96 protein-coding genes, 13 tRNA genes, 9 rRNA genes and 2 riboswitches (2 of these 120 running past the window's edge) are annotated in these 115,343 nt (G+C 45.8%); of the genes, 84 read left to right on the top strand and 34 right to left on the bottom strand.

Annotated features, from left to right (window positions below):
* The 14 genes from VA249_RS14390 to thiH form a co-directional block, all read left to right on the top strand.
* Nucleotides 1-1,548 (top strand): 16S ribosomal RNA (locus tag VA249_RS14390); it begins 7 nt to the left of the window's first position.
* 90 nt (nucleotides 1,549-1,638) lie between these two features.
* Nucleotides 1,639-1,714 (top strand) — tRNA-Glu (locus VA249_RS14385).
* Between the two features lie 2 nt (nucleotides 1,715-1,716).
* A tRNA-Lys gene (locus VA249_RS14380) sits at nucleotides 1,717-1,792 on the top strand.
* 67 nt (nucleotides 1,793-1,859) lie between these two features.
* Nucleotides 1,860-1,935: transfer RNA gene (locus tag VA249_RS14375), tRNA-Val, on the top strand.
* A 369-nt stretch (nucleotides 1,936-2,304) separates the two neighbouring features.
* Nucleotides 2,305-5,197: ribosomal RNA gene (locus VA249_RS14370) — 23S ribosomal RNA — on the top strand.
* Between the two features lie 131 nt (nucleotides 5,198-5,328).
* A 5S ribosomal RNA gene (rrf, locus tag VA249_RS14365) occupies nucleotides 5,329-5,445 on the top strand.
* Together the 16S, 23S and 5S rRNA genes with 4 tRNA genes alongside form the textbook arrangement of a ribosomal RNA operon.
* 65 nt (nucleotides 5,446-5,510) lie before the next feature.
* Nucleotides 5,511-5,587: transfer RNA gene (locus VA249_RS14360), tRNA-Asp, on the top strand.
* Between the two features lie 432 nt (nucleotides 5,588-6,019).
* On the top strand, nucleotides 6,020-6,403 hold the full coding sequence (crcB, locus tag VA249_RS14355; protein WP_221068369.1) for a fluoride efflux transporter CrcB: 384 nt from the start codon (nucleotides 6,020-6,022) through the stop codon (nucleotides 6,401-6,403).
* 52 nt (nucleotides 6,404-6,455) lie between these two features.
* A riboswitch (TPP riboswitch) is annotated at nucleotides 6,456-6,554 on the top strand.
* A gap of 165 nt (nucleotides 6,555-6,719) precedes the next feature.
* Complete coding sequence (thiC, locus tag VA249_RS14350; protein WP_221068368.1) at nucleotides 6,720-8,660, top strand: phosphomethylpyrimidine synthase ThiC; 1,941 nt, start codon at nucleotides 6,720-6,722, stop codon at nucleotides 8,658-8,660.
* Nucleotides 8,660-10,075, top strand: a complete 1,416-nt coding sequence (locus VA249_RS14345; protein WP_221068367.1) for a thiamine phosphate synthase — start codon at nucleotides 8,660-8,662, stop codon at nucleotides 10,073-10,075. Before thiC ends, VA249_RS14345 begins: the two co-directional genes overlap by 1 nt.
* Nucleotides 10,062-10,829 carry a HesA/MoeB/ThiF family protein gene (locus tag VA249_RS14340; RefSeq protein WP_221068366.1) on the top strand — a complete coding sequence of 256 codons (768 nt, stop codon included), beginning with the start codon at nucleotides 10,062-10,064 and terminating at the stop codon, nucleotides 10,827-10,829. Before VA249_RS14345 ends, VA249_RS14340 begins: the two co-directional genes overlap by 14 nt.
* A gap of 54 nt (nucleotides 10,830-10,883) precedes the next feature.
* Nucleotides 10,884-11,141 (top strand): sulfur carrier protein ThiS, encoded by a 258-nt coding sequence (gene thiS / locus VA249_RS14335; RefSeq protein WP_221068365.1) that lies wholly within the window; start codon nucleotides 10,884-10,886, stop codon nucleotides 11,139-11,141.
* A gap of 5 nt (nucleotides 11,142-11,146) precedes the next feature.
* Nucleotides 11,147-11,914 carry a thiazole synthase gene (locus VA249_RS14330; RefSeq protein WP_009703039.1) on the top strand — a complete coding sequence of 256 codons (768 nt, stop codon included), beginning with the start codon at nucleotides 11,147-11,149 and terminating at the stop codon, nucleotides 11,912-11,914.
* 34 nt (nucleotides 11,915-11,948) lie between these two features.
* The gene (gene thiH, locus VA249_RS14325) at nucleotides 11,949-13,076 is read left to right on the top strand and encodes a 2-iminoacetate synthase ThiH (RefSeq protein WP_221068364.1); all 1,128 of its coding nucleotides are present in this window, start codon (nucleotides 11,949-11,951) and stop codon (nucleotides 13,074-13,076) included.
* Between the two features lie 126 nt (nucleotides 13,077-13,202).
* Here the strand turns inward: thiH and VA249_RS14320 are convergent, their stop codons facing one another.
* Together VA249_RS14320 and VA249_RS14315 are read right to left on the bottom strand one after the other, a co-directional pair.
* A complete protein-coding gene (locus tag VA249_RS14320; RefSeq protein WP_221068363.1) occupies nucleotides 13,203-14,993 on the bottom strand; it encodes an aminopeptidase P family protein in 1,791 nt (596 codons plus the stop codon).
* A 203-nt stretch (nucleotides 14,994-15,196) separates the two neighbouring features.
* Nucleotides 15,197-16,138: a LysR substrate-binding domain-containing protein gene (locus tag VA249_RS14315; protein WP_128809828.1), complete on the bottom strand. Its 942-nt coding sequence runs from the start codon at nucleotides 16,136-16,138 to the stop codon at nucleotides 15,197-15,199.
* A gap of 106 nt (nucleotides 16,139-16,244) precedes the next feature.
* Between VA249_RS14315 and VA249_RS14310 the strand changes: the two genes are divergently transcribed.
* Nucleotides 16,245-17,438 (top strand): multidrug effflux MFS transporter, encoded by a 1,194-nt coding sequence (locus VA249_RS14310; RefSeq protein ID WP_221068362.1) that lies wholly within the window; start codon nucleotides 16,245-16,247, stop codon nucleotides 17,436-17,438.
* Nucleotides 17,439-17,529: 91 nt separating this feature from the next.
* A complete protein-coding gene (gene tsrA / locus VA249_RS14305) occupies nucleotides 17,530-17,811 on the top strand; it encodes an H-NS-like global regulator TsrA (RefSeq protein WP_069218570.1) in 282 nt (93 codons plus the stop codon).
* Nucleotides 17,812-17,842: 31 nt separating this feature from the next.
* On the opposite strand, the gene VA249_RS14300 is transcribed toward tsrA, so the two are convergent.
* From VA249_RS14300 to VA249_RS14285, 4 genes are all read right to left on the bottom strand, one after another.
* Nucleotides 17,843-18,298: a DoxX family protein gene (locus VA249_RS14300; RefSeq protein WP_221068361.1), complete on the bottom strand. Its 456-nt coding sequence runs from the start codon at nucleotides 18,296-18,298 to the stop codon at nucleotides 17,843-17,845.
* 10 nt (nucleotides 18,299-18,308) lie between these two features.
* On the bottom strand, nucleotides 18,309-19,067 hold the full coding sequence (locus VA249_RS14295) for an HvfC/BufC N-terminal domain-containing protein (RefSeq protein ID WP_221068360.1): 759 nt from the start codon (nucleotides 19,065-19,067) through the stop codon (nucleotides 18,309-18,311).
* On the bottom strand, nucleotides 19,064-19,936 hold the full coding sequence (gene bufB, locus VA249_RS14290; RefSeq protein ID WP_221068359.1) for an MNIO family bufferin maturase: 873 nt from the start codon (nucleotides 19,934-19,936) through the stop codon (nucleotides 19,064-19,066). The genes VA249_RS14295 and bufB overlap by 4 nt, the downstream gene beginning before the upstream one ends.
* A gap of 85 nt (nucleotides 19,937-20,021) precedes the next feature.
* Nucleotides 20,022-20,282 (bottom strand): BufA1 family periplasmic bufferin-type metallophore, encoded by a 261-nt coding sequence (locus VA249_RS14285; RefSeq protein WP_211915719.1) that lies wholly within the window; start codon nucleotides 20,280-20,282, stop codon nucleotides 20,022-20,024.
* A gap of 283 nt (nucleotides 20,283-20,565) precedes the next feature.
* Between VA249_RS14285 and uvrD the strand changes: the two genes are divergently transcribed.
* On the top strand, nucleotides 20,566-22,740 hold the full coding sequence (uvrD, locus tag VA249_RS14280; protein WP_221068358.1) for a DNA helicase II: 2,175 nt from the start codon (nucleotides 20,566-20,568) through the stop codon (nucleotides 22,738-22,740).
* Nucleotides 22,741-23,518: 778 nt separating this feature from the next.
* Here the strand turns inward: uvrD and ggt are convergent.
* From ggt to rarD, 4 genes are all read right to left on the bottom strand, one after another.
* Complete coding sequence (ggt, locus tag VA249_RS14275) at nucleotides 23,519-25,285, bottom strand: gamma-glutamyltransferase (protein ID WP_221068357.1); 1,767 nt, start codon at nucleotides 25,283-25,285, stop codon at nucleotides 23,519-23,521.
* Between the two features lie 109 nt (nucleotides 25,286-25,394).
* Entirely contained in the window at nucleotides 25,395-26,063 is a 669-nt protein-coding gene (locus tag VA249_RS14270; RefSeq protein ID WP_221068356.1) for a LysE family translocator, read from the bottom strand.
* 91 nt (nucleotides 26,064-26,154) lie between these two features.
* Nucleotides 26,155-26,952, bottom strand: coding sequence for an AraC family transcriptional regulator (locus VA249_RS14265; protein WP_221069965.1), 798 nt, complete (start codon nucleotides 26,950-26,952; stop codon nucleotides 26,155-26,157).
* A gap of 71 nt (nucleotides 26,953-27,023) precedes the next feature.
* Nucleotides 27,024-27,938, bottom strand: coding sequence for an EamA family transporter RarD (gene rarD, locus VA249_RS14260; protein ID WP_221068355.1), 915 nt, complete (start codon nucleotides 27,936-27,938; stop codon nucleotides 27,024-27,026).
* 177 nt (nucleotides 27,939-28,115) lie between these two features.
* Here rarD and recQ point away from each other — a divergent pair, with 177 nt between their 5' ends.
* From recQ to VA249_RS14245, 3 genes are all read left to right on the top strand, one after another.
* Nucleotides 28,116-29,951, top strand: a complete 1,836-nt coding sequence (recQ, locus tag VA249_RS14255; protein WP_221068354.1) for an ATP-dependent DNA helicase RecQ — start codon at nucleotides 28,116-28,118, stop codon at nucleotides 29,949-29,951.
* A gap of 9 nt (nucleotides 29,952-29,960) precedes the next feature.
* The gene (locus VA249_RS14250) at nucleotides 29,961-30,266 is read left to right on the top strand and encodes a DUF3630 family protein (RefSeq protein WP_221068353.1); all 306 of its coding nucleotides are present in this window, start codon (nucleotides 29,961-29,963) and stop codon (nucleotides 30,264-30,266) included.
* Nucleotides 30,267-30,517: 251 nt separating this feature from the next.
* Nucleotides 30,518-31,192, top strand: a complete 675-nt coding sequence (locus VA249_RS14245; RefSeq protein ID WP_128809840.1) for a 7-cyano-7-deazaguanine/7-aminomethyl-7-deazaguanine transporter — start codon at nucleotides 30,518-30,520, stop codon at nucleotides 31,190-31,192.
* Between the two features lie 220 nt (nucleotides 31,193-31,412).
* Here VA249_RS14245 and gppA read toward each other — a convergent pair whose 3' ends face one another.
* Both gppA and rhlB read right to left on the bottom strand, forming a co-directional pair.
* Complete coding sequence (gene gppA / locus VA249_RS14240; RefSeq protein ID WP_221068352.1) at nucleotides 31,413-32,906, bottom strand: guanosine-5'-triphosphate,3'-diphosphate diphosphatase; 1,494 nt, start codon at nucleotides 32,904-32,906, stop codon at nucleotides 31,413-31,415.
* A gap of 19 nt (nucleotides 32,907-32,925) precedes the next feature.
* Nucleotides 32,926-34,239 (bottom strand): ATP-dependent RNA helicase RhlB, encoded by a 1,314-nt coding sequence (rhlB, locus tag VA249_RS14235; RefSeq protein WP_128809842.1) that lies wholly within the window; start codon nucleotides 34,237-34,239, stop codon nucleotides 32,926-32,928.
* A gap of 111 nt (nucleotides 34,240-34,350) precedes the next feature.
* On the opposite strand from rhlB, the gene trxA reads away from it, so the two are divergent.
* The 12 genes from trxA to VA249_RS14175 all read left to right on the top strand — a co-directional run bounded on the left by trxA (nucleotide 34,351) and on the right by VA249_RS14175 (nucleotide 46,115).
* Nucleotides 34,351-34,677: a thioredoxin TrxA gene (trxA, locus tag VA249_RS14230; RefSeq protein ID WP_004745500.1), complete on the top strand. Its 327-nt coding sequence runs from the start codon at nucleotides 34,351-34,353 to the stop codon at nucleotides 34,675-34,677.
* 196 nt (nucleotides 34,678-34,873) lie between these two features.
* Nucleotides 34,874-36,133 (top strand): transcription termination factor Rho, encoded by a 1,260-nt coding sequence (gene rho / locus VA249_RS14225; protein WP_038868581.1) that lies wholly within the window; start codon nucleotides 34,874-34,876, stop codon nucleotides 36,131-36,133.
* A gap of 108 nt (nucleotides 36,134-36,241) precedes the next feature.
* Nucleotides 36,242-37,234 carry a hypothetical protein gene (locus tag VA249_RS14220; protein ID WP_221068351.1) on the top strand — a complete coding sequence of 331 codons (993 nt, stop codon included), beginning with the start codon at nucleotides 36,242-36,244 and terminating at the stop codon, nucleotides 37,232-37,234.
* Nucleotides 37,235-37,325: 91 nt separating this feature from the next.
* A complete protein-coding gene (ubiD, locus tag VA249_RS14215; protein WP_221068350.1) occupies nucleotides 37,326-39,179 on the top strand; it encodes a 4-hydroxy-3-polyprenylbenzoate decarboxylase in 1,854 nt (617 codons plus the stop codon).
* Nucleotides 39,176-39,445, top strand: coding sequence for a 2Fe-2S iron-sulfur cluster-binding protein (locus VA249_RS14210; RefSeq protein WP_221068349.1), 270 nt, complete (start codon nucleotides 39,176-39,178; stop codon nucleotides 39,443-39,445). Before ubiD ends, VA249_RS14210 begins: the two co-directional genes overlap by 4 nt.
* 14 nt (nucleotides 39,446-39,459) lie before the next feature.
* Nucleotides 39,460-40,173 carry an NAD(P)H-flavin reductase gene (gene fre, locus VA249_RS14205; protein WP_221068348.1) on the top strand — a complete coding sequence of 238 codons (714 nt, stop codon included), beginning with the start codon at nucleotides 39,460-39,462 and terminating at the stop codon, nucleotides 40,171-40,173.
* 538 nt (nucleotides 40,174-40,711) lie between these two features.
* A 16S ribosomal RNA gene (locus VA249_RS14200) occupies nucleotides 40,712-42,266 on the top strand.
* 67 nt (nucleotides 42,267-42,333) lie between these two features.
* Nucleotides 42,334-42,410 (top strand) — tRNA-Ile (locus tag VA249_RS14195).
* A gap of 40 nt (nucleotides 42,411-42,450) precedes the next feature.
* Nucleotides 42,451-42,526 (top strand) — tRNA-Ala (locus VA249_RS14190).
* Between the two features lie 306 nt (nucleotides 42,527-42,832).
* Nucleotides 42,833-45,725, top strand: a 23S ribosomal RNA gene (locus VA249_RS14185).
* 92 nt (nucleotides 45,726-45,817) lie between these two features.
* A 5S ribosomal RNA gene (rrf, locus tag VA249_RS14180) occupies nucleotides 45,818-45,934 on the top strand.
* A 90-nt stretch (nucleotides 45,935-46,024) separates the two neighbouring features.
* Nucleotides 46,025-46,115: transfer RNA gene (locus VA249_RS14175), tRNA-Ser, on the top strand.
* Between the two features lie 640 nt (nucleotides 46,116-46,755).
* Here VA249_RS14175 and VA249_RS14170 read toward each other — a convergent pair.
* The 4 genes from VA249_RS14170 to hemC are packed head-to-tail and all read right to left on the bottom strand — an operon-like array spanning nucleotide 46,756 to nucleotide 50,835.
* Nucleotides 46,756-47,937 (bottom strand): heme biosynthesis protein HemY, encoded by a 1,182-nt coding sequence (locus VA249_RS14170; RefSeq protein WP_128809846.1) that lies wholly within the window; start codon nucleotides 47,935-47,937, stop codon nucleotides 46,756-46,758.
* A complete protein-coding gene (locus VA249_RS14165) occupies nucleotides 47,937-49,148 on the bottom strand; it encodes a uroporphyrinogen-III C-methyltransferase (protein WP_221068347.1) in 1,212 nt (403 codons plus the stop codon). Before VA249_RS14165 ends, VA249_RS14170 begins: the two co-directional genes overlap by 1 nt.
* A gap of 17 nt (nucleotides 49,149-49,165) precedes the next feature.
* Entirely contained in the window at nucleotides 49,166-49,894 is a 729-nt protein-coding gene (locus VA249_RS14160) for a uroporphyrinogen-III synthase (RefSeq protein ID WP_221068346.1), read from the bottom strand.
* Nucleotides 49,895-49,896: 2 nt separating this feature from the next.
* Nucleotides 49,897-50,835, bottom strand: coding sequence for a hydroxymethylbilane synthase (gene hemC / locus VA249_RS14155; protein ID WP_221068345.1), 939 nt, complete (start codon nucleotides 50,833-50,835; stop codon nucleotides 49,897-49,899).
* Between the two features lie 346 nt (nucleotides 50,836-51,181).
* On the opposite strand from hemC, the gene VA249_RS14150 reads away from it, so the two are divergent.
* Nucleotides 51,182-53,710, top strand: coding sequence for a class I adenylate cyclase (locus VA249_RS14150; protein ID WP_221068344.1), 2,529 nt, complete (start codon nucleotides 51,182-51,184; stop codon nucleotides 53,708-53,710).
* Nucleotides 53,711-53,784: 74 nt separating this feature from the next.
* Here VA249_RS14150 and cyaY read toward each other — a convergent pair whose 3' ends face one another.
* A complete protein-coding gene (gene cyaY / locus VA249_RS14145; protein ID WP_211915738.1) occupies nucleotides 53,785-54,099 on the bottom strand; it encodes an iron donor protein CyaY in 315 nt (104 codons plus the stop codon).
* A 74-nt stretch (nucleotides 54,100-54,173) separates the two neighbouring features.
* Between cyaY and lptM the strand changes: the two genes are divergently transcribed.
* From lptM to yigB, 6 genes are all read left to right on the top strand, one after another.
* Nucleotides 54,174-54,290: an LPS translocon maturation chaperone LptM gene (gene lptM, locus VA249_RS24340; RefSeq protein ID WP_005452030.1), complete on the top strand. Its 117-nt coding sequence runs from the start codon at nucleotides 54,174-54,176 to the stop codon at nucleotides 54,288-54,290.
* Nucleotides 54,291-54,351: 61 nt separating this feature from the next.
* Entirely contained in the window at nucleotides 54,352-55,605 is a 1,254-nt protein-coding gene (gene lysA / locus VA249_RS14135; RefSeq protein ID WP_221068343.1) for a diaminopimelate decarboxylase, read from the top strand.
* 10 nt (nucleotides 55,606-55,615) lie between these two features.
* Complete coding sequence (dapF, locus tag VA249_RS14130; protein ID WP_128809852.1) at nucleotides 55,616-56,446, top strand: diaminopimelate epimerase; 831 nt, start codon at nucleotides 55,616-55,618, stop codon at nucleotides 56,444-56,446.
* 20 nt (nucleotides 56,447-56,466) lie between these two features.
* Nucleotides 56,467-57,171 (top strand): DUF484 family protein, encoded by a 705-nt coding sequence (locus VA249_RS14125; protein ID WP_420864277.1) that lies wholly within the window; start codon nucleotides 56,467-56,469, stop codon nucleotides 57,169-57,171.
* On the top strand, nucleotides 57,137-58,069 hold the full coding sequence (gene xerC / locus VA249_RS14120; protein ID WP_211915742.1) for a tyrosine recombinase XerC: 933 nt from the start codon (nucleotides 57,137-57,139) through the stop codon (nucleotides 58,067-58,069). Before VA249_RS14125 ends, xerC begins: the two co-directional genes overlap by 35 nt.
* A gap of 8 nt (nucleotides 58,070-58,077) precedes the next feature.
* The gene (yigB, locus tag VA249_RS14115) at nucleotides 58,078-58,800 is read left to right on the top strand and encodes a 5-amino-6-(5-phospho-D-ribitylamino)uracil phosphatase YigB (protein WP_221068341.1); all 723 of its coding nucleotides are present in this window, start codon (nucleotides 58,078-58,080) and stop codon (nucleotides 58,798-58,800) included.
* A 62-nt stretch (nucleotides 58,801-58,862) separates the two neighbouring features.
* Here yigB and VA249_RS14110 read toward each other — a convergent pair whose 3' ends face one another.
* Both VA249_RS14110 and VA249_RS14105 read right to left on the bottom strand, forming a co-directional pair.
* Nucleotides 58,863-59,462, bottom strand: a complete 600-nt coding sequence (locus VA249_RS14110) for a tRNA-uridine aminocarboxypropyltransferase (RefSeq protein WP_221069963.1) — start codon at nucleotides 59,460-59,462, stop codon at nucleotides 58,863-58,865.
* On the bottom strand, nucleotides 59,462-61,012 hold the full coding sequence (locus VA249_RS14105; protein WP_221068340.1) for a COG3650 family protein: 1,551 nt from the start codon (nucleotides 61,010-61,012) through the stop codon (nucleotides 59,462-59,464). Before VA249_RS14105 ends, VA249_RS14110 begins: the two co-directional genes overlap by 1 nt.
* Nucleotides 61,013-61,051: 39 nt before the next feature.
* Here VA249_RS14105 and VA249_RS14100 point away from each other — a divergent pair, with 39 nt between their 5' ends.
* Complete coding sequence (locus VA249_RS14100) at nucleotides 61,052-61,519, top strand: EVE domain-containing protein (protein ID WP_221068339.1); 468 nt, start codon at nucleotides 61,052-61,054, stop codon at nucleotides 61,517-61,519.
* Between the two features lie 73 nt (nucleotides 61,520-61,592).
* On the opposite strand, the gene VA249_RS14095 is transcribed toward VA249_RS14100, so the two are convergent.
* Both VA249_RS14095 and VA249_RS14090 read right to left on the bottom strand, forming a co-directional pair.
* Nucleotides 61,593-62,417, bottom strand: a complete 825-nt coding sequence (locus VA249_RS14095) for a Cof-type HAD-IIB family hydrolase (protein ID WP_221068338.1) — start codon at nucleotides 62,415-62,417, stop codon at nucleotides 61,593-61,595.
* Between the two features lie 161 nt (nucleotides 62,418-62,578).
* Nucleotides 62,579-63,577 carry an alpha/beta fold hydrolase gene (locus VA249_RS14090; protein ID WP_221068337.1) on the bottom strand — a complete coding sequence of 333 codons (999 nt, stop codon included), beginning with the start codon at nucleotides 63,575-63,577 and terminating at the stop codon, nucleotides 62,579-62,581.
* Between the two features lie 65 nt (nucleotides 63,578-63,642).
* Here VA249_RS14090 and rhtB point away from each other — a divergent pair, with 65 nt between their 5' ends.
* The 5 genes from rhtB to arsJ all read left to right on the top strand — a co-directional run bounded on the left by rhtB (nucleotide 63,643) and on the right by arsJ (nucleotide 67,894).
* Nucleotides 63,643-64,257 (top strand): homoserine/homoserine lactone efflux protein, encoded by a 615-nt coding sequence (gene rhtB, locus VA249_RS14085; RefSeq protein ID WP_211915748.1) that lies wholly within the window; start codon nucleotides 63,643-63,645, stop codon nucleotides 64,255-64,257.
* A gap of 274 nt (nucleotides 64,258-64,531) precedes the next feature.
* Nucleotides 64,532-64,867, top strand: a complete 336-nt coding sequence (locus VA249_RS14080; protein ID WP_221068336.1) for a metalloregulator ArsR/SmtB family transcription factor — start codon at nucleotides 64,532-64,534, stop codon at nucleotides 64,865-64,867.
* A gap of 43 nt (nucleotides 64,868-64,910) precedes the next feature.
* Nucleotides 64,911-65,912, top strand: a complete 1,002-nt coding sequence (locus tag VA249_RS14075; protein WP_221068335.1) for an ArsJ-associated glyceraldehyde-3-phosphate dehydrogenase — start codon at nucleotides 64,911-64,913, stop codon at nucleotides 65,910-65,912.
* Nucleotides 65,913-65,923: 11 nt separating this feature from the next.
* Nucleotides 65,924-66,418: a cyclin-dependent kinase inhibitor 3 family protein gene (locus VA249_RS14070; RefSeq protein ID WP_221068334.1), complete on the top strand. Its 495-nt coding sequence runs from the start codon at nucleotides 65,924-65,926 to the stop codon at nucleotides 66,416-66,418.
* A gap of 258 nt (nucleotides 66,419-66,676) precedes the next feature.
* Nucleotides 66,677-67,894, top strand: a complete 1,218-nt coding sequence (gene arsJ, locus VA249_RS14065) for an organoarsenical effux MFS transporter ArsJ (RefSeq protein WP_221068333.1) — start codon at nucleotides 66,677-66,679, stop codon at nucleotides 67,892-67,894.
* An 89-nt stretch (nucleotides 67,895-67,983) separates the two neighbouring features.
* On the opposite strand, the gene VA249_RS14060 is transcribed toward arsJ, so the two are convergent.
* Entirely contained in the window at nucleotides 67,984-68,364 is a 381-nt protein-coding gene (locus tag VA249_RS14060) for a cystatin domain-containing protein (RefSeq protein WP_221068332.1), read from the bottom strand.
* 249 nt (nucleotides 68,365-68,613) lie between these two features.
* On the opposite strand from VA249_RS14060, the gene VA249_RS14055 reads away from it, so the two are divergent.
* Complete coding sequence (locus VA249_RS14055; RefSeq protein WP_221068331.1) at nucleotides 68,614-69,627, top strand: acyltransferase; 1,014 nt, start codon at nucleotides 68,614-68,616, stop codon at nucleotides 69,625-69,627.
* A 1-nt stretch (nucleotide 69,628) separates the two neighbouring features.
* On the opposite strand, the gene VA249_RS14050 is transcribed toward VA249_RS14055, so the two are convergent.
* Complete coding sequence (locus tag VA249_RS14050; protein ID WP_128809866.1) at nucleotides 69,629-69,958, bottom strand: DUF2500 domain-containing protein; 330 nt, start codon at nucleotides 69,956-69,958, stop codon at nucleotides 69,629-69,631.
* Between the two features lie 241 nt (nucleotides 69,959-70,199).
* Here VA249_RS14050 and VA249_RS14045 point away from each other — a divergent pair, with 241 nt between their 5' ends.
* From VA249_RS14045 to VA249_RS14035, 3 genes are all read left to right on the top strand, one after another.
* A complete protein-coding gene (locus VA249_RS14045) occupies nucleotides 70,200-70,565 on the top strand; it encodes a DUF4145 domain-containing protein (RefSeq protein WP_128809867.1) in 366 nt (121 codons plus the stop codon).
* Between the two features lie 1,025 nt (nucleotides 70,566-71,590).
* The gene (locus VA249_RS14040) at nucleotides 71,591-72,211 is read left to right on the top strand and encodes a lysoplasmalogenase family protein (RefSeq protein WP_221068330.1); all 621 of its coding nucleotides are present in this window, start codon (nucleotides 71,591-71,593) and stop codon (nucleotides 72,209-72,211) included.
* A 69-nt stretch (nucleotides 72,212-72,280) separates the two neighbouring features.
* Entirely contained in the window at nucleotides 72,281-72,502 is a 222-nt protein-coding gene (locus VA249_RS14035; protein ID WP_221069960.1) for a YecH family metal-binding protein, read from the top strand.
* A 148-nt stretch (nucleotides 72,503-72,650) separates the two neighbouring features.
* Here VA249_RS14035 and VA249_RS14030 read toward each other — a convergent pair whose 3' ends face one another.
* Together VA249_RS14030 and rsmD are read right to left on the bottom strand one after the other, a co-directional pair.
* Nucleotides 72,651-72,917, bottom strand: a complete 267-nt coding sequence (locus tag VA249_RS14030) for a DUF1145 domain-containing protein (protein WP_099080949.1) — start codon at nucleotides 72,915-72,917, stop codon at nucleotides 72,651-72,653.
* Between the two features lie 25 nt (nucleotides 72,918-72,942).
* Complete coding sequence (rsmD, locus tag VA249_RS14025) at nucleotides 72,943-73,542, bottom strand: 16S rRNA (guanine(966)-N(2))-methyltransferase RsmD (protein ID WP_221068329.1); 600 nt, start codon at nucleotides 73,540-73,542, stop codon at nucleotides 72,943-72,945.
* Between the two features lie 224 nt (nucleotides 73,543-73,766).
* Between rsmD and ftsY the strand changes: the two genes are divergently transcribed.
* The 6 genes from ftsY to glpG all read left to right on the top strand — a co-directional run bounded on the left by ftsY (nucleotide 73,767) and on the right by glpG (nucleotide 79,248).
* On the top strand, nucleotides 73,767-74,987 hold the full coding sequence (gene ftsY / locus VA249_RS14020; protein ID WP_221068327.1) for a signal recognition particle-docking protein FtsY: 1,221 nt from the start codon (nucleotides 73,767-73,769) through the stop codon (nucleotides 74,985-74,987).
* Nucleotides 74,988-75,009: 22 nt separating this feature from the next.
* Nucleotides 75,010-75,684, top strand: coding sequence for a cell division ATP-binding protein FtsE (gene ftsE, locus VA249_RS14015; RefSeq protein ID WP_005535654.1), 675 nt, complete (start codon nucleotides 75,010-75,012; stop codon nucleotides 75,682-75,684).
* Entirely contained in the window at nucleotides 75,674-76,642 is a 969-nt protein-coding gene (gene ftsX / locus VA249_RS14010; protein WP_128809872.1) for a permease-like cell division protein FtsX, read from the top strand. The genes ftsE and ftsX overlap by 11 nt, the downstream gene beginning before the upstream one ends.
* A gap of 175 nt (nucleotides 76,643-76,817) precedes the next feature.
* Entirely contained in the window at nucleotides 76,818-77,675 is an 858-nt protein-coding gene (gene rpoH, locus VA249_RS14005) for an RNA polymerase sigma factor RpoH (protein ID WP_128809873.1), read from the top strand.
* Nucleotides 77,676-78,085: 410 nt separating this feature from the next.
* The gene (gene glpE / locus VA249_RS14000; RefSeq protein WP_128809874.1) at nucleotides 78,086-78,406 is read left to right on the top strand and encodes a thiosulfate sulfurtransferase GlpE; all 321 of its coding nucleotides are present in this window, start codon (nucleotides 78,086-78,088) and stop codon (nucleotides 78,404-78,406) included.
* Nucleotides 78,406-79,248, top strand: coding sequence for a rhomboid family intramembrane serine protease GlpG (gene glpG, locus VA249_RS13995; protein ID WP_221068326.1), 843 nt, complete (start codon nucleotides 78,406-78,408; stop codon nucleotides 79,246-79,248). Before glpE ends, glpG begins: the two co-directional genes overlap by 1 nt.
* A 73-nt stretch (nucleotides 79,249-79,321) precedes the next feature.
* On the opposite strand, the gene VA249_RS13990 is transcribed toward glpG, so the two are convergent.
* A complete protein-coding gene (locus VA249_RS13990; RefSeq protein ID WP_128809876.1) occupies nucleotides 79,322-79,732 on the bottom strand; it encodes a flagellar basal body-associated protein FliL in 411 nt (136 codons plus the stop codon).
* A gap of 153 nt (nucleotides 79,733-79,885) precedes the next feature.
* On the opposite strand from VA249_RS13990, the gene VA249_RS13985 reads away from it, so the two are divergent.
* Nucleotides 79,886-80,425, top strand: coding sequence for a chorismate lyase (locus VA249_RS13985; protein WP_221068325.1), 540 nt, complete (start codon nucleotides 79,886-79,888; stop codon nucleotides 80,423-80,425).
* The gene (ubiA, locus tag VA249_RS13980) at nucleotides 80,426-81,280 is read left to right on the top strand and encodes a 4-hydroxybenzoate octaprenyltransferase (RefSeq protein ID WP_211915760.1); all 855 of its coding nucleotides are present in this window, start codon (nucleotides 80,426-80,428) and stop codon (nucleotides 81,278-81,280) included.
* A 130-nt stretch (nucleotides 81,281-81,410) separates the two neighbouring features.
* Here the strand turns inward: ubiA and VA249_RS13975 are convergent, their stop codons facing one another.
* Nucleotides 81,411-82,847 carry an IS1182 family transposase gene (locus VA249_RS13975; RefSeq protein WP_221067583.1) on the bottom strand — a complete coding sequence of 479 codons (1,437 nt, stop codon included), beginning with the start codon at nucleotides 82,845-82,847 and terminating at the stop codon, nucleotides 81,411-81,413.
* A gap of 135 nt (nucleotides 82,848-82,982) precedes the next feature.
* Nucleotides 82,983-85,409 (bottom strand): glycerol-3-phosphate 1-O-acyltransferase PlsB, encoded by a 2,427-nt coding sequence (plsB, locus tag VA249_RS13970; protein WP_221068324.1) that lies wholly within the window; start codon nucleotides 85,407-85,409, stop codon nucleotides 82,983-82,985.
* 368 nt (nucleotides 85,410-85,777) lie between these two features.
* Here plsB and lexA point away from each other — a divergent pair, with 368 nt between their 5' ends.
* The 3 genes from lexA (at nucleotide 85,778) to dinF (ending at nucleotide 88,799) form a co-directional block, all read left to right on the top strand.
* Nucleotides 85,778-86,398, top strand: a complete 621-nt coding sequence (gene lexA, locus VA249_RS13965) for a transcriptional repressor LexA (RefSeq protein WP_128809880.1) — start codon at nucleotides 85,778-85,780, stop codon at nucleotides 86,396-86,398.
* Between the two features lie 207 nt (nucleotides 86,399-86,605).
* Nucleotides 86,606-87,400: a class I SAM-dependent methyltransferase gene (locus VA249_RS13960; RefSeq protein WP_221068323.1), complete on the top strand. Its 795-nt coding sequence runs from the start codon at nucleotides 86,606-86,608 to the stop codon at nucleotides 87,398-87,400.
* Between the two features lie 55 nt (nucleotides 87,401-87,455).
* Nucleotides 87,456-88,799, top strand: a complete 1,344-nt coding sequence (dinF, locus tag VA249_RS13955) for an MATE family efflux transporter DinF (protein ID WP_221068322.1) — start codon at nucleotides 87,456-87,458, stop codon at nucleotides 88,797-88,799.
* Nucleotides 88,800-88,867: 68 nt separating this feature from the next.
* On the opposite strand, the gene sthA is transcribed toward dinF, so the two are convergent.
* Nucleotides 88,868-90,268 carry a Si-specific NAD(P)(+) transhydrogenase gene (gene sthA, locus VA249_RS13950; protein ID WP_038884855.1) on the bottom strand — a complete coding sequence of 467 codons (1,401 nt, stop codon included), beginning with the start codon at nucleotides 90,266-90,268 and terminating at the stop codon, nucleotides 88,868-88,870.
* A gap of 290 nt (nucleotides 90,269-90,558) precedes the next feature.
* On the opposite strand from sthA, the gene fabR reads away from it, so the two are divergent.
* Nucleotides 90,559-91,200, top strand: coding sequence for an HTH-type transcriptional repressor FabR (gene fabR, locus VA249_RS13945; protein ID WP_005430912.1), 642 nt, complete (start codon nucleotides 90,559-90,561; stop codon nucleotides 91,198-91,200).
* Nucleotides 91,200-91,565, top strand: a complete 366-nt coding sequence (locus VA249_RS13940; protein WP_128809884.1) for a YijD family membrane protein — start codon at nucleotides 91,200-91,202, stop codon at nucleotides 91,563-91,565. Before fabR ends, VA249_RS13940 begins: the two co-directional genes overlap by 1 nt.
* 65 nt (nucleotides 91,566-91,630) lie before the next feature.
* Here the strand turns inward: VA249_RS13940 and trmA are convergent, their stop codons facing one another.
* Entirely contained in the window at nucleotides 91,631-92,740 is a 1,110-nt protein-coding gene (trmA, locus tag VA249_RS13935) for a tRNA (uridine(54)-C5)-methyltransferase TrmA (RefSeq protein ID WP_221068321.1), read from the bottom strand.
* Between the two features lie 183 nt (nucleotides 92,741-92,923).
* Nucleotides 92,924-93,124: riboswitch (cobalamin riboswitch) on the top strand.
* 55 nt (nucleotides 93,125-93,179) lie between these two features.
* On the opposite strand from trmA, the gene VA249_RS13930 reads away from it, so the two are divergent.
* The 3 genes from VA249_RS13930 to murI all read left to right on the top strand — a co-directional run bounded on the left by VA249_RS13930 (nucleotide 93,180) and on the right by murI (nucleotide 96,668).
* Complete coding sequence (locus tag VA249_RS13930) at nucleotides 93,180-95,054, top strand: TonB-dependent receptor domain-containing protein (protein ID WP_221068320.1); 1,875 nt, start codon at nucleotides 93,180-93,182, stop codon at nucleotides 95,052-95,054.
* An 83-nt stretch (nucleotides 95,055-95,137) separates the two neighbouring features.
* Nucleotides 95,138-95,821, top strand: a complete 684-nt coding sequence (locus VA249_RS13925; RefSeq protein WP_221068317.1) for an adenine nucleotide alpha hydrolase — start codon at nucleotides 95,138-95,140, stop codon at nucleotides 95,819-95,821.
* A 40-nt stretch (nucleotides 95,822-95,861) separates the two neighbouring features.
* The gene (murI, locus tag VA249_RS13920; protein ID WP_221068316.1) at nucleotides 95,862-96,668 is read left to right on the top strand and encodes a glutamate racemase; all 807 of its coding nucleotides are present in this window, start codon (nucleotides 95,862-95,864) and stop codon (nucleotides 96,666-96,668) included.
* Here murI and VA249_RS13915 read toward each other — a convergent pair.
* On the bottom strand, nucleotides 96,631-97,086 hold the full coding sequence (locus VA249_RS13915) for an RNA recognition motif domain-containing protein (protein ID WP_221068314.1): 456 nt from the start codon (nucleotides 97,084-97,086) through the stop codon (nucleotides 96,631-96,633). The two genes, murI and VA249_RS13915, sit on opposite strands and share 38 nt — an antisense overlap.
* A gap of 552 nt (nucleotides 97,087-97,638) precedes the next feature.
* Between VA249_RS13915 and VA249_RS13910 the strand changes: the two genes are divergently transcribed.
* The 5 genes from VA249_RS13910 to VA249_RS13890 all read left to right on the top strand — a co-directional run bounded on the left by VA249_RS13910 (nucleotide 97,639) and on the right by VA249_RS13890 (nucleotide 102,936).
* Nucleotides 97,639-99,191 (top strand): 16S ribosomal RNA (locus VA249_RS13910).
* A gap of 363 nt (nucleotides 99,192-99,554) precedes the next feature.
* Nucleotides 99,555-102,447, top strand: a 23S ribosomal RNA gene (locus VA249_RS13905).
* A gap of 92 nt (nucleotides 102,448-102,539) precedes the next feature.
* Nucleotides 102,540-102,656 (top strand): 5S ribosomal RNA (gene rrf / locus VA249_RS13900).
* Nucleotides 102,657-102,721: 65 nt separating this feature from the next.
* Nucleotides 102,722-102,798: transfer RNA gene (locus tag VA249_RS13895), tRNA-Asp, on the top strand.
* 61 nt (nucleotides 102,799-102,859) lie between these two features.
* Nucleotides 102,860-102,936 (top strand) — tRNA-Trp (locus tag VA249_RS13890).
* Between the two features lie 250 nt (nucleotides 102,937-103,186).
* On the opposite strand, the gene pssA is transcribed toward VA249_RS13890, so the two are convergent.
* Together pssA and VA249_RS13880 are read right to left on the bottom strand one after the other, a co-directional pair.
* The gene (gene pssA / locus VA249_RS13885; RefSeq protein WP_221068313.1) at nucleotides 103,187-104,527 is read right to left on the bottom strand and encodes a CDP-diacylglycerol--serine O-phosphatidyltransferase; all 1,341 of its coding nucleotides are present in this window, start codon (nucleotides 104,525-104,527) and stop codon (nucleotides 103,187-103,189) included.
* 71 nt (nucleotides 104,528-104,598) lie between these two features.
* Nucleotides 104,599-105,030, bottom strand: a complete 432-nt coding sequence (locus VA249_RS13880) for a GNAT family N-acetyltransferase (RefSeq protein ID WP_221069958.1) — start codon at nucleotides 105,028-105,030, stop codon at nucleotides 104,599-104,601.
* A 101-nt stretch (nucleotides 105,031-105,131) separates the two neighbouring features.
* On the opposite strand from VA249_RS13880, the gene murB reads away from it, so the two are divergent.
* Together murB and birA are read left to right on the top strand one after the other, a co-directional pair.
* Nucleotides 105,132-106,175, top strand: coding sequence for a UDP-N-acetylmuramate dehydrogenase (murB, locus tag VA249_RS13875; RefSeq protein ID WP_221068312.1), 1,044 nt, complete (start codon nucleotides 105,132-105,134; stop codon nucleotides 106,173-106,175).
* A complete protein-coding gene (birA, locus tag VA249_RS13870) occupies nucleotides 106,172-107,137 on the top strand; it encodes a bifunctional biotin--[acetyl-CoA-carboxylase] ligase/biotin operon repressor BirA (RefSeq protein WP_221068310.1) in 966 nt (321 codons plus the stop codon). The genes murB and birA overlap by 4 nt, the downstream gene beginning before the upstream one ends.
* Before the next feature lie 26 nt (nucleotides 107,138-107,163).
* Here birA and coaA read toward each other — a convergent pair whose 3' ends face one another.
* The gene (gene coaA / locus VA249_RS13865; RefSeq protein WP_211915772.1) at nucleotides 107,164-108,087 is read right to left on the bottom strand and encodes a type I pantothenate kinase; all 924 of its coding nucleotides are present in this window, start codon (nucleotides 108,085-108,087) and stop codon (nucleotides 107,164-107,166) included.
* A gap of 206 nt (nucleotides 108,088-108,293) precedes the next feature.
* Between coaA and VA249_RS13860 the strand changes: the two genes are divergently transcribed.
* The 12 genes from VA249_RS13860 to rpoB all read left to right on the top strand — a co-directional run.
* Nucleotides 108,294-108,369: transfer RNA gene (locus VA249_RS13860), tRNA-Thr, on the top strand.
* A 47-nt stretch (nucleotides 108,370-108,416) separates the two neighbouring features.
* A tRNA-Tyr gene (locus VA249_RS13855) sits at nucleotides 108,417-108,501 on the top strand.
* Between the two features lie 35 nt (nucleotides 108,502-108,536).
* Nucleotides 108,537-108,611: transfer RNA gene (locus VA249_RS13850), tRNA-Gly, on the top strand.
* Nucleotides 108,612-108,624: 13 nt separating this feature from the next.
* A tRNA-Thr gene (locus VA249_RS13845) sits at nucleotides 108,625-108,700 on the top strand.
* Between the two features lie 101 nt (nucleotides 108,701-108,801).
* A complete protein-coding gene (tuf, locus tag VA249_RS13840; RefSeq protein ID WP_221068231.1) occupies nucleotides 108,802-109,986 on the top strand; it encodes an elongation factor Tu in 1,185 nt (394 codons plus the stop codon).
* Between the two features lie 267 nt (nucleotides 109,987-110,253).
* On the top strand, nucleotides 110,254-110,634 hold the full coding sequence (gene secE, locus VA249_RS13835; protein ID WP_005440549.1) for a preprotein translocase subunit SecE: 381 nt from the start codon (nucleotides 110,254-110,256) through the stop codon (nucleotides 110,632-110,634).
* A 13-nt stretch (nucleotides 110,635-110,647) separates the two neighbouring features.
* The gene (gene nusG / locus VA249_RS13830; protein ID WP_128809893.1) at nucleotides 110,648-111,196 is read left to right on the top strand and encodes a transcription termination/antitermination protein NusG; all 549 of its coding nucleotides are present in this window, start codon (nucleotides 110,648-110,650) and stop codon (nucleotides 111,194-111,196) included.
* A 143-nt stretch (nucleotides 111,197-111,339) separates the two neighbouring features.
* Nucleotides 111,340-111,768 carry a 50S ribosomal protein L11 gene (gene rplK, locus VA249_RS13825; protein WP_128809894.1) on the top strand — a complete coding sequence of 143 codons (429 nt, stop codon included), beginning with the start codon at nucleotides 111,340-111,342 and terminating at the stop codon, nucleotides 111,766-111,768.
* Between the two features lie 4 nt (nucleotides 111,769-111,772).
* On the top strand, nucleotides 111,773-112,474 hold the full coding sequence (rplA, locus tag VA249_RS13820) for a 50S ribosomal protein L1 (protein ID WP_128809895.1): 702 nt from the start codon (nucleotides 111,773-111,775) through the stop codon (nucleotides 112,472-112,474).
* A gap of 293 nt (nucleotides 112,475-112,767) precedes the next feature.
* Entirely contained in the window at nucleotides 112,768-113,262 is a 495-nt protein-coding gene (gene rplJ / locus VA249_RS13815; protein WP_128809896.1) for a 50S ribosomal protein L10, read from the top strand.
* Between the two features lie 57 nt (nucleotides 113,263-113,319).
* On the top strand, nucleotides 113,320-113,688 hold the full coding sequence (gene rplL, locus VA249_RS13810; RefSeq protein WP_128809897.1) for a 50S ribosomal protein L7/L12: 369 nt from the start codon (nucleotides 113,320-113,322) through the stop codon (nucleotides 113,686-113,688).
* Nucleotides 113,689-113,938: 250 nt separating this feature from the next.
* Nucleotides 113,939-115,343 carry the 5' portion of a DNA-directed RNA polymerase subunit beta gene (rpoB, locus tag VA249_RS13805; RefSeq protein ID WP_221068309.1) on the top strand. It continues 2,624 nt past the right edge of the window, so the window shows 1,405 of its 4,029 coding nt (coding positions 1-1,405); it begins with the start codon at nucleotides 113,939-113,941; its stop codon lies beyond the right edge, outside the window.

The raw sequence follows: 115,343 nt of genomic DNA, 5'->3' as shown, positions 1-115,343 counted from the left end.
AGAGTTTGATCATGGCTCAGATTGAACGCTGGCGGCAGGCCTAACACATGCAAGTCGAGCGGCAGCGACAACATTGAATCTTCGGAGGATTTGTTGGGCGGCGAGCGGCGGACGGGTGAGTAATGCCTAGGAAATTGCCCTGATGTGGGGGATAACCATTGGAAACGATGGCTAATACCGCATGATGCCTACGGGCCAAAGAGGGGGACCTTCGGGCCTCTCGCGTCAGGATATGCCTAGGTGGGATTAGCTAGTTGGTGAGGTAAGGGCTCACCAAGGCGACGATCCCTAGCTGGTCTGAGAGGATGATCAGCCACACTGGAACTGAGACACGGTCCAGACTCCTACGGGAGGCAGCAGTGGGGAATATTGCACAATGGGCGCAAGCCTGATGCAGCCATGCCGCGTGTGTGAAGAAGGCCTTCGGGTTGTAAAGCACTTTCAGTAGGGAGGAAGGTTCATGCGTTAATAGCGTATGGATTTGACGTTACCTACAGAAGAAGCACCGGCTAACTCCGTGCCAGCAGCCGCGGTAATACGGAGGGTGCGAGCGTTAATCGGAATTACTGGGCGTAAAGCGCATGCAGGTGGTTTGCTAAGTCAGATGTGAAAGCCCGGGGCTCAACCTCGGAATTGCATTTGAAACTGGCAGACTAGAGTACTGTAGAGGGGGGTAGAATTTCAGGTGTAGCGGTGAAATGCGTAGAGATCTGAAGGAATACCGGTGGCGAAGGCGGCCCCCTGGACAGATACTGACACTCAGATGCGAAAGCGTGGGGAGCAAACAGGATTAGATACCCTGGTAGTCCACGCCGTAAACGATGTCTACTTGGAGGTTGTGGCCTTGAGCCGTGGCTTTCGGAGCTAACGCGTTAAGTAGACCGCCTGGGGAGTACGGTCGCAAGATTAAAACTCAAATGAATTGACGGGGGCCCGCACAAGCGGTGGAGCATGTGGTTTAATTCGATGCAACGCGAAGAACCTTACCTACTCTTGACATCCAGAGAAGCCAGCAGAGATGCAGGTGTGCCTTCGGGAACTCTGAGACAGGTGCTGCATGGCTGTCGTCAGCTCGTGTTGTGAAATGTTGGGTTAAGTCCCGCAACGAGCGCAACCCTTATCCTTGTTTGCCAGCGAGTAATGTCGGGAACTCCAGGGAGACTGCCGGTGATAAACCGGAGGAAGGTGGGGACGACGTCAAGTCATCATGGCCCTTACGAGTAGGGCTACACACGTGCTACAATGGCGCATACAGAGGGCAGCCAACTTGCGAAAGTGAGCGAATCCCAAAAAGTGCGTCGTAGTCCGGATTGGAGTCTGCAACTCGACTCCATGAAGTCGGAATCGCTAGTAATCGTGGATCAGAATGCCACGGTGAATACGTTCCCGGGCCTTGTACACACCGCCCGTCACACCATGGGAGTGGGCTGCAAAAGAAGTAGGTAGTTTAACCTTTCGGGGAGGACGCTTACCACTTTGTGGTTCATGACTGGGGTGAAGTCGTAACAAGGTAGCGCTAGGGGAACCTGGCGCTGGATCACCTCCTTATACGATGATTACTCACGATGAGTGTCCACACAGATTGATACGGTTTATAAAGTAAAAGAGACGAAGATATCCCAATATCTTCAATCCAGTGTCCCGTTCGTCTAGAGGCCTAGGACACCGCCCTTTCACGGCGGTAACAGGGGTTCGACTCCCCTACGGGATACCATTGGGTCGTTAGCTCAGTTGGTAGAGCAGTTGACTTTTAATCAATTGGTCGCAGGTTCGAATCCTGCACGACCCACCATTCTTCTCCACGAAGCATGGCTCTTTATTTTCACTTTTAGAAAGTGAAGGCAAAGGGAAACTTATGTGGGCGATTAGCTCAGTTGGGAGAGCACCTGCCTTACAAGCAGGGGGTCACTGGTTCGAGCCCGGTATCGCCCACCATTCTCTAAGTATTTTTGGATAGGAAAGTCCAAACCACTTCAGTAAAACGGATGTGGTTGGAATTATCGACTCTGAAAGTCTTTAGAAAATGTACTTCCTTGTGAAGAAACATAGCTCTTTAACAATTTGGAAAGCTGACAAAACAAATCTTGTCTTAAATAGATAAGCGTTTGTTTGTAAAGTTCTCAAAGTATTCATTTCGATGAATACACAAAAACACATTCAAGTGTTCTTGGGTTTTGCGAAAGCAAAACATATTTGAGTCCGGCAAAATCGATAGCTATCTCGCTCATTTAAATAATGAGATAGCAACTTTGGTTGTTTAAACAACAAACTCAAGATTTCTTCTGAAACTCTTTGGGGTTGTATGGTTAAGTGACTAAGCGTACACGGTGGATGCCTTGGCAGTCAGAGGCGATGAAAGACGTAGTAACTTGCGATAAGCCCAGATTAGGTAGTAACAACCATTTGAGTCTGGGATTTCTGAATGGGGAAACCCACTAGCACAAGCTAGTATCATTAACTGAATTCATAGGTTAATGAGGCGAACCGGGGGAACTGAAACATCTAAGTACCCCGAGGAAAAGAAATCAACCGAGATTCCGAAAGTAGCGGCGAGCGAAATTGGACTAGCCCTTAAGCTTTATATGCGTTAGACGAACGGTCTGGAAAGTCCGGCGATACAGGGTGATAGCCCCGTAGTCGACAACGCACATTCAGTGAAATCGAGTAGGGCGGGACACGTGATATCCTGTCTGAATATGGGGGGACCATCCTCCAAGGCTAAATACTACTGACTGACCGATAGTGAACCAGTACCGTGAGGGAAAGGCGAAAAGAACCCCTGTGAGGGGAGTGAAATAGAACCTGAAACCGTGTACGTACAAGCAGTAGGAGCAGGCATTACGTCCTGTGACTGCGTACCTTTTGTATAATGGGTCAGCGACTTATATTCAGTGGCAAGGTTAACCATCTAGGGGAGCCGTAGGGAAACCGAGTCTTAACTGGGCGTTCAGTCTCTGGATATAGACCCGAAACCAGGTGATCTAGCCATGGGCAGGTTGAAGATTGAGTAACATCAATTGGAGGACCGAACCGACTAATGTTGAAAAATTAGCGGATGACTTGTGGCTAGGGGTGAAAGGCCAATCAAACCTGGAGATAGCTGGTTCTCCCCGAAAGCTATTTAGGTAGCGCCTCGGACGAATACTACTGGGGGTAGAGCACTGTTAAGGCTAGGGGGTCATCCCGACTTACCAACCCTTTGCAAACTCCGAATACCAGTAAGTACTATCCGGGAGACACACGGCGGGTGCTAACGTCCGTCGTGGAGAGGGAAACAACCCAGACCGCCAGCTAAGGTCCCAAATTATTACTAAGTGGGAAACGATGTGGGAAGGCTCAGACAGCCAGGATGTTGGCTTAGAAGCAGCCATCATTTAAAGAAAGCGTAATAGCTCACTGGTCGAGTCGGCCTGCGCGGAAGATGTAACGGGGCTAAGTAATAAACCGAAGCTGCGGCAATGAAGTTTACTTCATTGGGTAGGGGAGCGTTCTGTAAGCCGTTGAAGGTGTGTTGTAAAGCATGCTGGAGGTATCAGAAGTGCGAATGCTGACATGAGTAACGATAAAGGGGGTGAAAAACCTCCTCGCCGGAAGACCAAGGGTTCCTGTCCAACGTTAATCGGGGCAGGGTAAGTCGACCCCTAAGGCGAGGCCGAAAGGCGTAGTCGATGGGAAACGGGTTAATATTCCCGTACTTCTTACAATTGCGATGGGGGGACGGAGAAGGCTAGGTGGGCCTGGCGACGGTTGTCCAGGTTCAAGTGCGTAGGCTTAAGAGTTAGGTAAATCCGGCTCTTTCTAAGGCTGAGACACGACGTCGAGCTACTACGGTAGTGAAGTCATTGATGCCATGCTTCCAGGAAAAGCCTCTAAGCTTCAGATTGTAAGGAATCGTACCCCAAACCGACACAGGTGGTCGGGTAGAGAATACCAAGGCGCTTGAGAGAACTCGGGTGAAGGAACTAGGCAAAATGGTACCGTAACTTCGGGAGAAGGTACGCTCTTGATGGTGAAGTCCCTTGCGGATGGAGCTGACGAGAGTCGCAGATACCAGGTGGCTGCAACTGTTTATTAAAAACACAGCACTGTGCAAAATCGTAAGATGACGTATACGGTGTGACGCCTGCCCGGTGCCGGAAGGTTAATTGATGGGGTTAGACTTCGGTCGAAGCTCTTGATCGAAGCCCCGGTAAACGGCGGCCGTAACTATAACGGTCCTAAGGTAGCGAAATTCCTTGTCGGGTAAGTTCCGACCTGCACGAATGGCGTAATGATGGCCACGCTGTCTCCACCCGAGACTCAGTGAAATTGAAATCGCTGTGAAGATGCAGTGTACCCGCGGCTAGACGGAAAGACCCCGTGAACCTTTACTACAGCTTGGCACTGAACATTGACCCTACATGTGTAGGATAGGTGGGAGGCTTTGAAGCAGGTACGCTAGTATCTGTGGAGCCGTCCTTGAAATACCACCCTTGTAGTGTTGATGTTCTAACGTCGACCCCTTATCGGGGTTGCGGACAGTGCCTGGTGGGTAGTTTGACTGGGGCGGTCTCCTCCCAAAGAGTAACGGAGGAGCACGAAGGTGGGCTAATCACGGTTGGACATCGTGAGGTTAGTGCAATGGCATAAGCCCGCTTGACTGCGAGAATGACAATTCGAGCAGGTGCGAAAGCAGGTCATAGTGATCCGGTGGTTCTGAATGGAAGGGCCATCGCTCAACGGATAAAAGGTACTCCGGGGATAACAGGCTGATACCGCCCAAGAGTTCATATCGACGGCGGTGTTTGGCACCTCGATGTCGGCTCATCACATCCTGGGGCTGAAGTCGGTCCCAAGGGTATGGCTGTTCGCCATTTAAAGTGGTACGCGAGCTGGGTTTAGAACGTCGTGAGACAGTTCGGTCCCTATCTGCCGTGGGCGTTGGAGAATTGAAAGGGGCTGCTCCTAGTACGAGAGGACCGGAGTGGACGAACCTCTGGTGTTCGGGTTGTGTCGCCAGACGCATTGCCCGGTAGCTAAGTTCGGAATCGATAACCGCTGAAAGCATCTAAGCGGGAAGCGAGCCTTGAGATGAGTTCTCCCTGATACTTTAAGTATCCTAAAGGGTTGTCGGAGACTACGACGTTGATAGGTCAGGTGTGTAAGTGCTGTGAGGCATTGAGCTAACTGATACTAATTGCCCGTGAGGCTTAACCATACAACACCCAAAGGGTTTTGATGGACTCAAAGCAAGAACAAGACTTGATTGTGTAGAGAACACAAAAACAGCTTTCCAAACTTTTTGTTTTCCCTTTTTTCGAAAAAGCGAAAGTAAAAAGACAGAATTTGCTTGGCGACCATAGCATTTTGGACCCACCTGATTTCCATTCCGAACTCAGAAGTGAAACGAAATAGCGCCGATGGTAGTGTGGGGTTTCCCCATGTGAGAGTAGGACATCGCCAGGCTTTAATTTTAAGGTAAACGCGTTGAACGGCGATTACCGGATAGAGAGAAATCTCCGTCACCGTGTGGAGCGGTAGTTCAGTTGGTTAGAATACCGGCCTGTCACGCCGGGGGTCGCGGGTTCGAGTCCCGTCCGCTCCGCCATTTATTCAGACGAAGCCCTAGCAGAAATGCTGGGGCTTTTTCGTATATGCATAAACTTGGTCTTCGACCAACGAGTCCCGCTTGAACGCAAGCCCGGCCGCCCCGCCATTTATTCAGACAAAGCCCTAGTAGCAATGCTAGGGTTTTGTCGTATATTCTATATTTCTCTAGTACTCCTAAAAATAAGTAATCATAGTGCTAACAGAAATCAGTAGCTTAAAATTTTCTCTTCTGTTAGCCTCATATGAGCTTGTGTTCACTTTTCTCGTTAACACATTTGTTGAAACGGTGTTTATTTGCCCTACGTGACACCTGTAACTTTTAAAATATACCCAAATTCCGAGTGAGGGCGTTTGCTAAATTCTAAGATTTCATCGTCACTATAGCCTCAGATTTGATTACAATGTCGCCATTAACTTTTCTGGGGGAACTATGGGACAACTATCCATTTTGGGGTTTATTGCATTAGGTGGCGCATTTGGTGCATGTTCTCGTTACTTAATTTCTGAACTTTGTGTGATGCTACTTGGTCGTGGCTTTCCGTACGGTACCCTCACTGTGAACGTGGTTGGTTCATTTATTATGGGGCTGCTGATTGCGGCGTTTGAAAGTGAGATACTTGCAACTGATCCTTGGCGCCAAATCATTGGATTAGGCTTTCTTGGTGCACTAACAACATTCTCCACGTTCTCGATGGATAATGTTCTTTTGATGCAACAAGGCGCTTTCTTCAAAATGGGTCTGAACGTTTTATTGAATGTTGTACTAAGCATCTCAGCTGCATGGATTGGCTTTCAGTTATTGATGCGTAGTTAGTCAAATTTTGAACAACTCGGCTTGGTTTAACCAAGCCGTTTTTATATACTGATTTCACTTGTCGGAGTGCCATAAGGCTGAGACCGTTAATTCGGGATCCGTTGAACCTGATCAGATTAGAATCTGCGAAGGGAACAAGAGAAGATATCTACACCAGAGTTCTATCTGGTCGACCTATCAAATAGTCGAATGTTGTTATAGACGAAGAGCATCCGCTCAACTTGTCCTCAATTCGATTCCTCTTGTCGCATCTATCCGCCAAGCATTTTTATCCCAATACTTTTTATCTAAGCATAACAAAGCAAGGAAAAATGCTATGTCGAGTCGCAAGCAAGCGAGACTGGAAGCAAAACAGTTCATTGATACACTCTCGGTACAACCGTACCCAAATTCAAGAAAAGTCTACGTAGAGGGTTCACGTCCTGATATTCGTGTGCCAATGCGTGAAATATCACTCGCTGATAGCCTTATTGGGGGCACAAAAGAAGCGCCTATTTTCGAGCCTAATGAGCCAGTACGCGTTTACGATACCTCGGGTGTATACACAGATCAAAATCACACCATAGACATTTACAATGGCTTACCTAAGCTGAGAGAAGAGTGGATTGAAGAGCGTGCCGATACTGAGCTACTTGATGAAGTAAGCTCGGTATACACCAAAGAGCGCCTAGAAGATGAAACGCTAGACGATCTTCGTTACGGAAATTTACCACGTATTCGACGTGCCAAAGATGGGCAGTGCGTGACTCAATTGCACTATGCTCGCCAAGGTATAATCACCCCAGAAATGGAATACATCGCCCTACGTGAAAATATGGGGCGTGCTCAATACCGCGATGAAGTGCTGAATCAACAACATCCGGGTCAAAGCTTCGGAGCGAATCTTCCAAAAGACATTACCGCCGAGTTTGTGCGTAAAGAAGTCGCCGAAGGTCGCGCTATTATCCCTTCTAATATCAACCACCCAGAATCCGAACCAATGATCATTGGACGTAACTTTTTGGTCAAAGTGAACGCCAACATTGGTAACTCATCGGTCACTTCTTCGATTGAAGAAGAAGTAGAGAAGTTAGTATGGGCAACGCGCTGGGGTGGAGATACCGTTATGGATCTCTCTACTGGACGTAATATTCACGAAACTCGCGAGTGGATTCTACGTAACAGTCCGGTTCCGATAGGTACCGTACCAATGTATCAAGCGCTTGAGAAAGTGAATGGTGTTGCTGAAAACCTTAACTGGGAAGTGATGCGTGATACCCTGATCGAGCAAGCAGAGCAGGGCGTTGACTACTTCACTATCCATGCCGGTTTACTACTTCGTTATGTGCCAATGACTGCAAAACGCGTTACTGGCATTGTCTCTCGTGGTGGTTCTATCATCGCGAAATGGTGTTTAGCGCATCACCAAGAAAGCTTCTTATATACTCACTTCCGAGAGATCTGTGAAATCTGTGCTAAGTATGATGTGGCACTTTCTCTCGGTGATGGTCTGCGTCCTGGCTCGGTTGCCGATGCTAACGACGAAGCGCAATTTGCAGAGCTTCGTACTCTTGGAGAATTGACCAAGATAGCGTGGGAATACGACGTACAGGTGATTATCGAAGGTCCTGGTCATGTTCCAATGCATATGATCAAAGAGAACATGGAAGAGCAGCTAGAGCACTGCCATGAAGCTCCTTTCTACACCCTTGGTCCATTGACGACAGACGTCGCTCCTGGTTACGACCATATTACTTCAGGCATCGGCGCTGCCATGATTGGTTGGTATGGCTGTGCGATGCTTTGCTACGTAACTCCTAAAGAGCATCTTGGTTTACCAAACAAAGAAGACGTGAAAGTAGGCATGATCACGTACAAGCTTGCTGCGCACGCCGCGGATTTGGCTAAGGGACACCCTGGCGCTCAAGTTCGTGATAACGCACTTTCTAAAGCTCGCTTCGAGTTCCGTTGGGAAGACCAGTTTAACTTGTCACTCGACCCAGATACCGCACGCGCTTTCCATGATGAAACCTTGCCTCAAGAGTCTGGAAAAGTTGCTCACTTCTGCTCGATGTGCGGACCAAAGTTCTGCTCCATGAAGATTTCGCAAGAGGTACGAGAGTACGCGAAAGACACTGAGCAAGTTGCTGCGGACCAAGCTATATCGATCAAAATGCTGGATGATCCTCTTGAGGGGATGCGTCAGAAATCGCAAGAGTTTAGAGATACAGGTTCTGAGCTATACCACCCAGCAGCACATGCCGAGGTAAGTGACTAATGAGCAAAATCCTTATTCCGTCATCATTGATTGAACTGACAGGTTTAGTTCAGCAATGTTTGCTGTTGGCGAAAGAACAGGGTTTTAGCATCGAAGACATTGAGTTGGGTGTGAGCCCAACTCAATCTATTCAGCTTGTTCGCGACCAACAGACCACACGCATAACGGCAGATCTTATTGATGGTTATGACTCTGATCATGAGAGTTCATTTGTGCTCTATTACCGCTCTGCTTTATCGGTAGATGCGTGTGCTAAGCAACCGTCGAAAGCGATTTATATTGGCATTGCTGATACGCAGGTATCCGATGAAAAGGAGAAAGTGCTTCAGCTTGATATCTGGCGTCACCCAATTAACAACGAAGTGAGAGCGCTTTCCGTTAAGTCCAAATTCAACGCAATGTTCGATCCCGAACATCACCTTGCTTGGACAGTAACGCTGACAGTACTCGATTTTCCTATCGAAGATGCGTTAACACTTGCTCGAGGAATGCTAACTCAACAAGCGAATGTTTCACGTGAAACACTGTTGAATGACAACCTTGACGAGGGAAGATCTACTCAGTGGGCTGACCAATTCTATGATTTCCCCACGCCTGTACTGGAGGATAACCGACTAGGTATTCAAGTTGGTTGGTCTGCACAATGCGAGAGCGTTAGCTTTCCAACTCTAACTAAGCAAAGTCTAGGGCTCTATCCAGTCGTTGATGATGTTGCGTGGATTGAGCGTCTACTGCCACTAGGCATCAACACTATTCAACTGCGAATCAAGAACCCACAACAAGCCGATTTAGAACAACAGATCATTCGAGCAATTGAGCTAGGTCGTCAGTATCAAGCACAAGTGTTCATCAATGACTATTGGCAGTTGGCAATCAAGCATGCTGCTTATGGCATTCACCTAGGACAAGAAGACATAGAAGAATCGAATTTGGCTCAGTTAACTAAAGCCGGCATTCGTCTTGGTCTTTCTACGCATGGTTATTATGAACTACTGCGCATCGTACAAATTCATCCTAGCTACATCGCGCTAGGGCATATTTTCCCAACCACCACAAAACAGATGCCATCGAAACCACAAGGTTTGGTGCGCTTGGAACTGTATCAAAAGCTGATTGATAGCATTCCTTACGGAAACACAGAGTTGGCTTTCCTTCCTGCAAAAGACAAAGCAGGTAGTGACTATGTGCTTGGCTTTCCGACGGTCGCGATTGGTGGCATTGACCAATCTAATGCAGACGAAGTTTGGCAAACAGGTGTTTCTAGCTTAGCAGTAGTGCGTGCTATTACGTTGGCAGAATCACCTCAGTCCGTCATCGAGTTTTTCGCACAACTGATGAAGGAAAGACAGCTAACGTTTACTGAACAGAATAATGAATTGGTGCATAACAAGAGAGGCGAGCATGCTCACGGATAAGCAGTTTCTTCGCTATCAACGTCAAGTCGCTCTGCCTGAAATTGCCGAAATTGGGCAAGAGCGTTTGAGCAAATCGCATGTTCTGATCATCGGTTGTGGTGGATTGGGGAGCGCAGCGAGTTTGTACTTGGCATCAGCGGGCGTTGGTAAATTGGTTGTGGTTGATGATGATGAAGTTGATAGCAGTAACCTACAACGCCAGATCATTTATCGTGAACAAGACCTCCAAGTTGCGAAAACAGAAGCAACTGCAAAGCAACTGACTGACCTTAATTCTATGGTTCAAATTCGTGCTCTCAATAAGCGATTGGACAAAGCACAGCTGCAGCTTGAGGTGATGCTGGCGGATGTGGTGTTGGACTGCACCGATAACATGCCAACGCGCCAGCTCATTAACCAAGTTTGTTTCGAACAAAATACGCCGCTCATCTCGGCGGCAGCAATTGGTTGGCAAGGGCAATTCGCTGTCTTTGATTACCAAACACCAAGTGAACAAGAAGCGCAGAGTAAAGCCTGTTACCGCTGTTTGTATCCGTTCGACGAATTACCACAAACTCAAAAGTGCAGTGACAGCGGTGTCGTCGGTCCGGTGGTGGGCACACTTGGCAACTACCAAGCGATAGCGGCAATTCAAAGGCTATCGACAGGAATGTTTCACGTGAAACCATTTCAATTGCATCTATTTGATGGGCTCCGAATGCAGTGGCAAACCATGAAAATACAAAAAGATAAGCAATGCCAAGTTTGCGCTTAGTGATAGGTCGCATACATTTTTACCTAATATCGAAGAATATGAGAGTCGCAAGCAATGACATCATCGTTACAACAATCAACTACACCAGAGTTTGCTGCTGATACAGGTGTGATAACCATTGCTATTAACGAGCAATCACACCAAGTTGCAACTGGTTCGAATCTACAGCAAATCATCAGTCAATTTGAACTTCCTGAAATGAGCTGTGTTTTTGCAATCAACAATAATGTTGTGCCTCGCAGTGAGTGGGCGAGCACAGTTCTTTCACAAGGAGATAGCATCTCTTTGTTTCAAGCGATCGCAGGGGGTTAAAGTCGATGCTTAAAATTGGTGATAAACAATTCGAATCTAGACTGTTCACAGGAACAGGGAAGTTTGCCAACAGCCGATTAATGGCAGAAGCGATTCAAGTATCGGGTTCTCAACTTGCGACTATGGCGTTGAAGCGTGTGGATGTGAACGACCAACAAGACGATATTTTGCTGCCGTTAGTACAAGCGGGAGTGAACTTATTGCCGAACACCTCAGGTGCAAAGAATGCTAAAGATGCTGTGTTTGCTGCACAACTGGCGCGAGAAGCGTTGGGTACTAACTGGCTAAAACTGGAAATTCATCCAGACCCGAAGTACTTGATGCCCGATCCTATTGAGACACTAGCAGCCGCTGAGCAACTGGTTCGTGAAGGCTTCATTGTGCTTCCTTATTGTCATGCTGACCCAGTTCTGTGTAAACGATTGGAAGAAGTAGGCTGTGCTGCGGTCATGCCATTAGGTGCTCCGATCGGTTCTAACAAAGGGATAGTTTCCCACGATTTTCTAGAGATCATTATCGACCAAGCTAATGTTCCTGTTGTTGTCGATGCGGGTATCGGTGCTCCTTCACATGCCGCGCGTGCGATGGAAATGGGCGCGGATGCCGTTCTCGTTAATACCGCGATTGCGGCTTCGAGCGATCCCGTTGCGATGGCGAGGGCATTTAAGTTGGCGGTAGAGTCGGGGCGTATGGCTTATGAAGCCGGACTTGCAGGTAAGGTTTCTCATGCGGTTGCGTCGAGTCCACTGACGTCATTCCTAGATGAGCTTTAGTCCTAGATTGGTTTAGCTAATAAGCGAGGAAAACATGAGCTTCGTTGAACAATTTAAGCAGCTTAATTGGGATGACATTTCGATGTCGATCTATGCGAAAACGGCACAAGATGTTGAGCGAGCATTGAATAAACCCAAGCGTGATTTGGAAGACTTTAAAGCGCTAATTTCACCAGCGGCTGAAGCGTACTTAGAACAAATGGCGCAGCTGTCATACTCGGCAACTCGTAAGCGTTTTGGTAATACCATGTCGCTTTATATTCCATTGTACCTTTCTAACTTGTGCGCCAATGCTTGTACTTATTGTGGCTTCTCAATGGAGAATAGAATCAAGCGTCGTACCTTGAATAGGGACGAAGTGGCTGCAGAAGTCGAAGCAATTAAACGCATGAAGTTTGATAGCGTATTGCTGGTGACTGGCGAACACGAAACCAAAGTCGGCATGAAATACTTTCGCGAAATGGTGCCGATGATTAAGCAACGCTTTAACTATTTAGCGATGGAAGTTCAGCCGCTAGATCAAGATGAATACGCAGAGCTCAAGACATTGGGTTTGGATGCGGTGATGGTCTATCAAGAAACGTATCATCCTTCGACTTACGCCGAGCACCATTTGCGGGGCAATAAGATGGATTTCGAATACCGATTGGATACACCCGATCGCCTTGCAAAAGCGGGCATCGATAAGATCGGTATTGGCGCTTTGATAGGATTGGAAGAGTGGCGTACAGATTGCTTTTATGTGGCAGCGCACTTGGACTATCTTGAGCGCACGTATTGGCAGACTCGTTACTCAATTTCCTTCCCGCGTTTGCGTCCTTGTGAGGGGGCCAGTTCTTTAAACGGAAAGCAGCCAAAATCAGTCATGACGGATAAGCAGCTTGTTCAGCTGATTTGCGCTTATCGTTTGTTGAATCCAGAAGTGGAGTTGTCATTATCGACTCGTGAATCACCGAAGTTCAGAGACAATGCATTACCGTTAGGTATCACCAGTATGTCTGCTGCATCGAAAACTCAGCCGGGTGGTTATGCGATAGATGATGTTGAACTCGAGCAGTTTGAGATCAGTGATGAGCGAAGTGCTGGTTCTGTGGAAGAGATGATTCGAGCCAAAGGTTTTGACCCTGTATGGCGAGATTGGCACTCAGCGTATTCCGGTTAAGTAATAAATAAAGCCACTAGTCATCGTTATGTTTCACGTGAAACATAAGTAAAAAAGAGGGTTGATGCAAAACATCAACCCTCTACTTTTTCTAGCTTCTAGCTTCTAGCTTCTAGCTTCTAGCTTCTAGCTGTGTGCTACTGGTAGCGTTGCTTGACGAAGCCACTCTTTCACATCACCTTCAACTAGCGGGCTGATCTCATCCCATACCTTCTGATGGTAGTCATTCAGCCAAGCAAGCTCTGGACGAGTTAGCATATCAACGTTGATGTTGCGCTTGTCGATTGGGCAGCGTGTTAGCGACTCAAATGACAGAACAGGGAAGTCACCGTTAGTTGGAGTTTCAACAACAAGCTCTAGGTTCTCGATACGGATACCAAACGCATCTGCACGGTAGTAACCCGGCTCGTTGGATAGCACCATACCTTCTGTTAGAGGCACGTCGATTTGCTTCTTAGAAATGCTCGCCGGACCTTCATGAACACTTAGGAAGTGACCAACACCGTGACCAGTACCGTGATCGTAATCGTAGCCTTCCGCCCATAGGTGTTGACGAGCTAGCGTATCGATTTGGTAACCACGTGTGCCTTTCGGGAAACGTGCACGAGCAACACCGATGTGACCTTTTAGTGCGAGAGTGAATTGTTTAATCATCTCTTGTGAAGGCTGACCGATCGCAATTGTACGCGTGATGTCTGTTGTGCCATCTAGGTACTGACCGCCTGAATCCACTAGGTAAAGCGTGTTCAGTTCTAGCTTGCCAGGTTCAGGTTGGTTCTCGTGGTTGTAGTGACACATCGCCGCGTTGCCACCTGCTGCCGAAATAGTATCGAAGCTAAGATCCATCAGTGTTGGGTCTTCGCTACGGAACGCTTCCAGTTTGTCAGCCAATGTTGCTTCATTATGCAGGTTACCCGCAACAACTTCTGCATCTAACCAAGATAGGAACTTGCTCATCGCCACGCCATCGCGGATATGACATGCTTTCATCCCTGCGATTTCAACCGCGTTCTTCGCCGCTTTTGGCATTAGGCATGGGTCGGCTTTACTCACCACTGATGCGCCAGCATTTTGTAGAACCAACTTAAACCATGCGTTACTTGTCGCAGGGTCAACCAGTACATTCTTGCCAGTTAGAGTTTCTAGTCGTGCTTGTAACGCTTCTGGGTGATGAACTGTTACGCCAGAACCCACGTGAGCGTCAAACTCAGCAGGTTGGCGAGCTGGATCTAGGAAGTATTCCACGCTTGAGTCTGAATGCAGAATCGCGTGAGAAAGCAGAACTGGTAGACGTGATACATCTAGACCACGAACGTTAAGCAGCCAACAGATAGAGTCAAGTGCTGTGATCACTGCGCTGTCTGCGCCGGCTTTTTTCACGAGCTCTGCGATTTCTTGGCGCTTACTTTCACTTGATTGACCAACCGCTTCTGTTGCCATGAGGCGAACATCAGAAACCACAGGAGCTGGTCGATCATGCCATAGCTCATCAATTGGGTTGCTGTCGAGTATCTTAAGCTCAAGTGCACCAGCCAGTTTCGCTTGTGCCATGTCCAGCCAAGCAGAGTTGTGCATGCGAGGGTCGATGGCCACAGATGCGCCATTTGTAAGATGGTCTTTAATCCAATCTAGTGCAGGCTCTTCAATCAGGTGGCGGTATTCGAATAGATCAGCAGGAACCTGCTTAGTGACTTGTACTGTGTAGCGACCATCAACAAAGATAGCGGCTTTGTCTTTGGTGATTACTGCAGCGCCAGCAGAACCGGTAAAACCAGTTAGCCAATGTAAACGCTCGTTGTGCGCTGGTACGTATTCGCCCAAGTACTCGTCTTCATGTGGGACAAGTAGGGCGTCAATATTATGTTGTGCTAGCCATTCGCGAATTGCATTCACGCGGCTTTGGGTATCGTTGTGCATCTGTGTTATTCCTTCAAATTACCGCTCCTTCATGCTCAGGTGTGGGAGCTGTTTCCATCTGCTTCATGCAGTTTACGAATCTATTGAGGTTCGCAATCACGTCAATAGAGTCGGAGTACAACAGGCCATAGATGAGCCAAAAAGGACTATCGACTGTTAAGCTACCCATTTTACCGTAAGAGCGCAAATCGGGTTCGGGATTTTTATCTAAGATGATCGGTTTTTTGTGTGATCATGGTGCGCAGCCAAGTTAAAGCTGGGTCATTTTCTCTGTCTCGATGCCAAAACAAAGTGTATGCCATTGGTGGGAATTCGAGTGGTAGTGGCAGTAGTGCCATGTCATGTTGCTTGGCTGCTAGCTTCACAAAGTGGCTTGGCGCGGTAAACACAAAATCGGTGTAAGAGCACAAACTCGCGGCGCTGTTAAAGTCCGGTACAGTCACTGCGATATCACGCTCTCGACCAATGTCGGCCAAGCGGTAATCAAGCAACCAACGGTCATTGCCATCACAACGTACCTGGACATGACGCAGGGCTAGATAAGCTTCCAAATTCCAATTACCACGCAAAGCCGGGTGGTCTTTACGAACGATGCACATTTGGTGGTCGCGATAGATTTCTTGCTCACAAATGTCATCAGGTGGCAGCATCGTCAACTTAGCATCGTTGATGTCGATATCTCGACCTGTCATGCCCAAATCGATTTCACCGCGCTGAATCATCTTGAACGTTTGTTCCGACCAAGAGTGGGTGCTTATGGTCACGCCTGGCGCTTGTTGGAATATTGCCGGTAAGAAATGGGGCAGAATTAATGGATACACACTCTCTACTGCTGCGATTTGAAAACGGTACTCACTGCTCTGCGGAGAGAACTCTTCAGGTTGAGTTAGCACCTCAAGTTGGTTTATCAACAGATCCAGTTTCGGCTTAAGGAACAATGCACGCGGTGTAGGCGTCAATCCATGCGAGTTTCGTGTGAACAAAGGGTCATCAAACTGGGTGCGTAACTTGGCCAAAGATTTACTCACCGCAGACTGACTCAAGCACAGCCGGTGCGCAGCTCGAGTGACATTCAGCTCTTCCATCAAGACCTTAAAACAGACCAACAAATTGAGGTCTAAACGCACTAATTTTTCGACGTTCACTGTGATTTTCCTCATGGGAATAATGGTCATGAGTATACATCATTTCCATTCATATCATCAGATGATTAAGCTTTGCACAAAGTTCTTGTTCAATTTGGAGTGTTTTGTGTCTAGCCATATTACAAATAGCAAAAAACAGATGGCGCTGTTGACCATGTTAGTTCTGTTCAGTCCACTTGCGATTGATATCTATCTACCTGCTTTGCCTCTTATTGCATCCACCTTTCAGGTAGAAAATTCATTGGCACAAGACACCATCACTTGGTTCCTATTTGCTATGGGGGTTGGTCAGCTATTCGCTGGTCCCTTGGCAGATAAACTCGGTCGTCGAACTGTTGCATTGGGAGGTATCACCATCTACGCATTGAGCGCTGTATTGGCGTGGAGTGCTCAAAATATTGAGTGGATGTTGACGGCTCGTTTGCTACAAGGCTTAGGTGCATGTGCAACATCTGTAGCAGCCTTTGCAACAGTTCGCGATATATTCGGTCCGGAAAAAAGTGGCAAAATGATCAGTTACCTTAACGGGGCGATCTGCTTTATCCCTGCATTGGCGCCTATTTTAGGCAGTTGGCTAACCCAGCAATTTGATTGGCGTGCAAACTTCAGTTTTATGGCGGGCTTCGCTGTTGTTGCTGGGAGCATGATATTCTTTGGTATGAAAGAGACCAACCCTGCAACTGAGAAGCAGGCGGTGTTCAAATTGAGTCGCTATTGGGCGGTATTGAGCACACCATCATTCATCTTCCACGCATCACTGTGCTTGATGGCGATGGCGGTCATTCTTGCTTACGTAACGTCTGCACCTGTGGTGTTGATGACAGGCATGGGACTATCGATGAATGAATTCACCTTTTGGTTTGGTCTGAATGCGGCATTCAACATTGCGGCTTGTATGCTTGCGCCTAAGTTCATGGATCGCTGGGGCACTCATAATTCACTCGTTGTTGGTATTGTCTTACTGGCCATCTCCGGGGTAGTGATGATGGTAATGAAAGGCAGTAACACGGCACTGTCATTTATGTTGCCTATCTTCATTTCATCAGTAGGATTTGCATGGATTCTTGGCGCGGCGGCGGGTAAAGCGCTAGAGCCATTTGGGGATAAAGCGGGGACGGCTGCAGCATTATTAGGTTTATTCCAAATGAGTGGCGCAGGTTTATTGGTAGGCACGCTTCAGCGTTTATCACTTGATCCACAAACCTTGATTGCGATTCATATGTGGGTATTACTTCCAGCATTGGTGATTCTATTCACTAAAGCAGGCAAGAACTGGCACACAAAATTAGTGAATGCGTAAAACTCGGTAATTTAGTATTTTCCAATGTACCTAACGCGTGTATATTTGTCGTTCAAACTTTTCTCGACACCATAACGGAACTCAAAAAGTAATGTCGTTAACCACGTATGAAATGGCTCGTATCTTAGAGCAAATGGAAGAGTCACCAGAAAAGGTGATGTTTGGTAAGTTGCTTAACGAACTAGGCAACCAAAGCTCTGAGCGTATTCGTAGCGCGGCAAAACAAGTTCCAGTGCCAGTACTGCGCGATATCGTGTACCAATTTCAGCAAGTGATTGAGTCGCGTAAAGGCGAGCAAGTTGAGCAGATGGCAAAAGACCTCGCTAAGCAAGGTATCTCCGCAGAAGAGCTACTGGCTTACTTAAACAAATAATAAAAAATCCCCGCATGATGCGGGGATTTTTTTAGTTGGTAATTTTCTTCTTCAGTATGTGGTCGAGAGATAAAGGCCCGGGTCCCCACACAATCACAATAAGTATCATCAACCCCCAAAGTTGGTGGTCATAGAAGCCTTTCTCCCACAGTAGTGGGTAAGAGACCACGGCGATGATGTTGAACACAAACAGAATCGCAGCCATCGGCCGAGTAATCAATCCCAGTGCCAAGAATACCGGGAGAACCAATTCTGCAGCTGTACCTAAGTAAGCCGCCAACTCCCATGGCAGTATTGGCACTTGGTATTCCAGCTCAAATAAATACAGTGTGCTATCCCAAGACGAGATTTTGATTAGCCCTGAATTGAAGAACACCCATGCAACCCACAAGCGACAAAAGAGAAGCAGTACAGGGACAAGGCCAGCTTGTAAGGTACTGATTAAGTCGTCGTACCGATTGACTAAGTTTTTAAGCGTATCCGTCATAGAGTGCTCCTTAGATTGATTTCAACGTAAAGCCGTCAACGAGATCGAGTGCCATGATGCCATTGAGATGAGCGAGTAAAACTTCAGGTATTTCGCTCAAACTCTGTTTCTGCTCTAAACATTGCAGCAGTTGGAACACATCGGCATCGAGTGCGTGACACAAGGCTTCTCCATTGGCTTGAATCGAGATGACACCTTGCTGTAATTGGTTGATATTAAGTTGTTCGAATTGGCCAGTTTGAATCGCGCTGAACAAATCAAATACTGCGTAGCTGGAGTCAAAGCTTCGGCAGCCTTGTTTAAGGTGCAAAACCAAAGCGGGTTGTTGCTCCTCACTCACTTCGCCAAGTAACGCAAGCGGTTTTAATTGTGCCGCATTGGATTGTTCATACTGTGCTTGACGAGCGAGGTCGATATGCCATTCGAAGCGTGCGACTTCAGGGCTGTAAGGTGCTTGTGCGATCACCTGGCTAAACTGCATGATGGTGTCTTGAAAGCCTTCGCCATAATGCACTACATTTCCTTCTTCTAATGGATATGTGAGAACATGCTGGCGAGCCATCTGTTCAAAGCATTCTTCACCAAACAGCGCTTCAACCATCGGGTAGGTCGCGGATAACACCTCACTTAAGCTGACGATAAAGTTATTGCGGTAAATCTGCACGCGTTCATCAGCGGTAAACTCATCACTCACTATATCGCAGTCTTCGCCGAGTGCCTGATAGTGCAGAGCTTTAGCAAACTGGCTTTGTAAGGTGGCTAGATTCATGAAGCCTTCCTTGGTTCGCTTTGTTCACTTGGGAGTGTGCCTTGCAACAGCAGTTGCGATGCTTTCTCTGCTTCTCCAAGTAAGATTTCTGGCTCAGGGATATCTAAATCCCATTCAATCAGCGTATGGCGCGGACCGTGTTTTTTTGTCCACTGCGCGAATAGCTGCCAAACTTCATCGCTAACCGGACGGCTATGGGTATCAATCCATATCTCACCTTTATCGAGTTGCTTGATGGTAAAGCCTGCCAAGTGAAGCTCATCCACTTTGTCGGCAGGAATCGCATCTAGGTATGTGCCGCAATCAAAACCGTGGTTGAAAGCTGAAACATGAACATTGTTTAAGTCGAGCAGTAAGCGACAGTCAGTGCGCTTTTGAACTTCGGTAAGAAATTCCCATTCACTGATGGTCGAATGTTGAAACTTCACATAACTAGATGGATTCTCAATTAAGATTTCACGCTGCAAATAGTCCTGCACTTCGTCCAAGTTTCGAGTGAACACTTTCAATGCTTCTTCTGTGTAGGGCAGTGGGAGTAGGTCGTTAAAGTAGTGACCGCCGTTTTCGCTCCAACTTAAATGGTCAGAAACAAGAATCGGGTCGATTGAGTCAATCAGCGCTTTAAGTTGAGCAAGGTGCTTTTGATTCACACGTTCCACCGAACCTAGTGACAGACCAATGCCGTGACAGCTAATTTGATACTGCTCGCGCAGCGCTTGTAATTGATGGCGCTCTGCAGCGTTGGGTTGAAAATAGTTTTCACTGTGGATTTCTAACCAAGATAGCTCCGGTTTATTTTGGCTAAAGTAATCGAGGTGAGGGGTTCTTAATCCAACGCCAACAAGGTCGTGGAAGGTGTGGTGTTTCACGTGAAACTCCTTTTTCAAATCGTGCGAGAAGAGCGGGATGCGTAGGTTGAGTGACTACGCATCCTCAAAACTTACATAAGGAGAATTAAGAAGAAGTGGTGCTACCGCCAGTCAGTTTGTCGCATAGACCTTTTGGTACTACAACAAATGCGTCTTTTTGATTGTCTTCTTTCGATGTACCAGCACATGAACTACTTTTCGTTGCGCAGTCATTTTTACCTGCCTTTGCGACGCCGTAGCATTTTTCTTTGTCGGCCGCGACGGCTGGAGTTGCGGTGAGCATTGTTCCTCCAAGTGCTAAAAGGCCGGTAACAGCAGCAGTAACAGCAAGATTCGACTTTTTCATAATACGTTCCTCTGAGTGATTTCCTTTACTTAGATTGGCAAGCTGATTCAGTGTTTGTTGTATGACCACTGTTCATCAACGTGCTTAACTTAAAAGATAGGAAATTGGCATGAAAACTTTCAGGCAAATTCAATTTTTGAATGATTTATGGCTGTGTTATTTCAACAAGTGATTGATGTGTGGTTTAAAAATACATCAAATTTTTTATGAAATTTTGTCTCATCTGTAATGATTGTTTAGGTTATAATCTGTTTTTATGTATAAATAACCAGTAGCGCTCATCATGATGGATCCATCTTTATTACTCGACGGTTTGAACGATAAACAACGTGAAGCCGTTGCTGCACCTCTAGAAAATTTGCTTATCCTTGCTGGTGCAGGGAGTGGTAAGACTCGCGTTCTTGTTCATCGAATTGCTTGGTTGATGTCGGTAGAGCAAGCATCGCCGTTCTCAATCATGTCGGTAACCTTTACCAATAAGGCTGCGGCAGAGATGCGTGGTCGTATTGAAGAGTTAATGATGGGCAGTACAGGTGGCATGTGGAATGGTACATTTCATGGTATTTGCCACCGTATTTTGCGAGCACACTATCTTGATGCAAAGCTACCTGAAGATTTTCAAATCATTGACAGCGACGATCAGTTGCGTTTATTGAAGCGTTTAATTAAAGCGCAAAACTTAGATGAGAAACAATGGCCTGCACGCCAAGTATCATGGTGGATTAACGGCAAGAAAGACGAGGGTCTACGTCCGTCGCACATTGACGCTTACCATGATCCAGTCACAAAAACTTATCTACAGTTGTACACCGCTTACCAAGAAGCGTGTGATCGTGCTGGTCTGGTCGACTTTGCGGAAATCTTGCTGCGCGCGCATGAGCTACTGCGTGATAACAAGTTTGTCCGTGAGCACTACCAAGCACGTTTTAAACACATTTTGGTGGATGAGTTCCAAGATACCAACAATATCCAATATGCTTGGCTACGTATGATGGCGGGTCCAGAATGTCACGTAATGATTGTTGGTGATGATGACCAGTCTATTTATGGTTGGCGGGGCGCTAAAATTGAGAACATCGAGAAATTTACCCTCGAATTCCCAAGTGTAAACACCATCCGTTTGGAGCAAAATTATCGCTCAACCAAAACGATTCTTGAAGCCTCCAATGCTTTGATTGCGAACAATACTGAGCGTATGGGTAAAGAGCTATGGACGGATGGCGTTGTTGGTGAACCTATTTCGGTTTACAGCGCATACAACGAATTAGACGAAGCTCGTTTTGCGGTAAATAAAATCAAAGAGTGGCAGGAGAAAGGTGGTGTCTTAAATGATGCTGCGATGCTTTACCGTAACAACGCTCAGTCGCGTGTTTTGGAAGAAGCCTTAATCCAAGCAGGTCTGCCTTATCGTATTTACGGCGGCATGCGATTCTTCGAACGTCAGGAAATCAAAGATGCATTGAGTTACATGCGGTTAATCGCTAACCGTAATGATGATGCGGCATTTGAGCGTGTGGTAAATACGCCAACGCGTGGTCTAGGTGATAAGACCCTAGAAACCATCCGCTTTGCGGCGCGTGATCGCGGCTGCACCATGTGGGAAGCGAGTGTGGCAATGATAGAGGAACAAGTGTTAGCAGGTCGTGCTGCTGGCGCATTGAGCCGTTTCATTGAGCTCATTACTGCACTAGAAGACGACACGATGGAAATGCCGTTGCATCACCAAACGGATCATGTGATCAAGTATTCCGGCTTGTTTGCAATGTACGAGCAAGAAAAAGGCGAAAAGTCGAAAGCGCGTATAGAAAACTTGGAAGAACTGGTCACAGCAACACGTCAGTTCGAAAAGCCGGAAGAAGCTGAAAATATGTCGCTACTGACAGCCTTCCTAACTCATGCTGCATTAGAAGCGGGTGAGGGGCAGGCGGATGAATTTGAAGATGCAGTCCAGCTTATGACACTACACAGTGCGAAAGGTTTGGAGTTCCCACTTGTCTTTATGGTTGGTGTGGAAGAGGGCATGTTCCCAAGCCAAATGTCTGCAGAAGAGGCGGGACGTTTAGAAGAAGAGCGCCGATTGTGTTATGTGGGTATGACGCGAGCGATGCAGAAGCTATACATCACATACGCAGAAATGCGCCGCTTGTATGGGCAAGATAAATACCACAAGCCATCGCGTTTTATTCGTGAATTGCCAGAAACCTGTTTAGATGAAGTTCGCATGAAAGCGCAAGTCAGCCGTCCTGCAAGTAGTGGCCGATTCAGTCAAACAGTTGTCAAAGAAAGCTTCAATGAAACTGGTTTTTCGCTTGGTTCTCGTGTTATGCATCCAAAATTTGGTGAAGGGACCATCATCAACTTCGAGGGCAGTGGTCCACAGAGTCGTGTACAGATCGCCTTTAACGGTGAAGGTATCAAATGGTTAGTGACTGCTTACGCTCGATTAGAGAAGTTGTAAGGCTTTGCAAAAATTAGCGTATTAAGATTCAGAGCTGCTTCGGCGGCTCTTTCTTATGCTGTTTATGAGTCAACAAAACGACAAAGAATTGAGTAGGAAAGCGTTGATTGAAGTAAGTTATGAGTGTTACTTACTTGCTTTCAGAGAAAGCGTCTTCAGAAAAAGAAAAACCCCGAGGGCTTGCGCCCATCGGGGTTATAGTCTTACTCGCAGCAATCCAGCTACTAAAAGTGCTCCATGCATCGAATCCATGATAGTTCGCTGTATTCCGTCAGCGTAATCCTTGCATCGCCTTCCTAGCGGTGTCCTTGACCTTATCCTGGTCTGCTAACAATCCTCGTTAGCTCTCATCACTTGTTCCCTGAGCGGTGTCCCTGACATCTTCCTGATGTTCAATCCGTGCCTCGTCCAGAGGTGTCCATATCCCATCCTTAGTAGTAACCATCCTAGTTACTATTGAGTCCGTTCAATGTCCAATTTTGCAATCCATGCCCGACTATTCTTCCTGAATAACCGTTTCTTCTTCCTGAAGTTCACCAAATCCCTGGTGTTTCCTGTTCCGTGTCAGCATCCTTCCGACAGGTTTAATATTACGTGATTAATGGTTCTCAACAATGGCTGAAATTCATATTTTTCCAAGATAGCGGCGTTCAAAAAAAGAACGAACATTTTAAATTCAATGAGTTAACTTGACTTGACCTAGAATTCTCTACATAAAAAGAGAAGTTTGCTCACCTCCTTGTAAGAGATCTCGCACAAAGGCTCGAGCAAAACACTACTATTGCCCGATCGCCATGCCCTCACGGCGTGGATCCGCAGCCCCTTCAAGTCCATCTTTCAATATACGTATCGCATGCAGCCCAGAGTTCAAATCACGAACATCGGTCTTAAATCCCATTTTTTCTAATTCTGATTGAAAGCTTTCTGCGGTGGTTCCTTGTTCAATATCTAAGGTGCCAAAACGGTTCAGTAATCGTGGTTGATTAACCGCACTTTGGATATCCATATCCCATTGAGTGTGGGCAATGATAGCTTGTGCAACGTAGCCTATGATGCGACTGCCGCCTGGAGAACCAATTGCCATGTAGGGTTTATCGTCCTTCATCATAATAGTCGGTGCCATAGAAGAACGTGGGCGTTTGCCCGGTTCTAAGCGGTTTGCGATTGGCACACCATCTTGATGAGTGCGGAAAGAGAAATCGGTAAGTTCGTTATTGAGCAAGAAGCCGCGTACCATCAAGCGTGAGCCAAAGGCGTTCTCGATGGTTGTTGTCATTGAAACCACATTGCCTTGCTTATCGACGATATTGAAATGGCTGGTGGAAGGCAGCTCGATCGATTGGTCCATGCTTAAGTTCATGGCGTGCGACCAAGGAGGGTTGCCGGCTTCAACCTTACTCAAGGCTTTACCGATTTGAATGAGCTCAGCACGTTGTTTTAGATAATCTTTATCAAGCAAGCCTTCGGTTGGCATTGGTACATAATCTTGGTCTGCCATGTATTTACCGCGATCTGCAAACGCAAGGCGAGACGCATCAGCGATCACTTGCCATGATTTCGCGCTTTCGGCTCCCCAGCCTTTAAGATCGTATTGCTCGGTGATCGCGAGAATCTGTCCAACCGTCAATGTGCCAGAGCTTGGTGGTCCCATGCCGCAGATATCATAGCTTTGATAGGCCGTACAAACGGGGTCACGTTGCTTGATTTGGTAAGTATCGAAATCGGCCTGAGCTAATACGCCAGAGTTTCCCGCTGCATTCTGAACGGTCTTAATGATGTCTGTGGCGATATCGCCTTGATAGAAAGCGTTTGCCCCTTGCGATGCAATGACCGTCAGAGTTTGCGCGTATTCAGGGTTCTTCAACAACGTGCCTTTGGCTTTTGGTGAGCCATCTGGATTAAAGAAGTAAGCCTTAGTCGCAGGGAAGCGTGATAGGCGCTTGGCATCTTTCTCAATCAGACTCGCGAGGCGAGGACTTACTTCGAAACCTTGCTCAGCCAAGGTAATTACGGGTTGGATGATGTTCTTCCATTCCAACTTGCCGTATTTCTGGTGCGTGTCCCACAGTAGTTTCACTGTACCAGGAGTGGCAACGGAGCGCCCACCGACAACCGCATCGTAAAATTGCAAGGGTTGTCCATTATCATCTAAGAAGAGTTTAGGTGTCGCGGCGAGTGGTGCGGTTTCACGTCCATCATACGTAGTCAGTTTTTGTTTCTCACTGTCCCAATACACTAAGAAGGCGCCGCCACCAATACCGGATGATTGCGGCTCTACCAAGCCCAGCATCAGTTGCACGGCAACCATGGCATCAATAGCATTACCACCTTGTGCAAGAACGTCTGCACCTGTTTGGGTTGCAATTGGGTTGGCTGCTGTGACCATATAATCTTTGGCTTTGACCAACTGTTTTTGCTCCAAGCCAGTACTGTGCTCCGGCGCAACGGCATCTGCTGCTTGGTTAGCAAAGGCTGAGGTAGATAAGACGAGTGGGGAAGTAAGAAAAAGACCCGTGGTCACGAGTCGGTTGAACGTCCAATGCATGATGACTCTCCATGTTGCCAGTTTTGTGTTTTCAGCTTGGCAGTCATGAAGAGTCACGTCGAGTCAGCAATCGCAGAAATGTCGAGTATGAGAGGATTTAATCTTTGTATTAACCAACTAAGTTTGTGGCGGTTTGAAATAGAATGCTGCTGCCAACTAAGGTGAATATGACACCACATAAGCCGTCAATGTAGATGCCAGCTTTGTGTAATTTGCGTTGTAGACGCTGAGTCGACAGCATCCACGCTAGGCTAGAGAACCAGAATAGCGACAAGCCAAATAGAATAGCTAAAGCTATGCCTTTGCCAGTAATCGACATCCCTGCAGGGACTAAGCTTGACATCAAACTGATGAAAAACACTAACGCTTTCGGGTTCAGAATATTGGTTGCAAACCCTTTAGCAAATGCTTGACGCTTGTTACTGATCACCAGGTTGTTTTGTTTCTTAGGTTGATCCGCCAGTGGGTTTTTGATCATGGTGATCACGGTGATCACGGCACGTAATGCACCGATTCCTAAGTAAAGTAAGTAACTGCCACCCAATAGTTGCACTACGGAATACAATAAAGGGTGCTGGTGGACGATATAACTCACGCCTGTCAGGCTGAACAACGAGTGAAGCAAAATACCAACAGACAATCCCAACGCAATGTACAAGCCGGTTTGACGGCCGTGACGTGTTGCGTTTTGTACCACAAGGGCAAAATCCGGACCGGGACTCATTAAGGCGATAAAGTGAATACTGGCGAGAGTCAGCAATATGGTGGATTCATTCATAACACATCTCAAATAGAAACAATGTCCCTATTGTCGTGGTAAGTCACCTGTAGCGCTTGTAAAAAACTGACAGCTTTTTCGATAAATGAAATTAACGAGTCACTTGAGAAGGAGACACTCCGTAAGTTTGTTTAAAAGCTTTGCTGAAATGCGCTTGATCGTAGAAACCGATTTGATGAGCGACGTCGGTACCACATTGACCCGCTTGAAGTAATTTCATGCCTTGTTCGAGTCGTAGGCGAGCAAACCAGGCATAAGGCGTCATGCCTGTTTGCGCTTTAAAGTGGCGCTGGAACTGAGTGGGGCTAAGTTGGCACAGATCTGAAAGTGAATCCAAACGCACCGCTTGGTCGAGGTTTGCCATTAGATAATCTTTTAACGTCCCAAGCGATTGATTCCCTAGTGGTACCACTTTTTGTCGCTCAAGCGATCCGTAGCGATCAAAAAGCTGGTTAAATCCCTCAAAAGGAAGGCAATCTTTGGTGAGTTGGCTGAGGTTTTCACGACGAAGTAGCCCGTGCAAGTTACTAAGTTGTAAAAATATCTTCGGATCCGAGATGATCAGTTCATTAAAGCGTATTATTTGACCGCTTTGCTTAAGATCAGCCAGATCGCTCAATAGGTGAGGTTCGATCGCAAATACATTCACTTCATAGCCACTTTCGAGCTTAGATTGCCCGTCGTGCAGCTCATCTGGCGGCATTATCACAATTTGCCCGTGACCAACTTGGTGGTTGTTACCTTGGTATTGGAACTTCTGCGCGCCATGCGTGATCAGACCGAGATGAAAATCCAGATGGTAATGCCTTTGAAAAGCAAATGTCTGATATTTCGCCTCAATCAGCCTCAAGTTGTCATGATCGGTTGCGTAGTACTGAATATGTTCCATGAAATAAAAAAGCTTGGTCACATTATGACCAAGCTTATCCATCAATTTCTCAATTGTCTTGTAAAAAACGATCACGCCGCACGAGCCGCTTTGCGCGATTTGCGATTATTACTCAAACCATCAAAGCTAAATACGGCCAATGCTCCCCAAATGAAAGCAAAAGTGATGGCCTTATCTGCGGAGAACGGTTCACCGTAAATTAATACTGCAAGTAAGAACATTAGACTTGGGCCGATATACTGAAAGAAACCTAACGTTGATAACTTTAGTCGTGTCGCTGCGCCGGTGAAACAAAGCAGAGGAAGTGTGGTGATAACACCCGCTGCGATTAATAAACTATTGAGTTGCCATGGATTGTCCTGCATGTTTGATGTTGGCGTATTAGCGATAAACAGTAGATAGATGAAAGCTGCAGGTAGTAAAACGGCCGTTTCGATAAACAGCCCGGTTTGTGCATCAAGGCTGACTTTTTTACGCAACAGGCCATAGAAACCAAAACTCATTGCAAGGGCGATCGCCACTATAGGGACGGATCCAAAAACAAATAGCTGAACCAGTACTCCACACGCTGCGAGAGTCACTGCAAACCATTGTAATTTACGTAGGCGTTCCCCAAGAAAAACCATCCCCAATAGAACATTGATCAGTGGATTGATGTAATACCCCAAACTTGCATCAAGCATATGATTGGTGTTGACCGCCCAAATAAAAATTAACCAGTTAGCCCCAATTAATACAGAACTAAACAATAGGTAAGTGACTTTGGTTTTATCTTTAATGACGCTATATACCGAACGCCAGCGACGGCCAAAATGAAGGAGCGCAGCGAGTAAAAAGAAAGACCAAATCACACGATGGCTTAATATCTCAAGTGGCGAGACATCGGCAATGGATTTGAAGTAAATGGGTGCGATGCCCCACATGGTATATGCACCAATTGCCAGTAAAACGCCTTGTTTTGCTCGCTGTTGGTCTTCTGGTGTCATAGTGTGTCACCTAATTGTGTGTTTATAGAGCAGAAAATCAGTATACGAGTCGTGAACTAAATCACCTAACAATTTGCGGTTTTATTCACCATCAAACCCCATTACAATGTGCCATCACTTTGCGTGCTAGTCGCATTCAAAAGCACCTCTTTTTTAAGACCCTATCTGAGATTATTCATGACCTCGACCTTGTTAGCCGAACAATCAGACTCGCCTATAACGCCTCAACGTGTGTTGGAGGATGTGTTTGGTTACCAGGAGTTCCGTGATGGTCAGCAGTTGGTGATTGATGCCGCGGTAGAAGGTCGCGACAGCCTGGTTATTCTGCCTACGGGTGGCGGTAAGTCGCTGTGTTATCAAATTCCTGCTTTGGTTCGCTCCGGCATTACTTTGGTCATATCTCCGCTGATTTCACTGATGAAAGACCAAGTTGACCAGCTTAAAGCCAATGGGGTGGCGGCTGAATGCATTAACTCGACCATGCCTCGCGAAGAGCTGCTCAGCGTGTATAACCGCATGCACACAGGTCATCTTAAGTTGGTGTACGTCTCGCCAGAACGCGTATTGATGCGTGACTTCATTGAGCGTTTGGAAAACTTGCCGCTATCGATGATTGCCGTCGATGAAGCGCACTGTATTTCCCAATGGGGACACGACTTCCGTCCAGAATACGCTGCGCTTGGTCAACTCAAGCAGCAGTTTTCCCATGTGCCATTTATGGCGCTGACGGCGACGGCGGATGACGCAACGCGCCGAGATATTCTTGAGCGTTTGCAACTGAATAATCCAGAGGTTTACCTAGGCAGCTTCGACCGCCCTAACATCCGCTACAACTTAGTTGAGAAGCACAAACCGGTTTCGCAAATCGTTCGTTATCTTGAGACCCAGAAGGGTAATTGCGGCATCATCTATTGTGGTAGCCGTAAGAAAGTTGAGATGGTGACTGAGAAGCTGTGCAACAACCACATTCGTGCTGCTGGTTATCATGCCGGTATGGATGCTGATGAGCGCGCTTACGTTCAAGAAGCTTTCCAACGCGATGACATCCAAATCGTAGTGGCGACCGTGGCATTCGGTATGGGTATCAACAAACCAAACGTGCGTTTTGTGGTTCACTTTGATATCCCGCGCAACATTGAATCCTACTATCAGGAAACGGGTCGTGCAGGGCGTGATGGTTTACCTGCGGAAGCGATGATGTTGTATGACCCTGCGGACATCAGTTGGCTGCGTCGTATGTTGGATGAGAAAGACGATGGTCCGCAGAAGCAGGTGGAAACCCACAAACTGAATGCGATGAGCGCTTTTGCTGAGGCGCAAACTTGTCGTCGTCAGGTGCTATTGAACTACTTTGGTGAATATCGCGAGAAGCCATGTGGCAACTGTGATATTTGCTTAGATCCACCGAAGCACTTTGATGCCACAGAAGAAGCGCGTAAGGCGTTGTCTTGTGTGTACCGAGTGAATCAGAGCTTTGGTATGGGCTACGTGGTAGAAGTGCTACGTGGTATGCAAAACATTCGTGTACGTGAAAATGGGCACGATAAGATTTCTACCTACGCGATAGGGCGCGATCACAGCCACGATTACTGGATCAGTATTTTCCGCCAGTTAATCCACAAAGGGCTGCTGTTCCAAAATATCACGCGTAACTCAACGCTGCAATTAACCGAAGAGGCGCGTCCGCTGCTACGTGGCGATGTGACGCTAGAATTGGCGGTTCCACGGCTAGACACCGCAGCACGTGCGGCTAAATCAGATAAACTGACCAGCAAGAACTACGACAAAAAGCTGTTTGCTAAGTTACGTAAGCTGCGTAAGTCGATTGCTGATGAAGATGGTTTGCCACCATATGTGGTCTTCAGTGACGCTACCTTGATTGATATGGCGGAAATTCTGCCGACGTCTTACGGCGAAATGCTGGCAGTCAGCGGCGTTGGTCAGCGCAAATTGGAGAAGTACGCCGACCCATTCCTTGATTTGATTCAAGAACACATTACTCACCACGGATAAGGAACCAAGATGCAAAAGGAATTTGGCTTAGCGGACTACATGGCACAAGAAGGGCGCTTAATCATTACCGCGCTGAGCTTTGATCTTGATAGTTTTCCTGCTTTGGGTGAGCGTTTAGTCGGGCTGCTTTCCGCTACTGTGATTGAAAAGCAATGGGATGCGGATATTCACTCTTGGCTGGTCGACTTTGAAGGTTGCCGACTGTTTATGAAAGCAGAGCATTACAGTGAGGCGATCTGGTTTGAAGCTCTAGCGATTGAAGAGAGTAGGGAAGAGTTGGATTATCTCGCAGGATTGTTTCAACGCGGATTCTAAAAGCCCAGTGGCGCTCATTTGGAATTATTACGAAAGGGCGTTTCACATGAAACACCCTTTTTTATGCTCAAACGTTTGCGCAGAACTGAGCGCTTGCGAGTCAAACTGGTTAATGTATAATCGCCCACCGCTTAATTCTGAATGAGTTAAGCCAGTTTATTTTCCATTTTTACATTGTTGGTAAGAGTTGTTTTTTATTAAGCGCTCGATTTGGGTTCCCTCACCCCCAAACCAAACTAAAAAGGTATCACATGAGTAACTTTACCTCTGCGCAGCAGCGCAACGCCCTTATCTATCTGGTTTTATTCCATTTAGTCATTATTGCATCAAGCAATTACTTAGTTCAGCTCCCATTTACCGTTTTTGGGTTCCATACCACTTGGGGCGCATTTACTTTCCCATTTATCTTTTTGGCGACGGATCTCACTGTACGTATTTTTGGCGCGCAAATGGCTCGTAAGATCATCTTTTTGGTGATGTTGCCTGCGTTAGCAGTGTCTTACTTCTTATCCGTTGTATTCTTTGAAGGGCAATTTCAAGGTTTCGGTCACTTAGGGGAATTTAACCTATTTGTTGCGCGTATTGCGATTGCAAGTTTCATGGCTTACTTGTTAGGTCAGATCATGGACGTGCACGTTTTTAATCGTTTACGCCAAATGAAGCAATGGTGGGTTGCACCAACATGTTCAACGCTTTTCGGTAATGCGCTCGATACTATCGCGTTTTTCTCTATTGCGTTCTATCAAAGCCCAGACCCATTTATGGCTCAGCACTGGATGGAGATTGCGCTGGTGGATTATGGCTTCAAGTTGATCATTAGTTTAGGTTTGTTTGTACCTATGTATGGCGTTCTACTTAACTATCTCATTAACAAGCTAACCGCTGTGAATCCAGACTTTAAAGTCAGCACGACGATTCAGTCTTAATTGTTGTGGGAACCCCAAAAACCGCTTGCTCAAACCAAGCGGTTTTTTTGTGGCAGTAGAAAGGACATTGTGTGGTTAGGTACAGCGTAAGGAGCAGTTGGATCATGGGTGTCCTAAAGCTTGCTTAACGGAACGTAACGAGTCTGAGGTGAAAAGCTGGGGGAATAAAAAAGGCCTCAACTTGAGACCTTTCTATAAGCGTTTGGCAAACTATAAGCGATTAGCAAATGGTGATTGTCAATGGCCAGCCAATATCAGTCTGACGGTTGGACTCAATCTCCAACTCGGCAGCTGTTAGTGGATTCGAATTAAGCCAGTGAGCATTAATACTCAGTGTCAGTTTATCGCCCTCTGCACTTAGAGACACTTTTGGCTCTAACATAGGGTTTCGACGGTGGCTAAGCAGTACGGCTAAACGTAATAAACGAAGAACTCGCTTACCGCTAGTACCAGATAGCGCATGTTGCTCTGGTAGTGACGTTAGTTGTTCACGGTAACGCCGAGCCAGTTCTCCAATGAAGAACTTTTGCGCGCGTGTGTAACCGGGTAAATCCAAATTCTGCAGTAGGTAAGCGCTGTGTTCACCGCCTTTTTTGAAATCAATGGTTAGACCAATTTCATGTAACTTAGCAGTGGTTTCCAGTAGAACTTTACCTTGTGGTTCTGCAACCCATTCTTCATCCCCAACTTGCTCAAGTAATTTGCTGGCAAGGTTGGCTACCTGTTCACCGTATTGGCAATCCAATTGATAACGTTTTTGTACGCTGCAAATCGTACGAGCACGAATGTCGTTTTGGCGAAGTTCATCAACCATTTCGTACACTAAGCCTTCACGCAATGCGCCGCCAGCCAGTGTCATGGCATCGATCTCTAATAGCTCAAAGATTGCAATTAAAATAGATAAGCCACTTGGGAATACCAGAGCACGCTCTAAAGTTAGCCCCTCGATATCGAGCTCTTCTAGGTGATCGGCAAGCATTGCTTGCTTTTGTAAGCGTTTGAGTTTGGCGTGAGTTATGACTTCATCCATACCCTGTACAAGCATGATTTCTTGTAGTGCTTGAACTGTGCCCGATGCTCCAACACAAACATCCCAACCTAAGTCTGTATACTGCTCCAGAATTGGCATTAATGTTTGTTTGGCACCTTCAATGGCTGCTTCAAAGTTACGAGCGTTAAGTTGACGATCTTTGAAGAAATGTTCTAACCAAGTAACACAACCCATCTTTAGGCTAGTGAGAGCTTTGGCTTCGAAACCTTCACCAATAATGAGTTCAGTACTTGCGCCACCGATATCGACGACAAGTCGACGGCCGCTGCCGCCGGAAGTATGTGCAACACCTTTATAAATAGTGGCCGCTTCTTCCTCACCAGTGATGACTTCGATTGGCTGCCCCAATATTTGGTTCGCTTTCTCTAGAAAAACATCCACATTCGTGGCGGTACGCAGTGTTGCAGTACCCACAATGCGGATGTTCTGTTTAGGAATATCCTGCAAGCGTTCTGCAAATAGACTTAAGCAGTCCCATCCTCGCTGCATAGCTTCCATACTAAGAGAGTTACGTTCATCTAAGCCCGCTGCGAGACGAACTTTGCGCTTAATTTTAGCCATGGTTTGAACGCTGCCATCGATATGACGCACAACGAGCATGTGAAAACTGTTCGACCCGAGGTCGATGGCGGCGTATAGCGGTGATGATCCTGCTTGACTCATAAACGACTTCAGTTTCCTTTTATGATTGTTTTGGCGCTGATTGACGCGGCTGACGAGGACGACGTCCTTGCGGCTTGCGGTTACCAGAGCGAGTGCCACCTGTATTAGTGCGACGTTGCTGAGTACGAGGCGCGCGCATACGAAGTGGGGCAGGCAGATCTTGGATTAGAGCCGAAGCGTCGTAATCAGAAACTGGGATTGCGTGCTCAATGTATTCTTCGATTGGTGGCAAGTTGATTGCGTAATCTTCACAAGCAAAGCTAATAGAGTGACCACTTGCGCCAGCACGACCAGTACGACCGATACGGTGAACGTAGTCTTCACAGTCATCCGGTAGGTCGAAGTTGAATACGTGTGTTACTTGAGGAATATGTAAGCCACGAGCAGCAACGTCGGTTGCTACGAGTAGGTCAACTTCACCAAGCGTGAATTGCTCAAGAATTTTTTCACGTTTTTTCTGTGGTACATCGCCAGTCAGTAGACCAACACGGTGACCATCTGCTGCTAGGTGACCCCAAATCGACTCACACTTATGTTTAGTGTTAGCAAAAACGATTGCACGATCTGGCCATTCTTCTTCAATAAGTGTTTGAAGCAGAGCCATTTTGTCTTCGTTAGATGGGTAGAACAGTTCTTCTTGGATGCGGTGACCGGTTTTTTGCTCTGGCTCGACCACAACATGCTCAGGGTTGTGCATGTGTTCGAATGCTAATTCTTGTACACGATAAGACAACGTTGCTGAGAACAGCATGTTCAGACGTTCTTTTGGCTCAGGCATACGACGGAACAAGAAACGAATGTCTTTAATAAAGCCAAGATCAAACATACGGTCTGCTTCGTCCAGAACAACAGCTTGAATGTTGTTTAGGTTGAATACACGCTGTTTGTAGAAGTCAATGATTCGGCCAGTTGTTCCGATAAGAATATCAACGCCGTCTTGTAGCTTACCAAGCTGCTTATCGTAGCTTTCACCGCCGTATGCGAGTGCTGCTTTAAGACCCGTACTTGCAATCAGAGGTTCAGCATCGTTGAAGATCTGAATCGCCAGTTCACGAGTTGGTGCCATAATAATCGCACGCGGTTGCGTTGGTTTACGCCCTTCGTGTTCAGGTGTGGTCAATAGGTGGTTGAAAGTAGCAGTAAGAAACGCGAGGGTTTTACCAGTACCCGTTTGGGCCTGGCCTGCAATGTCTTGGCCGGTGAGCAGTACCGGCAACGCCAATGCTTGGATAGGGGTACAATATTCGAACCCTTTTTTTTCCAATCCATCAATGACTTGGGGCTTTAAATCCAAATCGGCGAACTTTTGCTCTGTGATATGCGTCTTTTTCATAGCTATAGAATATCAGCTAAAGCTTGCAATACGAAAGTAAATACATTCCAATAGGGCATCAAATTACTGGTTATCATCCAACCAGTTTCGAAAAACACATTGGAGTGGAAGATGAGTGATAAGATTTTGCAGCTGACTGATGATGGTTTTGAAAACGACGTAATCAATGCTGCAGGCCCTGTTCTAGTTGATTTTTGGGCGGAATGGTGTGGTCCTTGTAAAATGATTGCCCCAATTCTGGATGAAATCGCTGATGAGTACGAAGGCAAACTCACTATCGGTAAACTAAACATTGACCATAACGCAGGTACACCGCCTAAGTTTGGTATTCGTGGCATTCCAACGCTACTGTTGTTTAAAGACGGTAACGTAGCAGCAACAAAAGTTGGTGCATTGTCTAAGACTCAATTAAAAGAGTTTCTAGACGCGAATCTATAATCACTTATGTGATTGCAAACAAAACCGTGCAAAACATCAATGCGCGGTTTTGTTTTTCTAACTCTGGACTAGAATACTAATTAGTGCTAACTTATCGCGCGTTAATTGAACAATTTCTCTTCTTGGTCGATCCTGAGACCAAATCCATCTTAACTAGAAAACAGATCTTATTTTGACTAAACAAGAATCCACCACCATGAACCTAACCGAACTGAAGAACAGACCAGTGTCTGACCTTGTAAAACTTGGCGAAAGCTTAGGGCTTGAGAACCTAGCGCGTCTAAGAAAACAAGACATTATCTTCGCAATCCTTAAAGCGCACGCAAAAGGCGGCGAAGACATCTTTGGCGATGGGGTTCTGGAAATTCTGCAAGACGGCTTTGGTTTCCTACGCAGTGCAGACAGTTCATACCTTGCTGGTCCTGACGACATTTACGTATCACCAAGTCAAATTCGCCGTTTTAACCTACGTACTGGTGACTCTATTGCTGGTAAAATTCGCCCACCAAAAGACGGTGAGCGCTACTTTGCCCTTTTGAAAGTCAACACGGTAAACGACGACAAACCAGACAACGCGCGTAACAAGATCCTATTCGAGAACTTAACGCCTCTACACGCTAACGAGCGTATGGTTATGGAGCGCGGTAACGGTTCTACAGAAGACATCACTGCACGCGTTTTAGATTTGGCATCGCCAATCGGTAAAGGTCAACGTGGTCTGATTGTTGCTCCGCCTAAAGCGGGTAAGACAATGCTTCTGCAAAACATCGCTCAAAGCATCGCTTACAACCATCCTGAATGTGAGTTGATGGTACTTCTGATCGACGAACGTCCGGAAGAAGTAACAGAGATGCAGCGCCTAGTTAAAGGTGAAGTGGTTGCGTCAACGTTTGATGAACCAGCATCTCGTCACGTACAAGTAGCAGAGATGGTAATTGAGAAGGCAAAACGTCTTGTAGAACACAAGAAAGACGTGGTTATCCTACTTGACTCAATTACTCGTTTAGCTCGTGCATACAACACCGTAGTGCCTTCATCAGGTAAAGTACTAACTGGTGGTGTCGATGCCAATGCACTACACCGTCCAAAGCGTTTCTTCGGCGCAGCTCGTAACGTAGAAGAAGGCGGCAGTCTAACTATCATCGCAACAGCACTAGTAGATACTGGTTCTAAAATGGATGAAGTTATTTACGAAGAGTTCAAGGGTACAGGTAACATGGAACTGCACTTGAACCGTAAGATTGCTGAAAAACGAGTATTCCCAGCGATTGATTTCAACCGCAGCGGCACGCGTCGTGAAGAGCTACTCACTAAGACAGACGAATTACAGAAGATGTGGATTCTGCGTAAGATTGTTCACCCAATGGGCGAAACCGACGCGATGGAGTTCCTAATCGATAAGCTAGCAATGACGAAGACTAATGATGAATTCTTCGATGCAATGCGTCGTCAGTAGTCACCGATAAGTTGTTTTGATAAGAGCCACCGCATAGTTCGGTGGCTTTTTTATTGCTTTCTCCCGATAGAAACATCAGAATGAAGAAAATGTTATCGGGAGGTTAACATGCAACAAGGAATGTTGTCGTCATTACTCCTGAGTTTGTCACTGATTACAGTACCTGTGACGTTATCTGCAATGGAAATGCAGGAGTCGGAGGTAGAGCAGTGGCTTCAGGATACCCACATACAAGCGAAAGTCTCTGAGCTATTAGGTTATGCTTTTCGAGACGAAGTCAACACGCTTAAATTTTCTCTAGATCGACTCGCATACCCTCAACAAGAAGTGGTCCGTTATTTATTGCTCCAAAAAGTAGAACAGCAAAATTTAATTCTTACGCCAAGAATGGCTATTTTTGTTGAGTCTCAAATCAATATCACTCCAAGTTATCAAGTGTTAGAGCATGGTGATGGTTATGAATTCAGTGTGCCAGCATTCAATTTTCAAGCCATTGCTAGCCGTCTTATTAAGCGTTGGAAACAAGACCAAAGTACACTTGAGTTTGTATTAGACGCCGAACGACATGACTTGGTGTTGAAAGATTGGCTTACGGGAACATCCCAGCAGATTCAAATTCGTGAAGACTTGTTAATCAAAGAGCTTGATAGTCTTTCTATTGATGCGATTAGTGCATTAACCGCGCAATTAACTCAAGCCGATGTCACGAGTTGGTTACCCAGAAGTGCGGTGATTGTACGTTTGGCACAGGTCAGCCAAGAACAGGCGATGTACGATTTATTGTGGCGAATTCGAGCAGACTATAACAGCCGTACGGAACTTGATAGATTAGCGAGCGTTGGTGATGCGTTTTCGTTGCAACAACTGATGAATGCCACCGTCAATCCAACGTTAAAACCCTACGCAATCAGTCTTCTTGCGAGATCTCATCCGTTACAACCTAAAGTAAAACAATTTTTGATCGCTCGTATGGAGTTATCTGAAGACGCAACTCTTGTTGCTCGAGAGTTGGCAAAACAGGGACATCAAAGCTGGCTTGAAGAGCTAGTGTCGAGTAATCAACGAGTGAAAGCACGTCAAATAGATAGCGTTTTACGTTAAGTTCAATCACATACCCATACAAAATTGGAGGATCTTAGTGTCCTCTGATTTGTTATACTGCGAATAGTTTAATCAGCCAGCAAGAAAGCCTATGAGTTTTAAGGATTTACGCGAATTTATCGATCACCTGGAACAGAGTGGTCGATTGAAGCGCATTACTCACCCCGTCGATCCCGCTTATGAAATGACAGAAATCAGTGACCGTACGCTCCGTGCTGGTGGTCCTGCGCTGCTTTTCGAGAACCCAATTGGTTACGACGTTCCCGTTCTCACTAATTTATTTGGTACGCCAGAACGCGTTGCGATTGGTATGGGGCGTGACGATGTAAAGGAATTACGAGATGTCGGTAAACTGCTGGCCTATTTAAAAGAGCCCGAACCACCGAAAGGCTTTAAAGATGCATTAGAAAAACTACCGGTATTCAAACAAGTGTTGAACATGCCAGTTCGTCGTTTGCGTAAAGCGCGATGCCAAGAAGTTGTTTGGCAAGGTAATGATGTCGATTTGGACAAGATTCCAGTGATGAGTTGTTGGGCAGAAGACGTGGCGCCACTATTAACTTGGGGCTTAACCGTGACCAAAGGTCCGAATAAAAAACGTCAGAACCTCGGTATTTATCGCCAACAAAAAATTGCTAAGAACAAAATCATCATGCGTTGGTTAGCTCACCGTGGTGGTGCACTCGATTTGCGTGATTGGATGGCGTCTAACCCCGGAAAGCCTTTCCCGGTTTCCGTTGCATTTGGCGCTGATCCTGCAACGATTCTTGGCGCCGTTACACCAGTGCCAGATACATTATCGGAATATGCGTTTGCTGGTTTATTACGAGGGAGCAAAACCGAAGTTGTGAAGTCGGTGAGTAATGATCTAGAAGTGCCGGCGAGCGCTGAAATCGTGATGGAGGGTTACATTGACCCGAACGAATTTGCCGATGAGGGGCCTTACGGTGACCATACTGGCTATTATAACGAAAAAGAAAAGCATCACGTGTTTACCATTACGCACATTACTATGCGTAAAGATCCTATCTACCACAGTACTTATACAGGACGTCCGCCAGATGAGCCTGCTGTATTAGGAGTGGCATTAAACGAAGTGTTTGTGCCTATCCTGCAAAAGCAGTTCCCAGAGATTGAAGACTTCTACCTGCCGCCAGAGGGGTGTTCGTACCGAATGGCGGTAGTAACGATGAAGAAACAGTACCCTGGTCATGCCAAGCGCGTAATGATGGGGGTATGGTCTTTCCTACGTCAGTTTATGTACACCAAGTTTGTAATTGTGTGCGATGAGTCAGTGAATGCACGAGATTGGAATGATGTTGTTAAAGCCATGACCGAACATATGGATCCAGTGCGCGACGCGTTGATGATTGATAATACGCCAATTGATTCACTCGACTTTGCTTCACCAGTCGTTGGTCTTGGATCTAAGATGGGTTTAGATGCAACCATTAAGTGGGAAGCCGAGCTTGCAAGGTGTTCACAAGCGAAGACGCGAGAGAGCAAAGACATTACAGAAGTGGATTTGGAATCATTAAAAAAACAACGTCCAGAGATTGTTGATATTTATTTACCTCAGACAGCGAACAATCAGTTTGTTGTAGTGACGATGAAGAAAGACCAAGAAGGGCAATCCAAAGCACTGATGGAATACCTATGGGGCTTCTTTGCTCAGTATACTGACAATAAGTTTATTATCTTGTGTGACGATGACGTGGATGCACAAGATTGGAACGATATCATTTGGGCTGTGACAACTCGGATGGATCCGGATAGAGACACCATTCAAGTCAATGCAACGACAGAGAGCTCTTCTAAATTAGGATTGGATGCAACGAACAAACTCGGTTCGGAAGCAACACGAGAGTGGGGCACACCAATTGAAAAAAATCCGAAACTTGTGGCTAAAGTCGATGAGATTTGGGACCAGTTAGGTATTCTATGAGCCATCAAGTCCACCTTTTACCAATGGACGTCTCTTTCCAAGTAAAAGATGGAGAAACGGTGTTGGAAGCTGCGCTCAACAATAATATTCGCTTCCCCCACCGTTGCCAAGTTGGCGCTTGCGCCATGTGCATGTGTAAAAAGCTAGAGGGTGAGGTGAGTTATCACCTCGAGCCGATGCTAACCGAAAAAGAGCAACAGCAAGGTTGGATATTCCCTTGCCAAGCCTATACAGAAAGTAATTTAGTGCTTACTTTTGATGAGTAAGCGAGAGGAACACCATGACCATCCAATGTAAAGTAAAGTCTATTCAGCCGTTAGCTTGTAATACTTATCAAATTCTCCTCCACCCGGAATCGCCAGTGTCTTTTAAAGCTGGTCAGTACCTAATGGTTGTAATGGGTGAAAAAGACAAACGTCCTTTCTCTATTGCAAGCAGTCCTTGCCGTCATGAAGGAGAGCTAGAACTACATATTGGCGCAGCAGAGCATAATGCTTACGCGTTACAAGTCGTAGAGGCGATGCAAGCGGCGTTAGAAGCAGATGGTCATGTTGAAATTGATGCACCTCATGGTGATGCGTGGATTCAAGAACAAAGCGAACGCCCACTATTATTAATTGCTGGTGGAACTGGCTTTAGTTACGTACGTTCGATTTTGGACCACTGTGTAGCACAGAACAAAACAACCCCTATCTATTTATACTGGGGGGCACGCGATAGTCGTCAGCTTTATGCGAAAGATGAATTGATCGAAATTGCTGACAAATTCTCGAACGTGCACTTTGTTCCAGTAGTAGAAGATGCACCTAGCGAATGGCAAGGGAAAGTAGGGAACGTACTAGAAGCTATCAGTGAAGATTTCGAAAGCCTAGAAAACTACGATATTTATATTGCAGGTCGCTTTGAAATGGCTGGAGCGGCTCGTGAACAGTTCACTCAGAATAAGAAAGCGAAGAGTGAGCGCATGTTTGCAGATGCGTACGCTTTTATTTAAATAAGGCTTTCTAGGCATAAAAAGAGGGTTTTTTACCCTCTTTTTTGCTTTTTTGATGAAATAGTCATCGAACAGTTGTTTTTTTCCATTTTTTTTTAAAAAAGGGTTGCGCTGATTTCTCAAATCCCTATACTGCGCATCCACCGACACGGCAGACGCGATAAGGCTTCAGCAGGGTCGGAGAGGTGAGAAACTTCTGAGAAAATAAATTGAAAAAAGTGTTTGACTCTTTCAATTATATCGTTAGAATTCACCTCCGCTTCGAGAGAAAAGTTTCTCAGCAAGCAAGCTCTTTAACAATATAGACCTATCAATCTGTGTGGGCACTCGTTGATGATAATCCAATTAGGTATTTCTTTTCTTAGCGGAAAGCGGTATCAAATTAGGTTTCAATGAACTGAGTGACCAAACGAGTCGAAAGACTTGGCACAGTCAATTCATTATCGTTCTGTTGGAACGATAATAGCTTTAAAATTACTTCTTACTTTCGAGTAAGAGCAGTTTTGAAGTCAGTATTCATTGAGCCGAACAAAATCTTAAATTGAAGAGTTTGATCATGGCTCAGATTGAACGCTGGCGGCAGGCCTAACACATGCAAGTCGAGCGGCAGCGACAACATTGAATCTTCGGAGGATTTGTTGGGCGGCGAGCGGCGGACGGGTGAGTAATGCCTAGGAAATTGCCCTGATGTGGGGGATAACCATTGGAAACGATGGCTAATACCGCATGATGCCTACGGGCCAAAGAGGGGGACCTTCGGGCCTCTCGCGTCAGGATATGCCTAGGTGGGATTAGCTAGTTGGTGAGGTAAGGGCTCACCAAGGCGACGATCCCTAGCTGGTCTGAGAGGATGATCAGCCACACTGGAACTGAGACACGGTCCAGACTCCTACGGGAGGCAGCAGTGGGGAATATTGCACAATGGGCGCAAGCCTGATGCAGCCATGCCGCGTGTGTGAAGAAGGCCTTCGGGTTGTAAAGCACTTTCAGTAGGGAGGAAGGTTCATGCGTTAATAGCGTATGGATTTGACGTTACCTACAGAAGAAGCACCGGCTAACTCCGTGCCAGCAGCCGCGGTAATACGGAGGGTGCGAGCGTTAATCGGAATTACTGGGCGTAAAGCGCATGCAGGTGGTTTGTTAAGTCAGATGTGAAAGCCCGGGGCTCAACCTCGGAATTGCATTTGAAACTGGCAGACTAGAGTACTGTAGAGGGGGGTAGAATTTCAGGTGTAGCGGTGAAATGCGTAGAGATCTGAAGGAATACCGGTGGCGAAGGCGGCCCCCTGGACAGATACTGACACTCAGATGCGAAAGCGTGGGGAGCAAACAGGATTAGATACCCTGGTAGTCCACGCCGTAAACGATGTCTACTTGGAGGTTGTGGCCTTGAGCCGTGGCTTTCGGAGCTAACGCGTTAAGTAGACCGCCTGGGGAGTACGGTCGCAAGATTAAAACTCAAATGAATTGACGGGGGCCCGCACAAGCGGTGGAGCATGTGGTTTAATTCGATGCAACGCGAAGAACCTTACCTACTCTTGACATCCAGAGAAGCCAGTAGAGATACAGGTGTGCCTTCGGGAGCTCTGAGACAGGTGCTGCATGGCTGTCGTCAGCTCGTGTTGTGAAATGTTGGGTTAAGTCCCGCAACGAGCGCAACCCTTATCCTTGTTTGCCAGCGAGTAATGTCGGGAACTCCAGGGAGACTGCCGGTGATAAACCGGAGGAAGGTGGGGACGACGTCAAGTCATCATGGCCCTTACGAGTAGGGCTACACACGTGCTACAATGGCGCATACAGAGGGCAGCCAACTTGCGAAAGTGAGCGAATCCCAAAAAGTGCGTCGTAGTCCGGATTGGAGTCTGCAACTCGACTCCATGAAGTCGGAATCGCTAGTAATCGTGGATCAGAATGCCACGGTGAATACGTTCCCGGGCCTTGTACACACCGCCCGTCACACCATGGGAGTGGGCTGCAAAAGAAGTAGGTAGTTTAACCTTTCGGGGAGGACGCTTACCACTTTGTGGTTCATGACTGGGGTGAAGTCGTAACAAGGTAGCGCTAGGGGAACCTGGCGCTGGATCACCTCCTTATACGATGATTACTCACGATGAGTGTCCACACAGATTGATACGGTTTATAAGTAAAAGAGACGATACTGGGTCTGTAGCTCAGGTGGTTAGAGCGTTCGCCTGATAAGCGAGAGGTCGGTGGTTCGAGTCCACTCAGACCCACCACTTCCTTTTAGGAATTGGTATGCAGTATCGACACCTAGATGGGGCTATAGCTCAGCTGGGAGAGCGCCTGCCTTGCACGCAGGAGGTCTGCGGTTCGATCCCGCATAGCTCCACCATCTTTAAGCACTCTTACGAGAGTTTTTAAAAATGGTTCTTAATGAATCTAGCTCTTTAACAATTTGGAAAGCTGACAAAACAAATCTTGTCTTAAATAGATAAGCATTTGTTTGTAAAGTTCTCAAAGTATTCATTTCGATGAATACACAAAAACACATTCAAGTGTTCTTGGGTTTTGCGAAAGCAAAACATATTTGAGTCCGGCAAAATCGATAGCTATCTCGCTCATTTAAATAATGAGATAGCAACTTTGGTTGTTTAAACAACAAACTCAAGATTTCTTCTGAAACTCTTTGGGGTTGTATGGTTAAGTGACTAAGCGTACACGGTGGATGCCTTGGCAGTCAGAGGCGATGAAAGACGTAGTAACTTGCGATAAGCCCAGATTAGGTAGTAACAACCATTTGAGTCTGGGATTTCTGAATGGGGAAACCCACTAGCACAAGCTAGTATCATTAACTGAATTCATAGGTTAATGAGGCGAACCGGGGGAACTGAAACATCTAAGTACCCCGAGGAAAAGAAATCAACCGAGATTCCGAAAGTAGCGGCGAGCGAAATTGGACTAGCCCTTAAGCTTTATATGCGTTAGACGAACGGTCTGGAAAGTCCGGCGATACAGGGTGATAGCCCCGTAGTCGACAACGCACATTCAGTGAAATCGAGTAGGGCGGGACACGTGATATCCTGTCTGAATATGGGGGGACCATCCTCCAAGGCTAAATACTACTGACTGACCGATAGTGAACCAGTACCGTGAGGGAAAGGCGAAAAGAACCCCTGTGAGGGGAGTGAAATAGAACCTGAAACCGTGTACGTACAAGCAGTAGGAGCAGGCATTACGTCCTGTGACTGCGTACCTTTTGTATAATGGGTCAGCGACTTATATTCAGTGGCAAGGTTAACCATCTAGGGGAGCCGTAGGGAAACCGAGTCTTAACTGGGCGTTCAGTCTCTGGATATAGACCCGAAACCAGGTGATCTAGCCATGGGCAGGTTGAAGATTGAGTAACATCAATTGGAGGACCGAACCGACTAATGTTGAAAAATTAGCGGATGACTTGTGGCTAGGGGTGAAAGGCCAATCAAACCTGGAGATAGCTGGTTCTCCCCGAAAGCTATTTAGGTAGCGCCTCGGACGAATACTACTGGGGGTAGAGCACTGTTAAGGCTAGGGGGTCATCCCGACTTACCAACCCTTTGCAAACTCCGAATACCAGTAAGTACTATCCGGGAGACACACGGCGGGTGCTAACGTCCGTCGTGGAGAGGGAAACAACCCAGACCGCCAGCTAAGGTCCCAAATTATTACTAAGTGGGAAACGATGTGGGAAGGCTCAGACAGCCAGGATGTTGGCTTAGAAGCAGCCATCATTTAAAGAAAGCGTAATAGCTCACTGGTCGAGTCGGCCTGCGCGGAAGATGTAACGGGGCTAAGTAATAAACCGAAGCTGCGGCAATGAAGTTTACTTCATTGGGTAGGGGAGCGTTCTGTAAGCCGTTGAAGGTGTGTTGTAAAGCATGCTGGAGGTATCAGAAGTGCGAATGCTGACATGAGTAACGATAAAGGGGGTGAAAAACCTCCTCGCCGGAAGACCAAGGGTTCCTGTCCAACGTTAATCGGGGCAGGGTAAGTCGACCCCTAAGGCGAGGCCGAAAGGCGTAGTCGATGGGAAACGGGTTAATATTCCCGTACTTCTTACAATTGCGATGGGGGGACGGAGAAGGCTAGGTGGGCCTGGCGACGGTTGTCCAGGTTCAAGTGCGTAGGCTTAAGAGTTAGGTAAATCCGGCTCTTTCTAAGGCTGAGACACGACGTCGAGCTACTACGGTAGTGAAGTCATTGATGCCATGCTTCCAGGAAAAGCCTCTAAGCTTCAGATTGTAAGGAATCGTACCCCAAACCGACACAGGTGGTCGGGTAGAGAATACCAAGGCGCTTGAGAGAACTCGGGTGAAGGAACTAGGCAAAATGGTACCGTAACTTCGGGAGAAGGTACGCTCTTGATGGTGAAGTCCCTTGCGGATGGAGCTGACGAGAGTCGCAGATACCAGGTGGCTGCAACTGTTTATTAAAAACACAGCACTGTGCAAAATCGTAAGATGACGTATACGGTGTGACGCCTGCCCGGTGCCGGAAGGTTAATTGATGGGGTTAGACTTCGGTCGAAGCTCTTGATCGAAGCCCCGGTAAACGGCGGCCGTAACTATAACGGTCCTAAGGTAGCGAAATTCCTTGTCGGGTAAGTTCCGACCTGCACGAATGGCGTAATGATGGCCACGCTGTCTCCACCCGAGACTCAGTGAAATTGAAATCGCTGTGAAGATGCAGTGTACCCGCGGCTAGACGGAAAGACCCCGTGAACCTTTACTACAGCTTGGCACTGAACATTGACCCTACATGTGTAGGATAGGTGGGAGGCTTTGAAGCAGGTACGCTAGTATCTGTGGAGCCGTCCTTGAAATACCACCCTTGTAGTGTTGATGTTCTAACGTCGACCCCTTATCGGGGTTGCGGACAGTGCCTGGTGGGTAGTTTGACTGGGGCGGTCTCCTCCCAAAGAGTAACGGAGGAGCACGAAGGTGGGCTAATCACGGTTGGACATCGTGAGGTTAGTGCAATGGCATAAGCCCGCTTGACTGCGAGAATGACAATTCGAGCAGGTGCGAAAGCAGGTCATAGTGATCCGGTGGTTCTGAATGGAAGGGCCATCGCTCAACGGATAAAAGGTACTCCGGGGATAACAGGCTGATACCGCCCAAGAGTTCATATCGACGGCGGTGTTTGGCACCTCGATGTCGGCTCATCACATCCTGGGGCTGAAGTCGGTCCCAAGGGTATGGCTGTTCGCCATTTAAAGTGGTACGCGAGCTGGGTTTAGAACGTCGTGAGACAGTTCGGTCCCTATCTGCCGTGGGCGTTGGAGAATTGAAAGGGGCTGCTCCTAGTACGAGAGGACCGGAGTGGACGAACCTCTGGTGTTCGGGTTGTGTCGCCAGACGCATTGCCCGGTAGCTAAGTTCGGAATCGATAACCGCTGAAAGCATCTAAGCGGGAAGCGAGCCTTGAGATGAGTTCTCCCTGATACTTTAAGTATCCTAAAGGGTTGTCGGAGACTACGACGTTGATAGGTCAGGTGTGTAAGTGCTGTGAGGCATTGAGCTAACTGATACTAATTGCCCGTGAGGCTTAACCATACAACACCCAAAGGGTTTTGATGGACTCAAAGCAAGAACAAGACTTGATTGTGTAGAGAACACAGAAACAGCTTTCCAGATTAAAGAATTTGCTTGGCGACCATAGCATTTTGGACCCACCTGATTTCCATTCCGAACTCAGAAGTGAAACGAAATAGCGCCGATGGTAGTGTGGGGTTTCCCCATGTGAGAGTAGGACATCGCCAGGCTTTAATATCGTTTTTAGATTTTAAAAAATCTAAAGGCAAAACTGAGATTTAGCATCATTAGTATAAGACTAAATTTTAGTAAAAATTTGCGGAGAGATGGCTGAGTGGTTGAAAGCACCGGTCTTGAAAACCGGCGTACGTTAATAGCGTACCTAGGGTTCAAATCCCTATCTCTCCGCCACTACACAGAAAGCCTGCAAAGAAATTTGCAGGCTTTCGTCATTTCTGACGTCTAATAACTTTTCTGACGTTTAACAGCTAGGTGAGATTTACATTAATCCCTTAGTTTTCTCGAGTTAACTAACCTACGCTTTCAATCAATCCCAACCCAGCCAATTAACTGTTCAGGTTTATCCTGTTTCTTTTGTACATGTTTATTGCGCGATCTCTGCACTCAGACATCCATTCAAAGCATACGACAAATCTTAGAAACCATGCCGCTATAATCAGTGAAACTGTGCTTGGCTAAATCGCCTTGTTTTAAGCATTTTCCTGTCCTAAATCTGATCACTTAATCACGATTGGTATCGGCAGAACGCCTTTTCTTAGGCAAAAAGCGAGAGCTCGTTGAATCATGATTGGTTATATTTTTCTGACTTTCTGGATGGTTATAGAGGGGTATATGACGATAGGAGTTTATGTCGGCATTAGCTTCAGTAACAAACATTAACGTTTGCTCTTCAGGGATAACTAGGTTCTGAATATATCGAATTAGGAATGCAGTGGTTTGATGGGACTTATTCTGTTAGGTGCGAGATAGGAAAAATACAAAGGAAATAAAAAAGCCGACATCATTGTCGGCTTTACATTTTCTAGAACGCTTAATTGCTTTGAACTAGCGTTAACGCTTTACGAGAGACTTCGTGAGCGGCTTTAGTTAAGTTTTGTTTCTCTAGTGTGTCTGCTAGGAATGCGTAATCAGATACGTTTGAGCGAACTTTTAGCGCGACTTCAAAGTGTTGCTGTGCCTCTGGCCATTTTTCCTGACGGAAGAACAAATGTGCTAATGCACTGTGTGCCGCAGCATTATCTGATTCGCGCTTTAGTACAGTCTCAAGGAAAACAATCACGGGATGACTATCTGGTAAGTTGAGATCTGGTAGCAGTTGGTAAAGCTCTGGTGTTGAGTGCTTCTTAAGTGCTTCTTTGATCACCGTGAACGCTTCGGAGTCAGCTTTACGTGAAATAAGTTCGTGTGCAAAACATGTGATTAGGTGAGCATCTTGTTTAACTTTTCTTGGGAGGCTATTCCAATGAGAAATAAGCCCCTCACTGCCTTGTTGTTGGGCAACTTCATGCAATAAACCGCATTGTGCTTTTTGAATTAACTCGGATTGTTCTTCTTCTGTCACCAATTTGGCTTTAGTAAGCTGAGGCATCAGGTCGATCAGCGGTTGCCATAGCTTAAGCTGCATGTAGGTAGTTTTTAGCAGGTTAAGAACTATGGAGTTATTCGCGTACTGGCCTTTTAGTGCTTGCAAGGTATCGAAAGCAGATTCAAATTCATTATCACGAATAAATTGTTTTGCTCGAGTTAGCTCCACCGCGAGGTGGGCATTTTCTTGTTGGCTCGCGAGTTCTAGGTATTGGTCGCGTTTTGCTTTGTCACCTTGACCTTGCGCGGCTTCTGAAGCCACTAAGTAGCAGAGCAAAGGCATATCGTGGTGGTTAGCCCAGCGGGTTACTTTTTTCTCTGCGCCTTTCCAATCACCCTCTAGTAACTTTATGATACCTTCGTTGGTGTAGCGACGAGAGCGACGCATCTTACGTACGCTGAAGTAGTTCCATGTGCTTGAACTTGCATAGACCACTTTTTTTACCAAGTATTCAAGCAAGAATAGAGCAGCTAGCGCAGCTATCACGAAAATAACCAGTGTTGTGACACTCATTTCAAGGGTGGTATTCGCAATCGAGATCAGTACATAACCTTGCTGACCTGAAAACTGTGTACCGACAAAAAGGCCTGCACCGAGAATAACGAATAGGAAAATAAGACGAACCATTATTTATCCTCCGTACCTGTCATTGTTGTCACTTCACGACGTAGACGCTCGCGAATCACATCAGATAATTGATTTTGGCTTTCTAGTTTTGAAGGGTACTCAACATCAATGTCTTTTTTACTTAATTGGCCAAGTGCTTTGTTGAATTCTTTTACTGAGTTGTCGTCTTGGTTAAAGAACGCCATCGCCCATTTGTCTGCAGTTTCTAAAGAGGTTGTATAGATTTCACTTTGCTCCTGGTATACCGCTTTGATGGCCGTTTCTAGTTTTGCTTTGATATTTTCTTTCAAGTAGAAATGTTGCTGTGGAGACAGGAGTGGAATGACGTTGCCGTCACGAGTACGGAAAGTAATGAAGTTCTCTGAGAAGTCTTTTAGTGACGTTATCAGGTTGTCTTGCCAGTTTGCAATATCTTCGGATACTTCTTTTTTCTCGATCGCAGCTGCTTCTGGAAGCAGTGCATTTGCAAGCGGCAACTTATCAACTTGTTGTTGAAGTGCAGTAAGGCGTAAGACTAGGCCATCACGGTCAATTAAAGGCACAGTGCGCAGCTTAGTAATGTCATTTGCCATTGCTTTACGCAGCCTAACAAGGCTTGGGTCATTTAATGCTGCTATACGCTGATCGGCACTTTCCATAAGCTGGGTTGCGCTTTCAACATCGTGTTCTAGAAATAGTTTACGCCCAGCCAGTTTGACTAAGTAGTCAGCTTCCGCCAATAACCAATCGTTTGGACGACGGCCTTTTACATCAGCAACTGCCAGTTGCAGACTCTCAATGCTTTTTTGTTGCTGACCAAGTACCACTTCCGCTTTATGAGTCGCAGTCGTTGCTTTCTCAATGGTTTCTTTTTGTACTTGGCTTAACTCTTGTGTGATGGACGTTTGTGTTTGTTTTAATTGGCTTTGAAGCAGTGCGATTTGAGCTTGATACTCAGACTGTTGCTCAAGAAGTTTGTAAGTCAAACCGCCACCAAAAACAATCGAAAGGATGATAGCAACGGTACCGAGCTTCACGCCACGCTTGCCATGCTTTTCTTCAAGTTCAGGCTTATTCGAGTCGGTCTGTTTCTTTGGCTCTACTGTTTCAGGTTCTGTTTTTTTTGATTCAGTTTCCTTTTTTGCTAGGTCTTTTTCAGCTAGCGGTGCCGATGCGTTGTTGTCGGCAAGGTTCTTATCATTATTTTTCTGATCGTTATCTTTACTTGTCATGCCTATATCCTGTGTAGCTAGGGCTGGAGAGCAGCCAGTAATTCTTGGTTCGATGCGCTTCCTGTGCACCTGACCTGAGTGAAGCCCCGTTGAATTGCGATGTCAGCGATCCGCTGACTGGGGATAAACAACTCTTGTTGGGTAAGCCAAGCTAATTGTTTTGGATTTAACTGGCTGCACAAAAAGTCCAGTTGCTCACCACTTGTGATGATAATCTGGTTGATATTTTGAGTTTTCCATAGTGAAACACAGCTTACTGGATCGAACGGGATAAGTTCTCTCTTATATGTCTCACTATAGTGAACTTTTGCACCTTGTCTCACCAATGCTTCTTTTATTAATTCGCGACCGCCATTTCCACGAAGGATGAGTACCGTCTGTCGTTTTAAATTTTGTAACTCAGGGAGTTGTAACAGGTGCTCACTATCACTAACTTGTGGATAGTGTACTTTCTGTTGTGTGCATTTGCTTAAATAGTGTGCGGTTTTTTGACCGACGGCAAGGTAAATAGCCTGCTTTGGCCATGGAGTTTGATTGTTTTGCAAGATTTGCTGCGCGCATAGCACCGCATGTTGACTGACTGCGATGATGATATGAGCGTGTTCTACGAATTTAGAAAGGTTTGTTTCTTCAAGATCGGCGACGATGTCGATCAGAGGATGATGAATAGCGTCAATGCCGTGCCTTTCGAGTAGAGAGCAAAGCGCGTTGCCTTGCTCTCCCGGCCGAGTGACCAACACTGCCATGGTTATTCGTGATCTGCGTATAGCTTGGTTAGAATGTCTCGCGCACCATTTTCAAGCAATTCGTTAGCTAACTGAACGCCCAGAGCTTCGGCGTCGTTGCGGTGACCACGAATTTCACCTCGCACAATTAGGCTGCCATCAGGCTCACCGACAAGCGCACGTAGCCAGATGTTGTCTCCATCGAGTAGAGAGTAGCTACCAATGGGTACCTGGCAACCGCCTTCAAGGGTTAGGTTCATGGCTCGCTCACAACGAACGCGATCGGCGGTATCTTGGTGATTGAGTGGCTCAAGCAGTTTAATAAGACGCTCATCATCAAGGCGACATTCAATGCCGACTGCACCCTGGCCAACGGCTGGCAAGGACTGTTCTGGTTCAATAAAACTACGAATACGTTCTTCTAGTTCAAGACGTTTCAATCCTGCAGCCGCTAGAATAATTGCATCGTATTCACCAGCATCTAATTTACCTAGACGAGTACCAACGTTGCCACGCAGTTCTTTGATAATCAGATCTGGGCGGTATTCTTTTATCTGACACTGACGACGTAAGCTACATGTGCCCACAATAGCGCCTTGAGGTAGTTCATCAATGTTACTGTAAGTGTTTGATACAAAAGCGTCACGTGGATCTTCACGCTCACATATCGTGACAAGACCTAATCCCTCAGGGAAATCGACCGGAACGTCTTTCATTGAGTGCACCGCAAGGTCTGCTCGACCTTCAAGCATCGCCACTTCTAGCTCTTTAACGAACAAGCCTTTGCCGCCGACTTTTGCTAGTGGCGTATCCAAAATGATGTCGCCTTTGGTCACCATCGTGACGAGCTCAACTTCCAGGCCTGGATGAGCGGCTTGAAGCGCGTCTTTTACAAAGTATGCTTGCCATAAAGCAAGAGGGCTTTTTCGAGTTGCAATGCGAATTGGCGTAGATTGTGTCATGGTCTTCTCAATGCTGTTTTAGTTTTGCTTAATCCTACCATTCAACACGTGAAAGTCTTAATGTTAGTTGGCGTTCTCTTTGGTTGGTGATTGGATTTACATTAGGTTATGAAAATTGTGTGACTAGATTCTCATTTAGACTAAGGATTAGTATTCGTTGATAGCGAATACAAGCGACACTACTGCGCTGTCAAATTTGCGAGCAGTGTTGAGTTTTCAGGTCGTGATGATTTGCGGGGGAAAACTTTACCAACTCTGATGAAAGTGTTAAATTGATCACGTTTTTACGTCATTTTGGCTTAATACATCAGCAAATTTTCGTGATTGTTCAACCAAGGAATCTCCCTTGCAGGCTTACATTCAAAAACTCATTCAGCGATTAGATAATCTAAACCAGCAGCGTATTGATCGCGCGCTGGCGCTTATGGATTCGCAAAGCCAGCAAGTCTTTCATTTGATTCCGGCCTTGCTGAACTACAACCACCCTGTCATCCCTGGTTATTACGACGCCGACGTGCCTTACGGTGTGTATGGCTTCGAGCTAAATGCACTTCAACAGCAATTTCTAGATGATACTCAACTGACCATTGGTCAGGTACTTACCACGCCTGAGCAGCCTGCCATTCTTGGTTTGTATACCATGGGTAGCACGTCTTCTATTGGACAAAGCACATCGAGTGATTTAGACATTTGGGTGTGCATCTCTCCAGCAATGGACAGTGATGATCGCGAACTGTTGACCAATAAATGCTTGTTGATTACCGATTGGGCGCAAACTCAAGGCGTCGAAGCAAACTTCTTCTTGATGGATGAAGAGCGTTTTCGTAGCAATCATTCGGAAGAAATGACTGGGGACAATTGCGGTTCTTCCCAGCATTTGCTTCTTCTGGATGAGTTTTACCGTTCTGCGGTGCGTCTCGCTGGTCAGCGATTATTGTGGCAAATTGTGCCTCCAGAGATGGAAGAGTGTTACGACGAGTATGTTGCACAGCTATGCAATGATGGTTATATCGATTGCAGCGAGTGGATTAACTTTGGTCAGCTTAACCGAATTCCTGCTGAAGAGTACTTTGGCTCGAATTTATGGCAACTGTACAAAAGCATTGATTCACCATACAAATCTGTATTGAAAGCCATTTTGCTTGAAGCCTACTCGTGGGAATACCCGAATACGCAACTTTTGAGTGTTGATACCAAGCGCCGCTTCTTTGCGCATGAGCCCGATTTGTACGGCATGGATGCATATTACCTGATGCTTGAAAAGGTTACGCGTTATTTGGTACGAATCCAAGATGACACGCGTTTAGATCTGGTACGTCGCTGCTTTTATCTAAAAACACATGAGAAACTTTCTCGCGAGCCTGATGTTGGATCTGTGGCGTGGCGACGTGAAGCGCTGAGCGATATGATCGCAAAATGGGATTGGGATGACTCTGTGATCGCAGAGCTTGATGACCGCCGTAACTGGAAAGTTGAGCAAGTTAAAATTGTGCATCATTCTTTGCTTGACGCATTGATGCAAAGCTACCGAAATCTCATTCAGTTTGCTCGTCGCAATGACATCACTTCGGCTATTAGTCCTCAAGACATTAGTATTCTGGCCCGTAAGCTGTATGCGGCATTTGAAGTGCTGCCGGGTAAAGTGACGCTGCTTAACCCCCAAATCTCCCCTGATTTGCATGAACCCGATCTTAGCTTTATCGAAGTGAAAGAGGGGAAAGTAAATAAATCTGGATGGTATCTGTATAAACAGCCTTTGATTGCACATCGAATTCTTGGTCAGCCGAGTTTAGAACACCACGAGTACTTAAGTAAGTTGGTGTCTTGGGCATTTTTCAATGGCTTGATCACGGAATCAACGCGTTTGCACGCTGTTGTTCGCGAAGCTCAGCTTGATATTGATAAGTTCTACCAAATGGTGAGTGATTTACGTAATACATTCTCGTTGCGTAAACGTCGCCCGACCATGCAGGCTCTAGCGAGTCCTTGTGAAATTAGCCAACTGGCGATGTTCATTAACTTTGAAAATGATCCAACTTCAGAGTTGTCTGGTCGCTCGCTGAAAGTGGACGTGAAGAACATTGACATCTTCAGTTTTGGCCCTGAACAAATCAACTTAGTTGGCAGTGTCGATTTGGTTTATCGTAACTCATGGCATGAAGTGCGAACGCTGCATTTTAAGGGTGAGACGGCGATGCTCGATGCCCTGAAGACTATTCTGGGTAAGATGCACCAAGATGCGATACCGCCAGAATCGGTTGATGTATTTTGCTATGCGAAGAATATGCGTGGCGTGATGCGCAATAAGGTCTATCAAATGTTGGCTGAGTGCATTGATTTACGTTTGAAACCGGTTGAGCAAGAAAAACGTCGCCGCTTTAAGGCAATGCGCCTTGGCAACCAAACATACGGTTTGTTCTTTGAACGTCGTGGTGTGTCTGTACAGAAATTGGAAAACTCGGTTGATTTTTACCGTAGTATTTCAACCAATAAGCTGAAAGGCTCTCCATTATTGATGTTGGATCGCGAGCAAGAATATCAACTACCTGAAGTGGTCGATGGATTCGCGAGTGAGGGCTTGGTGCAGTTTTTCTTCGAGGATACCGAAGAGGGGTTCAATATTTACGTGCTGGATGAGTCAAACCAAGTTGAAGTGTATCACCAGTTTAGCGGCTCGAAAGATGAGATGATTGCATCGGTGAATAGCTTTTATACGTCCGTGAAAGATGATAATCGAGTCTCGTCTAAGCTGATCAACTTTAATCTGCCCCAGTACTATCAGATTATTCGCCCGGAAGAGGGCAATACCTATATCATCCCTTACCGAAATGACGGTTGCACACCCACTCGCCCAAGCAAAGTGGTGAATGTGTAAGACGAATAACAAAAAGAGCACATCAGTGCTCTTTTTTCGTTTTGGTGACGATTCGTTTCAATGACCCGTTCGATTTAGTCCCAATCGATCGCTTCACCAGCGTGCTTTTCACACTCTTCTTTCACCATTTCAAACAGTTCCATGCCCGTTTTGGAACAGGTCCATTTGTTATCGATAAGCTTGAAGTGGAAGCCTCCAGATTTTGAGGCTAGCCATATTTCATGCATTGGCTCTTGGCGGTTAATGATGATTTGACTGCGGTCTTCAAACTCTAATGTCATTACGTTGCCAGACACTTCGTAATCAATGTCTGCGCCGGAATCATCGATGGATTCTTCGATGATTTGCATCTGCGCGTCCACCAGTTGATGAAATTCAGTATCGTTCATCCGTCTATCCTATTGCTTTTCCTGAGTGTGGTGCGATTATAGGGGGCATTGATTCAATAATCACGATATGCAAAATGAAAAAACTACTTACTGTGTTGTTTGTGATGGTTGCAGCGACGCTTGCCGGTTGCGGTCAATCAGGTTCACTTTACATTCCAGACGACACTCAACAAAACGAGCAGTCACAATAATCAGCCACACCTTAGGGTGAAATCAGGGTTTAGCAATCGAATTAATTAAGGGAAGCGAATTTTGGATTACTTCAACTATCAGGATGATGGCCAGCTTTGGGCTGAAGACGTCTCACTCCATGCTCTTGCTGAGCAATATGGCACACCTCTTTATGTATACTCACGTGCGACACTAGAGCGTCATTGGAATGCATTCGACAGTTCAGTGGGGCAGCACCCACATCTTGTTTGTTATGCAGTAAAAGCAAACTCTAACCTAGGTGTATTGAATGCTTTGGCTCGTTTGGGGTCTGGTTTTGATATTGTCTCAGGTGGTGAGCTAGAACGTGTTATTGCTGCAGGTGGCGATGCGAAAAAAGTGGTGTTCTCTGGCGTTGGTAAGACACCAGCAGAAATGAAACGTGCTCTCGAACTTGGCATTAAATGCTTTAATGTTGAATCTGAACCTGAGCTCGAGCGCTTGAACCGTGTGGCCGGTGAGTTAGGTGTGATTGCACCGATTTCTTTGCGTATTAACCCTGACGTTGATGCGAAAACGCACCCTTACATTTCGACAGGTCTTCGCGACAATAAATTCGGCATCGCTTTTGACCGTGCGCCTGCGGTGTATCAATTCGCGCAGAGTTTACCGAACCTTAATGTACAAGGTATCGATTGTCATATTGGCTCCCAACTAACCAATATCGAACCATTTATTGATGCGACAGACCGTCTGTTGGCATTGATTGATGATTTGAAAGCACAAGGCATTAATATTCGCCATCTTGATGTTGGTGGTGGTCTAGGCGTCGTTTATCGCGATGAATTACCCCCTCAGCCCTCTGATTACGCCAAAGCGCTATTGGCGCGTCTTGAAAATCATCAAGAGCTTGAGCTTATCTTTGAGCCAGGACGGGCGATTGCAGCAAACGCTGGTATCTTGCTCACGCGAGTAGAATTCCTAAAGCACACTGAGCACAAGAACTTTGCGATCATCGACGCAGCGATGAATGATTTAATGCGTCCCGCGCTATATCAAGCATGGCAAGATATCGTGCCTGTCTCACCACGTGATGGCGAGGCACAAACTTACGATCTTGTTGGCCCTATCTGCGAAACAGGCGATTTCTTGGGTAAAGATCGAGCGCTAGTGCTGCAAGAAGGTGATCTACTCGCGGTTCGCTCTGCAGGTGCCTATGGCTTTGTGATGTCTTCGAACTACAATACCCGTACCCGAGCGGCGGAAGTGATGGTGGATGGTACCCAAAGTCACCTTGTTCGCCAGCGTGAGGAGCTGACCAGTTTGTGGCAGCTGGAACAGATTCTACCGGAGTAACACACAACAAATGCATTTCCACTTTTCTAAAATGCACGGTTTGGGTAACGACTTTATGGTCGTCGACTGTATTACCCAGAACGTGTTTTTCTCGCAAGATTTGATCCGTCGTTTGGCGGATCGCAATACGGGCGTCGGCTTTGACCAGTTGCTCGTCGTTGAAGCGCCATACGATCCGGAAACCGACTTTCATTACCGCATCTTTAATGCTGACGGTAGTGAAGTAGAGCAGTGCGGTAATGGCGCTCGCTGCTTTGCTCGTTTTGTGCGTTTAAAGGGCTTGACCAATAAATACAGCATCAGCGTAAGCACTAAGAAAGGAAAGATGATCCTCGATATCGAAGACGATGGTGAGGTCACGGTGAATATGGGGATCCCAGAGTTTGAGCCGAGTAAAATTCCTTTCAAAGCGAAGCAGAAAGAAAAAACCTACATCATGCGCGCTGGTGAGAAGACCTTATTCTGTGGCGCGGTGAGCATGGGCAATCCTCATGTGGTGACAGTGGTGGATGATGTGGATACGGCAGACGTAGAAACACTTGGCCCATTGCTTGAGTCTCACGAACGCTTCCCTGAGCGTGTGAACGCTGGGTTTATGCAGGTGGTCAATCGTGGTCATATTCGTTTGCGCGTGTATGAGCGAGGAACGGGTGAAACCCAAGCTTGCGGTAGCGGTGCATGTGGTGCAGTTGCTGTTGGTATTGTGCAAGGCTTGCTTGATGAGGATGTGAAAGTTTCCCTGCCTGGTGGCGAATTGCGTATCTCTTGGCAAGGTCCTGGTAAGCCGTTGTTTATGACCGGCCCTGCCACTCATGTGTTTGATGGTCAGCTGTCGTGTTAATAGAAGAAAAAGAAATTCAATTGCCCTCCGTTGACGCCGATGCTTTGACAGCAGAAGTGGTTGCTGAATATTTGAAAGATCATCCTGATTTCTTTGTTCAGCGCCCAGAACTGATTGATCGACTTTCTCTGCCTCATGCTGATCTCGGTACCGTTTCTCTTGTGCACATTCAAATGAATCGTCAGCGTCAGCGCATTGAAGAACTTGAAGAAGAAATCACCACACTGATGTCCTTGGCTGCCAGTAATGACCGAACATTTTATGAGTTCATGGATCTGCAAGGGCAAATTCTTAAGTGTACTGATTTTAAGCAAGTGATTGCGGCAATAGAACAGAAAGCAAAAGAGCTGGGTTTAAAAGCCTATGTTCGTCTGTTGAGTCAGTGTCATGCTGAAACTCAACTGAGTAAGGAAAGTTACCAACGTTTTGCGATGAATCACTTAAATGGCAAGGACGCTTATCTAGGTCGTCTGCGTAAAGTGGATCGTGAAGCTTTGTTTGGAAATATGGATGTTCCAGAAATGGGGTCCTATGTGGTGTTGCCGTTGGTGAAACAACAGCCGCTCGGTGTTCTGGCATTTTCTAGTGAAGATGGTGGTCACTTTCAACCAGATATGGATACCTTGTTTTTGCGTCACCTCTCATTAGTCGTGGCATATCTCGCACAAACTCTGGTATGGCATGAACATCATGATAACAGCACCCAACAAACCTCTACCCAATAGCCTTAGCAAGCCCCTTGAACGTTTCTATGAATTTCTGCGAAGCGAAAAGGGGCTGAGCCTGCATACTCAACGAAATTACAAACAACAACTGGGCACCATGGCTCAGCACCTGGCAGATATGGGCCTGAAAGAGTGGTCTCAAGTTGATGCGGGCTGGGTTCGCCAACTTGCGGGTAAAGGCATGCGTGAGGGAATGAAAGCCAGTAGTTTAGCCACACGTCTCTCTTCTTTGCGGAGCTTTTTCGATTTTCTTATCTTACGGGGAGAAATGACCGCAAATCCCGCTAAAGGGGTATCTGCTCCTCGTAAGAAGCGACCTCTCCCTAAAAACCTAGATGTTGATGAAGTAAACCAGCTGCTTGAAGTGAATGAGGATGATCCTTTAGCGGTTCGCGATCGTGCGATGATGGAGCTCATGTACGGTGCGGGTTTACGTTTAGCTGAACTGGTGAGCATTGATGTTCGTGATGTTCATTTACGGAGCGGGGAATTACGGGTTATTGGTAAAGGTGACAAAGAGCGTAAAGTCCCATTCTCAGGCATGGCGACAGAGTGGGTAGGTAAGTGGCTTAAAGTTCGTGGTGGGTTTGCTGCGGCTGGTGAATCTGCGTTATTTGTGTCTAAGCTTGGTACGCGTATTTCACACCGAAGTGTGCAAAAGCGCATGGCCGAATGGGGACAAAAACAGTCGGTAGCGAGCCATATTAGCCCGCATAAATTGCGTCACTCATTTGCTACCCATATGCTGGAGTCGAGCAATAACTTACGTGCAGTACAAGAGTTGTTAGGGCATGAAAACATTTCAACCACTCAAATTTATACGCACTTGGATTTTCAACATTTAGCACAGGCTTATGATCAGGCGCACCCTCGTGCACGTAAGAAGAGCGATAAATAGGGACTCGAATGAAATTCTACCGCAGTATTCCGCCAGTTAAAGCGATGACATTTGATCTTGATGATACGCTCTACGACAACTATCCAGTGATCGTGCGTATGGAACAAGAGTTATTGTCTTGGCTTAGTCGGAATCACCCCGCGGTTGCGCATTGGGGAAAAGCGGAGTGGCTGGCAGTAAAAAAACAAGTCGTAGAGCAGCAACCTGAGCTAAAAAGCGATGTGACGCGTTGGCGTTGGGTGCAGCTAAAAAGGGCATTTCTTGACGCCGGTTATGACGAGCCTGATGCGGAGAACGCAGCACAGGCAGGCGTTGATATTGCGTTAGACTGGCGCAGCCGGTTTACCGTACCACAGACAAGCCTAGATATACTGACGCAACTTAGAAAACAACTTCCCCTTGTTGCCATCACTAACGGTAATGTTGATTTAGATAGAATCGGCCTTGCTCCGTTCTTTGAACTGGTCTTAAAGGCAGGGCCTGATGGACGAGCGAAACCTGAGCCCGATTTATTTAATAAAGCGCAGCAATTTTTAGATGTACCAGCCCAACATATTCTTCATGTTGGTGACCATTTGGTGACGGATGTTTTGGGGGCGAAACAGTCAGGTTATTCCGCGTGCTGGTTTAATCGCAATACAGAACCTCGGCAGGGAAATACGAAAAGTCAGTTATTACCAGATGTAGAGATCCATTGCTTGAACACCTTGGGGGAGTTCTTAAACCACTAATGGTTTCACGTGAAACGATACTGATAAAAAACGCAGCGAAAGCTGCGTTTTTTATTTCTCATTTATGATTTGAGCGCATGGCCACTTTTCTCTGCTTGAAAGTGTGGGATGTAATGTTGGAAGAAATCCAGCATTTGCTGTTGGTTTTCATGTTCACCGAGTTGTCCTAACAGCTGCGCTGCGACTTCAAATGTGCATAAGTTCCCATCTTGCTGATTGCGACGCAGTTGATATTGAGAATTGGCTTGGCTGACTAACCCCATCGTCGCAATATCCTCTAACCAACGGCTCTTGTTGATCATCTTACGAGCTTCTTGCCAAGTCGCATCAAGGATGATGAACATTGGTTTTCTATTTTGTTGATGGCTTTGCTTTTGTACTTGTTCCAACGTTAGGCTCTCTTCACTTGGAAAAAGAACTACTGGCAACAAGCTTGGATCTGCAAACATGGTTGACCATTCTGCTGGTGGGCATTTCCGATCCCAAACGACTCGAGTCACATTCAACTGGCACTGGATAAGTAGTTTGCCTGTATTGGTGTCTCGAGCTTGCTCATTCGGATGTATCAAGAGCATTAATTCATGTTCACTGCTCAGCTTTGGCAGCAGTGAACAAATGCAGTTGAATTGAAACCCACACTGGGGACAAGGCTGCTGCGTTATCACAAGCGGACTCCGTCGCGAACTGGGCTAATTTCATCAGAGAACAAGCGTACACCACTGATCTGCTCTTTGGTTGCCTTTGGCGCTAAACTTGGATTAATTGGGTAACTTGCCCCGGTGTATTGCATGACATGTTGGCCAGACGAAGCTCCGCCCCCGCTGACATTAAAAATGAGGTCTCGCCAACCATGAGAGGTTTGTTGGCCAAGCATTATTGGGCTTTGCACCAGCGTGATGCGGCTATTGAAAACCCACGTTTTTTCATCGTTTTCAAAGACCAATAACGTACAACCACCAGAACCACACCAATCCAGTTGGATGAGCAGTTCTTCATTACCATCATCATTTAGGTCGTAAGTCAGCCAGCGATATTGGTTGTTGTTTGAATTTATTTGATTAATGAAGAAGTAGTTACGAACAGCGGCATCGACTTTAGAGTTGAAGTCTGCACTTGATGGAATGTTCACAGTTTTGATAGGTGTGCTGTTGCTTTGTTGCGTGGTATTCTCTGTGTCTGAGTTATGTATTGTTGATGGATAGAGTACCAGTCCACCACCAGCAATAGGATAAACCATGCTGCCTACTTTCTCTTGGGTTGCTTTGAGTGTATCTCCATCACGAGTGAACAAACGTTCAGTGATCAATCGTTGCTGCTGGTGATGCGTCATCACTACTTGTATTTGCGATGGGCTCAGTTGTTGCCAATAACCTCGTTCAATCAACGATGGTTGTCCATCCGCGTAGCGGTATTGAGTGATTGCGCTGTGATCGGTGTTGAGTGTCATCTGGACTTCAAAGCCCTGTGATTGGGTTGATGTCGCTACATAGGTATCCGCCCACTCTAAGGTGGAATCTATATTCGCTGTCATGCCACAACCTTGGTAGCTCTTACCATTGTGCTCTAGTGTCGCTTTCCAACCATATAGAGAATTGCTCATAGTGTCAGAACATAGATTCTCTGTCATGCGCAGCTCCCCATCGTTAAGTTGATAGGTACGTTGGCGAGGTTGTAATTGGCTGCTATCGATATTCAGTGTTTCGGTAGGCTGACCGATTTGCTTAAGCACAAATGAGTCGCCTTCGAAATGTGCATGCCATGATGGTTCGTTCCCAAAGACGCGCGTTGGTTTGCTGGTTTCTTTACAGCGGCTTGTATTTTCTGTCGTGAGGAAGTTCACTTGTTCAACCACAACGTTGGCATCAAAATCTGCAGAGAAACCATCAACACCTGGCTGAGTCAGATGACCAATAATTTCACCATACATAATTTGGTAAGGCTCGGAGGTTAACCCTACTGCACGTTGGATTTGTTGGGGAGAGAGTTGTAGCCAATATTGTTTATCGCTACCACAAGGCGTGATGTATTGGCTTTCGTGGCCAATCACCACTTCACCACGCAACATAAAGGTTTGAGGTAATATGGTTTCCGGCTTATCTAAAGATGCAGGCGGTGTGGTTGGTGTGTCTTCACTTGACGGTGATGGCTGCATGCTACATGCTTGCAGGACCAGCAGTGTGGCTAATGCTACTGGGTTTTTCAAAGCCTTCATGTTATATCTTCCTCATTACAATCTGCATCGGATGGCATTATGGCATATTGGTTATTTAAAACAGAACCAGATACCTTTTCTATTGACACGCTGCGAACCCAAAAGGTTTCATGTTGGGAGGGCGTTCGTAATTATCAGGCGCGCAATATGATGCGTGATCAAGTCAAATTGGGCGACTTGGTGCTGATATACCATTCCTCTTGCAAGAACGTTGGTGTGGCAGGTATTGCCAAAGTCACCCGTGAAGCATACCCCGATCATTTCCAGTTTGACTTGGAGAGTGACTACTATGATCCAAAGTCTGATCCAGAAAATCCGCGCTGGATTATGGTGGATATTGAGTTTGTACGTAAGACCGAGCGCTTGATCCCACTGTCGGTGATGAAAGCGATGCCTGAGCTAGAAAATATGCCATTGGTGAAACGCGGCAATCGCTTATCGATCATGCCGGTGAGTGAAGATGAGTGGCAAGCGATCCTTAGCAAAGAGAAGTTGCCAAGCCACTGATAAAAGAAAAGGGCTGCAAATGCGCAGCCCTTTGTCATTTTATGGATAACTGGTCCTAGATAGCAAAGACCAGTTATAGCAAATGCTCTTGCAGGTAGTGTGCGACTGCATCGTCGGCGTTGCTGCCAATCACTTCATTGTTTGGTAGTGCCTTCATCACTTTCTCGTGAGACGTACCCATCACCAAACCTTTACCCGCCATGGATAGCATTTCTACATCGTTCATGCCGTCGCCAAATGCGATGGTGTTTTCTAGCGTTAGGCCAATGGACTCCGCGACGGCTTTTAGTGCATCACCTTTAGAAACGCCAGCGCTCATTACTTCTAAGCACCAAGGTGTAGAGAATGCGATGTTCAATCGGTCTCCAAATTGCTCGCGCAGCTTAGTTTCGAAAGTGACAAGGTGGTCGTGATCTTGCGCAGGATGCGTGAAGAAAATTTTCGCAATCCCATCTGTTGGCGCGTTGTTTTCATCGTACAGTTTGTAACTGAACTCTTCATGAAAATCACGCAGCTGCTCATCGTCTTTGTTCAACAACCAGTCTTCATTTTGGTACATGTGGATAAGTATTTCTGGATCCGTTTTGATCGTGTTGATCACCGGTTGTACCAAATCTTCAGGGACATTTTGGCTGTACATCTCTTGATCATTTTGGTCATGCACGCGCGCACCGTTTGATGTGATCATGTAAGCCGGAATGCCGACTGTACGACGAATGCTTGCGACGTCTACGTGGTGGCGACCCGTTGCAAAGACAAATGTGTAACCTTTTTCGTGCAGCGCTTTCAGCGTTTCTTTTGAGTAGGCACTTAGCTGATGGTTAGGTGCGAGTAAAGTACCATCCAGATCGGAGGCAACGATTTTGGTGATCTCTTTGCAAGGTAGCGATATGGTCATGAAGCCCTCGTAAACGGTTCGAATAGAGTGGAACAGGTTAATTGCACACGGAGTACAGTAGATTGACTAGGTCATACTGCTCCGAGTGCGGGGAACATGATGAAGTTTACGCCAAAATAAGGAAGAAAAAGAGGGTAAATCGAAGACGTCATCTTTCCTCTTTAATTTGTTATTTGGCTTTGCTCACGCATAAAAGAAAAGATCGCATCGAGCGCTTGGTTTCGATATTGGTCTTTCTCGAACAAGATTTCGTGTTCTGCATTATCGATAGAAATTAGCTGTGCATTTGGGTTGGTTTTACGGAGTTTATTGATAAAGCGTTGTTGTGCAGCGTTGCTGACGATGCGATCGTTACCTGATTGAACTAGTAAAACAGGAACGTTGATCTGGCGTGTTAGCAAAATGCATTGCTTGGCAGCCATTAAGCCTTGCCATACCCAGCGAGTGCTTGGCCCACCAACCTGTAGTTCTGGTTTATTGTTGTATAAATCGCGGAACCAATGGTAGCGACTGGCGCTTTGGCTAAGTGGGTTATCTTCAAATGGTTTTGGATAATACGCTTTATGGCCTGGTGCATAGCTTGGCTGTGATGAGACAGCGGCAAGGATTTGCGTTACTGGAATGGCAACAGGACTGAGATACCAAGGGAGGTGAATACCAAACATTGGTGCGCTTAGGATCAAAGCATTGAAGTGATGTTCTGGATGAGTCTGAAGATAACGTGTCGCAATCGCGCCACCCATGGAGTGAGCGATGATAAAACGTTGTTGGTAGCCACTTAAGTTGAGCTGCTGCAGCACTAATGCCATATCGTCAATGTAATCATTAAAGTCATAGACGTGACCCATGTCAGAGTCTGGCAGCAGACGATCTGATAAACCTTGTCCTCGGTGGTCAAACGAATACACGTCATAACCTTGTCGATACAGATCGTAGAACAGTTCTTGGTATTTCCAGGAAGCCTCAACGCGGCCGTTGACGATCAGTATGGCTTTTGTGTGCTCAGGGTTGGTAAGTTTGCACCAGTAGATTTTCTTTTTCTCTGTCCCTTTTACAAAGCCCTCTTGGCGTTCTTGCCAAAGTGCTGCGATCGGACCACCTATTGCTTGCTCAAATAAGTGCTCTTGAGTATAAGTCAAAGGTGAATGGTTAATAGCCATTAGTCGATTACCTGAAGATACGTTGAAGACGCGATGTATCATCGAAGAATTATTGAGGAAATGCAATGGATACCCACGTTTGGTTAGCCTATGTGGTAACAGCAATCGTTTTTAGTCTGGCTCCGGGATCGGGTACCGTCAACTCAATCAGTAATGGTTTGAGTTACGGCACACGCAAGTCATTGGGTGCTATCGTCGGTTTGCAAATCGGTCTGGCAATTCATATTGCTCTAGTAGGTGCGGGTATTGGCGCATTGGTCGCACAATCGGCCACGGCATTTACCGTGATCAAGTGGGTTGGTGCGGCTTACCTTGTGTGGCTTGGCATTCAAAAATGGCGTGATACGTCCGGTTTGGTTGCTGCTGAAAGCCATAAAGCCATGTCAGGGACTTCTCTATTATATAAAGCCATTCTCATTAACCTGACTAACCCAAAATCTATTGTGTTCTTAGTGGCATTGTTTCCACAGTTCATTGACCCAGCAAAAGATCAACTGACACAGTTGTTGGTATTGGGTGTGACCACAGTGACCATCGATGCATTTGTCATGCTCGGGTACACCACACTGGCTGCCCAAATGGGCCGTTTTATTCGCTCTGATCGTATCATGAGTAAAATAAACAAAGTCTTCGGGTCTATGTTTATGGGCTGCGGCGCGTTGCTTGCTGCAGCAAAATGATAACGACGTAGTCCTCCTCTATTATGTCGCCTTTCAGTATGGACAACATCGTGTTAGGCGGCATGACTATGTCAATTTGGTTTGCTTTACATATTGCTTCCTTTTCTTGCTTCTCTCTGTGTTCTCCTTCATCGCCTTAAGTCGCCTTTTGAATGGTATTTAATTCGTCCTTTGTCTGATTGAATATTAAACTTTTATTACAGTGTTCCAAGATCGCTTGACGGCGTCTCTCTTTTAAATAACTATATATGCATATTCGGATATAGGTATGTATATGCTTCCACATCAGTTCTTCAAACTTCTTTCCGACGAGACTCGTGTGCGTTGCTTAATGCTGGTGGTTCGTGAAGGGGAAACCTGTGTTGGTGATTTGGCTCATGCATTACAACAAAGCCAGCCCAAGATTTCTCGCCATCTGGCCCAGCTAAGATCGAATGGTATTTTAGTTGATAAACGTCAGGGGCAATGGGTGTACTACGAGCTGTCCGATCAATTGCCAGGATGGATGCAAAAATTGGTTGATGACTTGGTCGCTTCGAACTGCTTGAAGAAAGAGTACCAAGAAGATATTTCACGATTGCATGATAAAGCTCGTGCAGCTTGCTGTTAACAGCGGGTGTTCTCAGTTTATAGGTTTGAAAAGGTAGAAAATTATGACGATTAAAGTAGGTATTAACGGTTTTGGTCGAATTGGCCGTTTGGCATTGCGCGCTGCGTTTGATTGGCCAGAACTAGAGTTCGTACACATCAACGACGTCGCGGGTGATGCAGCGACTCTTGGCCACTTACTTGAGTTCGATTCCGTTCAAGGTCGTTGGAACCACGCAGTGCAAGTTGAAGGCACAGACATGGTGATCAACGGTAAGCGCATTACGACTTCACAAGAGCGTGATATTGATGCAGTGAACTGGGGTCAATGTGATGTTGTGATTGAAGCAACGGGCGTTCATCGCAAAACCTCATTCCTAAACAAATACCTAGAACAAGGCGTAAAACGTGTTGTTGTTAGCGCACCAGTGAAAGAAGACGGCGTAGCTAACATCGTAGTGGGTGTGAACGACCACATCTTCGACCCAGCGCAGCACCGCATCGTCACTGCAGCGTCTTGTACAACGAACTGTATTGCACCAGTCGTGAAAGTGATTCACGAGAAACTGGGCATTGAACAATCGTCATTCACAACGATTCACGATTTAACCAACACACAAACGATTCTGGATGCGCCGCACAAAGACCTACGTCGTGCACGTGCATGTGGCATGAGCCTAATCCCAACCACAACGGGCAGTGCAAAAGCGATTGTGGAAATCTTCCCTGAATTAAAAGACAAGATTAACGGTCACGCAGTTCGTGTCCCTCTAGCAAACGCCTCACTCACAGACATCATTTTTGATGTGAAACGTGATACCACAGCAGAAGAAGTCAACGCACTGCTGAAAGAAGCTTCTGAAGGCGAGCTAAAAGGCATTCTTGGTTTTGAAGCGCGTCCTTTGGTTTCTATCGATTACAAAGGCGACCAACGTTCAACGATCGTTGATGCGCAATCAACCATGGTTGTGGGTTCTCGTATGGTGAAGATTTACGCTTGGTACGATAACGAAATGGGTTACGCGACGCGTACGGCAGAATTGGTTCGTAACGTTGGTATGGCATAAGGAGTTTTAAGATGTCTCATCCTACATGGCAATTAGATTTAGAAACGGGCGCTTTGGTACTGACTCCATGTCCTGGTACCAAAGGTGTTGAACTGCAAGCTTCGCTAGAGCAGCTAAAAGCGCAAGGCGTAGAAGCGATTGTTACTGCTCTGGATAATGCTGAACTAGCAGCAAAAGACGTGTCTGAACTGGGTGAATTAACCCAACAGTTGGGCATGAAATGGTTCCAAATTGAGATTGAAGATGACTGTGCTCCGGGCGAAGAGTTCGCGGCAAAATGGTCACAAGCGAGTCCTGAACTGCATGCGATTCTTGCTCAAGGTGGCAAGGTTGCAATGCACTGTATGGGTGGCTCTGGTCGCACAGGTTTGTTTGCTGCGCACCTACTGTTAGAGAAAGATTGGGCGCTAGAAGACATCGTACGTGAAGTGCAAGCTCTGCGTCCTGGTGCTTTCACTAAACCAGTACAAGTTGAGTACATCGAGCATGTAGCTCAAAACGCTTGATCAGCTTATAGAGCTTTTGGAACATCATGATCTAAAAGCTCTCTTTATGCCGTAATGGCTTACCAATTTATGTGATTCTTTCTTACTGATATTATGTTTAACTCATTGTTTATTAATGGGTAATATTTAGATTTCTTATCAGTTCTTGTTTCACAATTTAGCGCCAGTATTGAGATGGCTTAATGCTGGTGTTCAGGTCATAGAGCATTTGGAACATCATGATCTAAATGCTCTAAACGCTGTACATCTGAGGTCGTTATGATTTCAAAACTAAGCAAAAGTATCCGTCAGTATATGCTGGTGACGTTCAACTACTGGAACTTCACCGTGACGGATGGTGCACTCCGTATGTTGGTGGTGCTTTACTTCCATGACTTAGGCTACTCAAGCTTAGCCATTGCTTCGCTGTTCCTTTTCTATGAATTTTTTGGCGTAGTGACCAACTTGGTTGGTGGTTGGCTAGGTGCTCGACTTGGTCTCAACAAAACCATGAACGTCGGCTTAGGGATGCAGATTTTTGCCTTGCTGATGTTGGCTGTGCCCAATGCTTGGTTGACCATTCCTTGGGTAATGGCGGCGCAGGCTATTTCAGGTATCGCCAAAGATTTGAATAAGATGAGTGCCAAAAGTGCGATTAAAACTTTGGTGCCGGACGAGCAACAAGGTGCACTTTACAAATGGGTTGCGATCTTGACGGGTTCGAAAAACGCGTTAAAGGGCGCAGGCTTCTTTATTGGTGGTTTGTTGTTGTCGGCGTTTGGCTTCCAAACTTCGATGATCATCATGGCAAGTGTGCTGGCTGTTGTGTTTGTATGCAGCGTGATCTGGCTAGAAGCGGATATGGGTAAGGCGAAGAGCAAACCTAAGTTCCGTCAAATTTTCTCTAAGTCAGAATCGGTGAACATTCTTTCCGCTGCACGTATGTTCCTATTTGGCGCTCGTGATGTGTGGTTTGTTGTTGCACTCCCGATTTATCTTGGCAGCGTGTTTGGGTGGGATCACCTGATGGTAGGCGGCTTCCTTGCGGCTTGGGTGATTGCTTACGGATTCGTTCAAGGTTTTGCGCCTCGTATTACTGGCAAAGCGCAAGGTAGAGTGCCAGATGGCAGCGCGGCATTAATTTGGGCAGGTATCCTTGCCGTCATCACTGGTGCGATTGCTTATGGCGTGCAAATCGGTTGGCAACCAGAGCTTGTTATTGTGGTGGGCTTGATGATTTTCGGCGCTGTGTTTGCGGTGAACTCATCTCTGCACTCTTACCTGATCGTTAGTTATGCGAAGGGCGATGGAGTATCACTGGATGTCGGTTTCTACTACATGGCGAATGCGATGGGACGTTTGATCGGTACAGTGTTGTCTGGTTGGATTTATCAAGAAGCGGGTCTAGCGGCATGTCTGTGGGTGTCATTTGCTTTCTTAGCGCTAACGACGGTCATCTCTATCAAGCTACCAAAAGCCAAAGTGGCGACGGCTTAAATCGACTTACGATTCAGAATAAAAAATGGCTCCGCTTTGGGAGCCATTTTTGTTTTTACGATTCAGTATCGCAAATCAGCAAGTCTTGCCTATGGGCAAAGACGACCTTGTTGTGCTGGTTGCGTCATTTCCATATCACCTTTCAGTGAGCGGTAAACGATGGTGTTCCATACTTCACCATTGTCCATTTCGAATTCAATCGCGTAGTTCAGACCATTCACCACTTGAGTTCGTACGCTTAAGATCTCTTTTAGCTTAGCTGCGGTATTCATTTGGCCAAGAACAAAGTCGAGTGCTTGCTGAGCTTCAGGTGTTACTTCACCTTGTGACCAACCGCCCGCAAGATTTTCAGCGTTGCAGATAGGGTTCGCTTCCGGTTGCGATTGTTTTGGTGCCACGGTCTCTTCCTTTTGATTACATCCAGCTAAAGCCACTACACAAACCAGTGATGCTAATAATGTTTTCTTCATAAAGACCTCTCTTAATCATTTGTTCAGCATCCTAATGGATTAAATAGGCTAAATCTGTTTCATATCCGAGAAAATTTAGGGCTGCTGATCTCACTTCACAATGGATGTTGGGGGTATCTATTTTGCGAGTGAATAATATTTGTACGTCATAACAGAGTTAAAAATAAGCAAAAACAGGTTCTTAACTATTCCGCTGGATGATAATTGCTCTATGCTATAGACGTAAAGCTAATCAAGGTAGTGAAGGGTATGAGAGAAAGGGTTCTGTTTTTCGACTTATTACGTTGTGTCGCGGCAGTGGCAGTGATCGCTATTCATGTGTTAGCGCCATATCGTTATGAGCTGGGCGTGATTCCACTTGATCAATGGTTAACGGCGGTTGGCGTAAACAGTGTGACTCGCTGGGCGGTACCCGTATTCATTTTGATCACTGGTGCGCTGATGCTCAGTGATACTCGTCCTTTTGATGCCAAGTACTACGTTAAACGGCGTTTAGGTAAAGTGTTGGTGCCTTTCTTAGTATGGTCGATGTTCTATGCGTATTTGTCTGGTTGGACAGCACAAGGCTTTGATGCTGACACAGTAAAAGAAGTGGTGAGTAACAGCCCACATCACGCGACTTACTATCACCTCGGATTCTTCTATTACTTTATTCCGCTCTATTTTGTTATTCCGTTATTCCAATGGATGGTACGCAATACCGATGACAACGTTATCTACGCTTATTTGGCGTTATGGTTGTTCAGCAGTTCTTTATTTCTCTTCAAAATAGACGGTCCATGGAGCAATCAATACTGGCTTTATATGGGGTATTTGCCTCTCGGCTATGTGCTATTTAAAAAGGTTCCACTTAATCGCTCTACAGTATCGCTCGTTACGGGGTTAGGCTTAGTCGCTTTGGTTGTGACTTTCACTATGGTTGTGAGCAATAGCTTGGAAGCCGAGAAATACACAGTAGGGCGCTGGTTCTCATATAAAACATTGAATGTGATTTTAGCGGCGTCAATGATCTTTATGCTGTGTCGTTACTTTGGTGAGGGGTTAGCCCCTAAAGCACAAAAAGTGGTGAGTTTTATTAGCCAATACAGTTTAGGTATTTATCTATTACACCCCATTTTTTTATGGCCAATGAAAGCCTTTGAGTGGTATCACGGCCATCCAGCATGGGTGATTCCTGTGTGGATTGTGTTGAGTGGAGCAGGAGCCTTGGCAATGAGTTATCTGTTCTCTAAGTCCGCCAAGACTCGTTGGTTATTGCCGTAGGTTAGCGTTTTACAGCGAAGTGTAAGAACTTATCGCCACGGTAGGTCAGTGTGCCTTTATCACCTGGATTGAGCGCATGGTAATAGTGCACACCGATTTGAAACTCGCGCTTTGGTCCGATAGGCCCACGTTGTACATAAATCCAATATTCTTGATCGTCTTGACCAGGCTCAGCGTCCGGTACGTCTATTGCTTGTTTGTCGAGTACGGTGACTTGTGCGCTTTGCTCAGGCGCGTTCTCGCCGAAATAGTGCTTACTGTAAAAGCGAAAGAACACCCATGCCCCCAGAGCAATCAGGGCAAATAGAGCCAAAATAAGTGAGATTGGCATGATAACCTCCAATGTTTCATTGGCACCTATTTTACAGAACTCCCTGATTAAACTATGAGTTGAGATAAATTATTCGTGATCTAGTAAAGGGGATGTGGGTTTTATTCGGCGCACTTCACATTTTATATGCGCAGAAGAGCACAAATTAGCAGGAAATGTGCACCTCTTAACTCGAAAAACCTCTAAATTTGTAGAAGAATAAGTGAACGAACAAAGGAAAGATCAGTGAAGGAAGGTTACGATGTCAGATATTGAGAAAGTAGTCATGCGTACCCGAACGATTGAAAAGCTCTTGCGAACGCAGTATCACGCAGAGGGGAAAGGGTTACACCAACTGATCACCAGTTGTGAAGAACGTTTGCCACACGACGTTGTTGCAAAACTGCGTTTTATTGCGACCGTTCGAAATAAGGTTGTCCATGAAGAGGGCTATAAACTGGATGATCGAAAGGGTTTTTTAGCCGCTTGCGATGCGTGCGAGAAAGAGTTGACGCCAAGAAGTTCTCGCTTTATCTGGCGAGTAGCAATTTTGTTGATGGCTCTCATTACGCTTGCCGCTCTTGGCTTCTACTACATGCATTGGGATATTTTGTCGAAACATCTATAAACAGTGTATGTCGAATAATAAAAAAGGGACGCGATTGCGTCCCTTTTTTATTTTAAACAGTAACTTAGTACATCATTGGCAGCGTCATTAAACCCATAACTACTGCAATCATTACCAGCCCCTGTTTTTGAGATGAAGAAATCATAACACTACCCCTTTAATCCTTGATGAACTCGATGTAAATAATATAGCACTGTTTTTGAGCTTTGATCAACTTTAAAGCGTGAAACTTTTCAAAAAACACACTTAACTTGATTGTTTTTACCTTAATTTGACCAATGAAACTGTGTTTTTTGTGCTGCTTCATAAGTGTGCGTTGTGTCTAAATGTTCTTCGCTTTCGAGTTTAAGTTGTTGATTTTAATGTGTTAAATATAGTTACACTAATGGTCTTATTGTGTTTATTTTATATGTGGCTGGTTTGGGTTTTGATTTTTGATGAATTTCTCAAAAGTTGAGAAAATTGAGTTTTTATTCTTGCTGGTTAGGGCGAAAGTTTCCAACAGTGGGAGTGATTTCCTATCTGATGAGAAAATTGTCCCGCCATTACCACTTGGGATAGATTTGTGGTGGATAGAGTGTGATTTTAATGACTTATCTGATATGTTTTTAGCTATATCAGTTAGTTATGTTTGGTTGCTTAACTTTTTAATCTAGATAAATACAAGGATTCAGGTGGTTTATATTGCACTGTCTTTGCCTGTTTTAGACGCTTTAAGTCCAGAGGTCGTGGATTTCTGTTTTGTGTTTCTTATTTGTTCATAACGTTTGTATGGCAATCAATTTGATGGTTTCTTTGACAACTTTTCTGTTGGACCTATTTTGTTTGTATCGACGTTTAGCACGAGCTTACGCTTTGATGTTGTAGGAGAAAAAAGAGATGAAACATAGATAAAGAATGTGCCTTGAGTTAGGTGTGAAAGTCATGCGATTCGCTATCGAGATCCAACTTTCGTTGATTGTGTCTTTACATCAAGATTGGTCTACCTAGACTAGCGACGGGGTTATGTAGAAGGTGTAGGTGTCATGTGGAGTTGGCTGGCAATAGGACTATCTGGGTTGTATTCCGTGTTGGGGGCAAAGCAAGCCAATTTGCCACAGTCTCTACTGTTTAAAGTACTGACGCTGTTATTGCTATTGATCCTAGTACTGACAGAGGGACCTTCCGCATCTCAGACTTACTGGATTGTAGGTGGTCTGTTAGTGTCTATGTTTGCAGATACCCTGCATTCATTTAAATCTCGGAAGTCTTTCTATTTTGTTAGTTATTTGCTCGCTCAGTTGCTTTATAGCCAAGCTTTCTGGGTTCAATTGAACGGTGAGATTATCTGGTGGTTACTAGCACTACTGCTTGCAGCAAGTGTTGTTGCTTTCTTCTTGTTGCTTCCTCAACTTGATTCTTTAGTTTTCCCTGTTGTTGTCATGGGTGTTGTCCTGGTTTTTCTTGCTTGGTTAGCGGGCGAGGTGTGGCTTCAGGTTGCAACTCGTGGGGCAGCTTTCGGGTTTCTCGGTACCTTGGTTATGATAGGCTCCGCATTGACTTACGCCATTCACGGCTACCGTAAGCCGATGAAACGTGCGTATCTTTGGGTGAGTGGTAGCTATTTCTTCGCTCATGCTTTAATTGTGGCTTCTGTCATTTACTAACGCAGGTCAAAGTAACAATCGCTAACTTGAGTAAACTGATGGGATTAAATTTGATGATTGGAGTCAATGATGAGTGAGATTCACGCGCATAACCTGTTAAACCTACTGAATGAAATCCCAATGAACCGTGATGAGCTAGCGACTTACTTTGGTACTGATGTTCGTTTTCATACGTGCAAACTCAATGATTTAGATTTAGATGCGTTACTAGAGTTTTTGCTAAAACGTGAAAAGATTCATGAGCATGAGGGCAAGTTCATCGTCAACAAAGCACGTATTTGTAACCACTAATTTACTCATGATGGGCATCGTTTTTCTTTGTTATTTCTTGATGACGTAGAAAACAGCGTTAATTGAGCACAAGATCAATACTGTAAAAAAGCCGCTCAGTTTGAATTGAGCGGCTTTTGTCTATCTTTTGGCATCTATTTGTCGATGCTTACATCATGTGCTTACGACGAATGTCGAGTAACGCGAAAATACCAAAAATTAGAATGGAGTATTTCTCCCAAGCGCTCATCTTAATTTTGTCACCAAACGCACCGATGAAGATCGCCATTTGTAATCCATGCATCATGAATAGGAACGCAGCCATGATGTAAAGAGCGATGGCCGCTTTGCCTGGGAATGGCATAAAGATGTTGAGAATCAATATAAACCAGACAAAAGCGATCGCAGCTTTCGCCAATATCAGTAGTGCTTTCATTTAACTTTCCTTTTAAATTGAGGCGTTAAGATTGGGAGCGTTCGTATAGGCGGTAACTTACTTGCCCCGCGGTTTTCTCGCGATGCAATTGCCAGTTATCCGGAAGCCCAGCAATATTCAGCTCTTTTTCTGTTTCAATATAAATCATGGCATCTTCAGCTAACCAACCGTTTTGCTCTAGCAAGGTCACGGTTTCATCCAGTAACCCTTTGCGGAACGGTGGATCGATGAATACGACATGGTATGGCGTACCTGGTTGTTGTAAAAAGCCCAGTGCGTCAGTGTTCACGACGTTAATATTATTTGCGTTCAAAGAGGCAATATTTTTTTGCAGTTGCTGAAATGCTTGAGGATTGAGCTCAATCATAGTGACAAGCTCTGCTTGGCGAGAAGCCGATTCAAAGCCTAAACCGCCAGAACCAGCAAATAGGTCGAGACATTTCGCTTGAGGTACGTCTTGAGCTAGCCAATTAAATAGTGTTTCTTTTACGCGATCGGTGGTTGGACGCAAACCTTCTGCATCATGAACAGGGAGCTTTCTACCTCTCCATAAACCACTAATAATGCGAACAAAGCCCGTTGTTGGCTTTTTTTGTGAGGAGTTTTGCTGGCGACGTCTTGACATAGATTTTTTGACCGCTAATAAAGTGATACTATACCCAATTGCCCAAGCATTGAGCGAGGGTACAGCCCAGAATATTCATGATGACAGAGTGTAACATTAATAAGATTAGAATCATCTAATTGGAAAGTTAGCACAACTTTGTCATCAGGCTTTTCTGAATCAGTCATTCTGTTTTTAGAAAAGCGTACTTAAATAGATAAAGAGACAATCTAGGATAGCCCCAGATGACGGAAAAAAAGAAGCGCGGATTACTTTCGTGGCTAGGTTTTGGTGATGAAGAGCAAAGCCAAAAGCCAATGGCTGAAGAATCAGTAAAAGAAGAAGCGGTGGAAGCGCCTGCAACTGAGCAACAAGCGATGGAAGAAGTCGTTGCTGAACAAGTTGATGAAAAAGCAGTTGTTGAAGAAGAGCCTAAGGGTACCGAAACTGTCCCAGCAGAAGCAGAAGCAGAAGCAGAAGCAGAAGCAGAAGCAGAAGCAGAAGTACCTGTTGCACCTCGCGTTCAAGAGCAAGAAAAACCAACAGAAAGTTTCTTTGCGCGTCTTAAGCGCAGTCTAAGCCGTACTAAAGCCAATATCGGTGCGGGCTTTTTTGGTTTGTTCAGTGGCAAGAAAATCGATGATGACTTGTTCGAAGAGCTGGAAGAGCAGCTATTGATTGCTGACGTGGGAATGAACACCACAACGAAAATCATCAACAACCTGACTGAAAAAGCATCTCGTGGTGATCTTAAAGACGGAGAGGCCTTGTATGGTCTGCTGAAAGAAGAAATGGCTGAAATTCTCGTTAAGGTAGAAAAGCCGTTGGAAATTGACAGCAGCAAAACACCTTACGTTATCTTAATGGTTGGCGTAAATGGTGTCGGTAAGACAACGACGATTGGTAAATTAGCGAAGCAATTCCAGAATCAAGGCAAGAAAGTCATGCTGGCGGCTGGCGATACTTTCCGCGCAGCAGCGGTAGAGCAGCTGCAAGTCTGGGGTGAACGCAATAATGTGCCAGTGATTGCTCAGCATACTGGTGCGGATAGTGCATCTGTTATTTACGATGCGATTGAAGCGGCAAAAGCACGTGGCGTAGATGTCGTCATTGCTGACACAGCGGGTCGTCTGCAAAACAAAGCGAACCTAATGGAAGAGCTGCGTAAGATTGTACGTGTGATGAAGAAGATTGATGACTCTGCGCCACACGAGATCATGCTGACGCTAGACGCAGGTACAGGTCAAAATGCGATTAGCCAAGCGAAACTTTTCAGTGATGTTGCACCTCTAACCGGGATTACATTGACTAAGCTGGATGGTACTGCAAAAGGCGGTGTTATCTTTGCTATTGCAGATCAGTTTGAGATTCCAATTCGCTACATTGGTGTTGGTGAGGGTATTGAAGACTTGCGTCCATTTGAAACTCAAGAGTTTATTGACGCTCTGTTTAGTCGTGAAGAGTAACAAGAGTTAGAGGAAATCAACGGTGATCAAATTTCAGCAAGTGAGCAAGGCTTACCGAGGTGGTCGACAAGCTCTGCAGAAAGTCGACTTTCACTTAAGGCGCGGTGAGATGGCGTTTTTAGGCGGACATTCTGGGGCAGGTAAAAGTACCTTGTTGAAACTGATATGTGCGATAGAGCGTCCTACCGATGGAAAAATTCATTTTAATGGGCACGATATCACACGCATTTCAAATAAAGACATTCCTTTTTTGCGTCGCAACATTGGGATTGTATTTCAAGATCACCGTTTATTGATGGATCGCAGTGTCTTCGATAACGTGGCACTTCCGATGCGTATCGAATCGATTTCTGAAAATGAAATAAAGCGCCGAGTCTCTGCGGCGTTAGATAAAACGGGCTTGCTTGATAAAGCCCGTTGCTTACCAAGCCAACTCTCAGGTGGTGAGCAACAACGAGTGGGTATCGCACGCGCCGTAGTGAATCGACCTACCTTACTGGTTGCGGATGAGCCTACCGGTAACCTCGACCCTGAACTGTCTAACCGCGTGTTGCGATTATTTGAAGAATTTAATCGTGCAGGTGTGACAATCCTACTAGCAACGCACGACATTGGGTTAGTAAACACTCGCCCACAATATCGTCACTTTGAATTGAACCAAGGCTTCCTAAGTGAGGTAGAAGACTATGGTAGGTAATAAGCGCACCCAAAAGAAAGGCAAAGGCCGAAGTGCCAAGCGTGCTAATACCGACGGTTTTTTCTCTGTCCATATTAAACAAGCAAAATCTTCTTTCGGCGCATTATGGCGTCGGCCTCTTGGTAATATTCTGACTCTTGCCGTGATTTCCATGGCGTTGGCTATGCCTGCATGTTTGTATTTATTAGGCAAGAACGTTGCAGGTGCGGCAGAAGACGTCGCATCGCCATCGCAAGTTAGTGCTTACTTAGTTGAAGGCATGCCTGATGCACGTGTTATGGTGCTAAAAGATCAGATTGAGACCTGGCCATTAGTAAAAGAGGTGGAATACATTTCTCCTCAACAAGGTCTCTCTGATTTGAGCCAGTATGCGGGCTTTGACCAAGCGTTAAGCCTATTAAGCGGTTATGCGCTGCCAGGTGTATTAGTCATTACACCTGATTCAGAGCAAAAAAGTGATATTCGCTCATTGGCAAAAGAAGTGGGTAAGCAACAAGATGTTACTGACGTTAGGCTTGATGAAGACTGGCTTGCACGGCTTGATGCGATCAAAACCCTTGCTGGCATTATTGTCATTACACTGACAATACTGATGTTGGGTGCTGTATTTTTAATCGTCGGCAATACACTACGTTTTAATGTATTGGCGAATAAAGAAGAGATTCAGACCATGAAACTGATTGGGGCAACTGACAGTTTCATTCTCCGTCCTTATTTATACACTGGTATGTGGTTCGGTGTTTTAGGGGCGACCATTGCATGGCTAGTCACAGCATTGATTACGGTGGTGATGAATAATGCGGTGGAGCAATTGGCTGCGTTATATGATAGCCAGTTCCGTTTGATTGGGTTGAGCTGGGATGAATCTTTACTGTTGATCATTACTGGTAGTTTACTAGGCTGTATTGCGGCACGTGTATCTGCACAACGTCACCTGAAAGAAATTGAACCTGTTTAGGTGATTCGGGTCTTATAGTTGGAATTTATTAGCACAAGCTAATTTTTATCTCTTGTTTAGACCATTTGTTTATGGATAATTGCTGACCCAGCTTGAAACTTGTTCATTTTGAGTTCAAGATGACCAAGTTAAATTGCAATGTAATGCTCCAGATCAGAGATTGATGAGGAATTGAATGACAAAAGAAGCGTATCCGATGGCTCTAGTCACGCAAGATAGCCTTGATAGCTATATTCGTTCTGTAAACAGCTACCCAATGCTGACACCAGAAGAAGAGCGTGGACTGGCAGAAAGATTACACTACAATGGTGAGATTGATGCGGCGAAAGGCCTGATCTTGTCACACCTACGATTCGTTGTTCACGTTGCTCGTGGTTACTCTGGCTATGGTTTGCCAATGGCAGATCTAGTGCAAGAGGGCAACATTGGCCTAATGAAAGCGGTTAAGCGCTTTAATCCTGAAGTGGGTGTTCGCCTTGTCTCATTCGCCGTTCACTGGATCAAAGCAGAGATCCATGAATACGTACTGCGTAACTGGCGTATCGTTAAGATCGCAACAACCAAAGCGCAGCGTAAATTGTTCTTCAATCTGCGTAAGTCGAAAAAGCGTTTAGGTTGGTTCAATAATGGTGAAGTCGAAACGGTTGCCCGTGAACTAGGTGTTGAGCCATCTGAAGTCCGTGAAATGGAATCTCGCCTTGCAGCGATAGATTCAACTTTTGATATGCCAATGGATGAAGATGACAGCTCCAACTCATACACCGCTCCTATGGTGTATTTAGAGGATAAATCTTCTGATGTGGCGGATAACATTGAAGCGGCTAACTGGGAAACACACACTAACAATCGTTTAGGTCACGCATTAGCAAGCCTCGACGAGCGCAGTCAACGCATTGTTCGTTCTCGTTGGTTAGATGATGAAAAAGCAACGCTGCAAGACCTTGCTGATGAGTTTGGGGTGTCTGCTGAGCGTATTCGTCAGTTAGAAAAGAATGCGATGAAGAAACTTAAACTGGCTGTTGGCGAGTTCTAACTTCCATTTCTATCGACAATAAGATTTTCATAAAAAGCCGAGATCATGCGATCTCGGCTTTTTTATTTTCGATCGAAAATCGATAACGGTTGCGATCAAGTTTATCTGTGCTACCTGTGTATAACTCTGTGAAGTAATTATTCATCAACTGTTCGAAAGCCGGGCAAAATAAGGCTTTGACGAGGTTTGTCATTTGGGGATAGTTCCAGATATACACACAGTTAGATCAAGATCATTACTACATATTGTGGATCAAATGATCCAAATGCACTTTATCAACGCAATTCACAGCTTTATCCACAACTGGTGGTGTTATGAACAGTTTGAAATGTCCTGATTATCTCTGTGTCTAAGTTTGGCTCTGGATAGGTTACAATGGCATCAATAATGAAAACGAAATGAGAAAGTAAATGGACCAGTTTCAACATATTGATGTACAAAGTGCTCAGGCATTACTCGACCAAGGTGAAGCAAGGCTTGTCGATATCCGAGATCCTCAGTCTTTTGCCGTGGCACATGCCGAGTCAGCATTCCACCTGACCAATGATTCGATGGTTTCCTTTATGGACGACGTGGAGTTCGAACAACCCGTACTTGTTATGTGTTATCACGGCATTAGTAGCCAGGGTGCTGCGCAATATTTGGTTAACCAAGGCTTTGAACAGGTGTACAGTGTGGATGGTGGCTTTGAAGCCTGGCAACGAGCAGAACTACCGATAGTGAGAAGTTAATGAAGAGATTGGTAACGTTAAATAATCCACGTATGGCGCAAGCGTTTATTGATTATATGGCATCACGCCGAATTGATATCCAGATGATGCCAGAGGGAGATGGGCAGTTTGCTCTTTGGCTCACTGACGCGCAGTATGAAATTGAAGTTGAAGCGGAACTTAAGCAATTTTTAGAAAATCCGTCTGCGTCGAAATACAGCGCTGCTTCTTGGGACGTTGCCGATACTCGTAAAAGTAAATTCCATTACTCGAGCCCAAGCATCATGGATATGGTGAAAGCTAAAGCGGGGCCTGTGACTTTATTGGTCATGGCTGTTTGTGTCGTTATCTACTTTTTGCAGTTGTTCGGTTTTGGCGATGGCGTGTTTGCTTTGTTGCATTTTCCTGCCCTTGAAGGGCAGCAGTGGCAGTTATGGCGATGGGTGAGTCATGCTTTGCTACACTTCTCAGTCACACACATTGTGTTTAACCTGTTATGGTGGTGGCAGTTGGGAGGCGATATTGAGCGCCGATTAGGCTCTGGTAAGTTATTGCAGATCTTTGTTATCTCAGCAGCACTGTCTGGTGCAGGTCAGTTTTATGTTGAGGGGGCAAACTTTGGTGGCTTGTCTGGTGTGGTGTATGCGCTTCTTGGTTACTTGTGGATTCTTGGCTATCGCTTGCCACATTTAGGTTTAACGCTGCCTAAGCCGATCATTGTCTTTATGCTAGTGTGGTTAGTATTGGGCTTTGTTCAACCATTTATGGCTATTGCCAATACGGCTCATTTGGCTGGCTTGCTTTCAGGTATGGCGATTGCTTTATTTGATTCAGGTAAGCAGAAATACCAACACGCATCTTGAGCGTTTGATTTGAAGAAAAAGACCGCCCATCGGCGGTCTTTTAGTTTTATGGGCCTTAGCTTTCAATGGGAACTTATTGGTATAGATACTTCGTAAACAGCAGATCGGCAATGATGGTTTTGCCAGTTTCTGGTAGAAGTGTTTCGTTGAGTGTCGTTACCAATGTTTTGCGTAGGTCTTCTCGGCCCGATAGAGACTTAATCGTGTCTTCGGTTTGTTTACCAAGTAGCTCTACTACGGCATCACGAATTAATGGTTGATGGTGCTCTACCACCGCAAGATCTTGTTGGCTCATGACCATTATGTCGATGCGTACTTGCACATAACCGAGCTTTTTACCTTTGGTATAAAAATTGGTCGTCAAGTCTGGTTCTAAAGTGAAGTAAGCGAGTTGAGGTTCAGTCTCTTTTGTTTCAGCCCAAGTGGGCATCGATATCAGCAGACTTAGCGCGAAAATAATTTGGCCTACATAACGTTTGTACATATTTCTAACTTTTCTTTCTCTGGATCACGATATTCGAATCGCTTAAGTCTTGGTACAATGATTCGTCTAAAACAAATAACAGAACTTACCGTTTCAATCAGACGGTAAGTTGTTGCTTTATTGTACGCATAAAGCCACCAATTGAATACTAGTATGAATCAGCCGATATCACTCTATCTAACTTCGTTATTGGAAGTAGAGTGGCAAAACCCAGAAGTTTTTGAATTTCCAAATGAATTCGCCAAGCATTGGCTTGAAGAACAAGGATCTTTGTCACGCCGTTTAAGCCAGCACTGCAAACAGTTAACAGTTGAATTGCTGCACAATCAGATCGTCACTGCGAAGACACTAACACGCAATGAAAGCCAGTTATTATCTGAACAAGAATGCCTCCTTAGAGAGGTGGTACTGCGTGGTGATGAGAAAGATTGGGTCATTGGACGCACACTGATCCCTCGTTCAACGTTAGTCGATCAGCAATATGACTTAGCTCAGCAAGGTGATATACCGCTTGGACTCACCGTATTTAGTGCAGACAACGTTGAGCGTGATGCATTACAAGTGGGATGGGCAAGCTTGCCACAAGGTCGTTTTTTAGCGCGCCGCTCTAGATTGTGGATGAATCACAAACCGATGTTAGTGGCTGAGTTATTCTTACCTAATTCCCCAGTTTACGCTAAGGAGAAAGTGTAAATGTCCGCAGATAAAGCCAAAGCATATTGGCAACTGATGCGAATGGACCGCCCAATAGGATCACTCTTACTATTGTGGCCGACAGTTTGGGCCCTTGTCATTGCCGCCCAAGGTATGCCCAGTTGGGATGTTCTGGTGGTCTTTGTATTGGGTGTATTTTTAATGCGAAGTGCAGGGTGCGTGATTAATGACTTCGCGGATCGCAAAGTCGATGGTCATGTAAAACGTACTAAGCAACGTCCTTTACCATCAGGCAAAGTGACCTCAAAAGAAGCCATTGGTTTGTTTTTGTTGCTGGCTGCCAGTTCGTTCTTATTGGTTCTTACGATGAACCCACTGACGATTCAGCTTTCTTTTGCTGGTATTGTTTTGGCTTTCATTTACCCATTTATGAAGCGTTATACCCATTTGCCTCAGCTCTTTCTGGGTTTAGCGTTTAGTTGGGCGATCCCAATGGCTTGGGCGGCTCAAACGGGTGAGTTGCCATGGATCGTGTGGTTTGTATTTGCGATTAACGCTTTATGGACCATTGCTTACGACACTCAGTATGCCATGGTCGATCGCGATGACGATTTAAAAATTGGCATTAAGTCTACGGCTATTTTGTTTGGTCGCCATGATAAATTGGTGATTGGCGTATTGCAGTTAGTGACACTCGCAATGCTTGTGTTGCTTGGTCAACATTACGAACTTGGTCAAAGTTATTATTGGATGATTTTGGTCGCGGCGTCTTTGTTTGTTTATCAGCAGCACTTAATTCGTCACCGAGATCGTGATCTATGTTTTAAAGCGTTCCTCAATAACAACTATGTAGGAATGGTCGTAGCATTAGGGTTGTTTATTGCATTTTGGTAAACCAACCGAATCATGGTCACAGGTATCAAAAAGGCATCCAGTTGGATGCCTCAGATTGATGACGAACCCCGCTTTTTAAGCGGGGTTCTTTTTTGGAAGCGACCGTAGGTCGCGATCGCGATATTTTTTGTTATATCGTGCGCAGAAGTTTCCATTCATTACATAGGCATACAGAAGCAAGTATTTGCCTTATTTCTGCCATGTTTAAGCCCATTTTTCGTAGATAACTCATCACCAACGCTATCTTCTTGATGTTTTGAGCTGCTGCTGCCAACCAACATTGCATTTGCACATTGGCTAGACCTCGAAAGCGAGCATAACGATGACCATGATGTTGCTTGGCGTCTGCGAAGCTCCGTTCTACGGTTTCACTTCGACGTCGATAAGTCTTTTTTCCGTAGGAAGAGAGCCGCATTTGATTTGCTCTCTCTACTGCATCGCTATAGATATGCCGAGCAATCACTTTCTTCATGTTTTTGCTTTGAGTGCAGTCATTCCTCATTGGACAGAACGCACACTCTTTGGGGTCTGAATGGTATTCTCGGTAGGCATCACGTGATGTGGTTTTATAAAGCAACTCCTGACCATTCGGGCATTGGTAGCTGTCTCTTTGTGCGTCGTAAGTAAAGTGTTTCTTTTTGAATGTATTTTTCGTTCTCGATGGGCGTCGATAACCGAACACGCCAAGAATACCTCGACGTTCAAGTGACTCCGCCACTGGGGCGGTAAAGTAGCCTGCATCCAGTCCAACAGCTATCGGGTTCAATTGGAATGTGGCAAGCGTGTAATCTAAGCGTTGAACGTAAGGTTGTGAGTCATTGATGTTACCTGCAGTGGTATAGGTATCGAGGATAATTCCGTGTTGACCATCAACGGTTCTATGGTCGAGATAGAAGAAGCCTTGTGGCTTATTATCACGAGTCATGAAGCCACTCTCTGGGTCAGTAGTACTGGTTTTAGTATTCTTTGTTTTTGACTCTGATCCGCGAGCCTTAAGCGGCTTCTTGCCCGCTATTTCTCGGTCTAACGTGACGTCTTCATCCAGCATATCAAGATAGGCACTCGCGCGAACCGCCGTGACTTTATTGGTGTGTTTATTCTTGTTGGCGTTCGCTTTGAGATGAGTACTGTCCGTAAAGAGCTCTTGACCCGCGACCAAACCTTTCGATATGGCTTGCTCTACGATATTAATAAAAATACGTTCGAATACATCCGTGCCATTAAAGCGACGAATGCGGTTTTGGCTGAGAGTAGATGCGTGAATGACTTTCTCTGTTAATGACATCCGTAAGAACCAACGGTAAGCGACATTCACTTCAATTTCTTTAACGAGCTGACGCTCACTTTTTATGCCAAAGATGTAGCCAAGTAAGATGATTTTGAAGAGACGAACAGGGTCAACAGGTGGACGCCCATTATCTTTACAATAAAGATGAGCGACTTCATCACGAATGAATTCAAAGTCGATAGCATTATCGATTTTACGCACTAAATGGTCTTTAGGAACCAACTGTTCCATCGTTACCATTTCCAGTTCGTATTGTTGCGGAGTCGGTTCTTGAAGCATGTCGGAGTATCCATATTTCGATACCCCTATTAGATCAAAGGTCTAGCTTGAAAGCTAGACCTTTGTCAGCAGTCTGAGGCATCCAGTTGGATGCCTTTTCTGTTTGTAATGAATCTCGTATCGAGCTTAAGTCATTTATGCTTGAAGCTGGTGGATACTTTCTTCGATGGTTAACTTCACTTCTGGATAAAGTAGAGTGAACAGCAGTTTGGCTAATTGCTGTGTTTTCTCAAGGTCACAGTCGCCATTGCTATCTAAGTACTTCTGTTCTTTGAGAGTGTTAAACATCGCAGTAAACACACCTTTGTCGAAAAACTCAGGCGCATTGATGCCGTGCAAACGACCTAAACGTTGTGCAATGTCTTGGCTCTTCTGCTCAAGGTCTGATTTACCTAGATCTTGGTCTGCAACCAAAAGGTTCATGGCAATAGAGTAACGTTGCAATGTTTCTGTGATTGTGCGACCAAGCAACACCAATGGCTGGTTGTTAGACTGGTTGATTTCCAGTTTGTCACCATCTAAGTTGATCATCTTCTGCTCGGCAAACTCATTGAGCACCTTAATTACTAGCTCGTCTAACTCCTCTTCTTTGTAGCTTAGAAACAGTTCTTTTTTCAGGAATGGGTAGATCTGAGCGACATTCTCTTGAATCTTCTCTACGGACAAGTTGCGCTGACGAATAAGCATCTGAGCAATCAATGACGGTAGAGCGAATAAGTGAATGATGTTGTTGCGGTAGTAAGTCATCAAAATCGACTGGCTACGATCCAGTGAAATGATGTCTCCCATAGTATCGGTTTCAATCACAAACTTATCGAGAGAGATCGCGTGATCCACTAACTCTTCTGCAGTTTCACTCGGCACGGTTGATGTGCGAGAGTAAGGATTGTTCTTCAGTAACTTCAAGTAGCAGTCAATTTGATTGATCAGAGAGTCACGTGATAATGCACGTTGACGAGAAGACAATAGCGCTGTTGCACACAAAGTCAGCGCGTTTGTTGCAGCGGCATCATTAATGTGTGTCATCATCTTATTGGCGAGGTCATTTACCACCGGGTTCATCCATTGTGGTTTGCTACCACCCATGCGGTCGATGTCTTTCGTCCACTCTGGCGCATGTTCATTCAGGTATTGGTTTAGCTGAATTGGTTCACCGAAGTTGACGTAGCCAAGCCCAAAGTTGCGTAGCTTGCGCAGAGTACGTAGCACAAGGCCTGCGTTTTCTTTCTCTTTGCGTGAGCCGCGAAGTTCTTTGGCATAAGTACCCACTTCCATTACGTGCTCGTAACCAATGTACACAGGCACGAGTGTTACCGGACGGTTTAGACCGCGCAGCATAGCTTGAATCGTCATTGCCAACATACCCGTTTTGGCTTGTAGCAAACGACCAGTGCGTGAGCGACCACCTTCGCTGAAGTACTCAACCGAGTAACCTTTAGCAAACAGCTCCGATAGATACTCGCGGAAAATGGTTGAGTACAGCTTGTTGCCTTTAAAGCTACGGCGAATAAAGAACGCACCACCACGACGGAAGATAGGGCCTGCAGGGAAGAAGTTTAGGTTAATACCTGCAGCAATATGTGGCGGTACCATACCTTCATGGTACAGAACGTAAGAAAGCAGTAGGTAGTCCATGTGACTGCGGTGACATGGTACGTACACGATCTCATGACCATCTTGTGCTAAGCGACGAACTGTCGAAGCGTTATTGATATGCAGACCTTGGTACAGCTTAGTCCACAACCAGCCAAGAATACGATCGCCGTTTTTCACTAAGCCATATGAAAAGTCAGCAGCAATTTCATCCATGATGTCATGGGCTTCTTTGCGTGCTTTATCAATAGAGATGTTTTTGCTTTGTGCTTCATCTTCAATCGCTTTTTCGATCGCTGGTGATTTCATTAAACGTGCGAACAGTACTTGGCGCTGAGGTAAATTTGGCCCCGATGCCGCAAGCTTCTGACGTGAGAAGTGGATACGAGCGACACGCGCTAACTTATGGGCAATGGCGCTGTCAGTACCGTGGGAATCTGCCATATAACGCAGAGAAACCACTGGGCTAAAACGTACCAAACAGTCTCGACCAGCGGTAAATACCGCTTTCGCCTTTTGTGGACCGTTCATTGGTTGTAGGTACGACTTTCTGTTTTCTTCTTTACCAGGCTTACGTCCCCACAACACGGTTGTTGGGATCATCTGTACATCAAGTTCGCTATCGAGTTTATGCAGTTCAAGCAGTTCGGTGAACAACGAAACAGAATCACTTGGTACATGATTATCATCGCTCATCACCGTTGGGCGAGATGCAATGAATACGAAACGGTTGAGTGTTTTGCCGTTAATTTCTAAAGGACTGAGTGGGTCAGGTAGACCAAGACTCAGAGCTTGTTTTTGTAATGTCAGCAAATCCACGTTCGAGCGAAATGGTAAGGCGTATACAATCGGCTTAGTGATGTCGATATTAAGATCATCAATCGGATTTGATGGGATTGTGGTGCCCTTTACCATTACCGATAAAGGTAGTTTTAGTAATGAACGTGAAAATGATTGTCCAGAAGACATAAAGTTCACTGCCTCAATAGGTATTCAAACAAGCCTAACCTTATTTCTGTGTCCGCTTTCCTATCATCAGTAATTAAAGGAATAGTTACGGCTATAGAAATAAGCCTAGGCGATAAAATTTAAGCGGTGCAAGGATACCAGAAACTGGTCAAACCTTTTAATTTTATTGATTGTAAATTAGTCGTACTAATAGGTTGTTGTTTTTATTAGACAGTGCATGGGAGATGTGTTTAAAACGCAGGCTTATGTGAAGTTTGTGGTGGAGTTCAGAAAGCAGGGCAAATAAATTAAAAAACAACCAATTGGGTTTTCATTTGTTCATTTACTGGATATACTCACAGTTAACTGTATAAAAAGACAGGTGACATATGAAGCCGTTAACGCCACGCCAACAACAAGTCTTCGATTTGATTAAAAGCAAAATTGAAGATACTGGAATGCCACCAACTCGTGCAGAGATTGCGCGTGAGCTTGGCTTCCGCTCTGCGAATGCCGCAGAAGAACACCTCAAAGCGCTTGCTCGTAAACAAGCGATTGAAATTATTCCAGGCGCATCTCGTGGGATCCGAATCTTACTTGAAGATGCGGCGAACGACGATCAAGGACTACCTTTGATTGGTCAGGTTGCTGCTGGTGAGCCGATTCTGGCTCAAGAACATGTGGAATCTCACTACCAAGTGGATCCTGCGATGTTTAAACCGAAAGCTGACTTCCTACTTCGCGTAAACGGCGAAAGTATGAAAGACATCGGTATCATGGATGGCGACTTGCTGGCTGTGCACAAAACCCAAGATGTGCGCGACGGTCAAGTTGTGGTTGCTCGTGTCGATGATGATGTGACGGTGAAGCGTCTAGAGCGTAAAGGTTCTACTGTACTGCTGCACGCGGAGAACGAAGCGTTTTCACCAATCCAAGTCGATTTAACGTCACAACATCTGACGATTGAAGGTCTTGCGGTTGGCATTATTCGCAACACCGACTGGATGTAAGTTTCTAGCCTCAAGTACTCTAATAAAGCCCAGCTCTCCGTTGGGCTTTATGTTTTCTGCTCTATTTCTTTTTTTATTCCTTTCAAAGCTTATTGCACTCACTCTGAGCTAGGGTTGGATAGTGCTGTTAAAACTTGCAAGTGATATTGAGATTTATTATCATCTAATTCTGTCTTATCATTTTCTTATCGGCGCAGGGAAATGCCCATGTCCAAGCCTCAACATCACGTACCCAATCATCTGCTGAAACCGTTGTTTTTGCGCAGTCGCGAAAGCTTAGTTGATAACGGCTTGGTGTACGATCCGATTGCGGCAAAGGCATGCTTGAGCTGCAAGATGGCTCCAGGCTGTATCAGTGGCGATGTCGATCAGAAGCAATTGCTACACGTGACCTTAACTCAGTTGTGTGATCAACAGGTGAGTCATTTTCTTCACCAATACTCAGACGCTTGGATCATCAATGTTGGTGCAGGTTTAGATACACGTTTCTACCGTTTGGACAATGGTCGTTGTCATTGGGTTGAATTGGACATCACCGAGAATTTGGTTTGGCGTCAGCGTTTGTTCCACAAAAACGAACGTTATGAACATCGATGTGGCAGCGTAGAAGACATGAGTTGGTTAGATGAACTGCGTATTCCAGATAAAGCACCAGTTTTGATTTTGTGTGAGATGGCTTTACTTGATTGCGATGAAGCTCAAGTTGCCACTTTTATTCAAACACTAGGGCGTCATTTTGTTTCTGCAGAAGTGTGTATGGTGTTAGCGGGTGACTTAACCGAAAGTAAATGGGGTCAAAAGCTTGGTTCGGATACTTATTCGCATGGGTTTGAAGCTCCGGCAGAACAAATATTGCAATGGCTTCCATGGTCGCAATGGGTCAAAGCGTTCTCACCTTTCGACCGATTCTGCTCACGCTGGAAAGCATGGCAACGTTGGCTAAACAAGATCCCAATGTTGAAGCATCGCCTGACGCCGGTCCTCATTCACATCAAGTGGTAATTGGCTAGTCGTTAATCACTCAGGTACACTCGCAGATCTAAATAACGAGGTGCCTGTGACAAACTCTATCTTCTCTCCTTTATCGAATCCTCAAGTGCATCGCCAAGTATTAGCGCTCGCTATCCCGATGGTGCTGTCGAATATTACTGTCCCGCTATTAGGCTTGGTTGACGCTGCGGTGATCGGTCACCTTGAACACGCTTGGTATCTGGGCGGCGTTGCGTTGGGCAGTACCATGATTAGTGTGACGTTTTGGTTGCTTGGCTTCTTACGTATGTCGACTACAGGATTAGCGGCGCAGTCCTATGGTGCTGAAGACCGAAAACAACTCGCTTTGGTGTTTATGCAAGGCTCACTCATGGCCTTGCTATTCGCGTTAGTCTTTCTCATTGCCCACAACCCAATCGCGGATCTGATCTTTGGGTGGAGTGATGCCAGTGCTGAAGTGAAGCACTACGGCATGCAATATTTCTCCATTCGTGTATGGAGCGCCCCCGCAGCACTGATGAACTTTGTGTTGTTGGGCTGGTTGCTCGGAACACAAAACTCCAAAGCCCCAATGTGGATGGTGATCATCACCAACGTGACCAATATCGCGCTCGATTTATTGTTTGTGATTGGTTTGGGTTGGAAAGTCGAAGGGGCAGCGCTAGCGTCTGTGATAGCTGATTACTCAGGCATGGCGTTTGGCTTGCTGTGTGTGTGGAAAACGTGGCAAGCACGTCAACTACCATCACCGAAAAGTTTACTGGCAGATACCCAGCATGGGATCGGGCGGTTTGTAAAACTCAACCGTGATATTTTTTTACGTTCGCTTTGTTTGCAAGCCACGTTCAGCTTTATGACTTTCCAAGGTGCGAGCTTTGGAGATGATGTGGTTGCGGCCAATGCAGTATTGATGAGCTTTTTGATGATGATTTCCTACGGTATGGATGGCTTTGCTTACGCCATGGAAGCTATGGTAGGGAAAGCCATTGGAGCCAAAGACCGAGCTCAGCTCAGCGCATCGTTAATGGGGACTTTCTTCTGGAGTTTGATCATCTGTTTAGGTTTGACAGCGGCATTTGGTTTTGCGGGATCGCACTTGATCGCCATGATCACTTCGATTGATGCAGTGCAGCAGCAAGCTTCGGTATATTTACCATGGCTGGTGGTCATGCCATTGGCATCAATGTGGTGCTTCCTGTTTGATGGCATTTTTGTTGGTGCCACCAAAGGTAAAGACATGCGGAACAGTATGTTTGTGGCGACTTGCTGTTTCTTTGCGATTTTCTTTTTGTTCTCTGGCTGGCAAAACCATGCACTATGGTTTGCGATGACCAGTTTCATGGCAATGCGAGGGATTGGACTTGGCGCTATCTTCTTCTATCAATGGCGCAAGGGAAGCTTTCTTGCCTAGTTACACATAAAAAAACAGCAGGTCGAAACCTGCTGTTTTCGCTTTTGGATCATGGCAACCCAATTGAATTAGAATAATCGGTTCAAACCGTTCAGTGCCGCTACGCGATACGCTTCTGCCATCGTCGGATAGTTAAAGGTGGTATTGACGAAGTATTCAATCGTATTGGCTTCGCCTTTTTGCTCCATGATGGCCTGACCGATGTGGATGATTTCCGCAGCGCGCTCACCAAAGCAGTGAATACCTAGAATCTCTTTGGTTTCGCGATGGAAGAGGATTTTCAAGCTGCCGATGTCTTTACCTGCAATCTGCGCACGAGCTAGATGCTTGAACGAAGAGCGTCCTACTTCGTAAGGCACTTTTGCTGCTGTCAGTTCTTGCTCGGTTTTACCCACTGAGCTGATTTCTGGAATGGTGTAGATGCCCGTCGGGATATCATCAATCAGGTTACCGTCAGCTTGTCCTTTCGTGATGGCTTGTGCCACGAAACGACCTTGGTCATAAGCGGCGCTTGCTAGGCTAGGATAGCCAATCACATCCCCAACTGCATAAATGTGTTCGACTTCAGTGCGGTAGTTACCATCCACTTTAAGTTGCCCGCGAGAGTCGCTTTCTAAACCAACGGCAGGTAGGTTGAGTTTGTCAGTGTTACCGGTTCGGCCATTGGCATAAAGCAGGCAGTCTGCTTTCATCTTCTTACCAGATTGAAGATGCACGATGACGCCATCTTCGGTCCCCTCGATTTTTTCGAACGTTTCATCGTTACGAATCACCACTCCACTGTTCCAGAAGTGGTAAGAAAGCGCATCGGAGACTTCGTTATCAAGGAAAGAGAGCAGACGGTCACGTGTGTTAATCAGATCGGTTTTTACGCCTAAGCCGCGGAAGATTGAGGCGTATTCACAACCGATCACCCCAGCTCCGTAAATGATGATGTGGCGAGGGTCGTGTTTTAAGCTCAAGATAGAGTCGCTGTCGTAAATACGCTCGTGTAAGAAGTCGACGTCATTAGGTTGGTAAGGGCGAGAACCTGTCGCGATAACAAATTTATCCGCAGAGTACACTTCTTCCGTACCGTCACTTTGCATAACGGCGATAGAGTAGTTATCGATAAAACGTGCAGTGCCAAACAAAAGTGTGCATGAGTTACGATCATAAAAGCCCTGACGTAACCGAGTTTGTTTATCAATAACCGACTTTGCATGACCTAAAATGTCAGAAAATGTTGCATGGAGGCTGGTGTTATTACGACAGAACAACGGATTGCTGTTGAACTCAATGATTCGGCTAACCGCATGACGCAAAGCTTTGGATGGTATGGTTCCCCAGTGCGTGCAACCGCCTCCAACGCTGCTTTCCTTTTCTACGATGGCAACATTCAGACCGGCTTTGGTTAAACCCATTGCGGCCCCCTCTCCTCCGGGACCACTACCAATTACGATCACGTCATAGTGATTAGCATGTGCCATGATGTCTTCCTAGTTATATTTGCTTAACATTGCTGTAGCGGTATTTTAACTCATTTCCTATGTTCGGAATATAATAGGCCTGCTAGAGAGTGGAAGTGATCACGCAGAATGAGACAAAAGAACTATTTGGTATGCTGCATGTCTATTATTTGAATCGAGGAGATTGCAGTACAAGCTATTCCAATAGTAACGTGCTCGCCGCCTATCTGAAGATAACGTTGCTTTATACGTGGGGGTGATATGCGTTATATTGATGCTCTCGTACCCAATAGAAAAGAGTCAGTTTAAGAATGAAGTCGATGGGAATCCGCGCACAGCAAAAAGAAAAAACACGTCGATCATTGATCGATGCGGCATTTAATCAACTCAGTGCGGACCGCAGCTTTTCTAATCTTAGCTTGCGAGAAGTGGCTAGAGAGGCAGGAATTGCGCCGACTTCTTTTTATCGCCACTTCAAAGACATGGATGAGCTAGGCTTAACCATGGTTGATGAGGGAGGGCTATTGTTACGTCAATTGATGCGTCAAGCCCGTCAGCGTATTGTCAAAGAAGGCAGCGTAATTCGAACTTCAGTTGAAACCTTTATGGAATTCATCGAAAGTAGTCCTAATGTTTTCCGTTTATTGCTGCGTGAGCGCTCTGGTACTTCTTCTGAATTTCGTACTGCCGTGGCTCGAGAAATTCAGCATTTTGCGGCAGAATTAACCGAATACTTAATGAGCACTGGCATGACTAAAGAAGAGGCGTTTACTCAAGCAGAAGCGTCGGTGACTTTGGTGTTTAGCTCTGGTGCGGAAGCTTTAGATTTAGATCGACGTGAGCGCGATGAACTCGCCGAGCGATTGATCATGCAATTGCGAATGATAGCCAAAGGGGCCTATTGGTATCGCAAAGAACGTGAACGTAACCGATTAAAAGGCGGGATAGAATAATGTCGAATGGAAATAAATCTGAAAAGAAAACGCTGATTTTGGCACTGGTTGCAGGTATGTGTGGTGATGCTTTGTTGTCATGGTTAACCATGAGTGAAGTATCTTTCTCAATCTTCCCTCTGATTGCCCTCGTACTTGCAGTACAATCATTGTACCAAGAATATCTTAACAACCCAGTATCTGAAGACATCCCGCTAGTCGGTCTAGCGTGTTTCTTCGTAGGTGCATTTGGACACTCTGCGTTTATTAAAGCGCAATATCCAGAAGCAGGCTCTAACTTCTTTGCTATTTTAGTTTCAATGATTCTAATGGCATGGATTGGTAAAAAGCTAGGCTTTATGGATAAGAAGACCACCGCTGAATAAGCCAAGTGAATCCAACAAAAAAGCGAGCTACAGAGCTCGCTTTTTTTATGTCTTACGCTGGTGGTTTATGCTTTACGCTCTAGTAACACGCCAGCTTCCATGTGATGCGTATAAGGGAATTGGTCAAACAACGCAAAGCGTGTCACGTTGTGGGTTTCGCATAGAATGTCCAAGTTCTCTTTCAGTGTTTCTGGATTGCAAGAGATGTACATGATGCGCTCGTAACCTTGCACCATCTTACAAGTGTCGACATCCATACCCGAGCGTGGTGGATCCACAAAGATGGTGTTGCAGTTGTAGCTCTTCAAATCTACCCCCGCATCCTGTAGGCGACGGAATTCACGTTTGCCTTCGATCGCTTGGGTAAACTCTTCAGCCGATAGGCGTAGAATTTGTACGTTATCAATCTCGTTCGCAGCAATGTTGTATTGTGCAGAAACCACAGATGGCTTGGCTAGCTCAGTGGCTAGAACACGGTCGAAGTTTTGTGCCAGTGCGAGCGAGAAGTTGCCGTTACCACAGTAAAGCTCAAGGAGGTCACCCGTGCTCTCTTGCGTACAGTCAACTGCCCATTCCAGCATTTTCTCCGCTACTTTGCCGTTTGGCTGCGTGAAGCTGTTTTCAACTTGCTGGTAAACATAGCTTTGGCCATTCACGTCTAGCTTCTCGATCACGTAGTCGCGGTCGAGTACGATTTTCATTTTACGTGCACGTCCGATGATATTTAGGTTGAAGCCTTCATCATTTAGACGTTGCTTCAGTGCTTTTGCGTTTTCAATCCATTCATCATCAAGCTGACGGTGGTAAAGCAAAGAAACCAGAACCTCACCACTCAACGTCGATAGGAAATCCACTTGGAACAACTTGCGGCGTAGCGATTCGTTGTCTTTCATTGCTTCAACCAATAGTGGCATTAAATCGTTGATCAGACGACTTGCCGCAGGGAATTGGTCAACGCGGTATTTTTCACGAGTTTCTTGGTCGAACATGATGTAGTAAAGATCTTCACCCTCATGCCAAACGCGGAACTCAGCACGCATACGGTAGTGCTGCTCTGGGGATTCAAACACTTCAAGTTCTGGCACGTTGTATGGCGCGAACATATCTGTCAAACGTTCGACTTTTTCAGCCAATTGTTCTTGGTAGCGTTGTGGGTTTACATCAAGAGTAGCCATGATCTTACCTTTTATGGTGCATTCAATTTGAGAGCGCAGATTTTATTCAATCTCAACAGTATGTCCAGTTTTGTACCTCAATTGATTTAAAGATAGTGTGCTTTGCGTCGGTAGATCGAGAAATGAACGAGAGTATAAGTCATTTGATGGGGATTCTTGGCTGGACAAATAATCAATAGCTTAATAGTATTTGCCCGAGCTGGTGCTATCTAGCAATCTAGATGGCTGAAATGGGAATCTGGTGAAAATCCAGAACTGACGCGCAGCGGTAAAAGAGAACGAACGCTCATCAGACACTGCATTAGTTTATGTGGGAAGTCGAGTAATTAGGTGGTGTAAGCCTTGCTCTTGAGTCCGAATACCTGCCAGCACCCGAGTCATAGCATTGGACTACTTATCAGTAGGGCTCGGTAGGAACTACGCGATTTAGGATAACATAATGAGAAAAACCTTTCTTGCGATCACATGTGCATCGCTGCTTTCACCTACCTTTTATTTACACGCTCAAGAAGTTTCCGCAGATGAAACCGTTGTGGTGACGGCCAACCGCTTCAAGCAAATTGATGGTGCAGTTCTTGCACAAACCGTAACGGTAACAAAAGAAGACATTAAACGCCTTCAAGCAAATAGCTTGTTTGATGTGTTCCGCACACTACCGAGTGTTGAAGTTGCCCAGTACGGTGGGCGTGGTCAATCCGCATCCATCTACGTTCGAGGTGGCAGCTCATCTCAAGTACTCGTTTTGGTTGATGGGGTTCGTATGCCTCGTGCAATCATGGGTGGTATCGACTTTAACCAATTTCCAATCAACTCTATCGAACGTATCGACTACATTCGTGGTGCACGTGCCTCTATCTATGGTTCAGAAGCGATCTCTGGTGTAATCAACATTATTACTCGTGCCGCTATTGAAGACGATTCCAGTCGAGTGTCTGCAGGTTACGGCTCAAATAACCATAAAAAAGGCACGTTTGTTGTCTCTAAACCGGTCGGTGAAGGAAAACACTTTAAAGGCGTTCTAGGCTACGAGAAAACCGATGGTTTCAATGTGAAACCGTTGCCGGGGGTGAATGATGGCGATGAGCACGGCTTTGAAACGCTCAACCTAAAACTAGGCTACCAACAAAACTTTTCTGACAACTTATCTGGTTACGTTGGGGTGAGTGCTTACAACAATGAGTACGATTACGATAACAGTAACTATGGTAACCCTACATGGGGAACAGTCGATAAGCATGAAAAGAAAACCGGTGAAGTAGAGTATGTCGGCGCCGATCTATCGTTGGAGTACAACAAAGACGTTTACTCATCAGAATTGAAACTGGCTTACGGCCAACAAGACAACTATGACCATAAATCAGGTCAAAGCAAATCAACCGGCGATCACGTTGCCATTGAACAGTTCAATGCGATTTGGTTGAACTCGTACAGCGTAAACGAAGAGTTGAGCGTTGGTGGTGGCTTGGACTACCGCACAGAAAAGCTCGCTAAGGGCTACATTGCACCAAGTGATTGGGGACCTTCCCAGAGTTACGATCCAGAAAAGAACCCAAGAACCAACTTTGGTATAAGCGCCATTGCTCAATACGCTTATGACGTATGGACGTTAGAAGCAAGTGTACGTAATGACGACAACAACCAGTTTGGTAACAACACCACGTGGCAAACTGCTGCGGGTTGGACGTTTTACCAAGGTTATGAATTGACGCTGAGTCATGGTACCGCCTTCCGTGCACCGAGCTTTGTTGATTTGTATTACCCTGGCTATGAAATGCCAAACCTAAAACCAGAAGAGTCAGAAAATACTGAGCTGTCGCTATCGGGAGCTGTCTCAATTGTTGATTGGACGGTGACGGGTTACTACAACCAAATTGAAAACATGCTGATCTGGGAAGGTGCAGGCATGCAAAATGTCGGTGAAGCAGAGATCAAAGGTGTCGAACTAGAGGTGAAATTCGATACAGATATTGTTTCTCACGAGTTCTACTTAGACTACAAAGATCCCGTTGATAAATCTGGCGCAGAAGATACACAACTCGCTTACCGCTCCAAGCGTGGTGCTAAGTGGAATGCTTACGCGACGTTTGGCCAATGGACGTTGGGCTCGCAGTATCTTTACCAAGGTGAACGCTTTAATGGCAACATCAGACTGCCTAGCTACAGCCTATGGAACTTTACTGCTTCTTACGCTGTAAACCCAAGCTGGGATATTAATGCGAAGCTAAGTAACGCTTTCGATAAAGACTACGAGATGTACTCAGGTTACGCGACCCCTGGCCGTCAGTACTTTGTCTCGGCAGACTACCGCTTTTAATCAAGCCAAGCGAGACCGCCACATCGGCGGTCTTTCTTATTGTGAATAAAGAAGCTGGTGGAAATAGGTAACGAGGAAAGTTAATGACAAAAGCAAAACGTGTCGTGATCAGCTGGTCGAGTGGAAAAGACTCCACGCTAACGTTAGAGCGACTAAACGAAAACCCGCACTATAAAATCGTTGGCCTCTACACCACTTATGTGGATAAAGAAGTGCCTTTCCAAGCAACGCCGCTAGAGGTTGTGCAAATGCAGGCGGATTTACTTGGTCTTCCGCTCATTCCTATTGAACTGCCTGAAGTCTTCCCGAGTAACGACATTTATCAATCGACTATCGTGAATGCACTACAAAGTAGTGGGCTGAATGTAGAAGCCGTCGCGTTTGGTGATATGTTTTGCAATGGTATTGCTGATTATCGACGCAGCTATATTGAACCTGCTGGTTGGGAATGCGTATTCCCATTACTGGGGGAAGAAAGCAGAACATTAGCATTTGAAATTGTCGAACGTGGTATTCAAGCCATGCTGATTACCACCGATGGAGACGTGTTGCAGCCCGAGTGGTGTGGACGTTGGTATGACAAAGCGCTGATTGAGTCATTGCCCGGTCATATTGATCCCTGCGGAGAAGATGGCGAATTCCATACATTGGTGACATCAACCCCATCATTTCAAGGATATATAGAATTGACTAAGCTTGAAGTGGAAATAGGGGAGCGATTCAGTCATCAAAGATACCAAGCCAAAGCATTGCCAAAACAAATCTAACCAGTATGATCGCCGAGTCTCTAATTTGCAGGTAAGACTCGTGCGAACATCAAGTAAGAAAAAAGTCCTAGTGTTTGACTCCGGTGTCGGAGGGCTATCGGTCTTCCAAGAAATCCACCGACTTCTACCACATATGGATTACTTGTATCTGTTCGATAACGAAGCTTACCCATATGGCGAACTTGACCAAGATGTGCTGATCACTCGCGTTAATAAGCTAGTGGCTGCGTTGGTCGAAGAGCATCAAGCCGACATCGTCGTCATCGCCTGCAATACCGCAAGTACCATAGTGCTACCGTCACTGCGCGCGAAGCTATCCATTCCGGTTGTTGGTGTGGTGCCTGCGATCAAGCCCGCCTCGTTACTCGCTTCTCAAGGTGTAGGACTCATTGCTACGCCTGCGACCGTGACTCGTCAATATACCCATGAACTGATCCGTGACTTTGCTCAAGGCAAACCTGTCGAGCTATTAGGTTCCACTCGCTTAGTGGACATGGCCGAAGAAAAGTTGCGTGGCGAAAGTATTTCTATTCCAGAGCTCGAAAGCATTCTTCTACCACTGCGTAATAAAGTCGATGTGGCTGTATTGGGGTGTACGCATTTTCCTTTAATAAAAGAAGAGATTCATCAGGCTCTTGGTGGTGAAGTAACATTAGTTGATTCTGGCGAAGCCATTGCTCGTCGAGTGAAAGCATTACTGCTCAGCGATATGAAGGAAGAGAGTAAAGAGGAAGGGAGTAAGAAGATTTATGCCAGTGCACCTCCTTGGCAAGAAGATGCACTGAATACTTGTTTGGCTAGGTTAGGATTTAATCCTGTTCAAGTTTACCGCCATCCGGATGTTTAGGGTCATTAGCAATGCGAACTTTTAGTGTTCGGTCCATGTATTCCTTTTCATTGAGTTCTGTGATGGCTGGTTCTGCATCTGTAGCCGCCATGACGACAAAACCGAATCCTCTCCTTTTTCCTGTTCGTTTATCTTTCATTAATCGCACTGCGTAGACTTGTCCATATTCAGCAAAGAGATCACGAACGTGACTCTCGTTTGCTTTATATGGCAGATTTCCAACATAGAGCGTTTTTGTTGACGGTTCAGAATCCGTAGATTGAATAACAGGTGCTTTGCTTGAAAGTGAAAAGAGAAAAGCGGTCGCGATAACACCGATAATGAAGCTCAAGGCGGGAGAAATAGCTATTTGAGAGAATATGACTCCCCCAATGACAGCTAAACCAGCACATAAGATAAGATTTTTTTTAGACATCATTTGAATACTACATATAGAGAATAAGAAAATAGTCTGCCTATTAACAAAATAGACACATGAATCTTACGTATATGGTTGGTGTTTTTCCAACCAATTGCTGTGATGCGTCTCAAATGTGACGAAGAAATATGCAGATATATGGCATTTGATGGATAAGTGACCGCTTGAACGGTTTTTTTTAAATAAGGCTTGCGCTAATTTCTCAGTTCCCTATACTGCGCATCCACCGACACGGAGTGAGACGAAAGTCACACAGCGAGTTGGGGTTAGAGAAAAAAGAAGTTTGAAAAAACACTTGACTCTCAAATTGGAAAGCGTAAAGTACGCATCCCTAACGACGAGGCGCTGAAGCGGCAAGTTAGTTAGAAAGCTCTTTAAAAATAAGAACCTATCAATCTGTGTGGGCACTCGTTGATGATAATCCAAATTAGAAGCTTCGGCTTCAAATTAGATTTCAATGAAACGAAGTGACCATTGAATCGAAAGATTCAGCACAGTCAATTCAAACATTACTATGTAATGTTCAGTATTCATTGAGTCGAACAAAATCTTAAATTGAAGAGTTTGATCATGGCTCAGATTGAACGCTGGCGGCAGGCCTAACACATGCAAGTCGAGCGGCAGCGACAACATTGAATCTTCGGAGGATTTGTTGGGCGGCGAGCGGCGGACGGGTGAGTAATGCCTAGGAAATTGCCCTGATGTGGGGGATAACCATTGGAAACGATGGCTAATACCGCATGATGCCTACGGGCCAAAGAGGGGGACCTTCGGGCCTCTCGCGTCAGGATATGCCTAGGTGGGATTAGCTAGTTGGTGAGGTAAGGGCTCACCAAGGCGACGATCCCTAGCTGGTCTGAGAGGATGATCAGCCACACTGGAACTGAGACACGGTCCAGACTCCTACGGGAGGCAGCAGTGGGGAATATTGCACAATGGGCGCAAGCCTGATGCAGCCATGCCGCGTGTGTGAAGAAGGCCTTCGGGTTGTAAAGCACTTTCAGTAGGGAGGAAGGTTCATGCGTTAATAGCGTATGGATTTGACGTTACCTACAGAAGAAGCACCGGCTAACTCCGTGCCAGCAGCCGCGGTAATACGGAGGGTGCGAGCGTTAATCGGAATTACTGGGCGTAAAGCGCATGCAGGTGGTTTGTTAAGTCAGATGTGAAAGCCCGGGGCTCAACCTCGGAATTGCATTTGAAACTGGCAGACTAGAGTACTGTAGAGGGGGGTAGAATTTCAGGTGTAGCGGTGAAATGCGTAGAGATCTGAAGGAATACCGGTGGCGAAGGCGGCCCCCTGGACAGATACTGACACTCAGATGCGAAAGCGTGGGGAGCAAACAGGATTAGATACCCTGGTAGTCCACGCCGTAAACGATGTCTACTTGGAGGTTGTGGCCTTGAGCCGTGGCTTTCGGAGCTAACGCGTTAAGTAGACCGCCTGGGGAGTACGGTCGCAAGATTAAAACTCAAATGAATTGACGGGGGCCCGCACAAGCGGTGGAGCATGTGGTTTAATTCGATGCAACGCGAAGAACCTTACCTACTCTTGACATCCAGAGAAGCCAGTAGAGATACAGGTGTGCCTTCGGGAGCTCTGAGACAGGTGCTGCATGGCTGTCGTCAGCTCGTGTTGTGAAATGTTGGGTTAAGTCCCGCAACGAGCGCAACCCTTATCCTTGTTTGCCAGCGAGTAATGTCGGGAACTCCAGGGAGACTGCCGGTGATAAACCGGAGGAAGGTGGGGACGACGTCAAGTCATCATGGCCCTTACGAGTAGGGCTACACACGTGCTACAATGGCGCATACAGAGGGCAGCCAACTTGCGAAAGTGAGCGAATCCCAAAAAGTGCGTCGTAGTCCGGATTGGAGTCTGCAACTCGACTCCATGAAGTCGGAATCGCTAGTAATCGTGGATCAGAATGCCACGGTGAATACGTTCCCGGGCCTTGTACACACCGCCCGTCACACCATGGGAGTGGGCTGCAAAAGAAGTAGGTAGTTTAACCTTCGGGAGGACGCTTACCACTTTGTGGTTCATGACTGGGGTGAAGTCGTAACAAGGTAGCGCTAGGGGAACCTGGCGCTGGATCACCTCCTTATACGAAACGGATAGTTTGCTTTCACTTTTTAAAAGTGAAGACAAATGAGTCTCGATGAGTGTCCACACAGATTGATGGTTTTGAAGCGAAAGCTTCGAGCTATTATTGCTCTTTAACAATTTGGAAAGCTGACAAAACAAATCTTGTCTTAAATAGATAAGCATTTGTTTGTAAAGTTCTCAAAGTATTCATTTCGATGAATACACAAAAACACATTCAAGTGTTCTTGGGTTTTGCGAAAGCAAAACATATTTGAGTCCGGCAAAATCGATAGCTATCTCGCTCATTCAAATAATGAGATAGCAACTTTGGTTGTTTAAACAACAAACTCAAGATTTCTTCTGAAACTCTTTGGGGTTGTATGGTTAAGTGACTAAGCGTACACGGTGGATGCCTTGGCAGTCAGAGGCGATGAAAGACGTAGTAACTTGCGATAAGCCCAGATTAGGTAGTAACAACCATTTGAGTCTGGGATTTCTGAATGGGGAAACCCACTAGCATAAGCTAGTATCATTAACTGAATTCATAGGTTAATGAGGCGAACCGGGGGAACTGAAACATCTAAGTACCCCGAGGAAAAGAAATCAACCGAGATTCCGAAAGTAGCGGCGAGCGAAATTGGACTAGCCCTTAAGCTTTATATGCGTTAGACGAACGGTCTGGAAAGTCCGGCGATACAGGGTGATAGCCCCGTAGTCGACAACGCACATTCAGTGAAATCGAGTAGGGCGGGACACGTGATATCCTGTCTGAATATGGGGGGACCATCCTCCAAGGCTAAATACTACTGACTGACCGATAGTGAACCAGTACCGTGAGGGAAAGGCGAAAAGAACCCCTGTGAGGGGAGTGAAATAGAACCTGAAACCGTGTACGTACAAGCAGTAGGAGCAGGCATTGCGTCCTGTGACTGCGTACCTTTTGTATAATGGGTCAGCGACTTATATTCAGTGGCAAGGTTAACCATCTAGGGGAGCCGTAGGGAAACCGAGTCTTAACTGGGCGTTCAGTCTCTGGATATAGACCCGAAACCAGGTGATCTAGCCATGGGCAGGTTGAAGATTGAGTAACATCAATTGGAGGACCGAACCGACTAATGTTGAAAAATTAGCGGATGACTTGTGGCTAGGGGTGAAAGGCCAATCAAACCTGGAGATAGCTGGTTCTCCCCGAAAGCTATTTAGGTAGCGCCTCGGACGAATACTACTGGGGGTAGAGCACTGTTAAGGCTAGGGGGTCATCCCGACTTACCAACCCTTTGCAAACTCCGAATACCAGTAAGTACTATCCGGGAGACACACGGCGGGTGCTAACGTCCGTCGTGGAGAGGGAAACAACCCAGACCGCCAGCTAAGGTCCCAAATTATTACTAAGTGGGAAACGATGTGGGAAGGCTCAGACAGCCAGGATGTTGGCTTAGAAGCAGCCATCATTTAAAGAAAGCGTAATAGCTCACTGGTCGAGTCGGCCTGCGCGGAAGATGTAACGGGGCTAAGTAATAAACCGAAGCTGCGGCAATGAAGTTTACTTCATTGGGTAGGGGAGCGTTCTGTAAGCCGTTGAAGGTGTGTTGTAAAGCATGCTGGAGGTATCAGAAGTGCGAATGCTGACATGAGTAACGATAAAGGGGGTGAAAAACCTCCTCGCCGGAAGACCAAGGGTTCCTGTCCAACGTTAATCGGGGCAGGGTAAGTCGACCCCTAAGGCGAGGCCGAAAGGCGTAGTCGATGGGAAACGGGTTAATATTCCCGTACTTCTTACAATTGCGATGGGGGGACGGAGAAGGCTAGGTGGGCCTGGCGACGGTTGTCCAGGTTCAAGTGCGTAGGCTTAAGAGTTAGGTAAATCCGGCTCTTTCTAAGGCTGAGACACGACGTCGAGCTACTACGGTAGTGAAGTCATTGATGCCATGCTTCCAGGAAAAGCCTCTAAGCTTCAGATTGTAAGGAATCGTACCCCAAACCGACACAGGTGGTCGGGTAGAGAATACCAAGGCGCTTGAGAGAACTCGGGTGAAGGAACTAGGCAAAATGGTACCGTAACTTCGGGAGAAGGTACGCTCTTGATGGTGAAGTCCCTTGCGGATGGAGCTGACGAGAGTCGCAGATACCAGGTGGCTGCAACTGTTTATTAAAAACACAGCACTGTGCAAAATCGTAAGATGACGTATACGGTGTGACGCCTGCCCGGTGCCGGAAGGTTAATTGATGGGGTTAGACTTCGGTCGAAGCTCTTGATCGAAGCCCCGGTAAACGGCGGCCGTAACTATAACGGTCCTAAGGTAGCGAAATTCCTTGTCGGGTAAGTTCCGACCTGCACGAATGGCGTAATGATGGCCACGCTGTCTCCACCCGAGACTCAGTGAAATTGAAATCGCTGTGAAGATGCAGTGTACCCGCGGCTAGACGGAAAGACCCCGTGAACCTTTACTACAGCTTGGCACTGAACATTGACCCTACATGTGTAGGATAGGTGGGAGGCTTTGAAGCAGGTACGCTAGTATCTGTGGAGCCGTCCTTGAAATACCACCCTTGTAGTGTTGATGTTCTAACGTCGACCCCTTATCGGGGTTGCGGACAGTGCCTGGTGGGTAGTTTGACTGGGGCGGTCTCCTCCCAAAGAGTAACGGAGGAGCACGAAGGTGGGCTAATCACGGTTGGACATCGTGAGGTTAGTGCAATGGCATAAGCCCGCTTGACTGCGAGAATGACAATTCGAGCAGGTGCGAAAGCAGGTCATAGTGATCCGGTGGTTCTGAATGGAAGGGCCATCGCTCAACGGATAAAAGGTACTCCGGGGATAACAGGCTGATACCGCCCAAGAGTTCATATCGACGGCGGTGTTTGGCACCTCGATGTCGGCTCATCACATCCTGGGGCTGAAGTCGGTCCCAAGGGTATGGCTGTTCGCCATTTAAAGTGGTACGCGAGCTGGGTTTAGAACGTCGTGAGACAGTTCGGTCCCTATCTGCCGTGGGCGTTGGAGAATTGAAAGGGGCTGCTCCTAGTACGAGAGGACCGGAGTGGACGAACCTCTGGTGTTCGGGTTGTGTCGCCAGACGCATTGCCCGGTAGCTAAGTTCGGAATCGATAACCGCTGAAAGCATCTAAGCGGGAAGCGAGCCTTGAGATGAGTTCTCCCTGATACTTTAAGTATCCTAAAGGGTTGTCGGAGACTACGACGTTGATAGGTCAGGTGTGTAAGTGCTGTGAGGCATTGAGCTAACTGATACTAATTGCCCGTGAGGCTTAACCATACAACACCCAAAGGGTTTTGATGGACTCAAAGCAAGAACAAGACTTGATTGTGTAGAGAACACAGAAACAGCTTTCCAGATTAAAGAATTTGCTTGGCGACCATAGCATTTTGGACCCACCTGATTTCCATTCCGAACTCAGAAGTGAAACGAAATAGCGCCGATGGTAGTGTGGGGCTTCCCCATGTGAGAGTAGGACATCGCCAGGCTTTAAATTTAAGGTAAACGCGTTGAACGGCGATTACCGGATAGAGAGAAATCTCTGTCACCGTGTGGAGCGGTAGTTCAGTTGGTTAGAATACCGGCCTGTCACGCCGGGGGTCGCGGGTTCGAGTCCCGTCCGCTCCGCCATTTATTCAGACAACCTTGCTATAGGCAGGGTTTTGTCGAATCTACAATATGTAGAACATTTAGGGGTGTAGCTCCAATTGGCAGAGCAGCGGATTCCAAATCCGCGTGTTGGGAGTTCGAATCTCTCCACCCCTGCCATCTTCAAAGCCTCAGCAGAAATGCTGGGGCTTTTTTGCATTTAAAAATATCTATTCAAGCCCCAATCGATAGAATTCTAGTCTCTTAGATATACCCACATCGTGCGAGAGCGATAAGCTATACATCGTCTTTCTTAATGCTAAAAAACCTCTCCAGGTGCGTTATGGAACGTAATATTGCGCCATTTCCTTATGGGTAGAAAAAAGCCCAACGCGGTGGTTGGGCTTTAAGTGAAAGGGCTACACAGAGGTTATAGAATGCGTTTTAGAACGCCATCCGCTTTGATTCGGGTAATTTTACGAACCAACTTCTGAACTTCAACCGGGTAGTTCTCTACTTTTTCTAGTTGTTTATAGGTACAAACTAACTGCGTGTGCTTGAGAATGTTTTCTACTTCTAGGTCAAATTTATCAGTAAGCTTTGCGTAATGGTCTTGTACTAGTAGGCCATTTTCTAAGTCTAGCGACCATGCTCGAGGGTTTAGGTTGTTGCCTGTGAGCAACATGTAACGCTTATCAACCCAAATTCCTTTTAGGTGGAAACTGTTATTATCGTGCTTCCATAAATGAATCGAAAGCCTGCGCGCAGCAATATTAGCTTCATTGGCTTTGGCAAAGCGTCTTAAGTTAAGCTCATACAGGTATGGCAAGCCCCCGATAGTTTTAAACTCATCTTCAGGGGATATATAGAAATCATTAGCCGTTTTATCACCGACAACGATTGTCACTTTTACGCCTCTTTTCATTGCTCTTTTTACTTCACGATTGATCGCTTTTGGGAAGTTAAAGTAAGGCGTACAGATGAAAATCTCGTTTTGAGCGGCAGCAAGTAGGTTAACAATTTTTTGGTTTAGAATGTTTCTACGTTTTCCTAGACCAACGAGAGGCGTGATATTGATTTTATCTTCACCTGCATCTTCTGGCTCAAACTGATAATTGGCAGAAGCAAGAGAAGAACGAAACTGACGAATCGCAACTTTAATTTCTTTAGTTTCGGGTTTGTCTTTGTCCGCTAAATCATTTACTGCTGGGTGGGAAATCATTTCATCTTGAATGAAATTGATCATAGAGTCGGCAAGTGTTTGGTGCTGAATCACATGATAGCGGTCAAAGCGATAGCGATCATGGTATTGCAGGTATACGTTGTTTAGACTGGCACCGCTGTAAATTACAGTGTCATCAACGATAAAACCTTTTAGGTGAAGTACGCCAAAAACCTCTCTACCTCGTACAGGAATGCCGTACACAGGGATAGGGTGTTGGTATTTTTGGGCAAATGCATTATACAGCGCGGAGTTTCCCTCGGATGACTCTGCTCCAATCAAACCACGCTGAGCTCGGTGCCAATCTACACAGATATTGATGTCTAACCCAGGGTTACGCTGTTTTGCTTCGTAAAGAGCAGTTAGAACTTCACGCCCAGCTTCATCATCTTCCAGATATAGTGCGACTAGGTAAATTCGTGACGTTGCTTTGCTGATCGCATCAAGAAGACGAGTTCTGAAAGTGTCTGCTGAATGCAGAACTTTGAAGTCTTCGGGATTTACAGCAAGACTCGGCAACTGCTCGAATGGATTCCTACTTACTATCATATCGGTGTGAGTACCTTAATTAAGTGCAATATTGCGAACCTGACATTTTATCAAAGATATGATTTATCTGGCTACAAATCCGCGTGCATTGGGGGCTTTAGAGCAATGAATTGCATCGGAATGAGATCTTTGCCGCTCTCGGAGTAGCGCAAAAAGGCCATTTTTAATGAGTTTGGCAAATTGTCACATGCAATGCTTTGGAAGCTAAATTGAGAGTAGTAGTTTTCCAAGTGTGCAAATGCAAAGCAGTAGTCTCCATCTGTAAATACAAAGTTTTCACAATGATGCAGAAGTGCGTGGCCGACGCCGCTACCTCGATATTCTGGTATGACTAACATTCCCGTCAACAGACGAGACTGCTCAACCGTTTTCATCCGGAGTAGAGCAATGATGCTCGTCCCGATATTGGCGGTGATGATTAACTCATCGCGTTTAGCTCTGCCTGCTGGGTAGTGGGCTTTATATAGTCTCTTAACGAGAGGGAGCTTAATGGGATTTAACACTTCTATGATTAATGAGCTTTGTAATGTCACTGCGGCTAAAAGATAACTAATGTAGAATGCACATAGTTTAAGAGAATCTCATCAGGCGTTGCAAATCCACTATGGAAATTAAGAAACACGCGAGCCTTAAGGCTTTTCACACGTTCGGTATCGAACAGACTTGTGCTTACCTTGCTGTTGTTGAATCAATTGACGATGTTATACAGCTATTCAACGATGCAACTTTTAAAGGCTTACCAAAACTGTTCTTGGGCAAGGGCAGTAATATGCTCTTTACCCAACATTATGAGGGCGTTGTTATCATCAACCGCCTTTTGGGTAAAACTGTCACTGAAACAGAGAGTCATTATTTGATTCATGTCGATGGAGGTGAAGATTGGCCTGCGTTAGTGGAATGGTGTGTAAAACAAGGGATTGGTGGTGTTGAGAATCTTGCGTTGATTCCGGGTTGTGCCGGGTCTGCTCCTATCCAGAATATTGGTGCCTATGGTCTAGAGTTACAAAATATCTGTGACTATGTCGATGTATTGGATCTCACAACATTTGAAATACGGCGCATGAACTCCGTAGATTGCGAGTTTGGTTATCGAGATTCAATTTTTAAGCATGCGCTGTATGAGAAGTGCTTTATTACGGCTCTTGGATTGAAGTTACCTAAGCAATGGCAAGCGATTAATCAGTATGGTCCTCTACAGAGCATTCCAGAAAATGAGCTTAGTCCACACTCTATCTTTGAGCGGGTATGTCAGGTGCGAATGGAAAAATTGCCAGATCCAGCCAAAGTCGGAAATGCAGGTAGCTTTTTCAAAAACCCAGTGATCACGCAAGATCATTATGATCAACTCATTTCGCAACATAGCAGCATGGTGGCTTACCCTGCCGTAGGAGGGATGAAAGTTGCAGCAGGATGGCTAATCGATCAATGTGGTTTGAAAGGTGTTTCCGTTAATGGTGCGCAAGTAAACCCATTGCAAGCGCTCGTTTTAACGAATGTTAATAACTGTAGTGCAGATGATGTTGTTGCGTTGGCATCTTTAGTTAAGAGAGCGGTGTGGGATAAGTATCAAATTGAGCTTGAACATGAAGTGCGTTTTATGGGCAGCAAAAAGGAAACCAACCTGGCTGAAATAGAGGCAGGGAGATGAGAAAAGAACACTCAGCAAAATTGCATATTCTTAGATCATTAAGTGATGGCGGCTTCCACTCAGGAGAAGCGCTCGGGAACGAATTAGGCATCTCTCGCGCGGCAATCGCTAAGCACATAAAAGGGCTGAATGATTGGGGAGTGGATATTTATCGAATTCAAGGTCGTGGCTATCAATTAGCGCAGCCTATGCAGCTTCTTGATGAAGAGAGACTAACAGCCAGTGTGAATACTCAAGTTGAACTGATTTCTGTTATTGATTCGACAAACCAGTATCTATTGGAGAGAGTTAGTGAATCAGACAAAGGACGAGTTTGTCTCGCGGAATATCAAGCACAAGGTCGAGGTCGACGTGGACGTCAATGGGTTTCGCCTTTCGGTACGAATCTTTATTTTTCAATGTACTGGCGTTTAGATGCGGGCATGGCAGCAGCTATGGGGTTGAGTCTGGTGATTGGTATTGCTGCGGTAGAAGCGCTTGAAAAAATGGGCTTCGAGGGCGTAAAACTGAAATGGCCAAATGACATTTACTACCAAGACAAAAAACTCGCAGGCATTCTCGTAGAGATGTCTGGTCAAGCAGGTGCTGCTGCGCATCTTGTTATCGGTATGGGGCTCAATATCGGCATGCCGGACCAACAACCAAGCATTGACCAACCGTGGACCAGCTTAAATCAAGTGAGTAATGGGCAAGCGATTGATCGTACTCAACTCGCCATTCATTTAATAGAGCAATGGAAGAGTGCGCTTGAAGAATATGAAATGACAGGGTTGAGTGGATTTGTTGAGCGCTGGAATCGCTTGGATAATTTCCTTGGTAGGTCAGTGAAATTACTCATGGGACCAAGGGAAATTTATGGTGTTGTAAAAGGTATTGATCAGCAAGGTGGTGTCGTGCTTGAAACGGAAAGTGGTTTGGAGACCTTTATTGGTGGGGAAATTTCCTTAAGAAAGCACGACTAGTTTTTTGTAACGCAAGCTAGAATCTATTACTTACGTAATGAGACTCTATCGACAAGATGATTAGCACCTTTGTGTAATATCAAATGGGCTCGCTCCCGAGTAGGTAGAATATTCTGATCTAAATTGAGCCCGTTAATACTTTTCCAAATGTCTTTGGCTTTGCTTTTTGCTGCATCGGTTGAAAGTTGCGTATAGTGACTGAAATAAGAGCCAGGTTTGGTAAATGCCCCCTGCCGAAATTTCAAGAAACGTTCGATATACCATTGTTCAATGGTTTCTGTGTCAGCATCGACATAAATTGAAAAATCAAGAAAGTCAGAAACAAACACACGATGCGGATCGTGTGGGTAGTCCATACCGCTCTGTAATACGTTTAGCCCCTCAATAATCAATACATCTGGTCTATCGACAGTCTTAAGATCTTCAGTGATGTCGTAAGTTATGTGCGAGTATAGCGGGACAGTAAGGTTTGGCTTACCTGCTTTTACGTCAGAGACAAACTCGACTAAGCGTTTGATGTCATAGGATTCCGGAAACCCTTTTCGATGCATGATCCCTTTTTGCTCTAGAACTTTTTTTGGATACAAAAAACCATCCGTTGTCACAAGTGCGACTTTAGGATGATTCTCCCAGCGAGAGAGTAGAGCCTCGAGAATGCGCGCGGTTGTACTTTTACCAACGGCGACACTTCCTGCGATACCAATCACGAAAGGGGGGGCATGCTCTTCTGTATTTAGAAATTGCTGCAACACACAATTGCGACTTTGACGTGCTTGTACATACAAGTTGAGCAAACGAGACAGCGGTAAATAGATTTCTACAGCTTCCTCCATCGTGAGGTTTTCATTAATGCCCTGCAGGGCGATAAGGTCGTCTGCAGAGAGTGTCATCGGAACCGAATTACGAAGTTCAGCCCATGCGGCACGATCGAATGACAAAAATGGACTCATGGATCTCGTTTATCCTTGCTTTTACAGAGAGCAAAAACATACATCAAGCATCGAGTAAAGCAAATGAGAAAGCGGGAAAGTTTGTCGTAAAAAGCGAGGTTTGTATGATTTTGCAGCAACCGACAAGAAAAAAAGGATTTTTGCGATTTTTTTTGAATTTACTATTGCAAGCAGGAAAATCATTCAATAGAATGCGCACCACTTATGCCGACTTAGCTCAGTAGGTAGAGCAACTGACTTGTAATCAGTAGGTCACCAGTTCGATTCCGGTAGTCGGCACCATTTTCTCCTTGCTTTAAGCAATTTGTAGTGAAAATGGCGAAAAATTTGGAGGGGTTCCCGAGTGGCCAAAGGGAGCAGACTGTAAATCTGCCGGCACTGCCTTCGATGGTTCGAATCCGTCCCCCTCCACCATATTCTTAAGGAAATAGCTCTCAGAGTTACGTGTTGCGGGCATCGTATAATGGCTATTACCTCAGCCTTCCAAGCTGATGATGCGGGTTCGATTCCCGCTGCCCGCTCCAATCAAATTTGAGTGCTGATATAGCTCAGGTGGTAGAGCGCATCCTTGGTAAGGATGAGGTCGGCAGTTCGAGTCTGCCTATCAGCACCAGCTCTCAAGTTTATTTCCTTTTGATATAAGATTTACCAATTATCTTTTTTGGTTGCGTGGTCAATTCGGGCCACCTAAATCCGTACCTAGAGGGACAACTCATGTCTAAAGAAAAATTTGAACGTGTAAAACCGCACGTAAACGTTGGTACTATCGGCCACGTTGACCACGGTAAAACAACTCTAACTGCAGCTATCTGTACTACACTTGCAAAAGTATACGGCGGTGCTGCTCGTGACTTCGCATCTATCGATAACGCTCCAGAAGAGCGTGAGCGCGGTATCACAATCTCTACTTCTCACGTAGAGTACGACACTCCAACTCGCCACTACGCACACGTAGACTGTCCAGGACACGCGGATTATGTTAAAAACATGATCACTGGTGCTGCACAGATGGACGGTGGTATCCTAGTTGTTGCTGCAACAGATGGCCCAATGCCACAAACTCGTGAGCACATCCTACTAGGCCGTCAGGTTGGTATCCCTTACATCATCGTATTCATGAACAAATGTGACATGGTTGACGATGAAGAGCTACTAGAACTAGTAGAAATGGAAGTTCGTGAACTTCTATCTGAGTACGATTTCCCAGGTGATGACCTACCAGTTATCCAAGGTTCTGCACTAGGCGCACTAAACGGCGAAGAGCAGTGGGAAGCGAAAATCGTTGAACTAGCAGAAGCTCTAGATACATACATCCCTGAGCCAGAGCGTGCAGTAGATATGCCATTCCTAATGCCTATCGAAGACGTATTCTCTATCCAAGGTCGTGGTACAGTAGTTACTGGTCGTATCGAGCGCGGTATCCTAAACGTAGGTGACGAAGTTGCTATCGTTGGTATCAAAGACACTACTACAACTACATGTACTGGTGTTGAAATGTTCCGTAAGCTTCTAGACGAAGGTCGTGCTGGTGAGAACGTTGGTGCACTTCTACGTGGTACTAAGCGTGATGACGTTGAACGTGGTCAAGTACTAGCTAAGCCTGGTTCAATCACTCCACACACTAAGTTCGAGTCAGAAGTATACGTACTTTCTAAAGATGAAGGTGGTCGTCACACTCCATTCTTCAAAGGCTACCGTCCACAGTTCTACTTCCGTACAACTGACGTAACTGGTGATATCTCTCTACCAGAAGGCGTAGAAATGGTAATGCCTGGCGACAACATCCAAATGATCGTTGAGCTAATCGCTCCAATCGCAATGGATGAAGGCCTACGTTTCGCTATCCGTGAAGGTGGCCGTACAGTAGGTGCTGGTGTTGTTGCTAAGATCTTCGCTTAATTCTTAACGAATTGCCGAATGTCTTCTGAAAATCTTCAATTAGATTTGACGAACCAGTAGCAAAAAGGGCATCATTTGATGCCCTTTTTCTGCACTCAACATTATTTTAGCTGTTTTCTTGTTCAGAATTGGGTTGAGCGCAGAGCAAGATTAGGCAGAGACGCTTAATCTTAAGAGAGTAACGCTGATTTTTTCAGCGATATGGAGTTTGCCCTGCAACAGCGGGGTTGTTGTCGTCTATATTAAGACTTGTGACAGGTTGGTTTTATGAAAGCAAATAATGCTGAAACTCCTGATAGCTCGAACGCAGCAGATACGTTTAAGTGGATTGCCGCTTTCGTATTAGCAGCGGCCGCTGTTGTGGGTAATTACCTGTATGGTGAAATGTCTGTAGTTGTTCGCGCTGCAGGCGTTGTTGTTCTAATTGCAGCTGCTCTTGGCGTTGCAGCAACAACGACTAAAGGTAAAGCAGCGATCAGTTTTGCAAAAGAATCTCGTATGGAAGTTCGTAAGGTTGTTTGGCCGACTCGCCAAGAAACCATGCAAACAACACTGATCGTTTTAGCTGTAAGTATTGTAATGGCTCTAGTGCTATGGGGTATTGACGGCATCATGGTGCGTCTAGTAGCTCTAGCAACTGGGGTATAGAGGGTTTTAATTCATGAGTGAAGCTCAAAAAAAACGCTGGTATGTGGTTCAAGCCTTCTCTGGATTTGAAGGTCGTGTAGCTCAGTCTCTTCGCGAGCATATCAAAATGCACAGCATGGAAGAGCTATTCGGTGAAGTACTTGTTCCTACTGAAGAAGTAGTGGAAATGCGCGCTGGTCAGCGTCGTAAATCTGAACGTAAGTTCTTCCCTGGTTACGTCCTTGTTCAGATGATTATGAACGATGAATCATGGCACTTAGTACGCAGTGTGCCGCGTGTCATGGGCTTCATTGGTGGTACCTCAGATCGTCCAGCACCTATCACAGATAAAGAAGCTGACGCTATTCTTAATCGTCTTGAGAAAGCAAGCGAAGCACCTCGTCCACGTACTATGTACGAAGCGGGTGAAGTGGTACGTGTTAATGAAGGTCCATTTGCTGACTTCAATGGTACTGTTGAAGAAGTGGATTACGAGAAGAGCCGCCTGAAAGTGTCTGTGTCGATCTTTGGTCGTGCAACACCAGTTGAGCTTGATTTTGGTCAAGTTGAAAAGCTTGATTAAAAAAACACCTTTTTAAGGGTTGTCTAAGGCGCGAATTATGACTATAATTTCGCGCCTTTTTACTTCTCTTGAAGTAAAAAGTTTTTTACATAAACGGGGAGCTGATCGGTGATTAGCGTTTGTACCCAAACTTAGGAATTATCATGGCTAAGAAAGTTGAAGCTTACATCAAGCTACAAGTTGCAGCTGGTATGGCGAACCCAAGTCCACCAGTTGGTCCTGCACTAGGTCAACACGGTGTTAACATCATGGAATTCTGTAAAGCGTTTAACGCAAAAACAGAATCTCTAGAGAAAGGTCTACCTACTCCAGTTGTTATCACTGTATACAATGACCGTTCTTTCACGTTCATCACTAAGACTCCACCTGCTGCGACTCTTCTTCTGAAAGCTGCTGGTATCAAGTCTGGTTCAGGTCGTCCAAACACTGAAAAAGTGGGTACTGTTACAGAAGCTCAAATCCAAGAAATCGCAGAAACTAAAGCTGCTGATATGACTGGTGCTGACATCGAAGCGATGAAGCGTTCTATCGCTGGTACTGCTCGTTCAATGGGCCTAGTGGTAGAGGGTTAATAAGATGGCTAAACTAACTAAGCGCATGCGCGTAATCCGCGAAAAAGTTGACGTTACTAAAGAGTACGAAATCAACGAAGCTGTTGCACTTCTTCAAGAACTAGCAACTGCTAAATTCGTAGAGTCTGTTGACGTTGCTGTTAACCTAGGCATCGATGCTCGTAAATCTGACCAGAACGTACGTGGTGCAACTGTACTACCTCACGGTACTGGCCGCGACATCCGCGTTGCAGTGTTCACTCAAGGTGCAAACGCTGAAGCAGCTAAAGAAGCTGGCGCAGACATCGTTGGTATGGAAGATCTAGCTGAGCTAGTGAAAAAAGGCGAAATGAACTTTGACGTAGTTGTTGCTTCTCCAGATGCAATGCGCGTTGTAGGTCAACTAGGTACTATCCTAGGTCCTCGCGGTCTAATGCCAAACCCTAAAGTTGGTACTGTAACTCCTAACGTTGCTGAAGCGGTTAAGAACGCTAAAGCTGGTCAGGTTCGTTACCGTAACGACAAAAACGGCATCATCCACACTACTATCGGTAAAGCAACTTTCTCTGCTGAGCAGATCAAAGAGAACCTAGAAGCACTTCTAGTTGCTCTTAAGAAAGCTAAGCCATCTTCAGCGAAAGGTACTTTCCTGAAGAAAGTAAGCATCTCTACTACTATGGGTGCTGGTGTTGCTGTTGATCAGGCTAGCCTGAACACTCAAGCATAATTTATTTGCTTAGGCGCAAAATTTGTGTATAATTTTGCGCCTAATATTTGTGGTTGGGGCTGAACTTTGGTTCTTCAAACTATTCACTAGTTTGAAGTAAATTAAGACCCAGTCTCCGTCCAAGACCGTAGGTGTCTATTTTTATAATAGTCTTAATCATCCTACGTAGATGGTGCCCGAACTGACAGAAAGCTCTATGTATATAGTTAACTTTCTTCTGGGAATGCACCTAAATAGCTCTCACTGTCGTGATGATAGTGAGTGGTGTAACGACAACCAGGAGTAAATCCAAGATGGCTTTAAACCTTCAAGACAAAAAAGCAATTGTTGCTGAAGTCAACGAAGCTGCCAGTGGTGCACTTTCTGCAGTTGTAGCTGATTCTCGTGGCGTTGAAGTTGGCGCAATGACTTCTCTACGTAAACAAGCTCGTGAAGCTGGCGTTTACATGAAAGTCGTGCGTAACACACTAGCACGTCGTGCGGTTCAAGGTACAGACTACGAATGTCTAACAGAGACATTCACTGGTCCTACTCTGATCGCATTCTCTAACGAGCACCCAGGTGCTGCAGCGCGTCTTTTCAAAGACTTCGCTAAAGAGAATAAAAATTTCGAGATCAAAGCTGCTGCATTTGAAGGCGCTCTAACTGACGCTGAAGTACTAGCAACACTACCAACTTACGACGAAGCAATCGCACGCCTAATGATGTGCATGAAAGAAGCTTCTGCTGCTAAGCTGGCGCGTACTATCGCAGCTATCCGCGATCAAAAACAAGAAGCAGCGGCATAAGCCTTGCTTTTTACTGGTTGCTTAATAAACTTATTGTTGACTTAAAAGAGAATTGTTATGTCTATTACTAACGAGCAAATCCTAGACGCAATCGCAGAAATGTCTGTGATGCAAGTTGTTGAACTAATTGAAGCAATGGAAGAGAAATTCGGCGTTTCTGCAGCAGCAGCTGTAGTAGCGGGCGGCGCAGCAGCTGGTGCAGCTGTTGAAGAGCAAACTGAATTCGACGTAATCCTAACTTCTGCTGGCGCTAACAAAGTTGCTGTAATCAAAGCAGTACGTGGCGCAACTGGTCTAGGCCTTAAAGAAGCTAAAGCTCTAGTAGACGGCGCTCCAGCACCTCTTAAAGAAGGTGTTGACAAAGCTGAAGCTGACGCTCTTAAAGCTCAGCTAGAAGAAGCTGGTGCAGCTGTTGAAGTTAAGTAATTATTACTTAATTTCCTAGCCTAACGGCTATTGGCTGGTGGTTTTTTAACCACCGGCCTTTTTGCGCTGTAGGGTATAGGCGAATTTTCCCGCTGTTTAAGCGCCTAATATCCAAGCAAAAACCGTTTCATTCATACGAAATGAAACGTCACTACAGTAAACAGCTATTTAGTCACTGTCCCTTACCCCCCTTAAGTAACTAGGAGCGGGCGGACAGTTTGGGTCACTTATCAGCGAGCTGAGGAACCCCATGGTTTACTCTTATACCGAGAAAAAGCGCATCCGTAAGGACTTTGGTACTCGTCCACAAGTTTTGGACATTCCATACCTGCTATCGATCCAGCTCGATTCGTTCGACAAATTTATCGAACAGGATCCTGAAGGTCAATACGGTCTTGAAGCTGCTTTCCGTTCTGTATTCCCAATTCAGAGCTACAACGGCAATTCTGAGCTGCAATACGTTAGCTACCGTCTTGGTGAGCCAGTTTTTGACGTTAAAGAATGTCAAATCCGCGGTGTAACTTACTCAAAGCCACTGCGCGTAAAACTGCGCCTAGTGATCTTTGATAAAGACGCACCAGCAGGTACTGTAAAAGACATTAAAGAACAAGAAGTCTACATGGGCGAAATTCCGCTTATGACAGACAATGGTACCTTCGTAATTAACGGTACCGAGAGGGTTATCGTATCCCAGCTGCACCGAAGCCCAGGCGTGTTCTTCGACAGCGATAAGGGTAAGACCCACTCTTCAGGTAAAGTTCTATACAACGCACGTGTTATTCCTTACCGTGGTTCATGGCTCGACTTCGAGTTTGATCCTAAGGACAACTTATACGTTCGTATTGACCGCCGTCGTAAGCTACCAGCATCGATCATCCTTCGTGCACTAGGTAAATCGACTGAAGAAATCCTAGATATCTTCTTCGAGAAAGTGAACTTCGAAGTGAAAGACCAAACTCTGCTTATGGAGTTGGTTCCTGATCGTCTACGTGGTGAAACTGCGTCATTCGACATTGAGTCGAACGGTAAAGTTTACGTAGAGCAAGGTCGTCGCGTAACAGCTCGTCATATCCGCCAACTAGAAAAAGATGGCGTTGATCACATCGAAGTACCAGTTGAGTACATCGTTGGTAAAGTTGCATCGAAAGATTACATCAACGAAGCAACAGGCGAGATCATTGTTAACGCTAACCAGGAAATTAGCCTGGAAGCACTAGCGAACCTATCTCAGGCTGGCCACAAAGCGCTAGAAGTTCTATTTACGAACGATCTAGACCACGGTCCATTCATGTCAGAAACACTACGTATCGACAGCACTGTTGACCGTATTTCTGCATTGGTAGAAATCTACCGCATGATGCGCCCTGGCGAGCCACCAACAAAAGAAGCTGCAGAAGCACTATTCGAAAGCCTATTCTTCTCTGAAGAGCGTTACGATCTATCGACTGTTGGTCGTATGAAGTTCAACAGCTCTATCGGCCGTGAAGATGCTCAAGAGCAAGGCACACTTGACGAGCTAGATATCGTTGAAGTGATGAAGAAGCTTATCGCGATCCGTAACGGTAAAGGCGAAGTGGACGATATCGACCACCTTGGCAACCGTCGTATCCGCTCTGTAGGCGAAATGGCTGAGAACCAGTTCCGTGTAGGTCTAG

Source organism: Vibrio alfacsensis, from assembly GCF_019670485.1.
GTDB classification, from domain to species: Bacteria; Pseudomonadota; Gammaproteobacteria; order Enterobacterales; family Vibrionaceae; genus Vibrio; species Vibrio alfacsensis.
This window is presented reverse-complemented; position numbering and strand designations above follow the sequence as displayed.

What these genes read in the sequence shown, in the direction of transcription:
- tuf (WP_221068231.1), top strand. Translation starts at nt 108,802, where the DNA reads ATGTCTAAAGAAAAATTTGAACGTGTAAAACCGCACGTAAACGTTGGT.
- ubiA (WP_211915760.1), top strand. Translation starts at nt 80,426, where the DNA reads ATGTCCGCAGATAAAGCCAAAGCATATTGGCAACTGATGCGAATGGAC.
- rplJ (WP_128809896.1), top strand. Translation starts at nt 112,768, where the DNA reads ATGGCTTTAAACCTTCAAGACAAAAAAGCAATTGTTGCTGAAGTCAAC.
- VA249_RS13975 (WP_221067583.1), bottom strand. Translation starts at nt 82,847, where the DNA reads ATGCTTCAAGAACCGACTCCGCAACAATACGAACTGGAAATGGTAACG.
- VA249_RS14050 (WP_128809866.1), bottom strand. Translation starts at nt 69,958, where the DNA reads ATGCCAATCTCACTTATTTTGGCTCTATTTGCCCTGATTGCTCTGGGG.
- VA249_RS14300 (WP_221068361.1), bottom strand. Translation starts at nt 18,298, where the DNA reads ATGACGGATACGCTTAAAAACTTAGTCAATCGGTACGACGACTTAATC.
- ggt (WP_221068357.1), bottom strand. Translation starts at nt 25,285, where the DNA reads ATGCATTGGACGTTCAACCGACTCGTGACCACGGGTCTTTTTCTTACT.
- VA249_RS14040 (WP_221068330.1), top strand. Translation starts at nt 71,591, where the DNA reads ATGTGGAGTTGGCTGGCAATAGGACTATCTGGGTTGTATTCCGTGTTG.
- rplL (WP_128809897.1), top strand. Translation starts at nt 113,320, where the DNA reads ATGTCTATTACTAACGAGCAAATCCTAGACGCAATCGCAGAAATGTCT.
- arsJ (WP_221068333.1), top strand. Translation starts at nt 66,677, where the DNA reads ATGATTTCAAAACTAAGCAAAAGTATCCGTCAGTATATGCTGGTGACG.
- trxA (WP_004745500.1), top strand. Translation starts at nt 34,351, where the DNA reads ATGAGTGATAAGATTTTGCAGCTGACTGATGATGGTTTTGAAAACGAC.
- rhlB (WP_128809842.1), bottom strand. Translation starts at nt 34,239, where the DNA reads ATGAAAAAGACGCATATCACAGAGCAAAAGTTCGCCGATTTGGATTTA.
- rpoH (WP_128809873.1), top strand. Translation starts at nt 76,818, where the DNA reads ATGACAAAAGAAGCGTATCCGATGGCTCTAGTCACGCAAGATAGCCTT.
- VA249_RS14105 (WP_221068340.1), bottom strand. Translation starts at nt 61,012, where the DNA reads ATGAAGGCTTTGAAAAACCCAGTAGCATTAGCCACACTGCTGGTCCTG.
- rho (WP_038868581.1), top strand. Translation starts at nt 34,874, where the DNA reads ATGAACCTAACCGAACTGAAGAACAGACCAGTGTCTGACCTTGTAAAA.
- dapF (WP_128809852.1), top strand. Translation starts at nt 55,616, where the DNA reads ATGCATTTCCACTTTTCTAAAATGCACGGTTTGGGTAACGACTTTATG.
- VA249_RS14060 (WP_221068332.1), bottom strand. Translation starts at nt 68,364, where the DNA reads ATGAAGAAAACATTATTAGCATCACTGGTTTGTGTAGTGGCTTTAGCT.
- VA249_RS14100 (WP_221068339.1), top strand. Translation starts at nt 61,052, where the DNA reads ATGGCATATTGGTTATTTAAAACAGAACCAGATACCTTTTCTATTGAC.
- ftsY (WP_221068327.1), top strand. Translation starts at nt 73,767, where the DNA reads ATGACGGAAAAAAAGAAGCGCGGATTACTTTCGTGGCTAGGTTTTGGT.
- VA249_RS14220 (WP_221068351.1), top strand. Translation starts at nt 36,242, where the DNA reads ATGCAACAAGGAATGTTGTCGTCATTACTCCTGAGTTTGTCACTGATT.
- lexA (WP_128809880.1), top strand. Translation starts at nt 85,778, where the DNA reads ATGAAGCCGTTAACGCCACGCCAACAACAAGTCTTCGATTTGATTAAA.
- VA249_RS13990 (WP_128809876.1), bottom strand. Translation starts at nt 79,732, where the DNA reads ATGTACAAACGTTATGTAGGCCAAATTATTTTCGCGCTAAGTCTGCTG.
- rarD (WP_221068355.1), bottom strand. Translation starts at nt 27,938, where the DNA reads ATGACACCAGAAGACCAACAGCGAGCAAAACAAGGCGTTTTACTGGCA.
- glpG (WP_221068326.1), top strand. Translation starts at nt 78,406, where the DNA reads ATGAAGAGATTGGTAACGTTAAATAATCCACGTATGGCGCAAGCGTTT.
- VA249_RS14170 (WP_128809846.1), bottom strand. Translation starts at nt 47,937, where the DNA reads ATGGTTCGTCTTATTTTCCTATTCGTTATTCTCGGTGCAGGCCTTTTT.
- VA249_RS14035 (WP_221069960.1), top strand. Translation starts at nt 72,281, where the DNA reads ATGAGTGAGATTCACGCGCATAACCTGTTAAACCTACTGAATGAAATC.
- pssA (WP_221068313.1), bottom strand. Translation starts at nt 104,527, where the DNA reads ATGATAGTAAGTAGGAATCCATTCGAGCAGTTGCCGAGTCTTGCTGTA.
- VA249_RS14165 (WP_221068347.1), bottom strand. Translation starts at nt 49,148, where the DNA reads ATGACAAGTAAAGATAACGATCAGAAAAATAATGATAAGAACCTTGCC.
- VA249_RS14030 (WP_099080949.1), bottom strand. Translation starts at nt 72,917, where the DNA reads ATGAAAGCACTACTGATATTGGCGAAAGCTGCGATCGCTTTTGTCTGG.
- ubiD (WP_221068350.1), top strand. Translation starts at nt 37,326, where the DNA reads ATGAGTTTTAAGGATTTACGCGAATTTATCGATCACCTGGAACAGAGT.
- rplK (WP_128809894.1), top strand. Translation starts at nt 111,340, where the DNA reads ATGGCTAAGAAAGTTGAAGCTTACATCAAGCTACAAGTTGCAGCTGGT.
- VA249_RS14320 (WP_221068363.1), bottom strand. Translation starts at nt 14,993, where the DNA reads ATGCACAACGATACCCAAAGCCGCGTGAATGCAATTCGCGAATGGCTA.
- VA249_RS14330 (WP_009703039.1), top strand. Translation starts at nt 11,147, where the DNA reads ATGCTTAAAATTGGTGATAAACAATTCGAATCTAGACTGTTCACAGGA.
- fabR (WP_005430912.1), top strand. Translation starts at nt 90,559, where the DNA reads ATGAAGTCGATGGGAATCCGCGCACAGCAAAAAGAAAAAACACGTCGA.
- crcB (WP_221068369.1), top strand. Translation starts at nt 6,020, where the DNA reads ATGGGACAACTATCCATTTTGGGGTTTATTGCATTAGGTGGCGCATTT.
- xerC (WP_211915742.1), top strand. Translation starts at nt 57,137, where the DNA reads ATGATAACAGCACCCAACAAACCTCTACCCAATAGCCTTAGCAAGCCC.
- VA249_RS14250 (WP_221068353.1), top strand. Translation starts at nt 29,961, where the DNA reads ATGCAAAAGGAATTTGGCTTAGCGGACTACATGGCACAAGAAGGGCGC.
- birA (WP_221068310.1), top strand. Translation starts at nt 106,172, where the DNA reads ATGAGAAAAGAACACTCAGCAAAATTGCATATTCTTAGATCATTAAGT.
- VA249_RS14210 (WP_221068349.1), top strand. Translation starts at nt 39,176, where the DNA reads ATGAGCCATCAAGTCCACCTTTTACCAATGGACGTCTCTTTCCAAGTA.
- thiH (WP_221068364.1), top strand. Translation starts at nt 11,949, where the DNA reads ATGAGCTTCGTTGAACAATTTAAGCAGCTTAATTGGGATGACATTTCG.
- secE (WP_005440549.1), top strand. Translation starts at nt 110,254, where the DNA reads ATGAAAGCAAATAATGCTGAAACTCCTGATAGCTCGAACGCAGCAGAT.
- hemC (WP_221068345.1), bottom strand. Translation starts at nt 50,835, where the DNA reads ATGACACAATCTACGCCAATTCGCATTGCAACTCGAAAAAGCCCTCTT.
- VA249_RS14080 (WP_221068336.1), top strand. Translation starts at nt 64,532, where the DNA reads ATGCTTCCACATCAGTTCTTCAAACTTCTTTCCGACGAGACTCGTGTG.
- glpE (WP_128809874.1), top strand. Translation starts at nt 78,086, where the DNA reads ATGGACCAGTTTCAACATATTGATGTACAAAGTGCTCAGGCATTACTC.
- VA249_RS14160 (WP_221068346.1), bottom strand. Translation starts at nt 49,894, where the DNA reads ATGGCAGTGTTGGTCACTCGGCCGGGAGAGCAAGGCAACGCGCTTTGC.
- VA249_RS14070 (WP_221068334.1), top strand. Translation starts at nt 65,924, where the DNA reads ATGTCTCATCCTACATGGCAATTAGATTTAGAAACGGGCGCTTTGGTA.
- ftsX (WP_128809872.1), top strand. Translation starts at nt 75,674, where the DNA reads ATGGTAGGTAATAAGCGCACCCAAAAGAAAGGCAAAGGCCGAAGTGCC.
- tsrA (WP_069218570.1), top strand. Translation starts at nt 17,530, where the DNA reads ATGTCGTTAACCACGTATGAAATGGCTCGTATCTTAGAGCAAATGGAA.
- plsB (WP_221068324.1), bottom strand. Translation starts at nt 85,409, where the DNA reads ATGTCTTCTGGACAATCATTTTCACGTTCATTACTAAAACTACCTTTA.
- nusG (WP_128809893.1), top strand. Translation starts at nt 110,648, where the DNA reads ATGAGTGAAGCTCAAAAAAAACGCTGGTATGTGGTTCAAGCCTTCTCT.
- rhtB (WP_211915748.1), top strand. Translation starts at nt 63,643, where the DNA reads ATGGATACCCACGTTTGGTTAGCCTATGTGGTAACAGCAATCGTTTTT.
- gppA (WP_221068352.1), bottom strand. Translation starts at nt 32,906, where the DNA reads ATGAGTCAAGCAGGATCATCACCGCTATACGCCGCCATCGACCTCGGG.
- VA249_RS14045 (WP_128809867.1), top strand. Translation starts at nt 70,200, where the DNA reads ATGTCAGATATTGAGAAAGTAGTCATGCGTACCCGAACGATTGAAAAG.
- cyaY (WP_211915738.1), bottom strand. Translation starts at nt 54,099, where the DNA reads ATGAACGATACTGAATTTCATCAACTGGTGGACGCGCAGATGCAAATC.
- coaA (WP_211915772.1), bottom strand. Translation starts at nt 108,087, where the DNA reads ATGAGTCCATTTTTGTCATTCGATCGTGCCGCATGGGCTGAACTTCGT.
- VA249_RS13925 (WP_221068317.1), top strand. Translation starts at nt 95,138, where the DNA reads ATGACAAAAGCAAAACGTGTCGTGATCAGCTGGTCGAGTGGAAAAGAC.
- VA249_RS13915 (WP_221068314.1), bottom strand. Translation starts at nt 97,086, where the DNA reads ATGATGTCTAAAAAAAATCTTATCTTATGTGCTGGTTTAGCTGTCATT.
- sthA (WP_038884855.1), bottom strand. Translation starts at nt 90,268, where the DNA reads ATGGCACATGCTAATCACTATGACGTGATCGTAATTGGTAGTGGTCCC.
- VA249_RS14285 (WP_211915719.1), bottom strand. Translation starts at nt 20,282, where the DNA reads ATGAAAAAGTCGAATCTTGCTGTTACTGCTGCTGTTACCGGCCTTTTA.
- trmA (WP_221068321.1), bottom strand. Translation starts at nt 92,740, where the DNA reads ATGGCTACTCTTGATGTAAACCCACAACGCTACCAAGAACAATTGGCT.
- rplA (WP_128809895.1), top strand. Translation starts at nt 111,773, where the DNA reads ATGGCTAAACTAACTAAGCGCATGCGCGTAATCCGCGAAAAAGTTGAC.
- VA249_RS14340 (WP_221068366.1), top strand. Translation starts at nt 10,062, where the DNA reads ATGCTCACGGATAAGCAGTTTCTTCGCTATCAACGTCAAGTCGCTCTG.
- yigB (WP_221068341.1), top strand. Translation starts at nt 58,078, where the DNA reads ATGAAATTCTACCGCAGTATTCCGCCAGTTAAAGCGATGACATTTGAT.
- uvrD (WP_221068358.1), top strand. Translation starts at nt 20,566, where the DNA reads ATGATGGATCCATCTTTATTACTCGACGGTTTGAACGATAAACAACGT.
- thiS (WP_221068365.1), top strand. Translation starts at nt 10,884, where the DNA reads ATGACATCATCGTTACAACAATCAACTACACCAGAGTTTGCTGCTGAT.
- VA249_RS14055 (WP_221068331.1), top strand. Translation starts at nt 68,614, where the DNA reads ATGAGAGAAAGGGTTCTGTTTTTCGACTTATTACGTTGTGTCGCGGCA.
- VA249_RS14295 (WP_221068360.1), bottom strand. Translation starts at nt 19,067, where the DNA reads ATGAATCTAGCCACCTTACAAAGCCAGTTTGCTAAAGCTCTGCACTAT.
- recQ (WP_221068354.1), top strand. Translation starts at nt 28,116, where the DNA reads ATGACCTCGACCTTGTTAGCCGAACAATCAGACTCGCCTATAACGCCT.
- thiC (WP_221068368.1), top strand. Translation starts at nt 6,720, where the DNA reads ATGTCGAGTCGCAAGCAAGCGAGACTGGAAGCAAAACAGTTCATTGAT.
- VA249_RS14075 (WP_221068335.1), top strand. Translation starts at nt 64,911, where the DNA reads ATGACGATTAAAGTAGGTATTAACGGTTTTGGTCGAATTGGCCGTTTG.
- VA249_RS13960 (WP_221068323.1), top strand. Translation starts at nt 86,606, where the DNA reads ATGTCCAAGCCTCAACATCACGTACCCAATCATCTGCTGAAACCGTTG.
- VA249_RS14245 (WP_128809840.1), top strand. Translation starts at nt 30,518, where the DNA reads ATGAGTAACTTTACCTCTGCGCAGCAGCGCAACGCCCTTATCTATCTG.
- VA249_RS14270 (WP_221068356.1), bottom strand. Translation starts at nt 26,063, where the DNA reads ATGAATGAATCCACCATATTGCTGACTCTCGCCAGTATTCACTTTATC.
- VA249_RS14090 (WP_221068337.1), bottom strand. Translation starts at nt 63,577, where the DNA reads ATGGCTATTAACCATTCACCTTTGACTTATACTCAAGAGCACTTATTT.
- VA249_RS13985 (WP_221068325.1), top strand. Translation starts at nt 79,886, where the DNA reads ATGAATCAGCCGATATCACTCTATCTAACTTCGTTATTGGAAGTAGAG.
- fre (WP_221068348.1), top strand. Translation starts at nt 39,460, where the DNA reads ATGACCATCCAATGTAAAGTAAAGTCTATTCAGCCGTTAGCTTGTAAT.
- lptM (WP_005452030.1), top strand. Translation starts at nt 54,174, where the DNA reads ATGAAAAAACTACTTACTGTGTTGTTTGTGATGGTTGCAGCGACGCTT.
- VA249_RS13930 (WP_221068320.1), top strand. Translation starts at nt 93,180, where the DNA reads ATGAGAAAAACCTTTCTTGCGATCACATGTGCATCGCTGCTTTCACCT.
- VA249_RS14095 (WP_221068338.1), bottom strand. Translation starts at nt 62,417, where the DNA reads ATGACCATATCGCTACCTTGCAAAGAGATCACCAAAATCGTTGCCTCC.
- VA249_RS13940 (WP_128809884.1), top strand. Translation starts at nt 91,200, where the DNA reads ATGTCGAATGGAAATAAATCTGAAAAGAAAACGCTGATTTTGGCACTG.
- VA249_RS14265 (WP_221069965.1), bottom strand. Translation starts at nt 26,952, where the DNA reads ATGGAACATATTCAGTACTACGCAACCGATCATGACAACTTGAGGCTG.
- VA249_RS14345 (WP_221068367.1), top strand. Translation starts at nt 8,660, where the DNA reads ATGAGCAAAATCCTTATTCCGTCATCATTGATTGAACTGACAGGTTTA.
- rsmD (WP_221068329.1), bottom strand. Translation starts at nt 73,542, where the DNA reads ATGTCAAGACGTCGCCAGCAAAACTCCTCACAAAAAAAGCCAACAACG.
- murB (WP_221068312.1), top strand. Translation starts at nt 105,132, where the DNA reads ATGGAAATTAAGAAACACGCGAGCCTTAAGGCTTTTCACACGTTCGGT.